The 100,491-nt window shown below is 70.7% G+C and carries 104 protein-coding genes, 1 rRNA gene and 1 pseudogene; 51 read left to right on the top strand and 55 right to left on the bottom strand.

The window, feature by feature from the left end:
- The 4 genes and pseudogenes from ABT147_RS31695 to ABT147_RS31680 all read right to left on the bottom strand — a co-directional run.
- Nucleotides 1–95: pseudogene (locus ABT147_RS31695) on the bottom strand (suppressor of fused domain protein); the annotation flags it as partial.
- Between the two features lie 67 nt (nt 96–162).
- Nucleotides 163–1,326: an aminofutalosine synthase MqnE gene (gene mqnE, locus ABT147_RS31690; protein ID WP_351412525.1), complete on the bottom strand. Its 1,164-nt coding sequence runs from the start codon at nt 1,324–1,326 to the stop codon at nt 163–165.
- A gap of 58 nt (nt 1,327–1,384) precedes the next feature.
- Nucleotides 1,385–1,840 carry an Lrp/AsnC family transcriptional regulator gene (locus tag ABT147_RS31685; protein WP_351412523.1) on the bottom strand — a complete coding sequence of 152 codons (456 nt, stop codon included), beginning with the start codon at nt 1,838–1,840 and terminating at the stop codon, nt 1,385–1,387.
- Between the two features lie 138 nt (nt 1,841–1,978).
- Nucleotides 1,979–2,683: a UbiX family flavin prenyltransferase gene (locus ABT147_RS31680; RefSeq protein ID WP_351412521.1), complete on the bottom strand. Its 705-nt coding sequence runs from the start codon at nt 2,681–2,683 to the stop codon at nt 1,979–1,981.
- Nucleotides 2,684–2,774: 91 nt separating this feature from the next.
- Here ABT147_RS31680 and ABT147_RS31675 point away from each other — a divergent pair, with 91 nt between their 5' ends.
- The gene (locus ABT147_RS31675; protein WP_351412519.1) at nt 2,775–3,383 is read left to right on the top strand and encodes a rhomboid family intramembrane serine protease; all 609 of its coding nucleotides are present in this window, start codon (nt 2,775–2,777) and stop codon (nt 3,381–3,383) included.
- 211 nt (nt 3,384–3,594) lie between these two features.
- Here ABT147_RS31675 and mqnP read toward each other — a convergent pair whose 3' ends face one another.
- Nucleotides 3,595–4,497 carry a menaquinone biosynthesis prenyltransferase MqnP gene (gene mqnP, locus ABT147_RS31670; RefSeq protein WP_351412517.1) on the bottom strand — a complete coding sequence of 301 codons (903 nt, stop codon included), beginning with the start codon at nt 4,495–4,497 and terminating at the stop codon, nt 3,595–3,597.
- Nucleotides 4,494–5,951 carry a menaquinone biosynthesis decarboxylase gene (locus ABT147_RS31665; protein ID WP_351412515.1) on the bottom strand — a complete coding sequence of 486 codons (1,458 nt, stop codon included), beginning with the start codon at nt 5,949–5,951 and terminating at the stop codon, nt 4,494–4,496. The genes mqnP and ABT147_RS31665 overlap by 4 nt, the downstream gene beginning before the upstream one ends.
- A 117-nt stretch (nt 5,952–6,068) precedes the next feature.
- Here ABT147_RS31665 and ABT147_RS31660 point away from each other — a divergent pair, with 117 nt between their 5' ends.
- Entirely contained in the window at nt 6,069–6,500 is a 432-nt protein-coding gene (locus ABT147_RS31660; protein WP_351412513.1) for a PLD nuclease N-terminal domain-containing protein, read from the top strand.
- Nucleotides 6,501–6,573: 73 nt separating this feature from the next.
- Here ABT147_RS31660 and ABT147_RS31655 read toward each other — a convergent pair whose 3' ends face one another.
- Together ABT147_RS31655 and ABT147_RS31650 are read right to left on the bottom strand one after the other, a co-directional pair.
- The gene (locus tag ABT147_RS31655) at nt 6,574–7,665 is read right to left on the bottom strand and encodes a CU044_5270 family protein (protein WP_351412511.1); all 1,092 of its coding nucleotides are present in this window, start codon (nt 7,663–7,665) and stop codon (nt 6,574–6,576) included.
- Nucleotides 7,662–8,375, bottom strand: a complete 714-nt coding sequence (locus tag ABT147_RS31650) for an RNA polymerase sigma factor (RefSeq protein ID WP_351412509.1) — start codon at nt 8,373–8,375, stop codon at nt 7,662–7,664. Before ABT147_RS31650 ends, ABT147_RS31655 begins: the two co-directional genes overlap by 4 nt.
- A 105-nt stretch (nt 8,376–8,480) precedes the next feature.
- On the opposite strand from ABT147_RS31650, the gene ABT147_RS31645 reads away from it, so the two are divergent.
- The 14 genes from ABT147_RS31645 (at nt 8,481) to ABT147_RS31580 (ending at nt 17,389) form a co-directional block, all read left to right on the top strand.
- Nucleotides 8,481–9,242: a MerR family transcriptional regulator gene (locus ABT147_RS31645; protein WP_351412507.1), complete on the top strand. Its 762-nt coding sequence runs from the start codon at nt 8,481–8,483 to the stop codon at nt 9,240–9,242.
- Between the two features lie 120 nt (nt 9,243–9,362).
- A complete protein-coding gene (locus ABT147_RS31640) occupies nt 9,363–9,680 on the top strand; it encodes a gas vesicle protein GvpO (RefSeq protein ID WP_351412535.1) in 318 nt (105 codons plus the stop codon).
- 98 nt (nt 9,681–9,778) lie between these two features.
- A complete protein-coding gene (locus tag ABT147_RS31635; protein WP_351412505.1) occupies nt 9,779–10,237 on the top strand; it encodes a gas vesicle structural protein GvpA in 459 nt (152 codons plus the stop codon).
- Nucleotides 10,238–10,245: 8 nt separating this feature from the next.
- Nucleotides 10,246–10,959, top strand: coding sequence for a GvpL/GvpF family gas vesicle protein (locus tag ABT147_RS31630; RefSeq protein WP_351412503.1), 714 nt, complete (start codon nt 10,246–10,248; stop codon nt 10,957–10,959).
- A 52-nt stretch (nt 10,960–11,011) separates the two neighbouring features.
- Nucleotides 11,012–11,275 carry a gas vesicle protein GvpG gene (locus ABT147_RS31625; RefSeq protein ID WP_351412501.1) on the top strand — a complete coding sequence of 88 codons (264 nt, stop codon included), beginning with the start codon at nt 11,012–11,014 and terminating at the stop codon, nt 11,273–11,275.
- The gene (locus ABT147_RS31620; protein WP_351412499.1) at nt 11,272–12,009 is read left to right on the top strand and encodes an ABC transporter substrate-binding protein; all 738 of its coding nucleotides are present in this window, start codon (nt 11,272–11,274) and stop codon (nt 12,007–12,009) included. The genes ABT147_RS31625 and ABT147_RS31620 overlap by 4 nt, the downstream gene beginning before the upstream one ends.
- On the top strand, nt 12,002–13,186 hold the full coding sequence (locus ABT147_RS31615; RefSeq protein ID WP_351412497.1) for an SRPBCC family protein: 1,185 nt from the start codon (nt 12,002–12,004) through the stop codon (nt 13,184–13,186). Before ABT147_RS31620 ends, ABT147_RS31615 begins: the two co-directional genes overlap by 8 nt.
- On the top strand, nt 13,183–13,746 hold the full coding sequence (locus tag ABT147_RS31610) for a gas vesicle protein (RefSeq protein WP_351412495.1): 564 nt from the start codon (nt 13,183–13,185) through the stop codon (nt 13,744–13,746). The genes ABT147_RS31615 and ABT147_RS31610 overlap by 4 nt, the downstream gene beginning before the upstream one ends.
- Before the next feature lie 18 nt (nt 13,747–13,764).
- Nucleotides 13,765–14,100 carry a gas vesicle protein gene (locus ABT147_RS31605; protein ID WP_351412493.1) on the top strand — a complete coding sequence of 112 codons (336 nt, stop codon included), beginning with the start codon at nt 13,765–13,767 and terminating at the stop codon, nt 14,098–14,100.
- Nucleotides 14,081–14,563, top strand: a complete 483-nt coding sequence (locus tag ABT147_RS31600; protein WP_351412491.1) for a gas vesicle protein K — start codon at nt 14,081–14,083, stop codon at nt 14,561–14,563. Before ABT147_RS31605 ends, ABT147_RS31600 begins: the two co-directional genes overlap by 20 nt.
- Before the next feature lie 48 nt (nt 14,564–14,611).
- A complete protein-coding gene (locus ABT147_RS31595) occupies nt 14,612–15,100 on the top strand; it encodes a nucleoside deaminase (RefSeq protein WP_351412489.1) in 489 nt (162 codons plus the stop codon).
- Nucleotides 15,084–16,058 (top strand): isopenicillin N synthase family dioxygenase, encoded by a 975-nt coding sequence (locus tag ABT147_RS31590; protein ID WP_351412487.1) that lies wholly within the window; start codon nt 15,084–15,086, stop codon nt 16,056–16,058. Before ABT147_RS31595 ends, ABT147_RS31590 begins: the two co-directional genes overlap by 17 nt.
- A 139-nt stretch (nt 16,059–16,197) precedes the next feature.
- On the top strand, nt 16,198–17,004 hold the full coding sequence (locus tag ABT147_RS31585) for a hypothetical protein (RefSeq protein ID WP_351412485.1): 807 nt from the start codon (nt 16,198–16,200) through the stop codon (nt 17,002–17,004).
- A complete protein-coding gene (locus ABT147_RS31580; RefSeq protein WP_351412483.1) occupies nt 16,997–17,389 on the top strand; it encodes a GntR family transcriptional regulator in 393 nt (130 codons plus the stop codon). Before ABT147_RS31585 ends, ABT147_RS31580 begins: the two co-directional genes overlap by 8 nt.
- Here the strand turns inward: ABT147_RS31580 and ABT147_RS31575 are convergent.
- Genes ABT147_RS31575 through ABT147_RS31565 form a run of 3 tightly spaced genes read right to left on the bottom strand, consistent with a single transcriptional unit; the run spans nt 17,386 to nt 18,291 of the window.
- A complete protein-coding gene (locus ABT147_RS31575) occupies nt 17,386–17,595 on the bottom strand; it encodes a hypothetical protein (protein WP_351412481.1) in 210 nt (69 codons plus the stop codon). The two genes, ABT147_RS31580 and ABT147_RS31575, sit on opposite strands and share 4 nt — an antisense overlap.
- A gap of 52 nt (nt 17,596–17,647) precedes the next feature.
- Nucleotides 17,648–18,079, bottom strand: coding sequence for a DUF7848 domain-containing protein (locus ABT147_RS31570; protein WP_351412479.1), 432 nt, complete (start codon nt 18,077–18,079; stop codon nt 17,648–17,650).
- Between the two features lie 2 nt (nt 18,080–18,081).
- Entirely contained in the window at nt 18,082–18,291 is a 210-nt protein-coding gene (locus tag ABT147_RS31565) for a hypothetical protein (RefSeq protein WP_351412478.1), read from the bottom strand.
- A 121-nt stretch (nt 18,292–18,412) separates the two neighbouring features.
- Between ABT147_RS31565 and ABT147_RS31560 the strand changes: the two genes are divergently transcribed.
- From ABT147_RS31560 to ABT147_RS31550, 3 genes are all read left to right on the top strand, one after another.
- Entirely contained in the window at nt 18,413–19,354 is a 942-nt protein-coding gene (locus ABT147_RS31560; RefSeq protein WP_351412476.1) for a helix-turn-helix domain-containing protein, read from the top strand.
- Entirely contained in the window at nt 19,311–19,439 is a 129-nt protein-coding gene (locus ABT147_RS31555) for a DUF397 domain-containing protein (protein WP_351412533.1), read from the top strand. Before ABT147_RS31560 ends, ABT147_RS31555 begins: the two co-directional genes overlap by 44 nt.
- Nucleotides 19,440–19,512: 73 nt before the next feature.
- Nucleotides 19,513–21,564 carry a hypothetical protein gene (locus ABT147_RS31550; RefSeq protein WP_351412474.1) on the top strand — a complete coding sequence of 684 codons (2,052 nt, stop codon included), beginning with the start codon at nt 19,513–19,515 and terminating at the stop codon, nt 21,562–21,564.
- Between the two features lie 91 nt (nt 21,565–21,655).
- Here ABT147_RS31550 and ABT147_RS31545 read toward each other — a convergent pair whose 3' ends face one another.
- Together ABT147_RS31545 and ABT147_RS31540 are read right to left on the bottom strand one after the other, a co-directional pair.
- Nucleotides 21,656–23,317, bottom strand: a complete 1,662-nt coding sequence (locus ABT147_RS31545) for an alpha/beta hydrolase (RefSeq protein ID WP_351412472.1) — start codon at nt 23,315–23,317, stop codon at nt 21,656–21,658.
- Between the two features lie 213 nt (nt 23,318–23,530).
- Complete coding sequence (locus ABT147_RS31540; protein WP_351412470.1) at nt 23,531–24,289, bottom strand: TetR/AcrR family transcriptional regulator; 759 nt, start codon at nt 24,287–24,289, stop codon at nt 23,531–23,533.
- A gap of 169 nt (nt 24,290–24,458) precedes the next feature.
- Here ABT147_RS31540 and ABT147_RS31535 point away from each other — a divergent pair, with 169 nt between their 5' ends.
- Nucleotides 24,459–25,496: an ATP-binding cassette domain-containing protein gene (locus ABT147_RS31535; RefSeq protein WP_351412469.1), complete on the top strand. Its 1,038-nt coding sequence runs from the start codon at nt 24,459–24,461 to the stop codon at nt 25,494–25,496.
- On the top strand, nt 25,489–26,232 hold the full coding sequence (locus tag ABT147_RS31530) for an ABC transporter permease (protein ID WP_351412467.1): 744 nt from the start codon (nt 25,489–25,491) through the stop codon (nt 26,230–26,232). Before ABT147_RS31535 ends, ABT147_RS31530 begins: the two co-directional genes overlap by 8 nt.
- Before the next feature lie 79 nt (nt 26,233–26,311).
- Here ABT147_RS31530 and ccsB read toward each other — a convergent pair whose 3' ends face one another.
- From ccsB to ABT147_RS31490, 8 genes are all read right to left on the bottom strand, one after another.
- A complete protein-coding gene (gene ccsB, locus ABT147_RS31525) occupies nt 26,312–27,403 on the bottom strand; it encodes a c-type cytochrome biogenesis protein CcsB (RefSeq protein WP_351412465.1) in 1,092 nt (363 codons plus the stop codon).
- Nucleotides 27,400–29,265, bottom strand: a complete 1,866-nt coding sequence (resB, locus tag ABT147_RS31520) for a cytochrome c biogenesis protein ResB (RefSeq protein ID WP_351412463.1) — start codon at nt 29,263–29,265, stop codon at nt 27,400–27,402. Before resB ends, ccsB begins: the two co-directional genes overlap by 4 nt.
- Nucleotides 29,266–29,269: 4 nt before the next feature.
- Nucleotides 29,270–30,058: a cytochrome c biogenesis CcdA family protein gene (locus ABT147_RS31515; RefSeq protein ID WP_351412461.1), complete on the bottom strand. Its 789-nt coding sequence runs from the start codon at nt 30,056–30,058 to the stop codon at nt 29,270–29,272.
- Between the two features lie 10 nt (nt 30,059–30,068).
- Complete coding sequence (locus ABT147_RS31510; protein ID WP_351412459.1) at nt 30,069–30,668, bottom strand: TlpA family protein disulfide reductase; 600 nt, start codon at nt 30,666–30,668, stop codon at nt 30,069–30,071.
- 65 nt (nt 30,669–30,733) lie between these two features.
- Entirely contained in the window at nt 30,734–32,005 is a 1,272-nt protein-coding gene (locus tag ABT147_RS31505) for a polysaccharide deacetylase family protein (protein WP_351412456.1), read from the bottom strand.
- A gap of 166 nt (nt 32,006–32,171) precedes the next feature.
- The gene (locus tag ABT147_RS31500) at nt 32,172–32,846 is read right to left on the bottom strand and encodes a histidine phosphatase family protein (RefSeq protein WP_351412454.1); all 675 of its coding nucleotides are present in this window, start codon (nt 32,844–32,846) and stop codon (nt 32,172–32,174) included.
- Nucleotides 32,843–34,162, bottom strand: a complete 1,320-nt coding sequence (gene hemL / locus ABT147_RS31495; protein ID WP_351412451.1) for a glutamate-1-semialdehyde 2,1-aminomutase — start codon at nt 34,160–34,162, stop codon at nt 32,843–32,845. Before hemL ends, ABT147_RS31500 begins: the two co-directional genes overlap by 4 nt.
- A gap of 568 nt (nt 34,163–34,730) precedes the next feature.
- Nucleotides 34,731–34,979 carry a hypothetical protein gene (locus ABT147_RS31490; protein WP_351412449.1) on the bottom strand — a complete coding sequence of 83 codons (249 nt, stop codon included), beginning with the start codon at nt 34,977–34,979 and terminating at the stop codon, nt 34,731–34,733.
- Nucleotides 34,980–35,192: 213 nt separating this feature from the next.
- Here ABT147_RS31490 and ABT147_RS31485 point away from each other — a divergent pair, with 213 nt between their 5' ends.
- The 9 genes from ABT147_RS31485 to ABT147_RS31445 all read left to right on the top strand — a co-directional run bounded on the left by ABT147_RS31485 (nt 35,193) and on the right by ABT147_RS31445 (nt 42,966).
- On the top strand, nt 35,193–35,630 hold the full coding sequence (locus ABT147_RS31485) for a hypothetical protein (protein WP_003974483.1): 438 nt from the start codon (nt 35,193–35,195) through the stop codon (nt 35,628–35,630).
- 209 nt (nt 35,631–35,839) lie between these two features.
- Nucleotides 35,840–36,760: a class A beta-lactamase gene (bla, locus tag ABT147_RS31480; RefSeq protein ID WP_502983193.1), complete on the top strand. Its 921-nt coding sequence runs from the start codon at nt 35,840–35,842 to the stop codon at nt 36,758–36,760.
- A gap of 278 nt (nt 36,761–37,038) precedes the next feature.
- The gene (locus ABT147_RS31475) at nt 37,039–37,500 is read left to right on the top strand and encodes a hypothetical protein (protein ID WP_351412446.1); all 462 of its coding nucleotides are present in this window, start codon (nt 37,039–37,041) and stop codon (nt 37,498–37,500) included.
- 620 nt (nt 37,501–38,120) lie between these two features.
- Nucleotides 38,121–38,255: a lasso RiPP family leader peptide-containing protein gene (locus ABT147_RS31470; protein WP_351412444.1), complete on the top strand. Its 135-nt coding sequence runs from the start codon at nt 38,121–38,123 to the stop codon at nt 38,253–38,255.
- Nucleotides 38,256–38,423: 168 nt separating this feature from the next.
- Nucleotides 38,424–40,283: an asparagine synthase-related protein gene (locus ABT147_RS31465; protein ID WP_351412442.1), complete on the top strand. Its 1,860-nt coding sequence runs from the start codon at nt 38,424–38,426 to the stop codon at nt 40,281–40,283.
- Nucleotides 40,280–40,603 carry a lasso peptide biosynthesis PqqD family chaperone gene (locus ABT147_RS31460; RefSeq protein ID WP_351412440.1) on the top strand — a complete coding sequence of 108 codons (324 nt, stop codon included), beginning with the start codon at nt 40,280–40,282 and terminating at the stop codon, nt 40,601–40,603. The genes ABT147_RS31465 and ABT147_RS31460 overlap by 4 nt, the downstream gene beginning before the upstream one ends.
- Nucleotides 40,600–41,022, top strand: coding sequence for a lasso peptide biosynthesis B2 protein (locus tag ABT147_RS31455; RefSeq protein WP_351412438.1), 423 nt, complete (start codon nt 40,600–40,602; stop codon nt 41,020–41,022). Before ABT147_RS31460 ends, ABT147_RS31455 begins: the two co-directional genes overlap by 4 nt.
- Entirely contained in the window at nt 41,019–41,999 is a 981-nt protein-coding gene (locus ABT147_RS31450) for an ATP-binding cassette domain-containing protein (protein WP_351412436.1), read from the top strand. The genes ABT147_RS31455 and ABT147_RS31450 overlap by 4 nt, the downstream gene beginning before the upstream one ends.
- A 118-nt stretch (nt 42,000–42,117) precedes the next feature.
- Nucleotides 42,118–42,966 carry an ABC transporter permease gene (locus tag ABT147_RS31445; RefSeq protein ID WP_351412434.1) on the top strand — a complete coding sequence of 283 codons (849 nt, stop codon included), beginning with the start codon at nt 42,118–42,120 and terminating at the stop codon, nt 42,964–42,966.
- 315 nt (nt 42,967–43,281) lie between these two features.
- On the opposite strand, the gene ABT147_RS31440 is transcribed toward ABT147_RS31445, so the two are convergent.
- Nucleotides 43,282–43,548: a hypothetical protein gene (locus ABT147_RS31440; protein ID WP_351412432.1), complete on the bottom strand. Its 267-nt coding sequence runs from the start codon at nt 43,546–43,548 to the stop codon at nt 43,282–43,284.
- A 54-nt stretch (nt 43,549–43,602) separates the two neighbouring features.
- Here ABT147_RS31440 and ABT147_RS31435 point away from each other — a divergent pair, with 54 nt between their 5' ends.
- The 3 genes from ABT147_RS31435 to ABT147_RS31425 are packed head-to-tail and all read left to right on the top strand — an operon-like array spanning nt 43,603 to nt 45,883.
- Nucleotides 43,603–44,214, top strand: a complete 612-nt coding sequence (locus ABT147_RS31435; RefSeq protein WP_351412430.1) for a hypothetical protein — start codon at nt 43,603–43,605, stop codon at nt 44,212–44,214.
- Entirely contained in the window at nt 44,211–45,470 is a 1,260-nt protein-coding gene (locus ABT147_RS31430) for a S8 family serine peptidase (protein WP_351412428.1), read from the top strand. Before ABT147_RS31435 ends, ABT147_RS31430 begins: the two co-directional genes overlap by 4 nt.
- Before the next feature lie 17 nt (nt 45,471–45,487).
- Complete coding sequence (locus tag ABT147_RS31425; RefSeq protein WP_351412426.1) at nt 45,488–45,883, top strand: TOBE domain-containing protein; 396 nt, start codon at nt 45,488–45,490, stop codon at nt 45,881–45,883.
- Between the two features lie 63 nt (nt 45,884–45,946).
- On the opposite strand, the gene ABT147_RS31420 is transcribed toward ABT147_RS31425, so the two are convergent.
- A complete protein-coding gene (locus ABT147_RS31420) occupies nt 45,947–47,413 on the bottom strand; it encodes an MFS transporter (protein ID WP_351412423.1) in 1,467 nt (488 codons plus the stop codon).
- Nucleotides 47,414–47,633: 220 nt separating this feature from the next.
- Here ABT147_RS31420 and ABT147_RS31415 point away from each other — a divergent pair, with 220 nt between their 5' ends.
- Nucleotides 47,634–48,566, top strand: coding sequence for a helix-turn-helix transcriptional regulator (locus ABT147_RS31415; protein WP_351412421.1), 933 nt, complete (start codon nt 47,634–47,636; stop codon nt 48,564–48,566).
- A gap of 13 nt (nt 48,567–48,579) precedes the next feature.
- On the opposite strand, the gene ABT147_RS31410 is transcribed toward ABT147_RS31415, so the two are convergent.
- Nucleotides 48,580–49,080 carry an ATP-binding protein gene (locus tag ABT147_RS31410; protein WP_351412418.1) on the bottom strand — a complete coding sequence of 167 codons (501 nt, stop codon included), beginning with the start codon at nt 49,078–49,080 and terminating at the stop codon, nt 48,580–48,582.
- 466 nt (nt 49,081–49,546) lie between these two features.
- On the opposite strand from ABT147_RS31410, the gene ABT147_RS31405 reads away from it, so the two are divergent.
- Nucleotides 49,547–50,311: a transglutaminase domain-containing protein gene (locus ABT147_RS31405; protein WP_351412417.1), complete on the top strand. Its 765-nt coding sequence runs from the start codon at nt 49,547–49,549 to the stop codon at nt 50,309–50,311.
- A 204-nt stretch (nt 50,312–50,515) separates the two neighbouring features.
- Here the strand turns inward: ABT147_RS31405 and ABT147_RS31400 are convergent, their stop codons facing one another.
- On the bottom strand, nt 50,516–52,090 hold the full coding sequence (locus tag ABT147_RS31400; RefSeq protein WP_351412414.1) for a sensor histidine kinase: 1,575 nt from the start codon (nt 52,088–52,090) through the stop codon (nt 50,516–50,518).
- A 12-nt stretch (nt 52,091–52,102) separates the two neighbouring features.
- Complete coding sequence (locus ABT147_RS31395; RefSeq protein ID WP_351412412.1) at nt 52,103–52,876, bottom strand: response regulator transcription factor; 774 nt, start codon at nt 52,874–52,876, stop codon at nt 52,103–52,105.
- A gap of 320 nt (nt 52,877–53,196) precedes the next feature.
- On the opposite strand from ABT147_RS31395, the gene ABT147_RS31390 reads away from it, so the two are divergent.
- A complete protein-coding gene (locus ABT147_RS31390) occupies nt 53,197–54,477 on the top strand; it encodes a glycosyltransferase family 4 protein (RefSeq protein ID WP_351412529.1) in 1,281 nt (426 codons plus the stop codon).
- A 26-nt stretch (nt 54,478–54,503) separates the two neighbouring features.
- Here ABT147_RS31390 and ABT147_RS31385 read toward each other — a convergent pair whose 3' ends face one another.
- A complete protein-coding gene (locus tag ABT147_RS31385) occupies nt 54,504–55,106 on the bottom strand; it encodes an FMN reductase (RefSeq protein ID WP_351412410.1) in 603 nt (200 codons plus the stop codon).
- The gene (locus ABT147_RS31380; RefSeq protein WP_351412527.1) at nt 55,103–56,221 is read right to left on the bottom strand and encodes an LLM class flavin-dependent oxidoreductase; all 1,119 of its coding nucleotides are present in this window, start codon (nt 56,219–56,221) and stop codon (nt 55,103–55,105) included. Before ABT147_RS31380 ends, ABT147_RS31385 begins: the two co-directional genes overlap by 4 nt.
- 157 nt (nt 56,222–56,378) lie before the next feature.
- On the opposite strand from ABT147_RS31380, the gene ABT147_RS31375 reads away from it, so the two are divergent.
- Entirely contained in the window at nt 56,379–57,206 is an 828-nt protein-coding gene (locus tag ABT147_RS31375) for a DUF6597 domain-containing transcriptional factor (RefSeq protein ID WP_351412408.1), read from the top strand.
- A gap of 16 nt (nt 57,207–57,222) precedes the next feature.
- Here the strand turns inward: ABT147_RS31375 and ABT147_RS31370 are convergent, their stop codons facing one another.
- Both ABT147_RS31370 and ABT147_RS31365 read right to left on the bottom strand, forming a co-directional pair.
- On the bottom strand, nt 57,223–57,375 hold the full coding sequence (locus ABT147_RS31370; protein ID WP_351412405.1) for a hypothetical protein: 153 nt from the start codon (nt 57,373–57,375) through the stop codon (nt 57,223–57,225).
- Nucleotides 57,375–58,151 carry an SDR family NAD(P)-dependent oxidoreductase gene (locus ABT147_RS31365; protein WP_351412403.1) on the bottom strand — a complete coding sequence of 259 codons (777 nt, stop codon included), beginning with the start codon at nt 58,149–58,151 and terminating at the stop codon, nt 57,375–57,377. The genes ABT147_RS31370 and ABT147_RS31365 overlap by 1 nt, the downstream gene beginning before the upstream one ends.
- Before the next feature lie 145 nt (nt 58,152–58,296).
- Here ABT147_RS31365 and ABT147_RS31360 point away from each other — a divergent pair, with 145 nt between their 5' ends.
- Entirely contained in the window at nt 58,297–58,740 is a 444-nt protein-coding gene (locus ABT147_RS31360; RefSeq protein ID WP_351412400.1) for an ester cyclase, read from the top strand.
- 12 nt (nt 58,741–58,752) lie between these two features.
- Here ABT147_RS31360 and ABT147_RS31355 read toward each other — a convergent pair whose 3' ends face one another.
- Complete coding sequence (locus ABT147_RS31355) at nt 58,753–59,088, bottom strand: YnfA family protein (RefSeq protein ID WP_351412398.1); 336 nt, start codon at nt 59,086–59,088, stop codon at nt 58,753–58,755.
- 116 nt (nt 59,089–59,204) lie between these two features.
- Complete coding sequence (locus ABT147_RS31350) at nt 59,205–60,398, bottom strand: RtcB family protein (protein WP_351412396.1); 1,194 nt, start codon at nt 60,396–60,398, stop codon at nt 59,205–59,207.
- A 205-nt stretch (nt 60,399–60,603) separates the two neighbouring features.
- On the opposite strand from ABT147_RS31350, the gene ABT147_RS31345 reads away from it, so the two are divergent.
- From ABT147_RS31345 to ABT147_RS31335, 3 genes are all read left to right on the top strand, one after another.
- Entirely contained in the window at nt 60,604–61,476 is an 873-nt protein-coding gene (locus ABT147_RS31345; RefSeq protein WP_351412394.1) for a DUF3558 domain-containing protein, read from the top strand.
- A 129-nt stretch (nt 61,477–61,605) separates the two neighbouring features.
- Entirely contained in the window at nt 61,606–62,589 is a 984-nt protein-coding gene (locus ABT147_RS31340) for a hypothetical protein (RefSeq protein WP_351412391.1), read from the top strand.
- 160 nt (nt 62,590–62,749) lie between these two features.
- Nucleotides 62,750–64,117: a DUF2637 domain-containing protein gene (locus ABT147_RS31335; RefSeq protein ID WP_351412389.1), complete on the top strand. Its 1,368-nt coding sequence runs from the start codon at nt 62,750–62,752 to the stop codon at nt 64,115–64,117.
- A 69-nt stretch (nt 64,118–64,186) separates the two neighbouring features.
- On the opposite strand, the gene lysS is transcribed toward ABT147_RS31335, so the two are convergent.
- Nucleotides 64,187–65,935 (bottom strand): lysine--tRNA ligase, encoded by a 1,749-nt coding sequence (lysS, locus tag ABT147_RS31330; protein WP_351412387.1) that lies wholly within the window; start codon nt 65,933–65,935, stop codon nt 64,187–64,189.
- Nucleotides 65,936–66,466: 531 nt separating this feature from the next.
- Here lysS and argS point away from each other — a divergent pair.
- Nucleotides 66,467–68,239 (top strand): arginine--tRNA ligase, encoded by a 1,773-nt coding sequence (argS, locus tag ABT147_RS31325; RefSeq protein WP_351412384.1) that lies wholly within the window; start codon nt 66,467–66,469, stop codon nt 68,237–68,239.
- 288 nt (nt 68,240–68,527) lie between these two features.
- Entirely contained in the window at nt 68,528–69,334 is an 807-nt protein-coding gene (locus ABT147_RS31320) for a DUF4253 domain-containing protein (RefSeq protein WP_351412382.1), read from the top strand.
- 109 nt (nt 69,335–69,443) lie between these two features.
- Here ABT147_RS31320 and ABT147_RS31315 read toward each other — a convergent pair whose 3' ends face one another.
- Nucleotides 69,444–70,739: an aminotransferase-like domain-containing protein gene (locus ABT147_RS31315; protein WP_351412380.1), complete on the bottom strand. Its 1,296-nt coding sequence runs from the start codon at nt 70,737–70,739 to the stop codon at nt 69,444–69,446.
- A gap of 129 nt (nt 70,740–70,868) precedes the next feature.
- On the opposite strand from ABT147_RS31315, the gene ABT147_RS31310 reads away from it, so the two are divergent.
- Nucleotides 70,869–71,801 (top strand): phosphotransferase family protein, encoded by a 933-nt coding sequence (locus ABT147_RS31310; RefSeq protein ID WP_351412378.1) that lies wholly within the window; start codon nt 70,869–70,871, stop codon nt 71,799–71,801.
- Between the two features lie 126 nt (nt 71,802–71,927).
- Here ABT147_RS31310 and ABT147_RS31305 read toward each other — a convergent pair whose 3' ends face one another.
- Together ABT147_RS31305 and ABT147_RS31300 are read right to left on the bottom strand one after the other, a co-directional pair.
- Nucleotides 71,928–72,830, bottom strand: a complete 903-nt coding sequence (locus tag ABT147_RS31305) for an SAM-dependent methyltransferase (RefSeq protein ID WP_351412375.1) — start codon at nt 72,828–72,830, stop codon at nt 71,928–71,930.
- Between the two features lie 161 nt (nt 72,831–72,991).
- The gene (locus ABT147_RS31300) at nt 72,992–74,407 is read right to left on the bottom strand and encodes a helix-turn-helix domain-containing protein (protein ID WP_351412373.1); all 1,416 of its coding nucleotides are present in this window, start codon (nt 74,405–74,407) and stop codon (nt 72,992–72,994) included.
- A 248-nt stretch (nt 74,408–74,655) separates the two neighbouring features.
- Here ABT147_RS31300 and ABT147_RS31295 point away from each other — a divergent pair, with 248 nt between their 5' ends.
- The gene (locus ABT147_RS31295; RefSeq protein ID WP_351412371.1) at nt 74,656–75,381 is read left to right on the top strand and encodes a DUF4232 domain-containing protein; all 726 of its coding nucleotides are present in this window, start codon (nt 74,656–74,658) and stop codon (nt 75,379–75,381) included.
- A gap of 39 nt (nt 75,382–75,420) precedes the next feature.
- Here ABT147_RS31295 and hemB read toward each other — a convergent pair whose 3' ends face one another.
- The 4 genes from hemB to ABT147_RS31275 all read right to left on the bottom strand — a co-directional run bounded on the left by hemB (nt 75,421) and on the right by ABT147_RS31275 (nt 78,833).
- A complete protein-coding gene (gene hemB / locus ABT147_RS31290) occupies nt 75,421–76,413 on the bottom strand; it encodes a porphobilinogen synthase (protein ID WP_351412368.1) in 993 nt (330 codons plus the stop codon).
- 241 nt (nt 76,414–76,654) lie between these two features.
- On the bottom strand, nt 76,655–77,560 hold the full coding sequence (locus ABT147_RS31285; protein WP_351412366.1) for a calcium-binding protein: 906 nt from the start codon (nt 77,558–77,560) through the stop codon (nt 76,655–76,657).
- Nucleotides 77,561–77,711: 151 nt separating this feature from the next.
- Entirely contained in the window at nt 77,712–78,056 is a 345-nt protein-coding gene (locus ABT147_RS31280) for a hypothetical protein (RefSeq protein ID WP_351412364.1), read from the bottom strand.
- Between the two features lie 27 nt (nt 78,057–78,083).
- Entirely contained in the window at nt 78,084–78,833 is a 750-nt protein-coding gene (locus ABT147_RS31275) for an RNA-guided endonuclease InsQ/TnpB family protein (RefSeq protein WP_351412361.1), read from the bottom strand.
- Between ABT147_RS31275 and ABT147_RS31270 the strand changes: the two genes are divergently transcribed.
- The 3 genes from ABT147_RS31270 to ABT147_RS31260 all read left to right on the top strand — a co-directional run bounded on the left by ABT147_RS31270 (nt 78,765) and on the right by ABT147_RS31260 (nt 82,808).
- Nucleotides 78,765–79,016: a hypothetical protein gene (locus ABT147_RS31270; protein WP_351412537.1), complete on the top strand. Its 252-nt coding sequence runs from the start codon at nt 78,765–78,767 to the stop codon at nt 79,014–79,016. The genes ABT147_RS31275 and ABT147_RS31270 overlap by 69 nt on opposite strands.
- A 1,005-nt stretch (nt 79,017–80,021) precedes the next feature.
- Nucleotides 80,022–82,286, top strand: coding sequence for a hypothetical protein (locus ABT147_RS31265; RefSeq protein ID WP_351412359.1), 2,265 nt, complete (start codon nt 80,022–80,024; stop codon nt 82,284–82,286).
- 54 nt (nt 82,287–82,340) lie between these two features.
- Nucleotides 82,341–82,808 carry a hypothetical protein gene (locus tag ABT147_RS31260; protein ID WP_351412357.1) on the top strand — a complete coding sequence of 156 codons (468 nt, stop codon included), beginning with the start codon at nt 82,341–82,343 and terminating at the stop codon, nt 82,806–82,808.
- Here ABT147_RS31260 and ABT147_RS31255 read toward each other — a convergent pair.
- From ABT147_RS31255 to ABT147_RS31230, 6 genes are all read right to left on the bottom strand, one after another.
- Nucleotides 82,805–83,224 (bottom strand): hypothetical protein, encoded by a 420-nt coding sequence (locus ABT147_RS31255; RefSeq protein ID WP_351412354.1) that lies wholly within the window; start codon nt 83,222–83,224, stop codon nt 82,805–82,807. The two genes, ABT147_RS31260 and ABT147_RS31255, sit on opposite strands and share 4 nt — an antisense overlap.
- Nucleotides 83,225–83,300: 76 nt before the next feature.
- Nucleotides 83,301–85,064 (bottom strand): bifunctional uroporphyrinogen-III C-methyltransferase/uroporphyrinogen-III synthase, encoded by a 1,764-nt coding sequence (locus tag ABT147_RS31250; RefSeq protein WP_351412352.1) that lies wholly within the window; start codon nt 85,062–85,064, stop codon nt 83,301–83,303.
- Nucleotides 85,061–86,029 carry a hydroxymethylbilane synthase gene (gene hemC / locus ABT147_RS31245; protein ID WP_351412350.1) on the bottom strand — a complete coding sequence of 323 codons (969 nt, stop codon included), beginning with the start codon at nt 86,027–86,029 and terminating at the stop codon, nt 85,061–85,063. Before hemC ends, ABT147_RS31250 begins: the two co-directional genes overlap by 4 nt.
- The gene (locus ABT147_RS31240) at nt 86,026–87,822 is read right to left on the bottom strand and encodes a glutamyl-tRNA reductase (RefSeq protein ID WP_351412349.1); all 1,797 of its coding nucleotides are present in this window, start codon (nt 87,820–87,822) and stop codon (nt 86,026–86,028) included. Before ABT147_RS31240 ends, hemC begins: the two co-directional genes overlap by 4 nt.
- Nucleotides 87,819–88,574, bottom strand: coding sequence for a redox-sensing transcriptional repressor Rex (locus ABT147_RS31235; protein WP_351412348.1), 756 nt, complete (start codon nt 88,572–88,574; stop codon nt 87,819–87,821). Before ABT147_RS31235 ends, ABT147_RS31240 begins: the two co-directional genes overlap by 4 nt.
- 323 nt (nt 88,575–88,897) lie before the next feature.
- Complete coding sequence (locus ABT147_RS31230; RefSeq protein ID WP_351412345.1) at nt 88,898–89,179, bottom strand: glutaredoxin family protein; 282 nt, start codon at nt 89,177–89,179, stop codon at nt 88,898–88,900.
- Nucleotides 89,180–89,376: 197 nt separating this feature from the next.
- Here ABT147_RS31230 and ABT147_RS31225 point away from each other — a divergent pair, with 197 nt between their 5' ends.
- From ABT147_RS31225 to ABT147_RS31215, 3 genes are all read left to right on the top strand, one after another.
- Complete coding sequence (locus tag ABT147_RS31225; protein ID WP_351412343.1) at nt 89,377–90,312, top strand: HAD family hydrolase; 936 nt, start codon at nt 89,377–89,379, stop codon at nt 90,310–90,312.
- A 381-nt stretch (nt 90,313–90,693) separates the two neighbouring features.
- Nucleotides 90,694–91,470 carry an ECF subfamily RNA polymerase sigma factor, BldN family gene (locus ABT147_RS31220; protein ID WP_020113793.1) on the top strand — a complete coding sequence of 259 codons (777 nt, stop codon included), beginning with the start codon at nt 90,694–90,696 and terminating at the stop codon, nt 91,468–91,470.
- 300 nt (nt 91,471–91,770) lie between these two features.
- On the top strand, nt 91,771–93,009 hold the full coding sequence (locus tag ABT147_RS31215; protein ID WP_351412341.1) for a DUF5667 domain-containing protein: 1,239 nt from the start codon (nt 91,771–91,773) through the stop codon (nt 93,007–93,009).
- Between the two features lie 91 nt (nt 93,010–93,100).
- Here the strand turns inward: ABT147_RS31215 and ABT147_RS31210 are convergent, their stop codons facing one another.
- The 9 genes from ABT147_RS31210 to rrf form a co-directional block, all read right to left on the bottom strand.
- Nucleotides 93,101–94,180, bottom strand: coding sequence for a lysophospholipid acyltransferase family protein (locus ABT147_RS31210; protein ID WP_351412339.1), 1,080 nt, complete (start codon nt 94,178–94,180; stop codon nt 93,101–93,103).
- Nucleotides 94,181–94,194: 14 nt separating this feature from the next.
- The gene (locus ABT147_RS31205; RefSeq protein WP_351412337.1) at nt 94,195–95,262 is read right to left on the bottom strand and encodes an NAD-dependent epimerase/dehydratase family protein; all 1,068 of its coding nucleotides are present in this window, start codon (nt 95,260–95,262) and stop codon (nt 94,195–94,197) included.
- Nucleotides 95,263–95,571: 309 nt separating this feature from the next.
- Nucleotides 95,572–95,670, bottom strand: coding sequence for a 30S ribosomal protein bS22 (locus tag ABT147_RS31200; RefSeq protein WP_003948845.1), 99 nt, complete (start codon nt 95,668–95,670; stop codon nt 95,572–95,574).
- Between the two features lie 167 nt (nt 95,671–95,837).
- Nucleotides 95,838–96,050 carry a helix-turn-helix domain-containing protein gene (locus ABT147_RS31195; protein WP_004984898.1) on the bottom strand — a complete coding sequence of 71 codons (213 nt, stop codon included), beginning with the start codon at nt 96,048–96,050 and terminating at the stop codon, nt 95,838–95,840.
- Between the two features lie 129 nt (nt 96,051–96,179).
- Nucleotides 96,180–96,995 (bottom strand): phosphatase, encoded by an 816-nt coding sequence (locus tag ABT147_RS31190; protein ID WP_351412334.1) that lies wholly within the window; start codon nt 96,993–96,995, stop codon nt 96,180–96,182.
- A gap of 243 nt (nt 96,996–97,238) precedes the next feature.
- The gene (locus ABT147_RS31185) at nt 97,239–98,414 is read right to left on the bottom strand and encodes an acetoin utilization protein AcuC (RefSeq protein ID WP_351412332.1); all 1,176 of its coding nucleotides are present in this window, start codon (nt 98,412–98,414) and stop codon (nt 97,239–97,241) included.
- Nucleotides 98,365–99,600, bottom strand: a complete 1,236-nt coding sequence (locus tag ABT147_RS31180; RefSeq protein WP_351412330.1) for an MFS transporter — start codon at nt 99,598–99,600, stop codon at nt 98,365–98,367. Before ABT147_RS31180 ends, ABT147_RS31185 begins: the two co-directional genes overlap by 50 nt.
- A gap of 77 nt (nt 99,601–99,677) precedes the next feature.
- Nucleotides 99,678–100,322, bottom strand: a complete 645-nt coding sequence (locus ABT147_RS31175) for an HAD family hydrolase (protein WP_351412328.1) — start codon at nt 100,320–100,322, stop codon at nt 99,678–99,680.
- A gap of 82 nt (nt 100,323–100,404) precedes the next feature.
- Nucleotides 100,405–100,491, bottom strand: a 5S ribosomal RNA gene (gene rrf, locus ABT147_RS31170); the annotation flags it as partial.

Below are 100,491 nucleotides of genomic sequence, written 5' to 3'. Positions count from 1 at the left end.
TTGCGGACCGGGTCGCGGAGATCCGTCCCGTGGGTGAGCCAGCGCTCCTGGAGGGCCTGGGCGCCGTGCTCCCGCTTCCAGGCGGCCTCGTTGCGGCCCTTCAGGGGCGCGGGGAACTGCGCGGCCCGCCCCCATCCACCCGCAGTCGACCGACCGGCCGGATCAGACCCTCATCGGCTGGGGGGATTCCCGGCGGGCCGGGTCCGGGCCGGGGTATTCGCGGATGATCTCGTACCTCGTGTTGCGTTCCACCGGGCGGAAGCCGGCGTCGCGGATGAGGTCCAGCAGGTCCTCGCGGGTCAGTTTGTTCGGCGTGCCGTAGTTGTCGGCATCGTGGGTGATCTTGTACTCGACGACCGAGCCGTCCATGTCGTCGGCGCCGTGCTGGAGGGCCAGTTGGGCGGTCTGCACGCCGTGCATGACCCAGAAGACCTTGACGTGGGGGACGTTGTCGAAGAGGAGGCGGGAGACCGCGAAGGTCTTCAGCGCCTCCGCGCCGGTCGCCATCTGGGTCCGGGACTGAAGGCGGTTGCGTACCTTGCCGTCCTTCATGTCCACGAAGTCGTGCTGGTAGCGGAGCGGGATGAAGACCTGGAAGCCACCGGTCTCGTCCTGGAGCTCACGCAGGCGGAGGACGTGGTCCACCCGGTGCTTCGGCTCCTCGATGTGGCCGTAGAGCATGGTGCAGGGGGTCTTGAGACCCTTCTCGTGCGCCAGGCGGTGGATCCTCGACCAGTCCTCCCAGTGGGTGCGGTGGTCGACGATGTGCTGCCGGACCTCCCAGTCGAAGATCTCCGCGCCGCCACCCGTCAGGGACTCCAGACCCGCTTCGATCAGCTCGTCCAGGATCTCGGACGCCGAGAGGCCGCTGATTGTCTCGAAGTGGTGGATCTCCGTGGCCGTGAAGGCCTTCAACGAGACGTTCGGGAGGGCGGCCTTCAGCTCCTTCAGTGAGCGCGGGTAGTAGCGCCACGGGAGGTTCGGGTGCAGGCCGTTGACGATGTGCAGCTCGGTGAGGTTCTCGCCCTCCATCGCCTTGGCGAGCTTCACCGCCTCCTCGATCCGCATCGTGTACGCGTCCTTCTCCCCCGGCTTGCGCTGGAAGGAGCAGTACGCGCAGGAGGCGGTGCACACGTTGGTCATGTTGAGGTGGCGGTTGACGTTGAAGTGGACGACGTCACCGTTCTTCCGCGTCCGCACCTCGTGCGCCAGACCGCCCAGCCAGGCCAGGTCGTCCGACTCGTACAGCGCGATGCCGTCCTCGCGGGTCAGCCGCTCACCGGAACGGACCTTCTCCTCCAGCTCGCGCTTGAGCCCGACGTCCATGCCCACACCTTTCACCGACCGACCGCTCACAGACTTCCCCAACCGTACGCCCCCGCCTCTACTCCTCCTCCGGCAGCTCACCCACCCGGTTCTCCCACTTCGTGGAGAGCACGATCGTCGTACGCGTCCGGGAGACGCCCTTCGTGCCGGAGAGCCGGCGGATGGTCTTCTCCAGACCGTCCACGTCGGGGGCGCGCACCTTGAGCATGTACGAGTCGTCGCCCGCGATGAACCAGCAGTCCTCGATCTCCGCCAGGTCCCGTAGCCGCTGCGCCACCTCCTCGTGGTCGACGGCGTCGGAGAGGGAGATGCCGATGAGCGCGGTCACACCGAGGCCGAGGGAGGCCGCGTTGACGGTGGCGCGATAGCCGGTGATGACCCCGGCCGTCTCCAGCCGGTTGATGCGGTCCGTGACACTGGGTCCCGACAGACCGACGAGGCGCCCCAGCTCCGCGTAGGAGGCCCGGCCGTTCTCCCTCAGGGCCTGGATGAGCTGCCTGTCCACCGCGTCCATGCGATCGGTTGCCTTCCGCTGAAGAGTTGCGTTGTGAGTGACAGATTGAGTGAGTGACAGATTGAGTGAGTGATGCGTGATCAGTGAGGTGAGCGGGGTGCGATGAGAGTGGTGCGGGGCGGAGCGTGCGCGTACGGCTCAGTCGGCCGTGGTCGTATCGGAAGCGCGTGCCCCGCCCACCTCGCCCTCCCAGCGCCGGTACAGGGTGTGCGGGACGCCCACCGCGTCCAGCGCCCGTCCGGCGACGAAGTCCACCAGGTCCTGGATGTGCGTGGCCCCCGCGTAGAACGCCGGGGACGCGGGCAGTACGGTCGCGCCCGCCTCGTCCAGGGTCACCAGGTGCCGCAGGGTCTGCCCGTTCAACGGGGTCTCGCGTACGGCGACGACCAGGCGCCGCCGTTCCTTGAGGGTCACGCTCGCGGCCCGTTGGAGCAGGTCCTTGCTGAGCCCCAGGGCGACGCCCGCGACGCACGCCGTCGACGCGGGGACGATCAGCATCCCCTTGACGGGGTACGAGCCCGAGGACGGTCCGGCGGCCAGGTCGCCGGCGCTCCAGTGCCGTACGCGGTCGCCCTCGACGTCCACGTCGAACGTGCCCGGTTTGCCGTCGGCGCCTCGGGACAGCCATTCGCGCAGGTCGTCGCGCCAGTGGGCGTCCCGGAAGGAGATTCCCGTCTCGTCCAGCAGGGTCAGCCGCGAGGCCCGGGACACCACGAGGTCGACGCGCTCGCCGGCGGCGAGGAGCGCGCGCAGCACCGCCGCGGCGTATGGGGTGCCGGATGCGCCGGACACCCCTACGATCCAAGGCGTACGCGGCGTCTCTCCTGGCTTGACTGGGTTCACGACACCGAGCCTATCCGGCGGCGCGGGGCGGGAACCGGTCAAGGGGGCACGGCCGTTTCCCGGAGGGGACGAGTTGAGTCGGGGGTTCGACATGGCTGGTGGAGTACGTGGGGCGCTGAGTCCGGAGCGGGAGTGGTCGCGCGGGGACCGGGTGAGGGCCGCGGCCAAGCTGATGGTGGGCTGGGTGGCGCTGCTGTGGCTGCTCGAAGTGATCGATGTGGCGACCGGTCACGCGCTGGACGACTTCGGGATCGTGCCGCGGTCGGTGCCCGAGCTGGTCGATGTCGTACCGGCGTCCTTCATCCACTTCGGGTTCGGTCATGTGGCGGCGAACAGTGTGCCGTTGCTGGTGCTGGGGTTCCTCTCGGCGCTCGGGGGGTTGCGCCGGTTCCTCGCCGTGTGCGCGCTGATCATCGTCGCGGACGGGCTGGGGGTCTGGCTGATATCCCCGGACAACACCAACACGGCGGGGGCGTCCGGTGTCGTCTTCGGGCTCTTCGGATTCCTGGTCGTCAGCGGGTTCGTCGAGCGGCGGTTGCTGGGGGTCGCGGTGGGGGTCCTCGTCGCCGCGGTCTGGGGCGGCTCGATCCTCGGGGGCATCGCCCCCACCGAGACCGGCATCAGCTGGCAGGGGCATCTGATCGGGCTGGTGACGGGGGTTGTGGCGGCGGTCCTGTTCCGCCGGAAGCCTGCCGCCTGAGAGTCCGGGGGATTCGGTTCGTCGGCGAGTGCGGCTCCGGTGGGGGCTGGTCGCGCAGTTCCCCGCGCCCCTGAAGAAGCAGGGGCTGCGCCCCGTGCTTTTTCAACGGCCCGCAGGGGCCGTTGCTTCTAGGGGCGCGGGGAACTGCGCGGGCAACCACGACGCACCCGCACCCGGCAGCCCACAGAACCCCCCGAGCTCGAAGCCGCCGCTAGAACGTAAGCCCCCGCACCACCAGATCCAGCAGCGCGCACGCGAACAGCGCGATGCCGATGAAGCCGTTGACGGAGAAGAAGGCCCGGTTCAGACGGGACAGGTCATGCGGACGCACGATCGTGTGCTCGTACACGAACGCCCCCGCCACGACCGCCAGCCCCAGCCACAGAAACGCCCCCGCCCCCGTCATCACCGCGTACCAGACGAACAGCAGGGTCGTCACGGCGTGACACCCCCGCGCCGCCCAGACCGCCGCCGGGATCCCGAACCGCGCCGGCACCGACAGCACACCGGACTCACGGTCGGAGTCGACGTCCTGGCAGGCGTAGATCAGATCGAAGCCGCCGATCCAGATGCCGACCGCCAGACCGAGGACGACCGCCTCCCAGGACCATTCCCCCGTGATCGCCAGCCAGCCGCCCACCGGCCCCATCGCCTGGGCGAGGCCCAGGATCGCCTGCGGGTAGTTCGTGAACCGCTTGCCGTAGGGGTAGACCACCATCGGGATCACCGCGACGGGGGCCAGGGCCAGACACAGCGGGTTCAGCAGCGCCGCCGAGCCGAGGAAGATCACGACCGCGATCAGCGCACCGGTCCAGGCATGGCGGACCGACATCGCCCCGGTCACCAGCTCACGCTGCGCCGTACGCGGGTTACGGGCATCGATCTCGCGGTCGATGATCCGGTTGACCGCCATCGCGAACGTCCGCAGCCCTACCATGCAGATGGTGACCAGCAGCAGCCGCACCCAGTGGACGTTGCCGTCCAGCCGGAACATCGCGGTGAGCGCGGCGATGTAGGCGAAGGGCAGCGCGAAGACCGAGTGCTCGATCATCACCAGCCGGAGGAAGGCCTTCGTGCGGCCCGGTTGCGGAATGGCCGCCGACGCGCTGGTCACAGGCCGTACTCCTTCCAGCGGCGGTCGACGAGCGCCGCAGTCGCCGGGTCGGACTCGACCATGTCCGGCCACCCCCCGTCCCGCGTGTACCCCTCCTCGATCCACTTCTTCGTGGCGTCGATGCCCGCCTTGCCGCCCCAGAACTGCTGGTAGGAGGCGTGGTCGAGATGGTCCACCGGGCCCTCGACGATCGAGAGGTCGCGGGCGTAGTCCGTGTTGCCGAGCGCCCGCCACGCGACCTCGTGCAGGTCGTGGACGTCGCAGTCGGAGTCGACGACCACGATCAGCTTGGTCAGGGACATCATGTGGGCGCCCCAGATCGCGTGCATGACCTTCTGCGCGTGCTTGGGGTACTTCTTGTCGATCGAGATGATCGCGCAGTTGTGGAAGCCGCCCGCCTCGGGGAGGTGGTAGTCCACGATGTCCGGGACGATGATCTTCAGCAACGGCAAGAAGAAACGCTCCGTCGCCCGGCCCAGCGGGCCGTCCTCCGTCGGGGGCCGCCCCACCACGATCGACTGGAGCAGCGGCCGCTTCCGCATCGTCACACAGTCGATCTTCAGTGCGGGGAACGGTTCCTGCGGGGTGTAGAAGCCGGTGTGGTCGCCGAACGGGCCCTCGGGGAGCGTCTCTCCGGGCTCCAGCCAGCCCTCGATCACCACCTCCGCCTGCGCCGGCACCTGCAGCGGCACCGTCTTGCAGTCGACCATCTCGATCCGCTTGCCCGAGACGAACCCGGCGAACAGGTACTCGTCGATGTCGCCGGGGAGCGGGGCGGTCGAGGCGTACGTCACGGCGGGCGGGCAGCCGAAGGCGATGGCGACCGGGAGGCGTTCGCCGCGCCTGGCGGCCACCTGGTAGTGGTTGCGGCTGTCCTTGTGGATCTGCCAGTGCATACCGATGGTGCGCTTGTCGTGGCGCTGGAGGCGGTAGAGGCCGAGGTTGCGTACGCCGGTCTCGGGGTGCTTGGTGTGGGTGAGCCCGAGGTTGAAGAAGGAGCCGCCGTCCTTCGGCCAGGTGAAGAGGGCCGGGAGCCGGTCCAGGTCCACGTCGTCGCCCTGGAGGACGACCTCCTGGACGGGGGCGCTGTCCGGCTTCACCTTCTTCGGCGGGACATGGGTCATCGCGCCGAGCTTGCCGAACGCCTCGCGCACGCCCACGAAGCCCTGCGGCAGCTCGGGTTTGAGCAGACCGCCGATCTTCTCGCTGATCTCGCCGTACGACTTGAGGCCGAGGGCCTTCAGCAGGCGGCGGTCCGTGCCGAAGACGTTCATCGCGAGGGGCATCGAGGAGCCCTTCACGTTCTCGAAGAGCAGGGCGGGGCCGCCGGCCTTGTTGACCCGGTCGACGATCTCCCCGACCTCCAGGTAGGGGTCGACTTCGGCCTTGATGCGCTTGAGATCGCCCTCGCGCTCCAGTGCGCGGAGCAGGGAGCGAAGATCGTCGTAAGCCATGGGGTCAAGTATCCCCGAGGGGCTACCCTGACCCCGTCACGGGGCCCGGCGCACGGTCCCGCCGTCACGTCCGGGGGCCGGTACACGGGCCCACCGCCGCTTCCAGGGGGCTGTTCCATGCTCAGGGTGTTGCTGTACCTCGTGCCGCTGGCGCTGACGATCTACGCGTTCATCGACTGCCTCAACACGCCCGAGGACGAGGCGAAGCACCTGCCGAAGATCGCCTGGGTCTTCATCATCCTGCTCTTCTGGATCGTCGGCCCCATCGCCTGGCTCGCCGCCGGCAAGCTGCGCAACGCCCCCGCGGGCGGCCGCACCCCCTCCGAGTGGCACCGCAACCACCGCACGGAGTACGTCGCCCCCGACGACAACCCCGAGTTCCTGAAGTCCCTCGCCGAGGACAACAAGAAGGACGAGTCCCTCCTCAAGAGCTGGGAGGCCGACCTCCGCCGCCGCGAGGAGGAGCTGAAGCGGCAGGAGGAGGACCGGCCGAACAAGCCGGACAACGGGGACCAAGGCGACGGCAAGAAGGACGGAGGCCAGGGCTGACGCGGGCGCGTACACGGAGGCGTACACGCGGAGGTGTACACGCGGAGGCGTGGACACGTACGCGGGAGCGCGCTCAGTCCTTCGGCGTGTCCCCCACCTTGTCGACCACCCCGACCTCCAGCAGGGCCTGACGCTCCGAACCCAGGTACTTCAGGCTCTCCCGGTCGAAGACCCACACGGCACGGTCGTCGCCCTCGCCGAAGGCCAGGCCGACGCCCTCGCGCCCGGCGGCGTCCTTCGCCGCCTCGACGACCCGCACCCCCGGGACCATGGCGGCGACGCGGAAGAGCGCGCCGTTCAGCTCGGGCAGCAGTTGTGCCCCGTCGAGCATGGTGGTGATGTACTCCAGCGCGGCCTCCTCATGGGTCGGGCCCTGGCCGCCGGTCTCGGCCCACACCTTGTCGTACAGCTTGTCGGGGTTCGTGGGCAGCGCCCGCAGCCGGTGGTAGAAGCTGTGTTCCGGGTCCGCCGAGAGCGTCATGTCCTCGGTCGTCGCCTGCATCCGCTTCTTGAGGGCCCCGTCCGGGAGCCCCTCCGGGATCGGCTGCCCCTCGGGCCATGTGGTCCGGGCGAGCCCGTCCCGCTCCCCGTCGGCGGCGATCCAGTCGGTCCGCCGGTACGGATACTCCTTCTCCGCACCCGCCTTGCCCGTCTCGCCCGCCTTGCCCGCCGCGGACTTCGTGTTCTCCGTGTTCTCCGTGCTCTTCGCGCTCTCCGCGCTCTCCGCGTTCTCGACCACGTCCTCCATCGCGGTCCCCGGGTCCGTCATCGTGCCCTGGGTCCTGATGTAGAGGTACTGGTCCTCGCGTACGGGCGTGGCCTCCCCGGCCGTCGCGGCCGAGGCGATGCGCTTCAGGAGGCCGGCCGCCTCCTCCTCGGCGGTCGGCCCCCGCCCGATCGCGCCGGTCGCGATCACCGTCGCGAGAACCGCGGCGGCCACGCCGAGCGGCATCGCGACCAGGACGAACCGGCGGCGCGAACGGGACGGACGGCCCGCGGCCGCGCGCTCCCCCGGCGTCCGCGCCCCGGTGATCCGTACCGTGGCCTCGCCGGTGATCTCCTGCCGGAGGTGGTCCTCCAGCCGCGCCAGCCGGTCGTCCGACAGGAGCGGGTCGCCCGGGCTGGGCAGCAGCCGTGCCAGTTCTTCTCGTTCCACGGGATTCATCGCTGTCTCTCCTGTGCCTCTGCCTGCGCCGGTGCCGGCCCGACCGCCTCGGTGCGGCCGACAGGTATCTGTCCGCCGCCGGGGAGGGGTCTCGTTCTTTCGCTCCGTACGGGCTGCCGCGCGAGTTCCGCCTCCGCGAGGCCGCGCAGACGCTGCCGGGCGCGGGCCAGCCGTGACCGTACGGTGCTGACGGGTACGTCCAGGGCCTCGGCGGCGGCCGCGTAGCTCAGCCCCGACCAGACGCAGAGCGCGAACACCTCGCGCTCACGCCGGCGGAGCTTGGCGAGGGCCGCGTGGGCTGCCGCGAGCCGGTCGGCGTCGTCCAGACGGCCGACCAGTTCGTCGGCGAAGTCGGGCACGGTCGCGCGATCGGTGGGGCGTTCCGGGAGCCGGGCGAGGGCGGCGCCGTGCCGCCGGGCGGTGCGGCGGGTGTTGCGCAGCACGTTGGTGGCGATGCCGAACAGCCAGGCGCGCAGACCGCCGTCGCCGGTGTCCGCCACCCCGGCGTCCGGCACCTCGGCGTCCGGCAGCAGCCGCTCGCGCAGTCGCCACGCCTCCAGGAAGGTCAGCGAGACCACGTCCTCCGCCGTGTTCCGGTCGGCGGTCAGCCGTGCGGCGTGGCCGTACACGGCCTGCGCGTGCTCCCGGAAGAGTCTGCTGAACGCCTCCGGATCACCTGTTCGTACGCGGGTTCGCAGAGAAGGTTCCACACCCTCCCCTGTCCGGACGGCCCGGGCCGTCCCTGTGTCCCCGGTCACATCAGGAGCCCTCAGGAGCCTCCTCCTGCGTTCTGGAATCGTCCTACCCTTCACCCGATGCACCGGCCCGGACAACCCTCCACCCCACCCGTCGCACCCACCGCACCCACCACCCGCCTGCGCCCCGTCGACCTCGCCCGCCTCTGCGGTGTCTCCACCCAGCAGATCCGCAACTACGAGGAGGCCGGGGTGCTGCCGCCCGTGCCGCGTACGGGCTCGGGGTACCGGGTCTTCGGGGACGCGCACCGGCGGGCGCTGCTGACGTACCGGGCGCTGTCGAAGGGGTACGGGGCGGTGGCGGCGACGCGGATCATGCGGACCGTGCACGAGGGGGACGTACCGGGGGCGTTGGCGCTGGTGGACGCGGCGCACGCGGCGCTGCACACGGAGCGTGTGTCGTTGCGGGCGACGAGCGCGGCGCTGGAGACGCTGGCCGGGGAGCCGCCCGAGGACGACGTGCCCGACACCGACCTGCTGATCGGCGAGGTCGCGGCGCTGCTCGGTGTCCGCACCTCGACGCTCCGCGTCTGGGAGGCCGCCGGTCTCCTCTCCCCCCGCCGCGAACCCGGCACCGGCTACCGCCACTACACCCCCGAGGAGGTGCGCGACGCCCGCTTCGTCCTCGCCCTGCGCCGCAACCACTACCTCCTCGACGACGTCCGCCCCGTCCTCGAATCCCTCCGCAACGAGGGCAGCACCGAGGCCCTGCACACCGCGGTCACCACCCGCCACACCACGCTGACGGCCCGCACGGCGGCGATGCTGGAGGGCGCGGGCCATCTGCACACGTATCTGACACCTGACGCCGCGCAGGGGTGACCGGCGGACCGGCGAACTCCCCACCCCTGAGCAGGAGCCACCCCTGACCAGGAGCCCGACGTCAGGAGTGGCATATGCAGCACCTGAGGTCGATGATGGACAAAGGGGAAGAAGGTGATGATGACGAACGGCCGCGAGTCCGAGAAGCGTCCTTCTTCGTCGCGGCGTGAGGCCGCCGAGGAACGCGTTTCCGCGCCCGAGGCCATGCGGAGCGCGATCGAGCAGCTCACCGAGTTGCTGGGCCGTGCTCCCGAGTCCGTTTCCGCGCTGAAGCCGACCGACGAGGGCTGGGAGGCCCAGGTCGAGGTCCTGGAGCTGGAGCGCATCCCGCAGACGACCAGTGTGATGGCCGGCTACCGGGTCGCTCTGGATCCCGCGGGCAAGCTGCTGGCGTACGAGCGCGGACGCCGGTACACGCGCGCGCAGGTCGACCGCTGAGCCGACGCGGCCACGGCCGCCGAGAAGTCGGCAACGCCGTCTGAGCCAGGGCTCGCAGCCCCTGACATACGGCTTCCCGCATCGGAAGGGAAGAGATCGTGACTGTGGTGCCGCAGAGCGGGGGCGGCGCCGCCGCCGGTGGTGGTGGCTCGGGAAACCTCTACGACGTGCTGGAACTCGTCCTCGACCGGGGGCTGGTCATCGACGCGTTCGTACGGGTCTCCCTGGTGGGCATCGAGATCCTGAAGATCGACGCCCGGGTCGTGGTGGCCAGCGTCGACACGTATCTGCGCTTCGCCGAGGCGTGCAACCGGCTGGACCTGGAATCGGGCAGCAAGGCCCCCTCGAAGCTGACGGACATCGTCGGGGACGCCACCGAGTCGGGCGCCCGGGGCAAGAGCAAGGGAGCGCTCACCGGTGCGGTCGAGGCCGTCACCGATTCGCTCGAGAAGGGACGCGGGGACGACGACCGCGAGTCCGGGCGAGAGAAACAGCGCGTGCGCTCCGAGCGGAGCAGCAGCACGAGCCGCCGTTCCTCCCGAGCACGTGAGGAGTGAGCGAGCCGATGGCCGTGTACGTCTACGCGATCACCAAGGCGGCGCATCCGCTGGACCTGGACGACGTCAAGGGCGTCGGCGAGGAACCCGCCGAGCTGCGCGCCGTCAGCAGCGGCGACCTGAGCGCCGTCGTCAGCGAGTCCCCCGAGGACCTGTCGGTCAGCCGCCGGGACGTCGAGGCGCACCACGAGGTCCAGGAAGAGCTGTGGGCCGACGGCGCCATCCTGCCGTTGAGCTTCGGGTTCGTCGCCCCGGACGAGGCCGCCGTGGAAGCACTGCTCCAGGAGCGGGCCGAGGCGTTCTCCCTGCGTCTCGACGAGCTGACCGGGCGCGCGGAGTTCAACGTCAAGGGCCTCCAGGACGAGGACACCCTCCTGCGCGCGATCCTGACGGACTCCCCGCAGGCCCGTGAGCTGAACGAGGCGATCCGCGAGGGCGGCGGGACGTACGAGGACCGTCTCGCCCTCGGCGAACTCGTGGCCCAGGAGGTGCAGGTCCGGCAGGAGGCGCTGGGCGAGCAGGCCCTCGCCGCGCTCCGGCCGTACGTCCTGGCCGAGCAGGTCTCCCCGCCGTCCCAGCAGTACTTCGTGAACGCCTCGTTCCTGGTGGAGGGCGAACGGGCCGAGGAGTTCGCCGACGCCGGCGGAGAGCTGGCCGAGGCGCTGGGAGAGGGGGTGGAGCTGCGGCTGCGCGGCCCGCTGCCCCCGTACAGCTTCGTCTGACCACCGATGGCGTACGACCACCGATGCGCATGACCCCTGAGGAGGCGGTGTGGTGGGACTGATCGGGACCATTCTGACGTTGCCGATCGCCCCCGTGCGGGGCGTCGGATGGGTGGTCGACAAAGTGCGGCAGGCCGCCGAGGACGAGTACTACGACCCGGGCCCCATCCAGGAGGAACTGGTGAAGCTGGAGCAGGCGCGGACCGAGGGGCAGGTCGACGAGGAGGAGTTCGCGCGGCGCGAGGAGGAGTTGCTGCATCGCCTGGAGGAGATCAGCGCCTACCGGCTCCAGCAGCAGAGGGAGACACAGTCATGAACAACGCCACGATCGGCGCGGCCGTCCTCGGCGGTTATCTGCTGGGGCGGACGAAGAAGGCCAAGCTCGCCCTCGGCCTCGGCGCGCTGCTGGCCGGATCCCAGGTCAGGCCCGGCCAACTGGGCAAGGCGCTCGACGCCCCGTTCCTCGGGAACATCACGGAGAAGGTGCGCACCGAGCTGATGGACGCGGGCAAGGCCGCGGCGACCTCCGTGATGACGGCGAAGGCCGACAGCCTGGCCGGCACCCTGCACGAACGCACCGCGGGCCTGCGGGAGCGGGCCGAGGGGCACGACGAGCCGGACGAGGACGAAGACCTGGACGAGGGCGAGGGCGAGGAGAAGGACCAGGCCGAGGAAGCCGACGAAGCCGAACCCGACGAAGCGGCCGAGGACGAGGAAGCGGCCGACGAAGCAGCCGAGGAGGACAAGGAAGAAGAGGACGAGGACGAGGACAAGGAAGAAGACAAGGACGAAGGCGAGGACGAGGAGAAGGCCGAAGCGGAGGAGAAGGAAAAGGCGAAGGCGAAGGCCGGAGCGCGTCGGAAGAGCCCCGCCAAGAAGCCGGCCGGCCAAAGCACCACGACGCGCCGCGGCGGCGGACGCTCGACGGCGGCACCGCGCGGTGGGTCGACGGCCCGCAAGAGCGAACCGCGCCCGAAGAAGAAGACCGCCGCCCCGAGCCGCGCCAAGAGCGGCACCGGCACACGGTCGAGGAGGCAGGACGATGGCTGAGGGCAGAACGGCGAAAGGCGGGTCGGCGGGGGCCGGCACCCTCAGCGAGACCCGTGAGGAGGCCGGTCAGAACGGCGGCACGAACCGGCTGAAGGAAGAGCTGGAGGACTACATCGAGACCCGGCTGTCACTGATGCTCGAGAACGTGGGCCAAGGCCTGGGCGACGGCGCCCGCAAGCTGACCGACATGAACGCGGGGTCGCTGACATCGACCGCGTCCCACGCCAAGGACGCGCTGGTCGACAAGGCGAAGGGCGCCACGGGCAAGGCGAAGGACGCCGTCACCGACAAGGCCAAGGACGTCACGGACAAGGCGAAGGACGCCGTCGGCAAGGGGAAGGGCAAGGACCCCTCGGGCGGCAGCGGCAAGGGCTTCGCCATCATCGAGGACATCGACGTGGGTGTGCCGGTGCGCGAGGCGTACAACCAGTGGACACAGTTCCAGGAGTTCGAACGGTTCGCCAAGGGCGTCGTCGGCGTCGAGCAGAAGGACGACGTCACCACGCAGTGGCACGTCAAGGTCGCCAAGTCGAACCGGCACTGGCGCGGCACCATCACCGAACAGGTGCCCGACGAGCGCATCGTCTGGACGTCCGAGGGCGAGAAGGGCACCACCAGGGGCGTCGTCACCTTCCACCCGCTGGGCGAGAACCTCACCAAGGTGCTGCTCGTCCTGGAGTACTTCCCCCAGGGGCTCTTCGAGAAGGTGGGAGGCCTGTTCCGGGCCCAGGGCCGCCGCGTCCGCCTCGACCTCAAGCTCTACCGCACGTTCGTCATGACGCGCGGCGAGGCCACCGGCGGCTGGCGCGGAGAGATCCGCGAAGGAGAGGTCCAGGAACCGGAGGAGGACGACGAGGAACGGGAGGGACGGGACGAGGCGGAGGACGCGGAGGACGCGGAGGACGTCGAGGACGCGGAGATCCTGTACGACGAGGACGACGAACCCGAGGCCGAGGCTGAGTCCGGCCGCGAGGCCGACGACGAGGAAGGCGAATGGGAGGAAGAGGAGGAGGACGACGAGGCGGACGACGAGGCGGCGGACGAGTACGAGGACGAGGAGCCCGAGGACGAGGAAGCCGCGTACGAGGACGAGGACGAGGTCGAGGACGAGGACGAGGACCGGGAGAAGGCAACGGCGTCGAGGTCGAGGTCGTCGAGAAGGTCGAGTGAGCCGTGACCCAGTCCTCCTCCCCCGTTCCCTCACCGTCGCGGAGCCCCTCCCCGTACGGCGGTGGCCAGGGCTCCAGCGCCAACCTCGCCGACATCCTTGAACGGGTGCTCGACAAGGGCATCGTCATCGTCGGCGACATCAAGATCAACCTGCTCGACATCGAGCTGCTCACCATCAAACTGCGCCTCCTGGTGGCCTCGGTCGACAAGGCCAAGGAGATCGGCATCGACTGGTGGGAGCACGACCCCGCCCTGTCCTCCCGCGCGTCCCGCTCCGACGGCCGGCGCTCCCTCGCCGACGAGAACGAGCGCCTGCGCGCCGAGGTGAAGGAGCTGCGCGAACGCGTCGAGGAGGCCCTGCCCGAGCTGCCCGCGAGCCGCCCCGCCAGATCGGCCGAGCGCCGCAAGGTGAGCCATACGGAAAGCCGTACGGAGGCCCGTAGAGCGGAGCCCCGTAGAGCGGAACCCCGTGCGGCGGAGCCCCGACGCAAGCGGCGCAAGCCGGTGGTGGACGCCGAGGTCGTCGAGGACAGCGAGGTTGTCGAGGACGACGAGGAGCGAAGCTGAGGAGGCCCCCGGCCGACGATGAGCACGTACGGCGACGACCACCGCGACTACGCCTACGGCGACGGCGACTACGACCGCCCCATCAGCGGACGGCAGGTCGCCCTGATCGACCTGCTCGACCGGCTCCTCAGCGGCGGTGTCGTCCTCACCGGCGACCTCGTCCTGAGCGTCGCGGACATCGACCTGGTGCGGGTCTCCCTGCGCGCGGTGATCGTCGCCGTCCGCGAGGGGATGGACGAGCAGTGGTCACTGTCACTGCCCGAGCGCACGGCCCCGGAACTCGGGCCCACGCCCCCGGAACCCGAACGGACACCCGTGGAAGGAGGCCCCGCCCATGACAACCCCCCGGCCTGACGGCGGCCCCCACCCCGACCGTCCCCGTCCCGACGGCGGCCCCCGTACCAGCCGTCCCCGTCCCGACGGCGGCCCCCACACCGACCGCCTCCGCGAGGTGTCCCAAGCCGCGACCCGTGCGTTCTCCCTGCTGCCGGCCCGGCCGGAGGAGGTCGCCCCGCCGCCCGGGCGGGACGGGACGGGAGCCGTGGCGCGCCGGCTGCGGACCGATCCCGACACGGTCGAGCGGGACCTCGTCCGGCTGGTGCTCACCATCGTCGAACTGCTCCGCCAGCTGATGGAACGGCAGGCCCTCCACCGCGTCGACCACGGCGGCCTCACCGAGGAGCAGGAGGAGCGTCTCGGCATGACCCTGATGGTCCTGCACGACCGGATGACCGAACTCTGCGACCGCTACGGCCTCACCCTGGACGACCTCAATCTCGACCTCGGCCCCCTGGGCACCCTCCTCCCACCCCCCTGATCGGGCGCCACACACGTGATCCGGGTGCTTCTCGGGCAGAGTGTCGTCATGGATGTAGTCCTGGATCAGACGCGCGCACGCGCATGGCTCGCCACCGCCGTCGCGGAGGCGCGGGCCGGGCTCGCCGAGGGCGGCATCCCCATCGGGGCCGCGCTCTACGGTCCGGACGGCAGGCTGCTCGGGCGGGGCCACAACCGCCGTGTCCAGGACGACGACCCCTCCACGCACGCGGAGACGGCAGCGTTCCGCGCGGCGGGACGGCAGCGGTCGTACCGGGGTACGACGATGGTGACGACGCTGTCGCCGTGCTGGTACTGCTCGGGGCTGGTGCGGCAGTTCGGGATCTCGCGGGTGGTGGTCGGGGAGGCCACGACCTTCCACGGCGGGCACGACTGGCTCGCCGGGCACGGTGTGGAGATCGTGCTGCTGGACGACCCGGAGTGCGTGTCCCTGATGCGCGCCTTCATCGAACACAACCCGGCTCTATGGAACGAGGACATCGGTGACATCGACGACGTCAGTGCCATCGGCGAGTAGGCCCCGCATCCCCACCATCGATCTGCGTCCCTGGCGCGACGGCGGCCCCGAGATCCGCGCCCGGATCGCCCGTACCGTCGACGAGGCGCTCCAGACCGCCGGTTTCCTCCTCGTCACCGGCCACGGTGTGGATCCGGCCCTGCGCACCCGTATCCGGGAGGCCGCGCGGACCTTCTTCCTGCTGCCCGTCGAGGCCAAGCAGGCGTACGAGGTGAAGGTCGGCGGGCGCGGGTGGCTCGGACCGGGGGCCGAGGCGAACGGGTACGCGGAGGGTACGGAGACCCCGCCTGACCTCAAGGAGTCGCTGACGTTCGCGACGCACGAGCCGTTCGACGACCCGGTCGTGAACGCGGAGTGGTACGCGCCGAACGTGTGGCCGGCCCAGGTGCCGGAGCTGCGGACGCTCTGCGAGGAGTACCTGACGCGGATGGGCGAGCTGGAGAACCTGCTCCTCTCCCTTCTCGGCGAGGCCCTGGGCCTGGAGCCCAACTTCTTCTCCCGGCACATGAGCCACCCCACCTACGGCTTCAACATCAACTGGTATCCGGGCACGGAGGTCATCGGCGACCCGGTGCCAGGCCAGTTCCGGATCGGCCCGCACACCGACTTCGGCACGGTCACGATCCTCGACCGGCAGGCGGGGAAGGGCGGGCTCCAGGTGTACACGGACGAGGGCGGCTGGGAGGACGCCCCGTACGACCCGGACGCCTTCACCATCAACATCGGTGATCTGATGGCGCGTTGGACCGGCGACCGCTGGCGTTCGGGACGCCACCGGGTGCTGCCGCCCCCGGCCGACGAGCCCGCCGAGGAGCTGATGTCACTGGTCTACTTCGGCGAGTGCACCCCGGGCACGATCGTGGAGTCCGTGCCCGCGCCGGTCGGGCGGGTGGCGCATCCGCCGGTGGACTCGCACGCGTATCTGCGGGCGCAGCTGGACTCGATCACCGTCGACTGACCCCCTGGACCCCCTGGACCCCCTTGGCTCCGAAACCCGTCTTCCCCCGCGTCACCTTGTATCGAGCGTTTGACACAAGATCCGGCTCACGGCATCTTGTACTCACCGCCTGATACAAGATGATCCGGGGGGATCTCCCATGCTCGACTCCGCCGACACCGCTCCACTGCAGCGCCGGCTCCTCGACCACGCCGACCACTACGCCCGCTGGTCGGGTCTGGCCATCGGTCTCGTGATCGCGCAGGCGCTGTCCACCCTGGGGCACGTCGAGTTCGAGCAGCGCGTGGTGTTCTGCATCACGGCCTTCGGTCTGTGCGCGGTGGCCGGTGTCCTGCTCGCCGACGCCCTGACCCTGCGCCCGCAGGACGCGGTACGCACCGCGAGTCTCGCCCCGCGCCTGGTCAGAGACCATGTGCCACCGCACATGGGCCCCCTGATCGTCGTTCAGGGGGTCTCCCTCGTCGTCCTGCTGGTGATCGCGGCGGCCACGGCCTCCGTCGATCCCGACCGGATCCTGAGCACCGGCAAGGTCGTCGCCGTCACCTGCAACGGGATGCGCGCGACCCTCGGCCCCTGGCCCGGCCTGTACTACAGCCTCCCGATGTTCGGCGCGCTCGCCATAGCCACCCCCACCTGCGTCTGGGCCCTGCGCCGCATCGCCCACGGCCCGGGCGAGGCGCAGCAGCGCCGGGACCGGGCATGGGCGGTCACCGGGGCCTGGGGCCTGCTGGTGTCGAGCCAGCATCTGTACGCCGTCCTGATGATCTCCGTCTCGCTGACGGAGACGGGCTGCGCCGGTGTGCTGGGCGCGCTCACCTTCTGGGTGTTCTACCCGCTGGCCCTGCTGAACGTGTTCACCGTCGCCTGGTCCCTGGTCACCGTGGTGGCACCCCGCGCGGTCGAGGACGAGGCGGCGGACGAGGACGGGGCCCCCGACGATGAGTGAGGCCGCCGTCCGCGTCGACACCACCAGCCAGGTACCGCCGTACGAGCAGATCCGCGCGCAACTCGGGGCGCTGATCGTCACCGGCCGGCTGGCCGAGGGCGAACGGCTGCCGACCGTGCGCCAGTTGGCCACGGACCTCGGGCTGGCGCCGGGCACCGTGGCCCGCGCCTACCGCGAGCTGGAGGCCGCCGGGCTGATCCGCACCCGCCGGGGCGCGGGCACCCGGGTCGCGGCGCCCCCGACCGGCCCGGCCCGCCCGTACGCCGCCCAACTCGCCACCCTGGCCCGCGACTTCACCTCGTCGGCCCGCGCGCTGGGCGCCGACACCGAGGCCGTCCTGACCGCCGTCCGCGAGGCACTGGGGCCGGACCGACCCCGGCCCTAGGCCCGCCTCCGGAAGGCGATGCCGAGGACGCCGCCCGCGCCGCTGCCGAGCACCATGCCGATCGCCAGGTTGTCGAAGACGGCCACCCCCAACGCGACCCCGACCGCGATACCGATCAACGTGCCCACCGTAAACCCGATGCCGATGGGCGACGCCCCGTCGTCCGCGCCGCCCGCACTGCCCTCGCCATCCCCGCCGTTCGCCATACGATCATTCTGTCGAACCGACCGGTGGGGGCAAGGGCCGATACGGCCACCCTCACGACGGGACCTCCTCCAGCGGTTCCAGCACCGAGTAGTCCCCGAAACAGCGGCGATAGCGCAGATGCCGGGTCTCCTGCGTGTGCCTGCGCTGCCACTCCTCCACCGCCGCCGGATCACTGCGTACGCCCGACTCCGCGCCGCACTCCGTCTCGTCGCCCGACACACACCGCGCCTCGTACTCCGGTTCCGCCGTCGCGTCCTGCGCGATGACGTACGGCACGTACCGGAACACGCGGCGCGGGCGGGCGGCCCCGACGGTGTGCTCCCGTCGCTGATGGTGACGCAGCAGTACGTTCGCGTCGGTCTCCGCGCTGCGGTCGTAGCGGGCCCGCGCCTCGTCCCGCCGTACGGCCAGTTCGGCGCACGCGGTACACCCGGGCACCGGAACAGGTGGCCGACCGAGGTCGGCGTCGTCTCGCTGACGCACGCTCACACCCTCCTCTTCGTACGGCGGTTGACCGCTCTCACCTGCGCCGCGAGCCGCTCCGCCGCGGTCGCCGGCCGCAGCGTCTCCGGATCCGCCTCCCACTCCCGGCCGCCACCGACCGGGCGCAGCATCGCGTACGGCCCGATCTTGTCCCGGTACTCGCCCACGCGCCGCGTTCGCGGGTCGTAGACAAGCTGCCCTTCTGGTTCCACGCGCACTCCACAGCCGTGTCTGTCACTCTGGGTGTACACAGCGTTGCCCAGGGGAACGGTCGCAATCAACGGGGTACGTGTGGCACTGGGCCTCTGCCACGGACAGCACAAGGGGGACGTCATGACGAGGCGGAACGCGGAAGGGGCCGGTGGAGCCGGGAGTTCGGTGCTGTTCGGCGAGGTGCTGCGGCACTACCGCGAGGCTGCGCTGCTGACACAGGAGGCGCTGGCGAAGAAGATCCCGTGCGACCGCTCGCAGGTGGCGAAGGTGGAGGCGGGCACGAGGGTTCCCAGTGAGCAGTTGGCGAAGCGGTGCGATGAAGTGTTGGAGACGGGTGGGGTGTTGGCCCGGGTGTGGGGGAAGGTCGACTGGTATCCGGCCGTCCAGCATCCGGACTGGTTCGAGCGCCGGGTCGAGATGGAGGCGGTGGCGGTCGGACTGCGGGAGTACCAAGAGCGAGTCGTCCCGGGTCTGTTGCAGACGGCGGACTACGCTCGTGCGCTCTTCTCCCGGGCCACCTCGGGCGATGAGGTGGAGGAGCGCGTTCGGGCCCGGATGAGCCGCCAGCCACGCTTCCTGTCCGACGACGGCCCGCTGTACGTCGTGGTCCTGGACGAGAGCTGTCTCCGCACTGCGGTGGGGAGCCCGGACATCATGCGCGACCAGTGCGCGCACCTGCTGAGTGTCGGGCAGCGCCCCAACATCCGTATCCAGGTGGCTCCGGCCGACCTCTTCGGGATCTTCCGCCCCAGGCAGTCCATGTCCCTGATCGAGCTGCGCGACGAACGGTGGCTCTACTCCGAATCGATGGACCACAGCCACTTCAACAACGAACCGACGGCTTACGCCCGTTATAGCCGTACCTATGATGTGCTCAGGGCCGACATCCCGTCAGCCCGCGAGTCCGCCGCCCTGATCAGCGACGTGATGGAGGGGTACGAGCATCATGGACAGGTACGAGCTGAGCACGGCGACCTGGATCAAGAGCAGCCACAGCGGCGACAACGGCGGCAACTGCATCGAAGTAGCCCCCGGTTTCCCCGGACTCGTCCCCGTCCGTGACAGCAAGAACCCCCACGGCCCCGTACTGGTCATCAACCGTCCCGCCTGGCTCTCCTTCATAGGCGCTGTACGGTCGGAGTCGTAAGGGAACGGGCAGCCTTCGTCGTACTCCGAAACAACTGCCCCTCCCTCCACAGCTGTTGATAACCACAGCAGCTATGACAACGGCAACGGCGACACCACAGACCCACGCCCTCTTCGGCATACCCACGGCGTACGCGCACTCCGAGGCCCTCCCCTTCATCGTGCTGACCGGCGCCCGGGGCCTCGGCAGGAGCACGGCTCTGCGGGAGCTGCGGGCGGCGTACCGGGGTCGTGCTCCCGTCGCGTTGATCGACGGCGAGGAGACCCGGTTCGACCGGCCTCCCCCGGGCCGACCCCCGGAGACCTGGTCGCCCGCGTACGAGGCGCTGTCGGCGATCGCGGAGCAGCTCGGCGAGCCCGTGGCCGGGGCCGGGCGGATCACGTTCCCTCGGCTGGCGTGCGGGCTGCTCGCCGTCGCGGCCGGGGGCTGGGGTGATCGCGGACTGTCGAGGATCTGCGCGGAGGCCGAGCGGGTCCTGCTGCTGAGCGACACGGGCGGCTGGCTGGCGGGGCGGTGGGTGGGGAAGACCGTGGCCCGGCTGGTGTCGTCGATGTCGGACCAGGGCCCGGTGGCCGAGGCGATCATCGAGACGGCACTGGAGGCGTTCAGCGAGGGGATGTCGTCCTCGCACCGCCGGCTGCGCCGGGGCGCCGTCTGGTACCGCGACCACCCGAACGCCGCCGGGAACCCGAAGCTGGGCCTGGTCCTCCTCTCCCGGCACTTCAGGGCGGGCGGCGACGCCAGAACCCACGCCGAACACCACCTCGTACGGGCGCTGCTCGCGGACCTGGACGACGCGCACGCGGGGGTCGTACCGCGCTCGCAGCGGGCGGGGCGGCCGGTGATCCTGCTCGACAACGTGCAGGAGGCGGCGGGGCGGAGGCTGCTGGAGTCGGTGCTGCGGGACCGGGCCGACGGAAGGGCCGACCAGGTGGCGTTCTTCGCCGGGCTGCGCGGACAGGGCCACCCGGCGCTGCGGAACGCGGCCCGCCGCACCCTGCCGGAGGCGACCCGTGCGGATGGCTGGACACCGGGCGGTACGCCGTCGTCGCACGCCCTGCTGGTGCCGTTGCCGCCCCTGTCACCCGACGAGACGCGGCAGGTCCTGGAGACGGCCTGCGACGCGGAACAGCCGATCCCGGTGGCGATGGCGGCGCCGACGCCGGCGCGAGTGGCGATACCGGTGCCGTTTCCGGTGCCGGTGCCGTTTCCGCCCCGACTCCCGTCCGCCATCCGCCGGTTGACCGGCGGGAATCCCGCCGGCACCGCGCTCATGGTCGAAGCGGCCCGCCGGAACCTCCCCCGTGGACTCACCGCGCCGGCCGACCTGCTGCTCGCCGACCACACCGGACGCCCCACCTACCGACTGCTGCTGGACCGCCTGCTCCCGGACGAGGAGCACATCGACGAGCTGGCCGTCCTCGCCGTCGCCCACGACCACGACTCGGCGGTCGCCCTCGCCGAGTCCCGGCTCCCGGCCGGGTTCGGCGCGTCGGGCGTACGGGCCCTGGAGGACCGGCTCGCGGCGGAGGGTCACCCGCCCACCCCCGACCACTTCGTGGGCGACACCTTCCTACGGACCCTGCTGTTGCTGCGGCTCCGCCAAGGGACCGCCGACAGCCTGGTTCGAACAGTCCGCCCGGACCGCCCGGACCAGCCGAACCTGCCGACCTGGCGGGACGCCCACCGCACCCTGGCCGCCCACTACGGCAGCGCCCGCCCCCTCCACCGGGCCCACCACGAACTCGCCCTCGGCGAACCGGACTTCGCGGTCTCCCACCTCAGCGACACCTTCCGCGAGGCGGACCCCCGCACCTGGCTGAACTCCCTGGCCTTCATCGCATCGGCCCCGCGTGCGGACAGCACGAACGCCCCGGACGACCGGGGCGCTGTGGCACTCGACCGCCCGGACCCGGCCCTTCACGCACGCGTACGCCGTCTGCTGCACACGGTGTGGCAGTTGACGGATCCCCTCGTCCTACCGGACCCCGAGGTCGCCGCACGCATGCGCCGGGACCTGGAACAGCTCTCCGCCACCCGCCCGGCCGCCGACGCCCTCCTGCGGCGGGCGTCGAGGGACTGGCCGGACGACGCGCTCGCGGGCCGCCCACTGCGCGTGGGGTGACGGGAGGTCTCGCCCCCACGGGGCGGACCTCGCCAGGAGGTCCGCCCCGTCTTCACTGGGTCTTCACTGGGTCATGCGGGTCGAGGGAGGCTCAGAAACGGTCCGGGGCACGCTCCGGGAGCGGAGAACCGGGAAGCACGTCCTGCTTCTGGTTCTTCCGTGCCTCCGCGTTCGAGCCGGCCGTCGCCTCGCAGGTCACGTCCTTCGCCGGGAGTTTTCCGGTGAGCAGGTAGCCGTTGACCGCGCCGTCCGAGCAGGCGTTGCCGTTCGGGTAGACACCGTGGCCCTCGCCGCCGCGGACGGTGACCATCTTCGAGCCCTTCAGGTCGGCGTGCAGGGCCTGACCGCTGGGCAGCGGGGTCTGCGAGTCCCACTCGTTCTGGACGACCAGGGAGCCGACCTTGTTGTTCACCTTGGTCGCCGGTTCCACGGACTTGCCCCAGAACGCACAGGGCTTGATGCTGGACGCGAAGTCACCGAAGAGCGGGTAACGGCGCTTGTCCGCGATGGCGTCCCGGCGGTAGCTCTCGGGATCGCGGGACCACGCGGCCGAGTTGTCGCCGCACACCACGGCCCAGAAGCTCGCCATCGAGTTGTCGGACGGCACGTCGGCGCCACCGCCGGCGGCGCGTGCCGTCCCGGTCCCGGCGGAGCCGGCGAACACCGCGAGCTTGTTCGCGGAGGCGGGCTTGCCGGCCGCGGCCTTCTTCAGCTCCACCATCACCTCGGAGGCGAACTCCGGGCTGAAGACCGCCCCGCGCATACCGATCCGGATGTCATCGGCGGTGGTCGGCTGCCCGTCCACATCGATGGGCTTCTTCTCGGCCCGCGCGACCAGGTCCCAGAAGGTCCGGTCGACCTTCTTCGGGGTGTCACCGAGGCCGTACTTCGCCGAACGCGCGGCGGCCCACTCGGTCCACCGGTCGAACGCGGGCTCGGCGCCCTCCGCCCACCACTGGATCATCCCTCGCCAGGCGCGCGCCGGTTCGACCGCGCTGTCCAGCACGAACCGGTCGGCCCGGCCCGGGAAGAGCTGGGTGTAGACGGCGCCGAGGTAGGTGCCGTACGAGTAACCCACGTACGAGATCTTCTTCTCACCGAGGATCGCCCGGATCAGATCCATGTCACGCGCGGTGTTGCGCGTGGTGATGTGCCGGAGCGTGCCGCCCGCCTTCTTCTCGCACTTCTTCGCGACGCCGCGTGCCCAGGCGACATCCTTGGCGAACGTCTCCTTCTTGTAGGGCCGCAGCCAGTTGTCCTCCCCCTCCTTCAGACCGCAGGAAACCGGGCTGCTCAGTCCCACACCGCGCGGGTCGAAGCCGATGAGGTCGTACTTCCGCTGTGCGGCCTTGGGAAGCGACTCCTGGATCCCCAGCGGCATGTAGAGCCCCGAGCCCCCGGGACCGCCGGGGTTGGAGAACAGGACACCGTGGCGCTTGTCGGGCGTGGTGCTCTTGAGCCGGGATATGGCCAGGTCGATCCGCTTGCCGCCGGGGGCCCGGTAGTCCAGGGGGACCTTGATGGTGGCGCACTGCAACTTCGCCGGCGCGTCGGCGGAGCACCGCTTCCACTTCGGCTTCTGCTTCACATACCGGTCCAGCGCGCCCCCGGCGGCCGACGAGGAGGCGGTCGAGCGGGATACGGCCGACGGGGAGGACGCCGGAGCGGCGGTGGCCGTCGAGGTGGCGAGTGCGGGAGCCAGCGTTGCGGTGACACTCACAGCCAACAAGGGCACGAGGCGTCGTCTGCGCACGAAATCGATCCTTCCGGTCACACGTTCGGACAGGAAAGATCATTCAGGAAGCGGCCACCCATGCGGATCCCTCACCGGGCCGCGCCTTCCTCCACCCTGGGAATGACACAACAGGGGCGTGTGGTACCTGAGTTGTAGGGGAGCCGGACCGGGACCCGGGCGGCGCAGGCCGCGGCACCGGGCGGTGCCCTCAGGGACGCGAAGGAACCGGCATCAGCGTCGCGACTCGACCAGGACCTCGATGCCGTCGAGCACCCGGTCGAGCCCGAAGTCGAAGTCGAAGTCGGTGTCGCCCTCGTCCCCGTGCTCGAACACGCCCGAGCCGAGGAGCCGCGCGATGGCGGGGTGCCGCTCGGCGTCGGTGAGCGCCCCGAGCGCCGCAGCGTAGCGCCGCAGCGACTCGTCGGGCCCGACCCCGCTCGCCCGCATTCCGGCCTCCAGGTCGGACGTCAGCACGGATTCGTTCCGTACGTAGCCGCCCACCAGCATCAGCACGGAGAGCTTCTCCTCCTCACGCAGGCCGGTGCCGTCCAGCCCCGCGAGCGCCGCCTCCATCCAGGCCAGGGAGTTGGGGCCGATGGGCGGCCCCGACGTCGGGATGCGCAGCACCCACAGGTTCCGGCGGAAGACCGCCCGCTGCGCCCGCGCCCACCACGCGAGGCACTCGCGCCACCCCGCCCCGGACGGCGGCCCCTCGGGCGGCACCCCCACGGCCGCCTCCAGCATCAGCACATAGAGCTCGTCCTTGGCGCCGACATAGCGGTAGAGCGACATGGGCGAGACGCCGAGTTCCTTGGCGATCCGCCCCATGGACACCGCGCCGAGCCCCTCGGCGGCGGCGATCCACACGGCCGTGTCCACGATCCGGTCGAGGCTCAGCCCGGGCCGCGGCCCCTTCGCGGGGCGTTCGCGCAGGCCCCAGGCCACCTCGAGGCTCACGGGCAGCCCCGTCCCGCTCTCCGTGTCCGCCACGTACGCCTCCCTCGCCGCCCCGAATCGCCCACCGGTCCCCGCCCCCTGCTTGACGCACATCCTATTTCTGCGTAACCCTTACACAGTAATGCGTAAGGGTTACGCAGTTGAATTCCGCCAGAGCCACAGCGCCAGAGCCGCAGCGAGAGAGACACAGAGATGAGGGGCGATGCCAGAGCACCCGTCCGACCCGTACCCGTCCGACCGGCACCCGTCCGACCGGCAGCCGTCCAACCGGCAGCCGCCCGACCGCCACCCGTCCGACGCATACGCGCGCCCGGCCATCGAGGCCGCCGGCCTGACCAAGGCCTACGGTGACCTCCAGGTCCTGCGCGGCGTGGACTTCACCGTCCCGCGTGGCGCCGTACACGCGCTGCTCGGCCCCAACGGCGCGGGCAAGACCACCGCCGTACGCATCCTGGCCACGCTCTCGACCGCCGACGCGGGCACCGCCCGGGTGGCCGGCCACGACATCCGCACCGCGCGCTCCCGGGTCCGCCGGGCGATCAGCCTGACCGGTCAGTTCGCGGCGGTCGACGAGATGCAGACGGGCACCGAGAACCTGCGCATGATGGCCCGCCTGGCGGGCCGCGGCCGTCCGGCCGCGCGTGCCAGGGCGGCGGAACTCCTCGACCGCTTCGACCTCACCGGCGCGGCCGACCGCCTCGTGAAGACGTACTCCGGAGGCATGCGCCGCCGCCTGGACCTGGCCGCGTCCCTGGTCGGCGACCCCGAGGTGATCTTCCTGGACGAGCCGACCACGGGCCTGGACCCACGCAGCCGCGCCGCCCTCTGGGACGTCGTACGCGAACTGTCCGCCCAGGGCACCACGGTCTTCCTGACCACCCAGTACCTCGAAGAGGCGGACCAGTTGGCGGACCGTATCGCGGTACTCGACAAGGGCGTCCTGGCCGCCGAGGGCACCTCGGCCGAGCTGAAGCGACGCGTCGCGGGCCACCGCCTCGACCTGGTGCTCGCCGACTCGGCGAGCTATCTGCGCCTGGTCCCGCGCGCCACCCACACCGACCCCGACACCCGCACGCTGGGCTTCCCCACCGACGGCTCGGCCGCCCACATCCGCGCCTTGCTGGACGAGTTGGACCCCACCCGCACCACCGTCTCGCGCTTCTCCGTCCACACGGCGACTCTCGACGACGTCTTCCTCGAACTCACCCGATCCCCCGCCGCGGAGCCCGCCCATGTCTGACGCCCTGATCATGACCGGCCGCTCGCTGCGCCTGAGCCGTCGCAACATCGACGCCCTCATCACCTCGATGGCCCTGCCGGTGATGCTGCTGCTGATCTTCGTCTACTTCTTCGGCGGCGCGATCGACACCGGCACGCGGTACGTCACCTACGTCGTCCCCGGTGTCCTCCTCCTCTGCGCGGGCTTCGGCTCGGCCAACACGGCGATGGCGGTGACGGAGGACCTCAAGAGCGGCATCATCGACCGCTTCCGCTCCCTGGACATCGGCGGCACCCCGATCCTCACCGGCCACGTCCTGGCATCGGCGGCCCGCAACTCACTGGCCACCGCCCTGGTCCTCTGCCTGGCCTTCGCCATCGGCTTCCGCCCCTCGGCCACGCTCTCGGGCTGGCTGGCGGCGACGGCCGTCCTCCTGGTCTACATCCTCGCCCTGTCCTGGCTGTCGGCCGCGATCGGCCTCTTCGTCAGGTCCTCCGAAGCGGCGGGCGGCTTCACCTTCTTCGTCAGCTTCCTCCCCTACCCCAGCAGCGCCTTCGTCCCGACCGACACGATGCCCGGCTGGCTCCAGGGCTTCGCGGCCCACCAGCCGGTGACCAAGGTGATCGAGACCCTCCGGGGCCTGCTGCTCGGCCAGCCGGTGGGCACCACGCCATGGGTGGCACTGGCCTGGTGCGCGGGAATCCTGACGGTCTCGGCGGGGGCGTCGGGGTACCTGTTCAGGAGGCGTACGGCGTGATCCCGTGACGCCCGGGCCGGTGGAGAGGGCCCGTACGGGAGGGCCTACGCCCGTCCGTACGGGAGGGCTTACGCCGGCCTCAGCCGACGTCCGCGTACGAGTGCTTGCCGCTCACGAAGATGTTGACGCCGTAGTAGTTGAACAGCCAGCAGGCGAACGCGGCGATCGCGATGTAGGCGGCCTTCCGCCCCTTCCAGCCGGCCGTGGCACGGGCGTGCAGATACGCGGCGTAGCAGACCCAGGTGATGAACGACCAGGTCTCCTTGGGGTCCCAGCCCCAGTACCGGCCCCACGCGTCGCCCGCCCAGATCGCGCCCGCGATGATCGTGAACGTCCACAGCGGGAAGACGGCGGCGTTGACTCGGTACGAGAACTTGTCGAGCGAGGCCGAGGCGGGCAGGCGCTCCATGACGGACGACGCGAACCGGCCGGGCCGGCCCCCGCTCGCGAGCTTGGTCTCGTAGGAGTCCTTGAACAGGTACAGGATCGTGCCGACCGCGCCCACGTAGAACACCGCGCCGCAGAAGATCGCGGTGGAGACGTGGATGTACAGCCAGTACGAGTGGAGGGCGGGAACCAACTGGTCGCTGGCGGTGTACAAGACAGTGACGGCCAGACCGAGATCGAGGAGGACCGTCGTGATGAGCGGAAGCCCGAGCCAGCGGACGTTCTTCTTCAGCGCGAGCAGCGAGAGGTACACCCCCACGGCCACGGTGGAGAAGGTGATGTTGAACTCGTACATGTTGCCCCACGGCGCCCGCTGCACCGAGAGCGCCCGCGTGAGCACCCCACCGAATTCGACGATGAAGGCGAGCGCGGTGAGGGACACGGCGATACGGCCGTAGAGGTCGCCCTGCTCGTCCCCGCCGTGCGCCCCGGGCCCGTCCGGCACGTCCCGGGCACCGGCGGCGGCCCGCACGACCACCTTCGGCCGCTCCAGCACACCGGTCCCACCGGCCGACTTCACCGTCACGGCGGGCGCCTCCACCTTCCCGGCGCCCTTCGTGTCAGCGGTCAGCGCGGCAGCCGTACGGCCCACCTTGCTCCGGCTCCCGAAGAGCCATTCGGCGATGTACGCGAAGAAGGCCAGGGTGTACACGGCCATCGCGGAGTAGATCAGCGTGTTGCTGATGTTCGCGAGGTTCTCGTTCGTCGCGGCGGCGAGATTCACGGCTTCTCAGTCCCTTCGGTCTCGGAGTCTGCATGAGCTGCGGGCAATCGTGCCGCTGGGGCGGCACAGGTGGGCGCGGCGGCACCCTGTGAGCGCCGGGAAGCGTCACCACCCTCGGCATCAGCAGCAGACGGCTCGCTGTCGGACTCGGGTTCAGCGGCAGCAGGGGCCTCGGCATACACGACCGCAGCCAAGTCCCCCAACTCCTCCGGCACCTTCGCCGACTCACTGCGCCCAAGCCCCGCCATCTCCACGACGGTCACCCCGTCCGCCCCGGCCACAGCCCGCACCCACACCCGCCGACGCTGGATGAACAGGGACCCGGCAAGACCGAAGATGGCGGTGATCGCCCCCCCGAGCGCCCACCCGCTACCGGGCTGCTGAGTGACCTGGAACCCGGCCCACTCCTTGACCCCGTCGAAGGTGACCGAGCCGTTCCCCCCGGGCAGCGTCATCGTCTCGCCGGGCTTCAGGTTCACGCGTACGTTCTCGCCCTCGGAGTTCTTGTACGCCGTCAGCTTCCGCTTCTCCAGCCGGTACACACTCTGCGGCACACCCGAGTCCACCCCGAGGTCACCGTGGTACGGCTGCAGGTTGAGCACGGGGTTCCCCAGCGCGGGGAACTGCGACACCACGGCCGTGTTCTTGCCGCCGTACGTAGGAAGGAAGAACGCCTGGAAACCGAGCTGCTCCCGCTTCCCCTCGGCGTTGCGGTAGCCGTCCATGACCTTGATCGCACCGGAGGAGGTGACATTGGAGTCCAGCGGCAGCAGCGGCGCGGCATCGCTGAAGACGACCTTGCCGTTCCCGTCCCGGACGGTCAGCACGGGCGCGTACCCATGGCTGACGAGATAGACCTTGGAGTCGCCGATCTCCAGCGGCTTGTTGACCTCGATCTTGGTCGACCGCGGCTTGCCGCCGGTGCCGACGGTGTAGTCGACGGCGGCCTCGTAGACACGCGGCGTGCCCTTGTTCGGCCCGCTGTTCTCGTACGTGCCCCGGAAGTCCTTGAGGTCGAAGCTGAAGGCGTTGAGGTCCTCGGCGGTGAAGAGGTTGCCGGACTTGAAGTCGTCGTACTGGGTGAGGACGTTGGCGAAGCCGCCGCCCTCGACGATCAGCTTGTTGCCCTCGGACCGGTAGAGCTGGCCCCAGGCGAAGGCGACGAGCATCACGATCAGGGCGACATGGAAGGCGAGGTTGCCCACCTCCCGCAGATAGCCCTTCTCGGCGGCGACCGCGTCCCCGGCGAGATGCGCCCGGAACCGGCGCTTGCGCAGCGCCTTCAGCGCGGCCTCACGCACCTGCTCCGGCGTGGCCTCCGTACGCCATGTCGCGTACGCGGGCAGCCGGGTCAGCCGCTTGGGCGCGCCCGGCGGTCGGCCGCGCAGCTGGCCGACGAACTGCCAGGTGCGGGGCACGATGCAGCCGATGAGCGAGACGAAGAGCAGGATGTAGATCGCCGAGAACCACACCGAGCTGTAGACGTGGAACAGCCCGAGCTTCTCGTAGACCGGCCCCAGGGTGTCGTGCCGCTTCATGAAGTCGGCGACCTGGGTCTCGTCCTGCCCCGACTGCGGGATCAGCGAGCCGGGGATCGCCGCGAGCGACAGCATGAAGAGAAGGAGCAGCGCGACCCGCATGGACGTCAGCTGCCGCCAGAACCAGCGGGCCCACCCGATCACACCCAGCGAGGGAAGATTGGGGGCTTCCTCCTGGGGGGCGGTGGACAGCTGCGAGCCGGCGGCACCGAGGTCGCTGTCGTCGGGGGCGGTGCTCCCGCGCCGGGCGGTGTTCGCGTGGTCGCCGCCCGCCGGAGGGGGGCCGGCGTTCTTCTCGCGGTTGCCGGAGTCGGTCGTCGTCATTGGCTCAGATCCCAGGGGTGAAGCCGGCGGACCAGACCTGCATCTCCTGAATGATGCGGTCCCAGGCGCCGGTCAGCATGAGCAGTCCGATCGTGATCATCATGCCGCCGCCGATGCGCAGCACCCACGCGTAGTGCCGTTTGACCCAGGCGAAGGCGCCGAGCGCCTTGCGGAAGGCCACCGCGGCGAGCACGAAGGGCAGGCCCAGCCCCAGACAGTACGCCACCATCAGCAGGGCCCCGCGACCGGCGCTGGCCTGTTCGAGGGCGAGCGCGTTGACCGAGGCGAGGGTCGGGCCGATGCAGGGCACCCAGCCGATGCCGAAGAGCGCGCCCAGTATCGGGGCGCCCACGAGCCCGGTGGCCGGCCTGGTGTGGAAGCGGAACTCGCGCTGAGTGAACCAGGGCATCAGCCCCATGAAGAACAGGCCCATGGCGATCATCAGGGCGCCGAGCACCTTGGTGAGCACGTCCTGGTGCTCCAGCAGGGTCCGGCCGAAGTAGCCGAAGAGCGCGCCGCTGGAGACGAACACGATGGTGAAACCGAGCACGAACAGCCCGGCCCCGGCGACCATCCGGCCCCGGCGGGCGTCGACCAGGTCGGTGCCGCCGACTCCGGTGACGTACGACAGATAGCCGGGCACCAGCGGCAGGACACAGGGCGAGAAGAAGGAGACGAGCCCGCCGAGCACGGCGATCGGCAGGGCGAGCAGCAGGGCCCCGTTGAAGACGGTCTCGTTCAGCTCGGCGGCGGTCGTGGTCAGCGCGGTGGCCGTGGCCGGCGCGGAGGACATCCCCGGCACGTCACTTCTCCGCGAGGATCGGCTTGAGCATCTTGCGCAGCTTCTCCTCGCTCAGCGCCTGCTGGGTGCGCGCCGCGAGCTTCCCGTCCCGGTCCACGACCAGTGTGGACGGGATCAGCTGCGGGTTGAGCGAGCCCTTCTCGAAGCGCAGCAGCAGCTTGCCGGTGGGGTCGTACAGGCTCGGATACTCGACCTTGTACTGCTCCTCGAAGGCGACCGCGGGCCGGGTGCTGGTGTCCCGCGTGTTGATACCGACGAACTGCACGCCCTGGTCGGCGAGATCCTCGGAGACCTTCGCCAGGTTCGGCGCCTCGGCGCGGCACGGCGCGCACCAGGAACCCCACACGTTCAGGACGATGATCTTGCCCTTGTAGGCGGAGAGGTCGAGCTGTTCGCCGTCGATGGTCTTCCCGGAGAGAGCGGGCGCGGTGTCCCGGTCCCCCTTCTTCACCGTCGCGATCCCGTCGGAGCCGGTGATGAACCCGGCCTGACCGCCACCGCCCTCGATGCCACCGCCCGCGCACGCGGACAGGGTCAGCGCCAGGGCGGCGGCCCCGGCAGAGAGCAAAGCGGCACGACTACGGCTCGTACGGACACTCATGTGAAAAGTTTCGCATGCCCGTTTCGAGGGCTTACGGCGGGGTCGGAAGCCCTCTTGTCAGCAGGTCAGGCGGCCGAACCGGACCCCAGGAACTCCTTCCACCCACCCGTCGGCCGCTCCCCCACCCCGAGGGTCCGGAGCTGGGCCAGGACCTCCGGCGTCTGGGCGTCCATCCAGTCCACGAACTGCCGGAACGAGACGATCCGTATATCCCCGTCCTTGGCCTTCTCCTTGGCCCGCGCGATGTGCTTGAGGGCCTCCTCGACGGCGTCCATGTAGACCCCGCCGTTCCACTCCTCGAAGTGGTTGCCTATGAACAGCGGCGCCCGGTTCGTCTCGTACGCCCGCTGGAACCCGGCGACATACGCGCCGGTCGCCTGCGTCCGGTACGCCGGGTAGTTGGCGGGCGGGGCCTGGGTGGAGTTCTGCGACTGGTTGAACATGATGTTGTAGTCCATGGACAGGACCTCGAAGCTCCGCCCCGGGAACGGCACGGACTGCAGCGGCAGATCCCAGACGCCCTCCTTCTTCCCGGGCCAGACCTGGAGACCGCCGGGCGAGGAGGAGTCGTAGCGCCAGCCCAGCTCGCGCGCGGTGGGCAGCAGGTTCTCCTGCCCCATCAGACACGGCGTCCGACCGCCGACCAGCTCCTTGTCGTAGTCGAACGGCAGCGGTTCGACGTCGGTCCAGCCGCTGTTCGTCTTCCACTCCTTGACGAACGACTTCGCCTGGTCGATCTCGCTGCGCCACTGCTTCGGCGTCCAGTTCCCGACCGAGCCGCTGCCCCCGCAGAAGTGGCCGTTGAAGTGGGTGCCTATCTCGTGTCCGTCGAGCCACGCCGTGCGCACATGACCCAGCGTCGACTTGATGTGTTCGTCCGTCAGATAACCGATGTCGGAAGCGCCGGGCGCGTTGTTCGGCGGAAGATAGATGCGCTTTTTCGACTCCGGAAGGACATAGATACCGGAGAGGAAGAACGTCATATGGGCGTCATGATCCCGCCCGGCCTTGAGGAACCGCTCGAAAAGGCCGTTCCCGACATCACCGGCCCCGTCCCACGAGAACACCACGAACTGCGGCGGCGTCTCGCCCGGCGCCAGCGGCCGCGGCTTCCCCGGCTGGTTCGGCTGCTTCCCCGTGTACGCGGTCGACCCGTCACCCAGCAGCTTCACCGTCTTCCCGGGCTTCGCCTTCTTCCCGGGGGCCTTGCCACCCTCACCGGCCCCATCGGCCTCGCTCGGCCTGCCCCCGAGCCCCGTACCGCACCCGGTCAGCCCCAGCCCCGCGGCGGCGCCCGCGCCGAGTCCGAGCATTCCCCTTCGCGATATGTCGCGCATTACTTCCCCCTCGGTCATTTCACGCAGCCGTTCACGTGAAGCACACCGTTCTAGAGGGATGAGAGGACGCGACGGTTCCTTTTGATCTCCGGGGAAATCAGGTTCTTCTCAGGGACGCGGGGAACTGCGCGACCAGCCACAACGGACCCGCAGTTCCCCAACCACCTCAAGCCCCAAAAGCCTTGTCCTTGCCCTTTACCGGCTTGGCGCCCGCCAGCAGATGCGGCGGCACCAGATCCCGCGCCGGCTCGCTGTACCCCACGGACACGATCCTGTCGCCCTGGTACGTGAACGTCGTCAGGGAGGCGAGCGTGCACTGCCGCCGCCGCGGATCGTGCCAGAGGCGCCGCTTCTCGACGTACGACCGCACGATCCAGATCGGCAGCTGATGCGAGACGAGCACGGCCTCGTGCCCGCGTGCCGCGTCCTTCGCCGCGTCCAGCGCCCCCATCATCCGCACGACCTGGTCGACGTACGGCTCACCCCACGACGGCTTGAAGGGGTTGACCAGATGCTTCCAGTTCTCCGGCCGCTTCAGCGCGCCGTCGCCGACGCCGAAGGTCTTGCCCTGGAAGACGTTGTCCGCCTCGATGAGGCGCCCGTCGGTCGCGAGGTCGAGCCCGTGCGCCTTGGCGATCGGCGTCGCCGTCTCCTGCGCCCGCTCCAGCGGGGAGGCCACGACATGCGTCACGTCCCGGGACGACAGATGCTCGGCGACCCGGTCGGCCATCCGCCGCCCGAGGTCCGACAGGTGGTACCCGCTGAGCCGCCCGTAGAGAATCCCGTCCGGGTTGGCGACCTCGCCGTGCCGCATCAGGTGGACGACCGTGATGTCACTCATGCTGCCGAAGCCTCCGCTGCTGCCCGCGCCGCCGCCGGAAGGGCGTCGGCGATCCGCTGAACCGCCCGGTCGTCGTGCGCGGTCGACACGAACCACGACTCGAACGACGACGGCGGCAAGTAGACACCCTGCGACAGCATCGAGTGGAAGAAGGCGTTGAAGCGGAACGACTCCTGCGCCTTGGCCTCCTCGTAGTTCCGCACGGGCGTGTCCGTGAAGAACACGGAGAACATGTTGGAGGCGCGCTGCACCGTGTGCGCGACACCCTCCTTGGTGAGCGCCTCGGAGACGAGCCCCTGGATCCGGAGCGACACGGCATCGACGACGCCGTACGCCGCCTCGTCCAGCAGCCGCAGCTGCGCGAGCCCGGCGGCCGTCGCGACCGGGTTCCCGGAGAGCGTCCCGGCCTGGTAGACGGGCCCGGCGGGCGCGAGGTACGCCATCACATCGGCGCGCCCCCCGAACGCGGCGGCCGGGAAGCCACCGCCCATGACCTTGCCGAACGTCATGAGGTCGGGCACGACCCCGTCGATCCCGAACCACCCGGCCCGGCTGGTCCGGAACCCGGTCATCACCTCGTCGGAGACGAACAGCGCGCCGTTCTCGGCGCAGACGTCCTTGAGTCCCTGGTTGAAGCCCGGCAGGGGCGGTACGACGCCCATGTTGCCCGGGGAGGCCTCGGTGATCACGCAGGCGATCTCGCCGGGATGCGCGGCGAAGGCGGCCCGTACGGCGTCGAGGTCGTTGTAGGGCAGCACGATCGTGTCGCCGGCCTGGGCGCCGGTGACGCCCGGGGTGTCGGGCAGCGCGAACGTCGCGACTCCCGACCCGGCGGCGGCGAGCAGCGAGTCGACGTGACCGTGGTAACACCCGGCGAACTTCACCACCTTGGCGCGGCCGGTGAAGCCGCGGGCCAGCCGGATCGCCGACATGGTGGCCTCGGTCCCGCTGGACACGAGCCGCACCTGCTCCAGCGGCCCGACCCGGTCCACCATCTCCTCGGCGAGCGCGACCTCGCCCTCACCGGGCGTACCGAAGGAGGTCCCGCGCGAGACGGCCTCCTGAACAGCCGCGATGACCTCGGGACGGGAGTGCCCGAGGATCATCGGACCCCACGAACACACGAGATCGACATACTCACGGCCATCGGCGTCGGTCAGATATGGACCGGTACCGGACACCATGAACCGGGGCGTACCGCCCACGGCGCGGAAGGCGCGCACGGGAGAGTTCACGCCGCCGGGCGTGACGGCCGACGCGCGCTCGAAAAGAGTCTGCGAAACTGGGGCTTCGTACGGATAGCTCACACAGGCCATGGTGTCAGAGGCTCCGAAGATCCTGCGGACTGGTGTTTCCGCGCACGTTTCGGCGGGCGGTCGCGGGGGAGGTCACTGACACGATGATCGGGTTGCGCGGCGGGGGTCACGCGGCCCAGAAATGCGTTCGGGTGGAGATATGCATCGCGGTGGCGGACTGGGCGAGGGGGCCGGTGACCTCGGTCCTCGTCGTGCCCGGCGGGGCAGGCACCGGCGCGAGGCGGAGGAGGCCGCGGAGACCCGGCAGGAGCGGAGCGGGTCCACCGACCGGAGCGGGTCGACCGACCGGGCCGGGTCTTCCGATCGCGGCGGGTCCTCCGATCGCGGGGTGCCCACGGACCGGAGCACGCCGGGTGAGCTGAGCGGGCCGGCCGGGCCGGGTCCGTTGCCGGGCGCGCCGGGCCCGCAGGGTTCGCTGCCCGCGCCACCGCCGGCACCGCCGGTACCCCCCGTGCCACCGGTTCCGCCCACGCCCCCCACGCTGGGGTCGCCGGGGTCACAGCCCCCGTACGCTCCGCAGGGACGGCCGGGCGTGTACGGTCCGCAGAGTGCACAGGGCGCACATGACTCACACGGTCCGCAGGGCGACGCCGACCGTTCCGACCGCGACGGGCGTGACGGCCGCGATGGCCGCGACAGCCGCGACGACCGTACGGAAGCGGGTACCGGCCGGGCCGAGACCGGTGGTGACCGTCTCCCGAGCGGTTCCGACCGGGTCCCGTCCAGTGGTTCCGACCGGATCCAGAGCGGTGGGCCTGAGCGGATCGGGCGGCGCAGCCGTATGGACGGTATGGACCGTATGGATCGTGCCGATCATGTGGATCGTGTCAATCGTGTGGACGGAATGGATCAGACGGACCGGATGGACCGGCCTGACCTGGTGGATCGCAGGACGCGCGCCGAACGCAGGAGCCGCGCGGACCGCAAGGACCGTGGGGACCGCGTCGAGAGCGCGGATCGCACGGACCGGGTGGACGGCCTGGACCACGTGGTCAACCGGCTCCGGGCGGGGAGCGGGAATGGTGGTCGGGTGGGGGTGACGTACAAATACTTCGGCGCGCCCGACGGCGCGACCGCGGCCCGTGTCCCGATCTCGATGCGCCCCGAGGAGCTCGGCGGCGACGAGCTGGGTATGAACGGCATGTTCACCAAGATCAAGCCGGAGACGATGGCCGCGATGGTGCTGACCGGCATCGAAGGCGTCCCCCTCCACAAGGTGCCCCCGCTCGAACTGGTCGTCCTCCACCCCGACTACGCCGTCGTGAAGCTCCCGATGACCGTCGTCGACCCCCTCAGAGGCATCGGCGAGGAAGCGGTCGGCGCGGCCGCCTTCATCTGGTCGACGGTCCCGGACCGCGGCGGCCCCCGCGACGCCTTCAACGTCTACCAGCTCCTCCACGAGTGGCAGGACTTCAGCCACCGGCTGCACGAGGCGGGGCATCAGCCGTACTGCCTGGTCTGGCCGTGAGCTGACCGTTCATGAACCACGGGCGGGGTCCTGGGACCCCGCCCTCGTCATGTCCTGCCCCAGGTCCCGCGCTTTGTCCCTCGCTTTGTCCCGCCTTATGTCCTGCGCGAAGTGGGTGAGCCGAGGGAAACCAGTGGGACGGCAGGGGCGTCTCCAGATCCGGAGTCGGACAGAGATCACGACCGGATAGGGAGAAAACCTTGGAAACCATGGGATCACGTCCCCGCCGCCGTACGGTGCTCGGCTTCGGCGGTCTGGCGGGGCTGGGCGTGTTGGGCGCACTCGGTTCCGGAACGGCGTACGCCTCGGCCCCCTCCGACCCCGGCTTCTCCCGTCAACTGGGGGAACTGGAGCGGGAGCACGCCGCGCGGCTGGGGGTCTTCGCCCACGACACGGCCACGGGGCGCACGCTGGCGTACCGCGCGGACGAGCGGTTCCCCATCTGCTCGGTGTTCAAGACGCTCGGCGCCGGCGCGGTGTTACGCGACCTCGACCGTGACGGGGAGTACCTCGCCAAGCGGATCCACTACACGAAGGAGTACGTCGAGGCGGCGGGCTACTGCCCCATCACCGTCAAGGAGGCCAACGTCGCGGCCGGTATGACCGTCGGGGAGCTGTGCTCCGCGAGCGTCTCGCACAGCGACAACGGGGCGGCGAACCTGCTGCTGCGCGAGCTGGGCGGGCCGACCGCGATCACCCGTTTCTGCCGCTCGCTCGGCGACCGGACGACCCGCCTCGACCGCTGGGAGCCCCAGCTGAACTCGGCGGAGCCCTGGCGGAGGACCGACACCACCACCCCTCGGGCGATCAGCGGGACCTACGCGCGGCTCATACTCGGCCGGGCCCTGCCGGACGCGGACCGGGAACTGCTGACCGACTGGCTGATCGCCAACTCCACCAACATCGAGCGTTTCCGCGCGGGCCTTCCGGCCGACTGGACGCTCGCGGACAAGACGGGCGGCGGGTCGCAGTACGGGGTCGCCAACGATGTCGGCGTCGTCTGGCCGCCCCACCGCCCGCCCCTCGTCCTGTCCGTCCTGACGACCAAGCACGCCCCCGAAGGCCCCTCGGACAACCCGCTGGTGGCCAAGGTGGCGGGGCTGGTGGCCGGGGCACTCACAGGAGGGTGAGCACGCCGCGGTGAGTACGCCGTCCTCCTCCCCCACCGGCTCCCCGACCGGCTCCCCGACCGACTGGGCCGGGCTCCATCACGCGTACGGCCGGGCCGCGGACGTCCCCGCGCATCTGGCCGCGCTGGCGGACGCCGACCCGGCGGTCCGGCGTACGGCCGTGTCGTTCCTGACCGGCAGCGTGTACCACCAGGGCACCCGGTGGCCGGCCAGCGCGCATGTGGTCGCTCCGCTGGTGGCGCTCGTCGGCGCTCCCACGACGCCCGACCGGGGCCACCGTGCTCCGCGTCCTGCACGCCGTCGTCATCGGCGATGCGCGCGACGACGAGCTGCCCTTCGACCCCGTACGGGCCTTCGCGGAGGCGGACCGGGTCGGCGCGGCGGACGTGGCGGCGGTGGTGCGGGTGCTGTTCGAGGAGGAGGACCCGGACATCGAGTCCGTCGCCGACGTGGCCGACGCGGTGGCACTCCGCTGGGCCGCCGACGCCTACCGCGCGGCCGAGCCGCACACGGCGGCCTTCGTGAGCTGGCTGCACGACCCCGACCCGGCCGTGGCCGCCCTCGCCGCCGCGCTGGTGGTCTGGTTCTCCAACGCCCCCGGGCTGGCGGAGGCGCTCGCGGAGGCGGGCGGGCCGGGACACGGCCGGTGGGGGCGCCGGGGCCGCCGGTGGTGGTGGCGGCGCGCGGGCGTCGGCGAATCTCGCGCTGGCGCACCTGGCCGGGCCGCTCGCCAGCCGTGAACTCACCGCGCTGACCGGCTGTCTGGCCTCCGCCGACGAGGCCGTACGGGTCACGGCGGCCGTCGCGCTGGCCCGCCGACAGCCGGCCGCGCTGCCCGAGGAGGCACTGACCGTGCTCGTCGACGCCGAGGTCGGGAATGTCGCCGGGACCGTACCGGGGTGGGACCGCCCACTGCGGGGGCATGTCTCGGTGGCGTTGCGGGGGCTCGGGTTGTGAGGTGACGGTCACCCGCACACCACACACCACACCCGCGCACCGCTCTGTATACAGACTAGCCCCTTCAACCTTTCGGCCATTGTCGGATTACCGGAGGAAGAAAAGCGGCCATGGCGGGAAGAATTCCCTCGCCCACACCGAAGATCGCCCCGCCGAGGACGAATCACCGGGGCGGCGGGTTTATCCACCGAATGCTGGACACCGCACCCCCGAGGCTTCACCATCGCCCGCGCGAGCGGGCCCCGATCCCACGTCGGCCACGGAACCGAAACCGCGTCCCCAAACTCGAATATCCACTCGCCGCCCGCTCACCCGTGGCGGCGAAAACCACCCCTTGTGGGGCACACATCCCGTATCGCAGCATGTATCCGGAATTTCCACCGTTCACGGAAGGAGACATGCGATGGAGCAGCCTCAGATGGACGAGAAGCCGGTCTACGAGCCGCCGGCGGTGGCCGAGATCGCCGGATTCTCGGAGCTGACCACCGGCTGCGGATTCAACTTCTTCGAATATCCCGCCCAGCACAACGTCTGCTGATCACCCTCACAACCGTCACCTCACACAAAGAGCCATAACGAGTGAGGAGCCGCGGCCGGAATTCTTCCAGGAATTCCGGCCGCGCCCCAGAAAATTCACGGACAGACGCCGGACAAAAGCAATCCACAACACACCGGCAAGCCACAGAACACCAGGGGGTCGACGCGCGTGACGCCGGAATGTACGACACCGGGCAGCGGCTGGTTCGCGGTGCTGCCCGACTGCGACAGGGCCCGGGCGGCGGCCGCCGTGCTGGGCGCGACCGCGACGCGGATCGTGGAGCACGCGTCCGGGCGGCCGTGGCTCGTCGGGCGGTGGGCCGACGAGGAGATGGCCGTCGCGACGGTCGGCGACGCACGGGTCGCGGTCGTGGGCCCCTCCCCGCTGACCGCACCCCGCCTCGCCGCACTCGTCCGGGGTGACGACGCGCTCGGCTCGCTCGACCGGATCGGCTCGGGCCCGACCGGCGGCTGCCATCTGCTGGCGTCGCAGTCGGGGCGGCTGCGCTCCCAGGGCACGGCGTCGGGCCTGCGGCGGCTGTTCTCCGCCCGGGTGGCCGGTGTCGTCGTCGCCTGCGACCGCGCGGACGTCCTGGCCACGGCCCTCGACGCCGGCATCGACGAACGCCTCGTGGCACTCCGGCTCATGGACCCGCTGATCCCGCACCCGCTCGCCGAACGCCCCCTGTGGCGGGGGGTGTCGGCGGTCCCGGCCGGTACGGCACTGCTGACGGACACCGTCGGCAACGCCCGTACGCGCCGCTGGTGGCAGACCCCCGAGCCCGAACTGCCGCTCGACGAGGGCGCGGAGCTGCTGGCCGAGGCGCTCGCGGACGCGGTGGCCGTACGCACCGCCGGGGGCGGGACGATCAGTTCGGACCTGTCCGGCGGGCTGGACTCCACCTCGCTGTGCTTCCTCGCCGCGCGGGGCCCCGCCCGGCTGCTGGCCCTCACCCTCACCGGCGCGGACCCCGCCAACGACGACCTCGCCTGGGCCCGCCGGGCGGCGGAGCATCTCCGCGACACGGACCACCACGTACTGCCGATGGCCGAACTGCCACCGCACTACACCGGGGTGCTGCGGGCCGGCGAGGGCGTGGACGAGCCGTTCACGGGCGCCCGCGTCCGGGCCCCGTTCGCGGAGACCGCGCGGCGGCTGGCGGGGCTGGGCTCGCGGCTGCATCTGTCCGGCGAGGGCGCGGACCAGATCCTGTCGGCGCGTCCGCCGTATCTGCACTCCACGTTTCGAACCCGGCCGCGCACCGCGCTCACCCACCTCCGGGCGACCGTCTCCGCCCAGCGCTGGCATCTGCTGCCGACGCTGCGAGCGCTGGCCGACCGCCGCTCGTACGGGCGCTGGCTCGCCGACACCGCCCGCGACCTGTCCCCCGTACTGGCCCTGGACGGCTCCCCCGCCCTCGGCTGGCAGCTGCTGCGCCCCCAACTCCCGCCCTGGGCGAGCCCGGACGCGGCGGCGGCCGTACGCGAACTGCTCTGGCAGACCGCGCTCGAAGCCGAGCCGCTCGCGCCGACCCGGGGGCAGCACGAGGCGCTGTGGTCCGTGCACAACGGCACCCGGCTGGCACGCCAGCTCGCCCGTGTCACCAGCGAGGCGGGCCTGCCGACGCACCACCCCTTCTACGACGACCGGGTGATCGAGGCGGCCCTGTCCGTACGGCTGCACGAACGGACCACCCCGTTCGCGTACAAGCCGCTCCTGGTGCGGGCCATGCGGGAGGCGGTGCCCGCCGAGCTGCTCGCGCGCCGTACCAAGGGCGAGTACAGCGCCGAGATGCGCAGCGGGCTGCGCACCCGCCGCGCCGACCTGGCCGAACTCCTCGACCGGCCGCTCCTCGCGACCCTCGGTCTCGTCGACGCCGACGCCCTGCGCCGCGCCTGCCTCAGCATGTTCCCGCCCCGGCTCTCCCCCGTGACCCTCGAAGCGACCCTCGCCGTCGAGACCTGGCTCCGCGCGCACTCGGGCCCGACGGCGGCGACGCCGGCCCTGGGAAGCGAGGCGGCGGCATGAGCACGACCGGAGGACGGCGGCATACGGGGAAGCGGGCCGGGGGCACGGCACCGCGGCCGACACCGCGACTGACGCTGCGGCGGCACGTCTCCGTGTCCGACGTCGAGGACGGGATGGTGCTGCTGGACGAACGCAAGGGGAGGTACTTCAAGTTGAACGCGAGTGGCGCGCTGATCCTGCGGGTCCTGCTCGACGGGGACTCCCCGGCCGACGCGGTCCGGGTGCTCATGGCGCGGTACCAGGTGTCCGAGGAGCGGGCGGCGGCCGATGTCGCCGCGCTGACCGCCGAGTTGGCGGACAACGGGCTGGTGGTGGCATGAGCGTCCCCTCCGTCTTCCAGGAACGCCGACGGCTGCCCCTGCACCGGCGGCCGCTCCCGCTCCTCGCGGTGGGCGCGGCCCATCTCATCGGCCGGCTCTCCCCGTTGCGCATCCGGCGGATCCTGACCGCCTGCTCGCGCGGCGGCCGCCCCGCCACCTACGCCGAGGCGGCCCGCGCCCGCGCCGAGATCGTCGCGGTCAGCGTGCGCTGCGCCGGGCAGGGCTGTCTGCCCCGGTCCATCGCCACCGCCCTGCTCTGCCGCGCCCGGGGCGTGTGGCCCACATGGCGCACGGGGATGCGTACGGTCCCGATGGTCGCCCACGCGTGGGTGGAGGCGGAGGGCCGTCCCGTGGACGACCTGCCGCTCACCCCGGGCATCCCACCGATCATGACGGTCGCACCACGGGTGCGTCCGTGACGGAGAGGGCCCCCGGCCCCGACCCCGTCCGCATGGGCACCCTCCCCGGCCGCTCCGACGACTTCGCCGTACGCACCGAGGACCTCGGCAAGCTCTACGGGACCCGTCAGGCCGTGGTCGGACTCGACCTCGCCGTCCCCGCGGGCCTCATCTTCGGGTTCCTCGGCCCCAACGGGGCGGGCAAGACCACCACCGTCGGCATGCTCTGCACCCTGCTGCGCCCCAGCCTGGGCGACGCGTGGGTGGCCGGGGCCCATGTGGTCCGGGAGGCCGGGCGGGTACGGCGGCGGATCGGCGTCGTCTTCCAGGAACAGACCCTCGACCAGGACCTGACCGCGATGGAGAGCATGCGGCTGCAGGCCGAGCTGTACGGGCTGCCCGGCGCGGCGGCCCGCGCGGCGAGCGCGGCCCTGCTGGGCCTGGTCGGTCTCGCCGACCGGGCCGGCCACACCGTACGCACCCTCTCCGGCGGCACCCGCCGCCGGCTGGAGATCGCCCGGGCCCTGGTGCACGGCCCCCGGGTCCTCTTCCTCGACGAACCCACCGCCGGACTCGACCCGCAGACCCGGGCCGCGCTCTGGGAGCATCTGCGGCTGCTGTGCCGGGAGCACGGCATCACCGTCTTCCTGACCACGCATCATCTGGAGGAGGCCGAGCACTGCGACCGCATCGCCATCATCGACCACGGCGAACTGGTCACGGAGGGCACGCCCCGCGCGCTGAAGTCGGTCATCGGCGCGGATGTCGTCACCCTGCGCACCGATGACGACGAGCGGGCCGCCGAGACGGTGCGCCGGTCGTTCGGCCTCCCGGCGGAGACCGGCCCCGACGGCGTACGTCTGCGCGCGCCCGACGGCGCCGCCCTCGTCCCCCGCCTCTGCGCCGGGCTCACCGTCCCCGTGCGCTCCGTGACGGTCGCCTCCCCGACCCTCGACGACGTGTTCCTGCACCACACGCTCCGCGATGCGCCCCGCTGAGGGGCTGAGGGTGCCGTGACGGGGTTGTCGGTCGGCCGCGGCGCCGTCGTGGCCGGTCGCGCAGTTTCCCGCGCCCCCGCCGGGGCGCTCTTCCCCGGCCCTCCGAGGAGGCATGCCCGTGTCATCGGCAGCCATGTCCGACGCCCTCTCCCCCTCCCCCACCGGTCCGTTCACGGCCGATCTACGGACCGTCCGCATCCTCTGGCGGCGGGAGATGACCCGGTTCCTGCGCAACCGGGCCCGGCTGGTGATGGGGCTCGCGGCGCCGTTGCTGTTCCTGTTCGTGCTCGGGGACGGGATCGGCTCCGCCGGGGGTGACCTCGGGCACTACCAGGCGTTCCTGTTCCCCGGCACGCTGCTGATGGTCGTCCAGGGCCCGGCCGTGGCGGTCGGTACGGTGATCATGTGGGACCGGCAGTCGGGGTTCCTGCGCCAGATGCTGGTGGCGCCGGTGCGGCGCGGCGCGGTCCTGGTGGGCATCTGTCTGGGCGGCGCCACCACCGGGGCCCTGTACGCGCTGCCCGTCCTCGCCCTCGCCGGCCCGATGGGGCTGCCCTACCACCCCCGGCTGCTGCTGGTGCTGGCCGAGGCCGCCGCGCTCGCGTTCGCGCTCACCGCGCTGGGTGTCTCGGCGGCCGTGTGCATCCGGCGCCCGGAGACCTTCCAGATCGTCTCCGGCCTGGCGATGGCCCCGGCGATGCTGCTGTCCGGCGCGCTCTTCCCGGTCGGCGGCCTGCCGTCGTGGCTCGGCGCCGCCGTCCTCGCCAACCCGCTCAGCTACGGCGTCGACGCCCTGCGCCGCACCATGCCCGCCCCGGACACGACCACCGCGGCCCCGGCCTGGTTCCACGCGGGCCCCGAGTGGTGGGGCTGGACCCCGCCGGTCGTCCTGGAACTCGCCCTGGTCGTGGCCCCGTCCCTGCTCCTCCTGCTGCTCGCCGCCCGCCGGTTCTCACGGATCGACTGAGGCCGGGTGATGGGTGCGGGGAGGCCGAGTGCACGACTGATCACGTCTTGGTAGCGGGTCGACGACTCGTCAAAGTGGCTCTATATGATCGGCGTTCGCATGCACGGGGGCATGTGCGGGTGCAACTGTGCCCATTTCGCTTCGCGTTGCCGACTCCCGCTTCGCGTCGTCGCTTTCCGCTCGTCTCTCCGTGCGTCGCGCGCCCGTTCAGTGACACCGACGACGAGGAGAGGGGCCATGTCCTATCCGACACCGCCCCAGCAGCCCGGCCAAGCCGGAGGCTACGGACAGCCATCGGGCCCGTACGGACAACCGTCAGGCCCTTACGGACAACCACCTGGCCCGTACGGTCAGCCACACCAGCCACACCAGCCACACCAGCAGCCGTATCAAACACAGCAGCCGCAGCGGCCACAGCAGCCGTATCAGTCTCACCCGCCCGCTCAGGGCCAGGCCCCGCACCCCGCCCCGGTCCCGGCGCCGCCCCCGGCCAAGGGCGGCGCGGCGCGCGGCTGTCTCGCCGGCGCCCTCGGTTTCGTCGGGCTGCTCGGCATGCTCGGCGGCGGTCTCCTGGTCGGTCACGCGTACTCGAACGCGAGCCAGGACATTCCCAACCGTGACGGCTACGGCCCGACGATGTGGCGGAACGAGCCGGCGGACGAGCTCTTCCCCGACTCCCTGGCACCCCGGGTGAACGCGACGACCACGAGGCCCGACAACTCGCGCGCCACGTGGCACCGCGTCGGCATATCCGAGGACACCGACTGCGCGAAGGGGCTCAACAAGGTCACGTCGGCCGCCGTCGCCAAGCTCGACTGCGAGGCGGTGCTGCGCGCCACGTACGTGGACCCGACGGGGAACACCGTCGGCACGGTCGCGCTGATCGTGCTGCCCGCCGGGCAGTCCGCGAAGGACGAGATGACCGCGTTCTTCGAGAAGGACGAGGACAAACTCGACCCCGAGGTCGGGGTGAAGGCGTTCGCCGTGCCCGGCACGATCGCGGCGAAGTGGAGCGACGCGCGGAGCAACGGCGGGGCGGGGGTCGCGATCGCGGAATCGTCCCTGCCGTACGTCCTCGTGGCCTCCACCGGCGCGGTCGACGGCCGCAGGGCGGGCCATCTGCCCGGCGAGTTCGGCAGCCACAACTGGGACGCGGGCGACGACCGCGCCCCGTGGCGGGGCGCGGCGAAGGCCCTGTGCGACGACGTCGACTACCACCTCGGCGACCTGCTCCTGGAGACCTCATGAGCACGGGCACGGGCATGGGCATGGGCACGAGCACGGCGATGAGCAAGGACACGGGGATGAGCGGGGGCACAGATATGAGCGCGGGCGCAGGTGTGAGCACCGGCACCGGCACCGGCAGGAGCGTGCGGCGGCGGGCCGGCGTCGTCACGGCGACCGCCGCACTGCTGCTCACCACGGCCGCCACGGGTACGGCGAGCGCGGCCGAGACGGTCCCCCGGTCCTGGGAGCACCAGGCGCTGAAGCTGGACGCGGCGCAGCGGCTCGCGCAGGGCGAGGGCGTCACCGTCGCGGTCCTCGACACCGGCGTCAAGGCCGACCACCCCGCGCTCAAGGGCAAGGTGACCACGGGCCCCGACTACTTCGGGGAGGGCTCGGACTCCGAGCAGGCGGACAACGAGGGCCGGCACGGTACGGCGATGGCCTCGGACGTCCTCAAGGTCGCCCCGAAGGCGAAGATCCTCTCGCTCCGGGTGACCGACGGAAGCGAGGAGCCGACGTACGTCAAGGGCGGCAACCCCATCGCGCAGGGCATCGACTACGCGATCGAGCACGGCGCCGACGTGATCTCCATGTCCATCGGCGACCAGCTCCTCGGCAGCAGCTACGACGAGGACGAGACCGACGCCCTGGGCCGCGCGGCGCTGGCGGGCATCCCGGTCCTCGCCTCGGCGGGCAACAACGGCGACCTCTCCAACGACGCCCAGTACCCGGCGGGTTACCCGGGCGTGATCGCCGTAACCGCGCTCCAGCAGGACGGCACCCGGGCCGCGTTCTCCACCGTACGGACGTACAACGCGGTCGCGGCGCCCGGCGTGGACATCATGAGCGCGAGCGACACCGGCGGCTACGCGACGATCGACGGCACCTCGCCCGCGACGGCCCTGGCCTCCGGTGTCGTCGCCCTGATGCTCTCCCACAACGAGAAGCTGACCCCGGCGCAGGTCCGGACGATCCTGACCACGACCGCCGGGCACGCCGCTCAGGGCCACAGCCCACTGGACGGCTACGGAATCATCGATGCCCCCGCCGCGATCGAGGCCGCCGGGAAACCGCCGGCGGACCGCACCGAACCGGTCGCGTACCAGGGCGAGGAACACCTCGGCACCCCGGACGGCACCTCGAAGACCAAGCACCCCGAGCTGGACTCGGAGTTGGTGACGATCGGCGGCGGCGCGGCGGCGGTCGGGCTGCTGCTGGCCGTGGGGGCGGTGCTCATCGGCCGGGCGGGGCGGCGGCGTACGGCACCGACCCGCTGACGCATATCTTGGCGCCCATGCAGTCCTACACGATCGGTCAGGCCGCGCGGCTGCTCGGGGTCAGCCCCGACACCGCGCGGCGATGGGCGGACGCGGGCCGGGTGGCGACGCGGCGCGACGAGAACGGACGCCGGCTCATCGACGGCACGGACCTCGCGGCCTTCTCCGTGGAACTGGCCTCGGACCCCACCGACGAGACCGACGCCCCGTACACCTCGGCCCGCAACGCCTTCCCCGGCATCGTCACCGCCGTAAAGCTCGGCGACGTAGCCGCCCAGGTCGAGATCCAGGCGGGCCCCCACCGCCTGGTCTCCCTCCTCACCCGCGAGGCCGTCGAAGAACTCGGCCTGGAAGTCGGCATGGAGGCCACGGCCCGAGTGAAGTCCACGAACGTCCACATCGACCGAACGTGAAACCCTCCGCCGACCGAAGATGACACGCAGAGGCCGACCGGGCGTGCACGGGCCGAGACGACGTCACCGTGGCGCTCCCGCCCGGCCGTCGCGCAGGAACACCGCGCTCGTGAGAGTGCCGAGGAGCACGACGGCCGCGTTGACGGCGATGGCGACCTTGAGCCCGCCGAGGACGGCTGTGGTGCCGCCGTCGCCGAGGCCCGCGGTGGCGACGGCGCTCATGACGGGCGTGCCCATGGTGATGCCGATCTGCTGGGTCATGGTGGCCAGACCGGTGGCGAGGCCCTGCTCGTGGTCGGCGAGCCCGGAGGTGGCGGTGACCATGAAGCCGACGATGACCAGCATGTTGCCGACCCCGCCGGCGAAGGTGCACACCAGTAGCAGGCCCAGCCATGACCGCTCGTCGCCGAGCCCGAGCAGGGCGGCGGTGAAGACGGTCTGGACGGCGCCCCCGACGATCAGCGTCCGCCTGGTGCCGAGCCTGCCGATGACCCTGGGCGCGAGGGTTCCGCCGACGACCGTCCCGACGCCCAGCACCCCGAACGACAGCCCGGCGGCGAGCGGTGAGAACCCGAGCACCTCCTGGAGGTAGAGGGTGAGCAGGAAGACCAGCGACGTCTCGGTGAGGAACGCGATCAGCCCGGCGGCGTTCCCCCAGGCCACCGACCGCTTCCCGAGTACTCCGACCGGCACCAGCGGCGCGGTCGCCCCGCGCTCGACGGCGTAGAAGACGACGAGCAGGACGGCGCCCGCCGCGAGGGCCACCAGTGCGGAGGGCGAACCCCAGCCGTGTTCGCCGGCCCGGGTCAGGCCGAGGACGACCGCCAGCAGACCGAGCGTGACGCTGACGGCACCCGGCACGTCCAGCCTGGGCCGCTTCCGGACGCGGGACTCCTTGACGACCATCGGCGCGACGACGAGGACGGCGAGGGCGACGGGCACGTTGACGAAGAACGCCCAGCGCCAGGAGAGCAGATCGGTGAGCAGGCCCCCGAGGATCGCGCCCGTGGTGAAGCCGGCCGACATCAACGCCCCGTTGAGACCCAGCGCCCTCTCCCGCAGTGGCCCCTCCGGGAAGGAGGTCGTCAGCAGCGACAGCCCGGCCGGGGTGACGGCGGCGGTCGCCAGCCCCTGGAGGACCCGGGCCGCGATCAGGACCTCCGGGTCCCGCGCGAGACCGCCGACCAGCGAGGCCACGCCCAGCACCGCCAGCCCGCCGAGGAAGACACGGCGACGGCCGAACAGGTCCGCCACCCGTCCGAAGAGAAGCGTGAACCCCGCCGCGCACAGCGCGAACGCCGTGCCGATCCACTGCAGATTCCCCGGTGAGAACCCCACCCCCTCCCCGATCACCGGCAACGCCACGTTCAGGATGGAGAAGTCCACGGCGAGCATGAACTGAGCCGCGAGCAGCACCACGAGGGTCAGCCGGAGCCTCGGGGTGAGCGCGGGGGTGGCCGGCCGGGCGGCTGTGTCCGGTACGCGGCAAGGCGCCGAACCGGCCGCCGCCTCCGGGTCTGTGACGGACATGTCGTCGAGTCCCTTCCCTCTCCTTGTGTACGGAGAGAGGCTCGCCCGCCCCGAGAACCCCAGCCAGAACCCTGTCCCGCACAGCCGCCGTGAGGGTGGTCATCGCGGCACCACCCTCACGGCACCCGTACGTCCCCGGCCCTGTGCATGATGGAAGGGGAGCCGCCCACGGCCCCGCCGCGCCCGACACAGCACCCCTCGCCCCGCGCCAGGAGGCACGATGAACGCCCCGTCCGAGCTGGGCGACTTCCTCAGGTCCCGTCGCGCCGCGCTGCGCCCCGAGGAGGTCGGCATCGCCCCGCATCCGACCCGTCGCCGGGTGACCGGCCTGCGCCGCGAGGAGCTGGCGATGCTCGCGGGGGTGAGCATCACCCACTACACCCGCCTCGAACAGGGCCGCGCCCTCAGCCCCTCCGACAGCGTCCTGGACTCCCTCGCCCGCACCCTGCGCCTCACCGGGGACGAGATCGCCCATCTGAAGACCCTGGCCCGCCCGTCCTCCTCGTCTTCTCCCCGGCCCCGTCCCTCCTCCGATCCCTCAGCGACCCGCCCCGCCACGGCACGTGCGGAGCACGCGACCCCCTCGACGCGTCGGCTGCTGGCCGCCATGACCGACGTACCGGCCCTCGTCCTGAGCCGCCGCAACGACGTCCTCGCCTGGAACCCCCTCGGCCACGCCCTCCTCGCCGCCCATCTGCCGCCCGAGGCCCCGGACCTGCCCGCCGACCGCCCCAACCTGACCCGGATGCTCTTCCTGGACGCCCGGTACCGCGATCTCCACCCGCACCGGACGGAGGAGGCGGCGCTGGCCGTGGCCTCCCTCCGCCTCCTCGCCGGGCGCCACCCCGACGACCGTCTCCTCGCCGAACTCATCGGCCGACTGACCGTGCTGTCGCCCGAGTTCACCGCCCTCTGGTCCCGCCACTCCGTCCGTACCTGCACCTCCGGTGTGAAGCATCTGCGTCACCCGCTCGCCGGCCCGCTCACCCTGACCTTCGAGAACCTGCTCGTCCCCGGCACCCCCGACCACCGCCTGATCGCGTACACGGCGGAGCCCGGGTCCCCGTCGGAAGCGGCTCTGGGCCTGCTGGGCGGCCCGACGACGACACCGGTGGCACGGAGCACGTGGAGCACCACGGCCGTACGACGCTGAGAACCAGCTGTCCTTACACGCTGGACACCGTCGACACCCTCGGCGCCGCCAGGTCGAACCACACCGCCTTGCCGTCCGGGTGGACGAGGCCGCCGCCGTTGGGGAGGGCGGCGGCGGTTCCCCAGTGGCCCTCGGTGAGGGCGTCCACGAGGTAGAGACCTCGGCCGCCCTCCTCCCATCCGCCGGGGGTCAACTCCCTTATGACCGGCGGGTTCTCGTCACCGTCGTAGACGATCACTCTGACCCGCCAGGCCTCCACCGCGAGCCAGAGAACCGATCCTCCTCCTTTGGCGTGCACACAGGCGTTCGTGACCAGTTCGGATGTGCACAGGGCGGCCGCGTCGACGAGGGCGTCGAGGCCGAGGGCGCGCAGGACGCTGGTGACGAAGTCGCGGGCGATGTGCGGGGAGCTGTCGAGGGGCGGACAGAAGAGGGTGTACGTCGTCGCCGCGGGCGAGAGCCAGGGAGTGGTGCTGGGGATTGGGGCGGGGCGGCTTGGGGCAGTTTCGGTCATGGGTGATCAACTCCGTTGCGACGAGAAGGGATTGCTCGGGTCCCTACCGCGTCGGTGGCTCCTCCTCGGGTGTCGACGGCCCGGGGCGCGCTTTCAACTGGCGGTACGCAGGGGTGGATTACGGACGACTGCGGACGGACTGCGGACGAACTGCGAACGGACTGCGGATGAGCGGCGAGACCGAGTGCGGGGCGAGATGCAGGCAGAATGCGTGTGAGTAATCGTTCGAGCACTCTCCGTGAGCGCAGGAATGACCGTAGTCGGCGTGTTCGCGCCGCCGCAATGGGGTCGGTGGAAGTACTACGAAAGCGCGTCGTCGAGCACCCGGCAGCCCCGGCCCGACCCTCACCCTGAGTGGCCCGCGCCCGGCCGGTACGCCGTGTGATGATGGCCGAGGGCGCCCGCAGGGGACGGGCGGCGCTCCCCGGGGAGCGCGAAACGGAACGGGTACGGGGACGGAACTGTCATGACCAGTCGGTTGCTCATGTCGTACGACGCGCAGGCCAGACGGACCGGGGCACCGGCCCGGGAACCGGCGGACGTGGCCGGGTCCACACGGGCCACGGCGATCCTGGACCACGACGATCCGCTGGTCGGGGCGGTCGCGCGCCGGGTGCTGAGCGAGGCGACACCGCGTGACGCGCTGCGGACCGCGCACCGGATCGTCGCGCGGAACGTACGGCCGGTGTACTCGGTCGAGGACGGCCGGCCCGTGTCACGGACCCTGCGGCTGCGGCGCGGCTCGTGCAGCCAGCGGATGGCGGCGCTGGAGGCGGTCGCCCGGGCCGTACGCGTACGGACACGGGTGCGCGGGCTGCTCGTGGACGGGGCCTTCTGGTATCCGCGGTTCCCACGGCTGAAGCCGTTCGTGCCGGAGCAGGTCCTGCTGGCCTGGCCGGAGTTCAGGATCAGCGGCGCGTGGGTCCCCATCGGCGAGCTCTTCGACGCCCCCGACCCGGGCGAAGGCGGCTTCGCCAACAAGGGCGGCGAGACCCTCTTCGACGCGATCGCCCGTACCGGCGTCCAGTGGGACACCTGCGGCACCGCGCCCGGCACGGCGCCCGGCACTGCCTGCGACCTCTCCGCCCAGGTCGTCGCCGACCTCGGTCACTTCGACGACCGCGACGAACTCTTCGCCCGCCACGGCCAGACCCTCTGCCGGACGGCCCGCACCCTCACCGAACCGGTCCTCGGCCGCTGGAGCGCGGGCGCGACCCGCCGCACCACCTGACCGCACCACGTTGACGCCTCGTCTTCCACGACGAGGCCTGGCACTGGGCGATGCTGACGCTCCACGGCTCGTCCTACACCGTCGAACACCCGGAACTGGCCGACCCACCGGACGAGTACACGGCTCTCGACTGACACGGCTCCTGATTGACACGGTTCTTGATCGACACGGCTCTCGCACTCCCCCTCCCCCCCCCCCGGAGCCCTAAGCCCGCCGCAGCGGAGCCCCCTGCTCCTCCGCCCCCCGCACCGTGAACCCGGTCACCAGCCCCCCGCCCTCCCGCCGGAACGCGAAGGGCGCCCCGCCATGCGCCGCCGCCACCGCCCGGACGATCGACAGGCCGAGCCCGGATCCGGGCAGGCTGCGGGCGTCCGGGGCGCGATAGAAGCGGTCGAAGATGCGTTCGAGGTCGCAGTCTGGGACCCCCGGGCCCCGGTCCAGGACCTCGACGCGGACGACACCGGAGTCGTCCCCGGGTTCGCCCGGTCCCGCGAGCGAACCGAAATCGCCGAGGCCCCCCAGCTCATCGAGTTCACCCAGCTCGCCGAGTTCGCCCAGCTCACCGAGGGCCCCCGCCGAACCCCGCGCCACGACGACCACGATCGCCCCCGAGCCCCCGCGGTCGAACTTCGCCGCGTTCTCCACCAGGTTGGAGATGGCCCGCTGGAGCGCCCCGGCCCGCCCCTCGACGGTCGTGTCACCGGCCACGCGGACGACGACCCGGCGCCCGGTACGCCGGCGCGCGGTCCCCGCGACGTCCTCCGCGAGGTCGGCCAGCTGCACCCGCTGCACGGGCTCGGTGCTGGACTGCCCGGCCGCGAGGTCGACCAACTCGTTGACGAGGTCGGTCAGTTCGAGGGCCTCCTGGGAGAGGTCGTCGACGAGTTCCTCGCGCACCCGGGGCGGCAGCTCGTCGATGCGCCGGAGCAGGGAGATGTTCGTACGGAGGGAGGTGAGAGGGGTGCGGAGTTCGTGGCCCGCGTCCTGGACCAGCCGCCGCTGGTCCTCCTCGGACTGGGCGAGCCGGACCAGCATGCGGTCGAAGGAACGGCCGAGCCGCCCCACCTCGTCCCGGCCCGCGACCGGCACCTGGATGCCCAGATGCCCGGTCCGCGCCACATCCTCCGCCGCCCCCGCCAGCTGCACGAGCCGCCGGGTCTGCCGCCGGGCCAGCCACCATCCGAACAGCCCGGCCGAGATGACGATGCCGGACACGAACAGCAGGGTCCGCTGCTGCAGCTCCCGCAGCAGATCCTCCGTGTCGCTGAACTCCTGCGCGACCTGCACCGCGCCCCGGCCCCCGCCGAGCGCGACGGTCACCACCCGGTAGCGGTCGTTGCCGACCTCCACCTCGCCGTGCTCGACCGTGACCCCGGCGAGCGCCGCGTCGGCCGTACGGCGGTCCGCGTCGCGTACGGGCAGGCCGGGGGCGCCCTTGTCGAGGATCTCCCCGCCGGGGCCGAGCACCTGGACGTCCGTACGGCCGGAGCGGATCAGGTCGTCGCGTGGGCCACCGCTGCCGCTGGGCGCGAAGTCCTCCGGTGTCAGCGGGTCCTGCTCGACCAGCTCCCGCAGATCACGTACGACCTCGGCGAACACGGTCTGCTCGTCGACCCGCACCAGCCGCGCCGCCGCGCTGTAACTGAGGATCCCGACGAGGACGGTGACGACACACGCCACCGCCACGAACGACACGGTGAACGTCGCCCGCAGCGAGGGGACGGGCTTCAGCCGGGAGAGCAGCCGGGGCAGCGCCCGGACGGGACGGGGCGACGGCACCGCGCGCCGCCCTCAGTCTTCCCGCAGCGCGTACCCCACACCCCGCACGGTGTGGATCAGCGCGGGCGCCCCGGGCTCGTCGAGCTTGCGGCGCAGATAACCGACGTAGACGGCGAGGTTCTTGGAGCCGGGCCCGAAGTCGTAGCCCCAGATGCGGTCGTAGATGGTGGCGTGGTCGAGGACGATGCCGGAGTTGCGGACCAGCAGTTCGAGGAGGTCGAACTCGGTCCGGGTCAGCTCCAGTTCCCGCGCGCCGCGCCACGCCCGCCGCGCCTGGACGTCCATCCGCAGCCCGGCGGCCGTGAGCAGCCCGCCGGCCTCCGGGGACGCGGAGCCTGCCGAGGCCGAGGCGGCGGACGACTGGGGCGAGGTGGTCGCGAACCCGTCCGAGCCTCCCGAGCCCCCCGACCCGCCGGGGCCGCTCGTCCGCCGCAGCAGCGCGCGCAGCCGCGCGAACACCTCCTCCACGTCGAACGGTTTGACGACGTAGTCGTCCGCGCCGGCGTCGAGGCCGGCGATCCGGTCGGCGGTCTCCACGAGCGCGGTGAGCATCAGGATCGGCGTCCGGTCACCCTCCGCGCGCAGCACCCGGCAGACCTGGAGGCCGTCTATGCCGGGCATCATCACATCGAGGACGAGCACGTCGGGCCGGTTGCGGTGGGCCTGGGCGAGCGCCTCGACGCCGTCGGCGACCGCCGTCACCTCGTACCCCTCCAGGGTCAGCGCGCGTTCCAGGGCATGGCGGATGGCGCGGTCGTCCTCGGCTAGCAGCACGTTCTGGGGCACCTCCCCAGTCTGCCAAGGTCACGGGCGCCCACCACCACGTCCGGAGCACCGGGCCCCCCTTCTTACCGGCCTCTCACCCCGACCGGGCGTGCGACTTACCGCTCCGGAGCAGCGTGTCCGTGTGACACCGGCCCGCACGGGAACCCGGTCAGAGCGAGCAGATGGAGTACAAAGGGTCCGAACCAGCCAAACCAGCACCACCACCCGCATCACCGGACAATCGCATTCCTCCTGGCACAACCTCGTACAACGCACAACCTCTTACGACCGCGTCACCGCACCGCTCACGCCGTCGGGAAGGTAGGACCTTGAGCCGCCGCATGAAGATCGTGTTCCTGCTGCACAACGCGTACGCCATCGGCGGCACCGTCCGTACGACGCTGAACCTGGCGTCGGCGCTCGCGGACCACCACGACGTGGAGATCGCCTCGATGGCCCGTCACCTCGACGAACCGCGCTTCACGGTCGATCCGAGAGTCACGCTCGTCCCCCTGGTGGACATCCGCCCCTACAGCCCCGACCTGCGCGATCCGGCCCAGGTGCAGCCCGCCGTGGACTTCCCGGCACAGGACAAGCGGCACCGCCAGTACAGCCGCCTCACCGACCTGCGGGTCCGCGCCTATCTGGCCCGCTGCGGCGCGGACGTCGTCATCGGCACCCGCCCCGGCATCAACGTCTACGTCTCGCGCTTCGCGCCCCGCCGCGCCCTGCGCATCGGCCAGGAGCACCTGCGCCACGACGCCCACACCAAGCAGCTCCGCAAGGTCCTCGCCCGCCACTACCGCGCCCTGGACGCGGTCGTCACGACGACGGCGGCGGACGCGGCGGTGTACCGCGCGCGGATGAAACTGCCGGGCGTACGGGTGATGTCGGTGCCCAACATCGTCCCGCCGGCCCAGGTCGCCCCGTCGGACGGCACGGCCCCCGTCATCGCGGCCGCCGGCCGCCTGTCCCGGGGCAAACGCTTCGACCTCCTCCTGGAGGCGTTCGCGACGGTCGCCGCGAAGGAACCGGACTGGCAGCTGCGCATCTACGGCGGCGGCAAGCAGCACGACCGCCTGGAGACGCTCATCCAGGACCTCCGCCTCACCGACCGCGCCCATCTGATGGGCCCGCACACCCCCATCGAGGAGGAGTTCGCGCGGGCCTCGATCGTCGTCAGCGCCTCCGAGGCCGAGTCCTTCGGCATGACCCTCGTCGAGGCCATGCGCTGCGGTGTCCCGGTCGTCAGCACCGACTGCCCCCTCGGCCCCGCCGAGATCATCACCGACGGCACCGACGGCCGCCTCGTCCCCGTCGACGACCCCCACGCCCTCGCCGAAGCCATCCTCGACCTCACCGCCGACCCACCCCTGCGCCGCGCCATGGGCCGAGCCGCCCTGGCCAGCGCCCACCGCTACGACCCGGCCCCCATCGTCACCGAGTACGAGCACCTGTTCGCCGACCTGCGCACGACCAGGCTCCACCGCACCTGGGAACGACAGTCGACGAGGGCGAGGGCCTGGCTGCGGCGGAGGGCGCGTTCATGGAAGAGGGCCGCACCGACTCCGGCAAGGGGCGGGGGGAACTGCGCGAGCAACCACAATCAACCCGCAGCCTGACGACATCCGCACCCCTACGGCGCATCTCAGCCCTTCAACGCCGCCAACTGCTCAGCGAAGGGCACAACAACGAACCCCTCGGGCTCAGCAGAATCCACGCCCGCCTTCCCGGAGGAGAGCCCACCCATCAAACCGGCCAACTCCCCCGCCGCCCGATCGATCCGCCCGGCCAGCCCCTCCGCTCCCCAGTCCTCGGACGCGGCATACACCCCCGTGGGCACCACCACGGCCCGCAGATACGCGAACAACGGCCGCATCGCATGCTCCAGCACCAGCGAATGCCGAGCCGACCCCCCGGTCGCGGCGATCAACACCGGCTTCCCGGCCAGCACATCGCGTTCGAGCACATCGAAGAACGACTTGAACAACCCGCTGTACGAGGCCGAGAACACCGGCGTCACCACGACCAGCCCATCGGCCCCCGCCACCGCGTCCAGCGCGGCGGCGAGCTTCCGACCCGGGAACCCGTTGGTGAGGTTGTGCGCGATCTCGACCGCGAGGTCCCGCAGTTCGACGACCCGCACCTCGACGGACGCGTCGCGCCCGACCACGGCGGCGGCCAGCCGGTCCCCCAGCAACCGCGTGGACGACGGCACACTCAGCCCCGCCGAGACGACGACGAGCTTCACGACACACTCTCCTTCTTCTCCGCGTCCTCGCCCGCCGCGCCCTTCTCCGCCGCGGCCAGCAGCGCCCCGTGCGTCGGCGCGTCCGGCACATCCGCCGGCCGTCCCTTCGCGAACTCCTCGCGCAGCACCGGCACGACCTCCTCGCCGAGCATGTCGAGCTGTTCCAGGACGGTCTTCAGGGGCAGCCCCGCGTGGTCCACGAGGAACAGCTGCCGCTGGTAGTCACCGGCGTACTCGCGGAACGCCAGCGTCTTCTCGATCACCTGCTGCGGCGACCCGACGGTGAGCGGGGTCTGGTCGGTGAAGTCCTCCAGGGAGGGCCCGTTGCCGTAGACCGGCGCGACGTCGAAGTACGGCCGGAACTCCCGTACCGCGTCCTGCGAGTTCTTCCGCATGAACACATGCCCGCCGAGCCCGACGATCGCCTGCTCGGGCGTGCCGTGCCCGTAGTGCGCGTACCGCTGCCGGTACAGCTCGACCATCCGCTTGGTGTGGTCGGCCGGCCAGAAGATGTTGTTGTGGAAGAAGCCGTCGCCGTAGTACGCGGCCTGCTCGGCGATCTCGGGCGAGCGGATGGAGCCGTGCCAGACGAACGGCGGTACGTCGTCCAGCGGGCGGGGCGTGGAGGTGAAGCTCTGGAGCGGCGTGCGGAACTTGCCCTCCCAGTTCACGACGTCCTCGCGCCACAGGCGGTGCAGCAGGGCGTAGTTCTCGATGGCGAGGTTGATGCCCTGCCGGATGTCCTGCCCGAACCACGGGTAGACGGGCCCGGTGTTGCCGCGCCCCATCATCAGGTCGACCCGCCCGTCGGCGAGGTGCTGGAGCATCGCGAAGTCCTCGGCGATCTTCACCGGGTCGTTGGTGGTGATGAGGGTCGTGGAGGTGGAGAGGATCAGCTTCTCGGTCCGCGCGGCGACATAGCCGAGCATGGTGGTCGGCGACGACGGCACGAACGGCGGGTTGTGGTGCTCACCGGTGGCGAAGACGTCGAGCCCGACCTCCTCCGCCTTCAGCGCGATCGCGACCATCGCCTTGATGCGCTCGCGCTCGGTCGGCGTCCGGCCCGTGGTGGGGTCCGGCGTCACATCACCGACGCTGAAGATCCCGAACTGCATCATCGCTGCCACCCTCCGAGGTTGTTTACGATTCAACTATACCCATGAACGAGGGCCCCCTCTCCACTATTCCTCCGCCGCGAGCGACGGTCTGCGGGGCCGGTGTCTGTGGCGGTCTCGGGGGGCCGGTGTCAGTGGCAGTCCCTACGATCGCCCCATGGCCGCCCCACGCCGTGACACCCGAGGCATCGTCGACGCCCCGGAGCTCTTCGCCCGGGTCCGCTTCCGCCGCCGCGAACCCGCCGAACCGCTGCGCCCGTATCTGGAGCACTACTGGCTGATCGACTGGGACCTGCCCGAGCCGTACGTCTCCCAGGTCGTCCCGCACCCGTCGGTGAACGTCGTCTTCCAGCGGTACGAGGGACAGGAGCCCTTCGCCGAGATCTCCGGCATCGGCACCGGCCTCTTCACCCAGAAACTGGAGGGCAGGGGCCGGGTCTGCGGCATCCAGTTCCGCCCCGGCGGCTTCCGCCCCTTCGCCCCGGCCCACCCCGCCACCCACTGGACCGGCCGCCGCGTACGACAGCCGGAGGCGTTCCCGGACATGGACATCGACCCGGCCGCGATCCTGGCCCCCGACGACGAGGACGCCCGCGTCGCCGCCCTCGACGCCTTCCTGACAGGACTCGGCCCACGCCCCGACCCCCAGGCCGACCTCGCCATGGCCCTCGTCGACCGCGTCCGCACCGACCGCACGATCCGCCGGGTCACCGATTTCGCCCGCGCCGAGGGCCTGTCCGTACGGCTCCTGCAGCGCCTGTTCTCCGCGTACGTGGGCGTCGGCCCCAAGTGGGTCATCCTCCGCTACCGCATCCACGAGGCCCTGGAACGCGCCGAGACCGACCGGACGACCGACCGGTCGACCGACTGGGCCGCCCTCGCCGCCGACCTCGGCTACGCCGACCAGGCCCACCTCGTCCGCGACTTCACGGCGACGGTGGGGGTGCCGCCGACGGCGTACGCGGAAGCGGTGTCCCCGGCCTGAAGGGCCACATGATCTGCTACTTCGCGTGCGTGACCGCGTAGATCATCACGAAGGCCACGATGTGGATGCCGAAGAGGAAGTACGCGAGGTACCACCACACATACCGCTCGTTCCTCTTCTCCTCGGCGAGCCGGCGCTTCTCGGGAGTCGACTCGCTCTCGGAGGCCATCACAGCTCCCGGTGGACCTTGGTGTTGGAGGCCTGGGCGCGGGGGCGCAGGACGAGCAGGTCGACGTTGACATGGCTGGGCCGGGTGACCGCCCAGGTGATCGTGTCGGCGACGTCGTCGGCGGTCAGGGGCTCCGCGACGCCCTGGTAGACGCGCGCCGCCTTGTCCGCGTCGCCGCCGAAGCGGGTCAGGGCGAACTCGTCCGTCTTCACCATGCCGGGCGCGACCTCGATGACCCGCACCGGCGTGCCCACGATCTCCAGCCGCAGCGTCTCGGCGAGGACGTGCGCGCCGTGCTTGGCGGCGACATAGCCCGCGCCGCCCTCGTACGTCCCGTGCCCGGCCGTCGACGACACCACGACCACCGTGCCGTCACCGCTCGCGGTCAGCGCGGGCAGCAGGGCCTGGGTGATGTGGAGCGTGCCGATGACGTTCGTCTCGTACATCGTGCGCCAGTCCGCCGGGTCGCCGGTCGCGACCGGATCGGCACCGAGCGCGCCGCCCGCGTTGTTGACCAGCACGCCGATCGTCTTGAAGGCGGTCGCGAACTCGTCGACCGCCGCGCGGTCCGTGACGTCCAGGGGGTACGCCGTGGCCTGCCCGCCGCCACCGTTGATCTCCTCGGCGAGCGCCTCGATACGGTCCTTGCGGCGCGCGGTCAGCACGACGCGGTACCCCGCCGCGGCGAGCTGCCGGGCCGTGGCGGCGCCGATCCCACTGCTCGCACCCGTGACGACGGCGATGCGGGAGGCGGCGGACGGTACGGCGGTGGCCATGAGCTGCTCCTGAGGCAGTACGAATCGAACGGGACCGGCCGGGACCGGGCGGGGAACCGCCCGGTGATCGAACGATTCCCGCCCGGCCAGGATAGGCGGGCGGTGAGACAATGAGACGGGTGATCCCCTGTGCAGGAGGTGGATCATGGGACAGGCGCGCGAGCTGATGGACCAGCTCACCGAGGCGCTCACCACACATCAGGACCCCAAGACCGTCGCGAACCTCTTCGCGGAGGACGCGGTCGCGCACACCCCCGACGGCGGAGAGATCCACGGCCGGAACGCCATCGCCGAGTACTGGCGCCAGATGACGGACGCCATGCCGGAGGCCAGGTACGAGTCGCTCGCCTCGTTCGAGGTCGGCGACACGGCCATCGACGAGGGCATCTTCACCGGCACGAACACCGGCCCGCTGGCCCTCCCCGACGGGACGTCCCTGCCCGCGACCCAGAAGTCCGTCAGGATGCGCGGCGTGGACTTCGCCACCGTCCGCGACGGCCAGATCACCAGCTACCGGCTCTACTTCGACCAGCTGGACTTCATGAACCAGCTCGGCCTGCTGCCGGAGGAGTTGGCGCAGCCGTCGTAACGACCGTCGATGTCACCCGCCTCGCGGCGCGTACATGATCACCGCCATGCCCGCGAGGCAGATCAGCGCGCCCGTCACGTCCCAGCGGTCGGGCCGGTAGCCGTCCGCGACCATCCCCCAGGCGATCGACCCGGCGACGAAGACCCCGCCGTACGCGGCGAGGATCCGCCCGAAGTGCGCGTCCGGCTGGAACGTGGCGACGAACCCGTACGCCCCCAACGCCACGACCCCGGCCCCGACCCACACCCACCCCCGCTGCTCCCGCACCCCCTGCCACACCAACCAGGCCCCACCGATCTCGAACAGCGCGGCGAGCAGGAAGAGGACGGCGGAACGGGCGATGACCATGCCCCGCAGCCTCCCACGGGTGCGCGTCCCGGCCCTGGACACGGCAGACGCGTACTACTTCTGACGGCCCCCGCCGGCGGGGGCCGTCACCAGCCAGTCCGTCACCGGCCAGGGCGTCAGCCCTTCACGCACACGACCTGCTTCAGCTTCGCCACCACCTGCACCAGGTCCCGCTGCTGGTCGATGACCTGCTCGATCGGCTTGTAGGCGCCCGGGATCTCGTCCACGACACCGGAGTCCTTGCGGCACTCCACGCCCCGCGTCTGCTCCTCCAGGTCCTTCGTCGAGAAGCGCCGCTTCGCCGCCGTCCGGCTCATCCGCCGACCCGCGCCGTGCGACGCCGAGTTGAAGGCCTTCTCGTTGCCGAGCCCCTTCACGATGTACGAGCCGGTGCCCATCGAGCCCGGGATGATCCCGTACTCGCCGGACCCCGCGCGGATCGCGCCCTTGCGGGTCACCAGGAGGTCCATGCCGTCGTAGCGCTCCTCGGCCACATAGTTGTGGTGCGCGCTGATCTCGGGCTCGAAGGTCGGCTTCGCCTTCTTGAACTCCTTGCGGACGACGTCCTTGAGGAGCGCCATCATGATCGAGCGGTTGTACTTCGCGTACTCCTGAGCCCAGAACAGGTCGTTGCGGTACGCCGCCATCTGCGGGGTGTCCGCGACGAAGACGGCGAGGTCACGGTCGACGAGGCCCTGGTTGTGCGGGAGTTTCTGGGCGATGCCGATGTGATGCTCCGCCAGCTCCTTGCCGATGTTCCGGGAGCCGGAGTGCAGCATCAGCCAGACAGAACCAGTCGAATCCGTGCAGACTTCGACAAAGTGATTTCCGCCGCCGAGCGTTCCCATCTGCTTCTCAGCCCGTTCATGACGGAACTTGACCGCTCCCGCGACCCCGTCGAACCGCTCCCAGAACCCGTTCCACCCCCCGACGGCGAACCCGTGCAGCCGCCCCGGATCGACGGGATCGCCGTGCATCCCCCGCCCCACCGGAATCGCCTGCTCGATCTTCGACCGCAGCCGGGAGAGGTCCCCGGGAAGGTCGTTGGCGGTGAGGGAGGTCTTGACCGCCGACATCCCGCAGCCGATGTCGACACCCACCGCCGCGGGACACACAGCTCCCCGCATCGCGATGACGGACCCGACCGTCGCGCCCTTGCCGTAATGGACGTCCGGCATCACGGCCAGGCCCTTGATCCACGGCAGGGTCGCCACGTTGCGGAGCTGCTGCAGGGCCCCCTCCTCGACCGACGCGGGGTCGGTCCACAGACGGATGGGTACCTTCGCGCCCGGTATCTCGACATACGACATAACGCCCTCATTCCCCCGAAAAGCAGATCAAAGTCTCAGAATGCAAAACCGGCGCCAAGGTCCATGAAAAGGGATGCCGGACCGGCGTCCACGGCAGTGCGTGCGATACACATGGTGCCCGGGGGTCACCCCCGGGCGGCAAGTGAATAACCACAGGCAGGACTGCGCAGGCGTCCCGAGGGACCCCGTCGAGAGGAGCCCCACCGTGCAGCGGAAGGCGTACGTACCCGGCGTCGCCGTGCTCCTCGCGGCACTGCTGGCCGCGTGCACGGGATCGAACGACGACGGTTCGACCGACGACCCCCGCCCCGGCGAGGCCACCGCGTCGGCCACCGTCGCCCAGCCCGGCCGCTACGACACGCTCCCCGTACCCTGCGCCTCGGTCGACCAGGGCACCCTCGACTCCCTCCTCCCCGGCATCAAGCAGCTCACCGACCCGGCCCAGCGCGAGCAGGCGTACGAGGGCGAGGCGACGCAGACGTACGACACGGACCGCAAGGCCGGCTGCCGCTGGAAGGTGGAGTCCACGGACGCCACCCACTATCTGTTCGTCGACTTCGAGCGGGTCGTGTCGTTCGCCAACGCGGTCAGCGACGACAGCAAGGCGCAGGAGGTGTACGGCGGCAAGGTCGAGGCGGCGGACCTCCCGGAGCCGACACCGACGGCCTCCGCGGAGGAGAGTGAGGGGACGGACGAGGAGAGCGACGAGCCGGCGCAGACGGGGGCGAGCACCGCCGAGCCGTCGACGAGCCCCTCGACCTCCGCGTCCCGCTCATCGTCCCCCTCCGGTTCTTCCGGCTCTTCCGGTTCCTCCACGTCCTCCCCCACCGCCTCCGGCACCCCCGCCTCCCTCCTGCCCCGCACACTCGGCGATCTCGGCGACGAGGCGTTCCTCGACGACGCGCTCGGGACGAGCAAGCAGCGGACGGTGACTGTGGTGTTCCGCACGTCCAACGTGATCGTGACCGTCGAGTACGAGGAGCAGCCGGCGACCACGACGGTGGTGCCGGACAGTGAGGAAATGCAGGACAGGGCCCGGAATCTGGCGAAGCGGCTGTCCGAGGCGTTCGACGACTGAGGGGCGCTCGGGGGTGGTTCGGGCGTCCGCGTGAACCCCCTGAATCAGGACCGCACTTCTTCATCACCGCGTACGGTGGCCTCTCGGAACCTCGATCCGATTGTCCGTTTGTCCGATTGCGAAGGAACCATGCAACGAGCCGCAGAGTCAGACCAGCACCAGTCACCGCTCAGCGAGCGCTCGCCACGGGTGGCGCGCGTCGGGCGTCTCGGGCGTCCGGGCCGGGCCCGGGTTCTCGTGGGCGCGGCGGTCGTGCCGGTGATGCTGCTGGCGGTCGGCTGTTCGTCGGACTCCGGCTCCGACAGCGCCTCCGGTGACGAGACCCCGGCGGGCCTGAACGAGGCGGCGAAGGAGACCCCCACGCCGGAGGTGGTCGCGGCGAAGTACGCGTCGCTGCCGGACGCGTGCGAGGTGTTCTCCGACAAGACGCTGAAGTCGGTGGTGCCGGAGGGCGTGAAGTCCGGCAAGGCGATCAACGCCGCCGAGAAGAACGTGACCGGCGACTGCCGCTGGATCAGCCTCGACAACAACGGTGTGGACGGCTCCCAGTACCGCTGGCTGAGCGTCTCCCTGCATCTGCTCGCCTCGAACGCGGCGAACGGCCCCGGCGAGGACCGCGCGGCCAAGGCGTTCGAGTCGAAGGTGACCGCGGCCAAGGCCGTGGACGGGGCGAAGAGCGTCAAGACCGAGCCGCTGACGGGCACGGGCGACCAGGCGACGGTCGTCAAGTACGACCTGAAGAAGGACGGCGACACCTTCAAGCAGCAGACGATCGTGGTGCGCACGGAGAACGTGCTCATCACGCTCGACTACAACGGCGCAGGTCTGGCAGGCGAGAAGACGCCGGACGCGGCCGCGCTGCTGAAGTCCGCGAAGTCCGCCGCCAAGGAGGCCGTGGAGGCCATCGAGGACGCGAACGACGGTACGGACGCGTCGGCGTCCCCGTCGAAGAGTGCCTCGAAGGGCGCCTCCAAGACACCGTCGAAGGAAGCGACGAAGTCGTCGTCCTCGGGTGGTTCGGGCGCGGATGTGAGTTCCGACTCGGACGGTGGCTCGGATTCCGATTCGGACTCGGGTTCCTCCACGTCCGGCAGCCGGAAGAGCAGGTCATAGCTCCGCCCCACCTGGAGTTTCCCCGGAGCCCGGCCCCCGAGGGGACCGGGCTCCGCGCCATCCGGCGACCCGTTTGCCGTACACATGTGCCACTCTGTTGCGCGCAACAACACGCAAGGGGAGGGGAGTACGGGTGTCCGCGCCAATCCAGCTGACTCGCATGCACCGCGTTCTCATCGGCGTGGTCGTGTTCGGCGCCGTCATCATCGCCGGGATCGGCTTCGCGGGTTCGTACGCGGCGGTACGGGAGCTCGCCCTCCAGAAGGGCTTCGGGAACTTCAGCTACGTCTTCCCGATCGGCATCGACGCCGGCATCTGCGTCCTGCTGGCCCTGGACCTCCTCCTGACCTGGATCCGTATCCCCTTCCCGCTGCTCCGCCAGACGGCGTGGCTGCTGACGGCGGCGACGATCGCGTTCAACGGCGCGGCGGCCTGGCCGGACCCGCTGGGCGTCGGCATGCACTCGGTGATCCCGATCCTGTTCGTCGTCTCGGTCGAGGCGGCCCGGCACGCGGTCGGCCGCATCGCCGACATCACCGCCGACAAGCACATGGAAGGCGTCCGCCTCACCCGCTGGGTCCTCTCCCCCGTCCCCACCTTTCTCCTCTGGCGCCGGATGAAGCTCTGGGAGCTGCGCTCCTACGAGCAGGTCATCAAGCTGGAGCAGGAACGTCTCGTCTACCAGGCCCGCCTCCGCTCCCGCTTCGGCCGATCCTGGCGCCGCAAGGCCCCGGTGGAATCCCTGATGCCGCTGAGGCTCGCCCGCTACGGCGTCCCCCTGGCGGAAACGGCCCCGGCGGGCTTGGCAGCGGCGGGCATAGAACCGGCCCTGCTCCCGCCGGTCACTCAGGTCGACATAGCTGCGGGCAATCGTGCCGCTGGGGCGGCGCCCGTCCCACAGAAAGCGGCACCTGCCAGCGAGCAGCGCCCCCAGTTGGAGAGCACCCCCACCGAGCAGCAGCCGGAGACCGCCGAGTACGAGGAGCGGACCCCGGAGGCCGAGGCCCCCGCCCCGGACGAAAGCCCCTGGCTCCACGCCCGCCCTCCCCAGGAGGTCCCCTACCAGGGCGGCTACGACCCCTCGTACGAGCCCGAGGAACAGTACGGCGAGTGGTACGAGGACCAGGCCCCGGACCAGTACCAGCAGTATCAGCAGTACCAGCAGTTCGAGCCGGACCCCCGGGACCCCCGCTTCCAGCAGCAACAGTTCGAGGCCCCCGAACTCCAGTCCCCGGAACCCTCCGGTGAGGAGACCGGCAGCTTCCCCATCCCGGCCGGCCCCGGCCGCACCCGCGAGCTGGGCGAGGGCGGCGGCACCCCGGAACCCGCCGCCCCGGACGAGGAGTCGTACTACCAGGTCTTCAAGCAGTCGATAAGCCCCGGCAGTGGCTACCCGACCCCCCGCGAGTTCAGCGACAACATCGAGATGACCTACGGCGTCTCCGTCCTGGACGCCGAGGCCAAGCGCATGGTGCTGCGCTTCCAGAACCGCCACACCGCGGAGCTGGAGGACGACCACATAGCCTGACCCGGCGTACGTACGACGATGGGGGCGCCCGGTGAAAACCGGGCGCCCCCTTCTCGTACTCCGTCGGCGCTACTCCCCGAGCAGCACCCGCACCCGCTCCTGTCCCACCGCGAGCAGCAGCGTGGGCAGACGCGGACCGGTGTCACGCCCGACGAGCAGGTGGTACAGCAGCGCGAAGAACGTGCGCTGGGCGGTCTTGATCTCCGCCGGCAGCTCCTTGGGCGTGGCGTCCGCCGGGAACCCGGCCTGCACCTTGGGCACGCCGTAGACGAGATGCGTGAGCCCGTCGAGCGACCAGTGCTCGGCGAGTCCGTCGAGCAGCAGCCGCAGCGACTGCCGGGACGGCTCGTCGAGGGACTTCAGCAGCTCGGCGTCGGCCTCCTCGCGCACGATGGTCCGCTGGTCGGCGGGGACGTGGGTGTTGATCCAGGCCTCGGCCTTGTCGAGCCGGGGCCGTACCTCGTCGAGGCCGGACAGCGGGTCGGTGGGGTCGAGTTCGCTGAGGATGCGCAGGGTCTGGTCCTCGGCGCCCGCGGTGATGTCGGCGACGGACGCGAGGGTCCGGTACGGCATCGGGCGGGGCGTACGGGGCAGCTCACCGGCGGCCGTACGCACCGCGCGGGAGTGCGCGGCGACGTCGGCCGGCAGCGCGGCGCCTTCCGCCACCTTCGCGTCGAGCTTGTCCCACTCGTCGTAGAGCCGCTGGATCTCCTGGTCGAAGGCGATCTTGAACGACTGGTTGGGCCGGCGGCGGGCGTAGAGCCAGCGCAGGAGCTGCGGCTCCATGATCTTCAGCGCGTCGGCGGGCGTCGGCACGCCGCCCTTGGACGAGGACATCTTCGCCATGCCGGAGATACCGACGAAGGCGTACATCGGCCCGATGGGCTGCTGCCCACCGAAGATCCCGACAATCTGCCCGCCGACCTGGAAGGACGAACCGGGGGAGGAGTGGTCGACCCCGCTCGGCTCGAACACGACACCCTCGTACGCCCACCGCATCGGCCAGTCGACCTTCCAGACGAGCTTGCCGCGGTTGAACTCGTTCAGCGCGACGGTCTCGGAGAAGCCGCAGGCGGTGCAGGTGTAGGTCAGCTCGGTGGTGTCGTCGTCGTAGGCGGTGACGGTGGTGAGGTCCTTGCCGCACTCGCCGCAGTAGGGCTTGTACGGGAAGTACCCGGCGGTGCCGGAGCTGCCGTCGTCCTCAGCGGCGGCCCCGGAGCCCTCGGCGGCCTCGATCTCCGCCTCGTCCACCGGCTTCTGCTGCTTCTTCGCCGAGCCTGCCGGGGCCTTCTTGGTGCGGTACTGGTCGAGGATCGCGTCGATGTCACCGCGGTGCTTCATCGCGTGCAGGATCTGCTCGCGGTACACGCCGGAGGTGTACTGCGCGGTCTGGCTGATCCCGTCGAACTCGACGCCCATCTCGGCGAGCGCGCCGGTCATCGCCGCCTTGAAGTGCTCGGCCCAGTTGGGGTGGGCGGAGCCCGTGGGGGCGGGCACGGAGGTCAGCGGCTTGCCGATGTGCTCGGCCCAGGAGCCGTCGACGCCGTCGATGCCGGCCGGGACCTTGCGGTACCGGTCGTAGTCGTCCCAGGAGATCAGATGCCGGACCTGGTGTCCCCGGCGGCGGATCTCGTCGGCGACGAGGTGCGGGGTCATGACCTCGCGGAGGTTGCCGAGGTGGATCGGGCCGGAGGGGGAGAGTCCGGACGCGACGACGACCGGTTTGCCCGGGGCCCGACGCTCCGACTCCTCGATGACCTCATCCGCGAAACGGGAGACCCAGTCGGTGGTCTCGGTGCTCTGAGCCACGATCGGCACGTCCTCTTTTTCTGAAGGTTGTCCATGGCCGCCGGTACGGTCCCCGGCCGACGGCCCCATTCTCCCAGCCTCGCACTCCGCGGGTCGAACCGGGCGCCTATTAACTCGGGGGTGCGGTTCATCGGCGGGTGCGGGTACGTGGGGCTTCCCGCGCAGTTCCCCGCGCCCCTAAAAACCTCAGGCCCCTCCGGGCCTGAAAGACCACGGCCCCGCCCGGCCTGGATGGCACCGGGGCTGCGGGCCTGAAAGGCGACGGGCCCGGGACCTTGAAACGCGACGGGGCTGCCGGCCTGAAACGCGACGGGGCTGCGGGTCTGAAACGCGCCGGGCTGCGGGTCTGAAAAGCACGGGGCGCAGCCCCTGCTTTTCAGGGGCGCGGGGAACTGCGCGAGAAGCCCCACCGGACCCGCACCCGCCAACGAACCCGCACCCCCCACCCCCTCAGGCGCCCGGTCACCAGAAAAAACCGCTTCACCCCCCATGGGATACTGACGACATCCACCCGTACCCCGAGGAGAACGGCTCCCCCTGATGGCTCCGGTCACGTCCCTCACCGCCTCCGTCAACCAGCGCCTGACGACCGCCCTCTCGGCCACCCTGCCGACCGCGGACGCGGAGCCGCTGCTGCGACGCAGCGACCGTGCGGACTACCAGGCCAACGGAATCCTCGCCCTCGCGAAGAAGGCGAAGGCGAACCCCAGGGAGCTGGCCACCCAGGTCGTCGCCCAGGTGGAGTCCGGCGAGCTGATCAAGGAGATCGAGGTCTCCGGCCCCGGCTTCCTGAACATCACCCTCACCGACAAGGCGATCACCCAGAACCTCGCGGAGCGCTACGCCGACACGGAGAACCGTCTCGGCGTGCCCCTCACCACGCACCCGGGCACGACGGTCATCGACTACGCCCAGCCGAACGTGGCGAAGGAGATGCACGTCGGCCACCTCCGCTCCGCCGTGATCGGCGACGCGGTGGTCCAGATCCTGGAGTTCACCGGCGAGAACGTGGTCCGCAGGCACCACATCGGCGACTGGGGCACCCAGTTCGGCATGCTCATCCAGTACCTGGACGAGCACCCGCACGAGCTGGACCACAAGGACGCCCAGATCAGCGGCGAGGAGGCGATGTCGAACCTCGACCGCCTCTACAAGGCCGCCCGGAAGCTGTTCGACTCCGACGAGGAGTTCAAGACGCGGGCCCGCCGCCGGGTGGTCGACCTCCAGGCCGGCGACCCGCACACCCTCGCCACCTGGCAGAAGTTCGTCGACGAGTCGAAGATCTACTTCTTCTCCGTCTTCGAGAAGCTGGACATGGAGATCCGGGACGCGGACATCGTCGGCGAGTCGGGCTACAACGACATGCTGGACGAGACGTGCCGCCTCCTGGAGGAGTCGGGCGTCGCGGTCCGCTCCGAGGGCGCCCTCTGTGTCTTCTTCGACGACGTCAAGGGCCCGGACGGCAACCCGGTCCCCCTGATCGTCAAGAAGTCGGACGGCGGCTACGGCTACGCGGCCACCGACCTCTCCGCGATCAGGGACCGCGTCTTCAACCTCAAGGCGAACTCCCTCCTCTACGTCGTGGACGCCCGCCAGTCCCTGCACTTCAAGATGGTCTTCGAGACCGCGCGCAGGGCGGGCTGGCTGAACGACGAGGACGTCAAGGCGTTCCAGCTCGCGTTCGGCACGGTCCTCGGCAAGGACGGCAAGCCGTTCAAGACCCGTGAGGGCGAGACGATCCGCCTGGTCGACCTGCTCGACGAGGCGATCGACCGCGCCACGGCCGTCGTCCGGGAGAAGGCCGAGAAGGTGGGCCTGTCGGAACAGGAGATCGTCGAGAACGGCCGGTACGTCGGCGTCGGCGCGGTGAAGTACGCCGACCTGTCGACCTCCGCCGTACGGGACTACAAGTTCGACCTGGACCAGATGGTCTCGCTGAACGGCGACACCTCGGTGTACCTCCAGTACGCGTACGCCCGTATCCAGTCGATCCTCCGCAAGGCGGGCGAGTCCGCCGCCCCCACCGCACACCCGGAGCTGGAACTGGCCCCGGCGGAGCGGGCGCTGGGCCTGCACCTGGACCAGTTCGGCGAGACCCTGGCCGAGGTCGCGGAGTCGTACGAGCCGCACAAGCTCGCCGCGTACCTCTTCAAGCTGGCGACCCTGCTGACCACGTTCTACGACCAGTGCCCGGTTCTGAAGGCCGACACCCCGGCCCAGACGGAAAACCGCCTGTTCCTCGTCGACCTGACAGCCCGCACCCTGCACCGGGGCATGGCCCTCCTGGGCATCAGGACCCCCGACAAGCTCTGACCCGACCGCCCAACCGGCCGGGGGGCAGGGCTCGTTGGCGACTGCGGGTGAGTGGGGGTTGCTCGCGCAGTTCCCCGCGCCCCTAAAAGCTTCAGGCCCCTGCGGGCCTGAACGGCACCGGGGCTGCGGCCTGAAAAGCACGGGGCGCAGCCCCTGCTTTTCAGGGGCGCGGGGAACTGCGCGAGAAGCCGCACCGAACCCGCACCCGCCAACGGACCCGCACCCCCGAGCTCATAGGCACCGGTCACACACCCCCCGCTGTCAGTCCCTCCCCTTACAGTCACCCCCATGGCGACACTTCCCAACCCGCTCCCCAAACTGGCCGCCGACCCAAGCGGACACACACTCGGCCTGGAACTCCCGCTTCCGCCCGGCCGCCTGATAGACACGACGGACAACGGCCCCTGGCACGAGCCCCTGCTGTGGTGCGCGGACACCCCGGCCACCCTCGGCGTCTGGACCACCGCCGATCCCGCACGCCGCACCGCGGGACTCCTGCCGGTGCTGCTCGACGTCGGCGGCAGCCAAGGCGGCCCACAGGACTGGGAGTTGGCGCCGGGCGAGACGTCGTATCCCGGGGATCACGACGCCGAAGAGGTCCTGGCCGAGTTCTGGGAGGCGTGCGCGGCCCAGGAAGACGGCGAGTGGCCCGGCCTCACCGCCACCCCTGTCTCCGAAGCGTCCGGCACCGACCCGGACACCCTCGCCGCCCAGACCGCCGACGCCCTGGCAAGCGACCCCTCCCGGGTCAAGGACCCCCGCCTCGCCCTGGTCCCCGCCCGCCGCAGCGCGGACATCCCGGCGGCCATCGGCTGGGCGGGCGCGATGAACCACGAACGGGACGTGGCCCGGCTGAGCGCGGTCCTGCGCTCCTGGGAGGACCGCTTCGGCATACGCGTCGTGGCCCTGAACTTCGCCCAGTTGGTGGTCTCGGTGGCGGCACCCCCCACCACCCCGGCCGAGGCGGAGTCGGTGGCCGCCGAGCACTTCGCGTTCTGCCCGGACAACGTGTCCCAGGGCACCACCGACGGCACCCTCCGCACCTACGCCCGCACCCTCATCGGCGAACACATGTGGTCCTTCTGGTGGGACTGACCGCGGCCAAGGGTCGGCCCGCAGCCACGCGCCGGCCCCCAGCCGCACGCCAGCCCCCAGCCGCACGCCAGCCCCCAGCCACGCGTCAACCCGCTCCCCTTGCCACGCATCAACCCGCTTCCCCCGCCGCCCGCAACCCCTCCCCCAGCCTCCGCAGCCCCTCCCGGATCTCCCCCGGCGTCTGCGTCACGAAGCACAGCCGCAGCGTCGCCCGGTCCGGTTCACCGGCGTAGAAGGGCGCGCCCGGCACGTACGCCACGTCCTGCTCGACGACGCGCGGCAGGAGGGCGCCGGTGTCGTAGGAGGAGGGGAGGCGGGCCCAGAGGAACATGCCGCCCTCGGGGCGGTTCCAGGTGGAGCCCTCGGGGAGGGCTTCGGCGAGGCCGTCGAGCATGGTGTCGCGGCGCTCGCGGTAGGCGGCGGCGACCCGGACGACATGGGCGTCCAGGTCGCGGTCGGCGAGATAGCGGGCCGCGGCGAGCTGGTTGACGGTCGGGGTGTGCAGATCGGCCGCCTGCTTGGCGACCGCGCACGCCCGGCGCAGTCCAGCCGGCGCGCGCAGCCAGCCCAGCCGCATCCCGGGCGCCATCACCTTGGAGAAGGAGCCCAGCAGCGCCGTACGGTCCTCGGCACCCGGGTACGAGGCGATCCACGGCACCCGCTCGCCCTCGAAGCGGAGTTCGCCGTACGGGTCGTCCTCGACGATCCACAGTCCGCGCCGGGCGGCGACGGAGGCGACGGCCGCCCTCCGCTCGGCGGGGAGCGTGCGCCCGGTCGGGTTCTGGAAGGTGGGGACGGTGTAGAAGAGCTTGGGCCGGTGCCGTACCACCAGTTCCACCAGCGCCGCCGGGTCCACCCCGTGCTCGTCGCCCGGCACGGCCACCACCCGCGCCCCCGCGAACCGGAACGCCTGGAGTGCCGCCAGATAGCACGGGTCCTCGACCAACACCACGTCCCCCGGCTCCAGCAGCGCGGTGGCGAGCAGCGACAGCGCCTGCTGCGATCCGGTGGTGACGAGCACCCCGTCCGCGCCGGTCTCCAGCCCGCGCGCCCCGTACCGCGCCGCGAGCGCCGCCCGGAGCGCCGGCTCGCCCTCAGTCGTCGCGTACTGCAGGGCGCGCCCCGCGGACTCGGCGAGCACATCGCGGTAGGCGGCCGCTATCCCCTCCGTGTCGAACAGCTCCGGCGCGGGCAATCCACCCGCGAAGTTGACGACTTGGGGACGTGAGGTGACGGCGAGGATGTCCCGAACGGGGGAACCCCCGACGGCCGCGACCCGCTCGGCGAAGCCGGGCACTGCCGCCCCCGCACCCACCGCGGCCCCGCTCCCCGAACCGCCCCCGTCCCCCGTTTCTACGACAAACCCCACGTCATACGCGGCCCGCACGGCATCCACGGCACCCATCCCTCGGCTCCCTCGCCACTCCCGGACGGCAGGACCCCGCCCCTGCCCGCACCCTAGCCAGATGCGTGCCCCCTACATCCACCAATTTCGCGATGCGGACCGTCCTCCGCACCCCCTAGGCTGCCGCCCATGCTGCCCAGCGTGGACACGAACGACGAGTTGGAAGAAGTCGTCGGCGACGAGGCGCTGCTGCGACCTGCTGCCCAGGATCTCTGTGGTCAGCTCGGTCTCGCAGGTGCGCGAATCGTACGTTTCCCCGAGGGCTCGCTGCCGGTGTACGCCGTCGGCGATGCCCTCGTCCTCAAGCTGTATCCGGGTTTCGAAGCGGCGGAAGCCGTCCGGGAAGCCCGGCTGCTGTCGATACTGTGGGGCAAACTTCCCATCCCCACACCCAGGCTGCACTCGGCCGACCAGTACAAGAACGGCTGGCGCTATGTGCTGATGTCCCGGCTGCCCGGCGAGGACCTCAACGAGGCCTGGCCCCGGATCCCCCGGCCCGACCAGGAACGTATCGTCGCCGAGGCCGCCGAGGGCCTCGCCGCCCTGCACGCCCTGGACGCCACCCCGGTCATCCCGCTCACCGGGCCGCCGGACTGGGGCAGGTTCATCGCCGCTCAGCGCGCGGCGGCGGTCGAGCAGCAGCAGATCGGCGGGCTCACGGGCCCCTGGCTGGAACAGATCCCGGACTTCCTCCGCTCCGTCCCGCTGCCCGCCCCGCGCCGCCCGGTCCTCCTGCACACCGAGTTCATGCGCGACCACCTGACCGTCGACCCGCAGGACGGCTGGCGCCTCACCGGCCTGTTCGACTTCGAACCGGCCATGGTCGGCGACCCCGCCTACGACTTCGTCAGCGTCGGCCTCTTCCTCACCCGAGCCGACCCCACCCTCCTGAAACTCTTCTACGAGGCATACGGCCAGCCCCCGTTCGCCCCCCGCGAGCTGATGGCCTACACCCTCCTGCACGTCTACAGCGACCTGAACTGGTACCTACGCAGCCTGCCCGCCCCACCCAGCCAGAACTTCGACGCACTGGCGGAGACTTGGTTCGGCACAGGAGGATGACGGAAGGGCGATGGGGGCTGAAGCGATGGGGACTGAAGGGGGGCGCAGCCCTCCCTTCAGGGGCGCGGGGAACTGCGCGACCAGCCCCCACCCACCCGCACCCGACAACCAACCGAGCAGCCCCCTCTACCCCTTACGCCCCACCGCCGCATACACATTGATGTCCGCATCGGTCACGTCATTGATGTCCCGGTACCGAACCCGCTCGATGTCGTCCATCCCGGCCAACACATGCGGCTCCACCGCCGGAGGCACCGGCGCACCACCCTCGAACCGCCAGTGGTGCGCCGGCACCACCCCGGGCGCGTCCACCACGAGCCCGCTCTCCGAGAAGAAGCGAGCGACCTCGTCCTTGGACCGCAGCACGAAGGTGAACCCCCGCTTGGTGTAAGTCTCCTGGACCGCACGGATGTTCGCCGGGTTGAGGTCCTCGGTCAGATGGCTGAGGACCAGCCGGCTCCCGGCGGGCAACGCCTCCACCAGCTCCCGGACCACGGGGTACGCCTCGTCGTCCTCCACGAAATGCAGGATCGCCACCAGGCACAACGCGATCGGCTGGTCGAAGTCGAGCGTCTTCGCGGCCGCTTCGAGGATCCGCTCCGGCGTCTTGAGGTCGGCGTCGATGTAGTCCGTGGCCCCCTGGGGCCCGCTGGTGAGCAACGCGCGCGCGTGGGCGAGCACCACCGGGTCGTTGTCGACGTACACGACCCGGGAGCCGGGGACGATCTCCTGCGCGATCTGGTGGACGTTCTCGGCGGTCGGCAGCCCGGTGCCGATGTCGAGGAACTGCCGGATGCCCTCGTCCTTGACGAGCGTGGTCACCGCACGGCGCATGAAGTCCCGGTTGTGCCGCACGTCGAGATAGCCGCGCGGATTGGCCGCCAGCGCGGCACCGGCGGCCTCCCGGTCCACGGCGTAGTTGTCCTTGCCGCCGAGGAAGACGTCGTAGACCCGTGCCGGGTGCGCCTTGGTGGTGTCGATCCGCTTCCGCAGTTCGGCGGGGTCCTGGCTGAGCGCGTCACCGGCCATGAGGCTCTCCCTGGAGAGTTGAGTCATTGATTGCCCAAAAACCTAACCCTCAGCGAGAGTTGCCGCCGCCCGGATACGGATGCCCACCGCCCACCACCGCCCGGACGGCCACCGACCACCACCGTCCGGCCCCCAACTACCACCATCCGAGCGGAGGTTGACTACCCCTCCTCGCCCTCACTGCCACTACCACTGTCACTCCCGCCCAGCGTCGTCCCCTCCGGGACCCACTTCGACCCGCCGAGCGGAAACTCGTACGCCGGACGCCCGTTGTTGCCGCTCGTACGGAACGGCTGACCGTTGTCGTCCAAGGTCAGCGTGCCGCTGCGGCCACCGCTGGTCCACTCCAGTTCCAGGTACCAACTGACGTAGTACGCCGAGGCGTCGGCGGTGATGTAGTAGGTCTCCGGGTCGGACTCGCTGACGGAGTACGGGAAGTCCTTGCTGCCCGCCTTGGGCTGCACGGCGGGGCGCGCGGCGTCGAGGGCGATGGTGAAGGACCGGGTCGGGACACCGGCCCCGCAGCCGACACCCGGGTACGCCATGGCGTAGTCGTTCCAGGCGAGCGGCGACTGCTTGCCGGCCGTCTTGACCTTGAGGCTCCGTACGATCACGGTCTCCTCCCCGGCGCCCTGCAAGGAGAGCGTCAGAAACTGCTGCCCCGACGACACGGCGCCCTGCGCCGACACCCAGCCCGCCGCGCCCGGCTCCCCCGGCGGCTCCGCGACCTGCGTCGGAGGCCGGTCGACCAGATACCGCTGGGAGCAGGGGCTCTCCCAGGTGTACGGCTCCACCTTCACGTGCAGCGGCACCGGGAGGGACGCGTCCTCGCCGCCCCCGCCCGCGCCACCGGCACCGGCCGGGGTGGCGGTGGCCGAGGCCCCGGCCTCCTTGCCGGTCCCCTTCTTGCCCTTGCCACCCGACTCGCTCGGGGACACGGAAGGCGAAACACCGGACGGCGACGGGGAGTTCTCGCGCGCCCGCTCCGCACCACCGTCCCCGACGGACGTGTCCCCGGCCCTGCGCGCGGCCCCGTCCTCGTCCCCACCGGACGGCAGACTCACGGCGAGCGTCACCGCGCCGAGCACGGCTGCTACGGCCAGCCCGGCGACCAGCGCGACCCGTGTACGCCGCCGCGCGGGCACCCGCTCCCCGGACCCACCGACTGCCACACCCCCGATCACCGTCTCTGGAACGGACCGCTCCGCCGAACCCGAACCCGAACCCGGCTCGTCCCCGGCATCCGCAGCCGCCCCCTCGACCGCCCTCTCAGCCGTCCTCTCGTCCGCCCGGCCGGAGTCACCCCCCTTGCGCCGCCGCACCGCGTCCGCGAGCACCCACGTCCGGTGGAGCTCGACCAACTCCTCCGGGGACGCCTTGCAGAGCCGGGCCAGCCGCTCGACGGGGGCGTAGTCCGCCGGTACGGCATCCCCGTTGCAGTACCGGTGAAGCGTCGACGTACTCATGTGGAGCCGCTTGGCGAGCACCCCGTAACTCAGCCCGGAGCGCTCCTTCAACCCCCGCAGCAGCTCAGCGAAATCGGCCCCCAGGCCGTTCGCGGTACCGCTCCCCGACACGTCTTCCTCCGTCCCCTCACGCCCGTCACGTCCCGTTCCGTGTTCCAGGGAAGGGACGTTTCCGCAGTTCAAAGCCGGTGTGGGCGTTCCAGCGTCCCTGATCGTCCGTCGGCTGTGGCGGCCGGGACGGATCACCCCACAAGCTGTGGTCATCCAAGCACGCCGCTCCCGGCAGACCGGTCGAGCGGCACTGCTTCGACCACTTGTTCTCAGCCTTCTCAACCGGCTTTGTCCGAAAGGGATCCCTCATGCGTACGTTCCGCACCACTCGCCCCACCCGAGTCGCCCGCCCCGCCCGTCTGCTGGCCGCGACCGGAGCAGCCCTCGCCGCCCTCGCCCTCACCGCGTGCGACAACGGCATGGGCGCGAGGGACGAGGGCGCGGCGGGCGGCTCCACCTCGACCGAACAGACCACCGGCACGAGCGGCGGCACGAGCGGCGGTAGCAACACCGACAAGAACGCATCGATCAACGAGACCCCGGCCCCGTCCGACCCGTCCGACCCCTCGAACTCCTCCGACCCCTCCGACCCCTTCGACCCCGCCAACCGCGTCACCTGCAACGGCTCCCGCACCACCGTCACCGCGCAGCCGGTGTCCCGCCCGATCAACCACCTGCTGATCACCGTCAAGAACACCGGTTCGAAGGTCTGCGACCTCTACTTCAACCCCTCGGTGCGGTTCGGCGAGGCCCAGTCGGCGCCGCGCGTGATCGAGGACTCCCAGCCGCAGGCGGTGGTCACTCTGGCCCCCGGCGAGTCCGGCTACGCGGGCGTCGTGCTCTCGTCCGCCGACGGCAGCGGCGGCAAGGGCACGACGGAGAAGAAGGTCGTCATCCACTTCCAGGACCGCGAGTACGGCAGCGACGCCGGCGCCCCCGCGTCCCCCGCCCTGCCGGCCAAGGGCGTCTACGTCGACAACTCCGTGGCCGTCACGTACTGGCAGTCGAACGCGGAAGACGCCCTCCAGTACTGAACCACTGAGGTACCGAACCACTGAGGTACTGGGCCGGGCTCAGCGCAACATGCGAGCCGCCTCGACGGCCCAGTACGTGAGGATGTTCTGCGCACCGGCCCGCTTGATCCCGGTCAGCGTCTCCAGGATGGCCCGTTCCCGGTCGATCCACCCCTTCTCCGCGGCGGCCTCGACCATCGAGTACTCCCCGGAGATCTGGTACGCGGCGACCGGCACGTCCACGGAGTCCGCGACCTTCGCCAGGACGTCCAGGTAGGGCCCGGCCGGCTTGACCATCACCATGTCGGCGCCCTCCTCCAGATCGAGGGCTAGCTCCCGCAGCGACTCCCGGACGTTCGCCGGATCCTGCTGATACGTCTTCCGGTCGCCTCGCAACGAGGAGCCGACGGCCTCCCGGAAGGGCCCGTAGAAGGCGGACGCGTACTTGGCGGTGTAGGCCAGCACGGCGACGTCCTCGCGCCCGATCTGGTCAAGGGCATCACGAACGACCCCGATCTGACCGTCCATCATCCCGCTGGGCCCGACCACATGCGCCCCGGCGTCGGCCTGCACCTGGGCCATCTCGGCGTACCGCTCCAGGGTCGCGTCGTTGTCGACCCGCCCCTGATCATCGAGCACTCCGCAGTGCCCGTGATCGGTGGTCTCGTCGAGACACAGATCCGACATCACGAGCAGTTCGTCCCCGACCTCGGCCCGCACATCACGGATGGCGACCTGCAGAATCCCGTCCGGGTCGGTCCCCGGCGTCCCGAGCGCGTCCTTCTTCTCGTCCTCCGGCACCCCGAACAGCATGATCCCGGAGACCCCGGCCTCGACGGCCTCCACGGCGGCCTTCTTCAGACTGTCCCGTGTGTGCTGCACGACCCCCGGCATCGCCGAGATCGGCACCGGCTCACGCACACCCTCCCGCACGAACGCGGGCAGGATGAAGTCCGCGGGATGCAGCCGCGTCTCGGCCACCATCCGCCGCATCACAGGCGTCGTACGAAGCCGGCGGGGCCGCGTACCGGGAAACGATCCGTACTTCGACATACACCTACGCTACGCCCGCCCCGACAGCCCATTTGCCGACGCCCCGTCGGCGAGGACGGCGCTCCCGAAAGGGGCCGCAGGCCTCCTTTCGGGAGCGCGGGGAACTGCGCGAGAAGCCCCACCGGGCCCGCACCCGCCGACACACCCGACCCCCCGAGCTCTCAGGCGAAACCCCGAACAACCCGGGGCAATGTCACCGCCCCCTACTGCCGCACCCGGCTCCTACTGCCGCACCTCGTCCCTACTGCCGCACCTGGTTCCGCCCGGGCCCCCCGGACAACTTGTCCGCCCCCGCACCCCCGTACAGCACATCGTTCCCGCTGTTCCCCCACAACTCATCGTTGTCCTGGTCCCCCCAGAGCCTGTCGGCGCCCTGCTCCCCGTACAGCTTGTCGGCGCCCCGACCCCCGCGCAGCGTGTCGTTGCCCGTGCCACCGTGGAGGTTGTCGCGCCCCTGCTTGCCGAGGATGACGTCGTTGCCGGAGTCGCCGAACAGGTTGTTGTTCTCGCCGTCCCCGGTGAGGGAGTCGTTGCCGGCGCCCCCGGCACAGTCGTGGGCGCAGCCGCTGATCGTGTCGTCGCCCTTGCCCCCGAACGGCCCCATGCCCCACATCCCGCCACCACCGTGGAGACGGTCGTTCCCATCCTCGCCGTAGAGGACGGCCGAGTAGCCGTTGTCGGTGAGGACGTCCTTGCCGGGCCCTCCGTAGATCGTCGCTTCCGCACTCTTGCTGTCGGCGGGGATGGTCACCGTGTCGGCGCCGTCCCGGACGGTGACGTTGTAGATGGGCGAGTCGTCCGAGCCCAGGACCACCTCGACCTTGCACTGGACGACGGTGCGGTCCTCAGCCGACGGGTACACGCACTCGTCCCACTCGGCCGCCCGCGCCTCGATGGCCATCTCGACCCGGTCGTCGAAGGTGAGGACGTGGTACAGCTCGTACTCGCTCCTCTCCTCGATCGTCGCGGAGACGGTCAGCCGGTTGTCCTGCCCGGCCGCGGCCTTGTACCAGAGCTCACCGTCGTCATGCACCAGCGTGGCCGGCCCCACGGCGGCGGCCTGCGCGCCCGGCGCGGCCAGCAGCCCGCCCCCCAACGCGAGGACGGCGGTAGCGGTGGCGGCGGCGATCGTCCGTAACGTACGCATACAGAGGTAGTCCTTAGGTGCCCAGGAGCCGATCGTTGCTTCGGTCACCCACTGAGACAGCACGCCCGGACCCGGGGTTGTACCCCCTCCCCCACAACCCCCACCCGCCCCTCACGGGCAACCAGAAGTTGTCCCGAACACCGCCTGGCCGTCACCCGGTCCCCTGCCCGCTCCCCTCATCGCCGTCGACGAGCCGCAGCCCATGCTCCCGTGCGGGCTGGGCGGGCTCGTCGGGCTCGTCGGGCTCGACGAAGTCCAGGGCGAACTCACCGAGATCGAACGCGGCGTCCCGCCAGTGCGCGGCCAGATCCAGCAACTTCTGCGGGTCGTAGTCGACGGGCGGCTTCGGCTGGCAGGGCAGCAGCGGGTAGAGGACGGCGGCGGCGAACCGGACACCCCACATGGCAGCCCCGGCATGAGGTTCCACGCCTTCCGCGACCCCTTCCTGCTTCAGGTACTCCAGGGTGGCCGACGCATCGCGCAGGGTGTTGTACACCTGCGCATAGTTGACATCCTCCCCCTCTTACGAAAGGGGGATTTCAACCCGGTTGGATTGGGGTTCACGGACGTTCGTCCGCTGGTTGGGCGGTGTCGTCCCTCCGGCACCAGCTGTGCGCCGGGGGCGGGGGATCCCGCCCTGTCCTGCCGCGATGTTGATACTGGCGTTGGTGTCGGCGTTGCAGGTGAAGCCGCAGGAGGAGCAGACGAACTCGGCTTGGCTCTTGCGCGAGTTCTTGTCGATCCATCCGCAGGCACTGCACCGCAGGCTGGTGTAAGGGGCGGGTACGTCTTCGACCCGGCCGGGGGCCTTGTGTCCGGTGCGCTGTCGGAGCAGGCCCCAGCCCTGGGCGAGGATCGCCCGGTTGAGACCGGACTTCTGGGCGACGTGCCTGCCGGGCCGCTCCACGGTTCCCTTCGCGGAGCGGGTCATCGTCTTGATGCTGAGCTTCTCGAACCGGATGAGGTCATAGGAGCGGGCGAGCCTGGTGCTGGTCTTCTCGCACCAGTCCTTGCGCCGGTTCGCCTCCCGCGCCTGGAGCCTGGCCGCCTTCGCATGCTCGGCCGCCTTGGCGGCGCTGCCTTTCGGGGCTCTGGCCGCCCGCGCTGGTGTTTGCGGATCTGGGCGCGTTCTTTGACGGTGAGCTGGGGGCAGTTCAGCTTCCGGCCGTCGGAGAGGGCGGCGGTGACGGTGACACCCCGGTCGATGCCGATCACCGCACCCGTGCCGGGTACCGGGGTCGGCTCGGGGAAGACCGCGAACGCGATGTGCCACTGCCCGTTGCGGAAGGTGACGCGGAAGCCCTCGTGCACGTGCTTCCTGCGGCAGGTCGGCTCACCGAACCCGGACGTGAACCTGACGCTCTTGGCCCTGGCGAAGTCCTTCAGCGCCTGCTGCTGCACATCCGCGTTCCCCGAACCCAGCCACTCGCTCTCCCACCGGGCCACGGTGAGCTGACGGCACTGCTCCGCAAAACCGGGCGCCGACGTGCGCCACCGGCGCCAGTGCGAGTGCTGCTCGACAGCGAGGTTCCACACGTACCGGGCGTGCGCGCAGTGCGTGAGCATCTGCTCGGCCTGCGCGCGCGACGGATACATCCGGAAACGTGACATGCCACGAACCTAGACACCCCGTTCCCCTCTCGCGCACGCCTTCGACCAACATCACCCGTGCGAGTGACCAGCACCCTCCTGCCTTCCAGGACGCCCCCGCCCACCGGGCCCTCAACCCGCAGGCACCACAAACGGCTCCATGCCGGCCTCACCACCGTCTCCCCGGAGACGCCGAATCGCTCTGGCGGCGATTCGGCTTTCCCCTGCCCCGCTACGCGGGAACGGACATTCACCCCGGCCCTGAAGGACCGGGCACCCCGCCCGGCAAGCAAGGTGGGTGACACCGGAACGGGTGGCACTTCGCCGGATAGGGGTCTGCGGGCGCACGGCGCCGCTAGGCTTGCTCTCAGCCATGAGGGAAGCTCCTACTTCTCCTCGGTGGTCAGGCCCTCGCACTGGGATTGCAGTCCCGGCGGGGGCCGTCGCATGTCTACGGTTGTCTCCTGCTCTCCACCGAGCCTGCCCGCCCAACCCACCACCGCGCCAGCCGACTTGAGGCAGTTCACTCCAGCGAGTGACAAACACGGGGTTTGGATCGGTTTGGAGGGATTCTCTCCCAAAGAGTTCTTACTCCTTTACCGCCCGCACCCCCGACACACGCCCGACCGGGTCCCGTGTTTCCGGGCTTCGGATTCTCGGATTCTCGGATTCAGCGTGAGCGCAGCGTCCAGTTGGCCCCGAGGGTTGACCTTTGGCCAGAAGTACATGGGATCGCGATCGCAATTTTGGTACAAATGATCGACTGGTGTCCGTGTGAGCCCACATGGGTCCTGAGCGTCCACGCGTCAGATGCGTGGGCCGGGCGCCGAGTTGAAGGAACGAATCCGCGAGGGCGTCCACGGGGGTAGACGTGAGCGAGGACAGGCCCGTTGTCTCGGCCGAGATACCGGAGTTCACGGGAAATCTGGAGCAGTTGGAGACGGACGCCGGGGACATCGCGTTCGACGGGATGGCGGTCGGCGCGGCGGGTCTGCTGATCGACGCCAACTTCAATCTGCTGGAACCTTTCTACAAGGCACCCGAGGCCGACCAGCTCTTCGCGACGACCGCGCCGGTCGCGGCGGCCGGCCACGAGCTGCAGACCGAGTTGGGCACGGTCTCCAAGGCGCTGCTCGACTACGCGGCCGAGGTGCGGCCCCTGGTCGACCGGCTCAACTCGCTCCGCGAGGAGGCGGCGGCGTTCGAACGGCGCGTCGCGGACGACGAGGACTGGGTCGCGGACGGCGACCTCATCGACGAGAACACGGCCCGCCGCAACGCGGTGAACGCCGCCTGGTCCGCCTTCCAGGCCGCCGAGCTGGCCTGCCACAACAAGATCGTCGCGCTGGTCGGCGGCGAGGCGCTCGTCGTCAACGACGGCTCGAACAAAGAGAACATGTACGGCTACCGCGCCGAGGACCTCAACAACGCCGGCGGACTGCCGTGGGGCGACCCGGTCGAGGAGTCCAACCCCTGGTACTACGTCCACGAGCACGCCTGGGACTTCACCGTCGGCTTCGTCGTCGACGGCGTGTGGGGCACGATCAAGGGCCTCGGCACCCTGGTCGGCTTCAACGGCTGGGACGCGGCGGGCCAGGCCTGGACCGGCCTCGGCAAACTCGCCACCGGCATCCTCATCACCGCCGTCCCGGTCGTCGGCGCCGCGTACTGGCTGGCCCCCGACGACAAACTCCCCTCCTGGCTCCGCGACTCGCGCACAGCCGTCGTGGAAACGGGCAAGGCCCTGATCGCGTACGACGAATGGGGCAAGAACCCCTCACGCGCGGCCGGAGCGGTCACCTTCAACGTCCTGACCACGATCTTCACAGGCGGCGCGGGCGGAGCAGTCGCGGCGACCGGCAAGGCCGGTGCGATCGCGAAGGCCATCTCCTTCGCGGGCAAGGCGGGGCGGATCGTCGACCCGATGACGTACATCGCGAAGGGCATCGGCGGAACCGCCGTCAAGATCAGCGACGTCATGGCCGGTCTGCGCGGCATCACCAACGGCACACACATCCGCCTCGGCGAGGGCACCTACCAGATCGCCGACCCCCCGAACATCGCCGATGACCTCCCGGCCGGCCTCACCCCCGAGAACAGCGTCCGCATGACGACCCCCGAAGGCGAGGTCGTGTTCCTCGACACCAAGACCCTGGTCATGCACAACGCGGACGGGACGGTACGCGAGTCCCTGGACAGCATCCGCCACGAGGCAACCGCCGAGCAGCGGGCCGGGGAGGCCGCTGCGCGGCAGGAGCAACCCGCGGGCGTGCGGGAGCCGGCGGGTGTCGGTGCGGGCACGCGCGTGGGGGACACGGCGGTGGTGGGCGGCCGGGGCGGAGACGCCTCGGCGGCTGCTGGAGGCCGTGCCGCAGGCGATGCCTCGACAGGGCGCGGGGGTGGCTCCGGGGGAGCCGGTGGTGGCCCGGACGATGTCGGCCGAGGTGAGGACGGCCCCGGTCGCACGGGGGATGAACGGCCCGACGAGCGCTCCGACGCCGACGGCGACTCGGACGGCAGGCCTGACCCGGACTCCGGGACGCACGGGCCGGACGAGTCGGCGGGCTCTCACGGAGCGGACGAGGACGTTCCCGCCACGCGCGGGGACGACGACCCGTACGCCGGAATGGAACCCGACCTCTCCCGGCCGGCGCTGCCGCCAGGTGACGGGCCGCTCACCCTGCGGGACGTGCGCAACATGCGTAATCCGGAACTCCGCTGGGCGGCGGGCGAAGAACTGCACAGGCAGCAATGGGGAGGCGGCCCCGAGCGTCACTATCCGGTTCCCGTACGGGAGGAGGGGCGGTACCCGGTAACGGGTTCCGGGGGACGCAAGGTCGACGTGCCGGTGGACCTGCCCGATGGCCGCACCGTCGCCGTGGAAGTGAAGACGTACGGCGAATACCGCACCATCACTCTGAAGGACGGAACCAAGGAGGCGATCAAGAACGAAGTCCCCTTGAGCAAGGGGATCAAGGAGCAGATCCACAAGGATCTGGCCCTGCGCGAGATGAACCCGGGCTATGACCCGCGCTGGTCGTTCACGCACGCCGGACCGTCCAAGGAGCTTCGGGACTATCTGATCGAAGCGAAGATCATTTTCTTGGAGTACGGGCCTGCTCCCAAGAAGGGCTGATGGGACACTCCGTCGTGCGAGTGGAACCTCCTGAGAACTGAAAGGCTGCACGCCATGCGGAACAACACGTCGGACGGGGCTGCCGCCGAGGTCTCACAGTGGGCGGAAGGAGCACACGGCAACGCGGCTCATCTCGCCGCGATGGTCGGAGTGACGAGGGAGCGGTTCGAAGCGGATCCGCTCGCCTCGCTGCCCGGTATCCAGAGTTATGTCTCGCGACTGCCGCTGGACGAGTTCGAGCAGTCCGACTGGATCACGCTCCACACGGATCTCGTCTCGTTCCTCGGTGATGTGCTCGTGCGTCGACGCGGAGCACATTGGAAGAAGGTCGACGACCCGGGGCCGTCCGCCGGGCACCGTTACTTCATCGAAGCCACCGGGCTTGACGGGAAAGCGCACCAGGTCGAGCCCTACGACGTGGTCATGGAGGAATTCGAGCACCTGCCCATCGACATTTCTCGCATGATCGCGAACGCCGAGTCGGTCCTGTGTGTGTCATCCGCTCCGAGCGAGAGCGGCTAGAGCTTTGTGTCCGGCGGACGGCTCAGGGGTGCCTTCGTCAGTTTCCCTGACCTGTTGAGCAGGAGATCGGGAATCTCGTCCTCGTAGAACCGGATCTGGCCGATGACGCCTTCCGTGGCCGAGTGGGGCGCCAACAGCTCGATCAGGGTGTCGACCCGGGGCATGGATTCGGCGTGCACCTCTTGACGGACCGTCAGGGACCAGCCCTCGGCCGTTCCGATCAACTCGCCGATCAGGACGCCGCCGATGCGTCTGGCGGGACCGCGAGCGGCCCAGACGGGATGGTTGTCGGCCTCGTCCGCGTGACCGTCGCCCGTTTCCTCGAGGCCGAGGTCATGGCGCAACTCGGAGAGCACCATGTCCGGCACCGATGCCGTCAGGTTCATGGAGACATCGACTATGTAGAGGTCGGCCATGTGCTCAGGGTACGGGTGCCCACGCAAGCGGGGAGCGGCGATCCCATGGGACCACCGCTCCCCGACCGGAAACCCCTCAGGTCGTCGACCTCCGCCGCCGCGCCCCCGGCCGCCGCTCACTGGGCCGAGTAACAGGATCCCCCGCCTCCACGGCCGCGGCCCGCCGCCGCAGCCCGAAGTCCGCCAGCGCCTCCGCCAGCTTGTGCACGGACGGCTCGGGGGCCATCACGTCCACCCGGAGCCCGTGCTCCTCGGCGGTCTTGGCCGTGGCCGGGCCGATGCAGGCGATCACGGTCACGTTGTGCGGCTTCCCGGCGATGCCCACCAGGTTCCGCACGGTGGAGGACGAGGTGAACAGAACGGCGTCGAACCCGCCGCCCTTGATCGCCTCCCGGGTCTCGGCCGGCGGCGGCGAGGCCCGCACGGTCCGGTACGCGGTGACGTCGTCGACCTCCCACCCGAGCTCGATCAGCCCGGCGACCAGCGTCTCCGTGGCGATGTCGGCCCGAGGCAGGAACACCCGGTCGATCGGGTCGAAGACGGGGTCGTAGGGCGGCCAGTCCTCCAGCAGCCCCGCCGCGCTCTGCTCCCCGCTCGGCACCAGGTCCGGCTTCACACCGAACGCGATGAGCGCCTTGGCGGTCTGCTCGCCGACCGCCGCGACCTTGATCCCGGCGAAGGCACGCGCGTCGAGTCCGTACTCCTCGAACTTCTCCCGCACCGCCTTGACCGCGTTGACCGAGGTGAAGGCGATCCACTCGTAGCGCCCCGTCACGAGCCCCTTGACGGCCCGCTCCATCTGCTGCGGCGTCCGCGGCGGCTCGACCGCGATCGTCGGCACCTCGTGCGGTACGGCCCCGTACGAGCGCAGTTGGTCGGAGAGCGAGGCAGCCTGCTCCTTCGTCCGGGGCACGAGGACCCGCCACCCGAAGAGCGGCTTGTTCTCGAACCACGACAGCTGGTCGCGCTGGGCCGCCGCGGAACGCTCACCGACCACGGTTATCACCGGCCGGCCGCCCTCGGGCGAGGGCAGCACCTTGGCCTGCTTCAGCGTCTGGGCGATCGTGCCGAGCGTCGCGCTCCAGGTCCGCTGCCGGGTCGTCGTACCGGCGACGGTGACCGTCATCGGCGTGTCCGGCTTACGGCCTGCGGCGACCAGCTCGCCCGCCGCGGCGGCCACGGTCTCCAGCGTCGCCGAGACGACGACGGTCCCGTCCGACGCCCCGACCTCCGCCCAGCACCGGTCGGACGCCGTGCGCGCGTCGACGAACCGTACGTCCGCGCCCTGCGCGTCCCGCAGCGGCACACCGGCGTACGCGGGCACGCCCACCGCGGCGGCCACACCGGGCACCACCTCGAACGGCACGCCCGCGGCGGCGCACGCCAGCATCTCCTCGGTGGCGTAAGTGTCCAGGCCAGGGTCCCCGGACACCGCACGCACGACCCGCTTGCCGCCCCTCGCGGCCTCCATGACAAGATGTGCCGCATCCCGCACAGCGGGTGCACCAACGGTTGTTGACACGCCGTCAACAACCGTCAGCTGAGGCGTGCCTGTGCCCGAAAACGTATCCGCTGAAGTAGCCGCGGAAGAGGCAGAGGCAGAAGCTGAGGACGCCGTGGGCGGTGCCGACGGCGGGCTCGAATCGGTGTCCAGTAGGGCGACGCCGGCGCGGGCGTGCGTACGCACCACGTCGAGCACATCGTGCTCGGCGATGAGAACGTCCGCGTTCGCCAGTGCCTCGACGGCGCGCAATGTCAGTAGTCCCGGATCCCCGGGTCCGGCACCGAGGAAGGTGACGTGACCGTGGTCCGGACCGGCGGGAAGGGTGGTGGGGCTCAATGTGCTCGCTCCCCCATCAGACCGGCCGCGCCCTTAGCGAGCATCTCGGCGGCGAGTTCACGGCCGAGCGCCATTGCTTGGTCGTACGTCTCGGGCACGGGACCGGTGGTGGACAGCTGCACCAGCGTCGAGCCGTCGGTCGTGCCGACGACGCCGCGCAGGCGCATCTCCTTGACAATCTGCCCGTCGTCCAGAAGGTCGGCGAACGCACCCACAGGTGCGCTGCAACCGGCCTCCAGGGCGGCGAGCAGGGACCGCTCGGCGGTCACGGCGGCCCGTGTGTACGGGTCGTCGAGCTCGGCGAGCGCGGCGATCAGCGCTGTGTTGTCCGCAGCGCATTCGATCGCCAGTGCCCCCTGGCCGGGGGCGGGCAAAACAGTGTCGACCGAGAGGAAGTCGGTCGCTTCGTCGATCCGGCCGATCCGCTTCAGTCCGGCGGCGGCCAGGACGACGGCGTCCAGCTCACCCTTCCGTACGTATCCGATGCGGGTGTCGACGTTCCCCCGGATCGGCACGGTCTCGATCGTGAGCCCGTGGCCGCGCGCGTACGCGTTCAGCTGGGACATCCGCCGAGGCGAACCGGTACCGACCCGGGCGCCCTCGGGCAGCCGCTCGAAGGTCAGCCCGTCCCGGGCGACGAGTACGTCCCGCGCGTCCTCGCGCACCGGCACGGCGGCCAGCGCCAGGTCGTCCGGGTACGTGGTCGGCAGGTCCTTCAGCGAGTGCACGGCGAAGTCGACCTCGCCGCGCAGCAGCGCCTCGCGCAGCGCGGTGACGAACACGCCCGTGCCGCCGATCTGCGCCAGCTGCTCGCGGGAGACATCGCCGTACGTCGTGATCTCCACGAGTTCGACGGGCCGCCCGGTCAGTCTGCGGACCAGATCCGCCACCTGCCCGGACTGGGCCATGGCGAGTCTGCTTCGCCTGGTCCCGAGCCTCAGGGCCCTGTCTTGCGGCTCACTCATGATCGCCCTCGGTTCTCGGCGTTCGCTTCGACGTTCTTGTCGCCGCCCACGTACCTGGCACTGCCCGCGTACGTGTCGCTGTCCTCGTACGGGGCGTCCGCCCGGCCCTCGGCCCGGGACACGGCGGCGACCGTCTCCTGGTCCAGGTCGAACAGGGTCCGCAGCGCGTCCGCGTACCCGGCACCGCCGGGTTCGGCCGCGAGCTGCTTGACCCGTACGGTCGGCGCGTGCAGCAGCTTGTCGACGACACGCCGCACGGTCTGGGTGATCTCGCCGCGGTGCTTGTCGTCGAGGCCGGGCAGCCGGCCCTCCAGGCGGGCGATCTCGCTCGCGACGACATCGGCGGCCATGGCGCGCAGCGCCACGACGGTGGGTGTGATGTGCGCGGCCCGCTGAGCGGCGCCGAAGGCCGCCACCTCGTCCGAAACGATCCTCCGCACCATGTCGACGTCGGCGGCCATCGGCGCGTCGGCGGAGACCTCGGCGAGCGACTCGATGTCGACCAGCCGTACACCGGCCAGCCGGTGCGTGGCCGCGTCGATGTCCCGGGGCATCGCCAGGTCCAGCAGGGCCAGCGCGGGCGCGGGCCGGGGCACCTCGACGACGGGCTCGGGCCGGCGCAGCTCGGTGATCCGCCCGGTGACGGCCACGGCCGCGACGAGCGCGGCGATCAGCTCGGCGTCGGCGGCGGGCGTACGCGCGGTCTCGCGCTCCGGCGTACGGCGGCTCGCGCGCCGGTCCACGGTGGCGTTGTCGACCCAGGCCGCGTGCTGCTCCAGGGTGGCCGCGTCCATGCCGGCCACCGCCGCCTCACCGAGCACGGAGAAACCGCCGCCCTGCGCGGCGGGGAGGTCGAGGGGGCAGTCGTCGTCGCTGCCGATGGAGGTGGGCGGCAGGACCGGCCGTACGTCCGTGCGTGTGTCGGTCTCGGTGGGGAGCGCGCCCTCGGGCACCCGTCCCTCGACCGCCGCCGCGACCGTCTCGGCGGTCAGGACCAGGCCCGTGGCGCCCGTACAGGAGACGGCGATGTCAGCACGTGTCAGCTCGGCCGGTACCGATTCCATCGGTACCGCGCGGGCCAGCACGTCCGTTTCGCCCTGCTCGGTCAGGATCTGGGCCAGCCGCTCGGCCCGGTCGGGCGTCCGGTTGGCGATCACGATCTCGCCCACGCCCGCGCGCGCGAGGGTCGCGGCGGCCAGCGAGGACATCGACCCGGCGCCGATCACGACGGCCCGCTTGCCCCGGGCCCAGCTCCCGACGTCCGTACCGGCCGTGAACTGTTCGAGCCCGAAGGTCACCAGCGACTGTCCGGCCCGGTCGATCCCGGTCTCGGAGTGCGCCCGCTTGCCGACCCTGAGGCTCTGCTGGAACAGGTCGTTCAGCAGCCGCCCGGCGGTGTGCAGCTCCTGCGCGCGGGCCAGCGCGTCCTTGATCTGCCCGAGGATCTGCCCCTCGCCGACGACCATCGAGTCGAGGCCGCAGGCCACCGAGAACAGATGGTGGACGGCCCGGTCCTCGTAGTGCACGTACAGGTAGGGGGTGATCTCGTCGAGCCCCACCCCGCTGTGCTGCGCGAGCAGCGTGGACAGCTCGGCGACGCCCGCGTGGAACTTGTCCACGTCCGCGTACAGCTCGATGCGGTTGCAGGTGGCGAGGACGGCGGCCTCGGCGGCAGGCTCGGCGGCGACTGTGTCCTGAAGCAACTTGATCTGCGCGTCCAGGGACAGCGCCGCCCGCTCCAGCACGCTCACCGGAGCGCTGCGGTGGCTCAGTCCGACGACCAGGAGACTCATGCCGGCATCACGGCGGGGACATCCCCGTCGGGCCCTTTCCCGGACTCCTTGGGAGCCAGCGGTACGGCACCGTTCTCGCTCGCGGCCTCCTCGCCGGCCTTGCGCTGCTCGTGGAAGGCGAGGATCTGCAGCTCGATGGAGAGGTCGACCTTGCGGACGTCGACGCCGTCCGGCACGGTCAGGACGGTCGGCGCGAAGTTCAGGATCGAGGTGACGCCGGCGGCGACCAGCCGGTCGCACACCGGCTGGGCGGCACCGGCGGGAGTGGCGATCACCCCGATGGACACGCCGTTCTCCTCGATGATCTTTTCCAACTCGTCCGAGTGCTGGACCGGAATACCCGCGACCGGCTTCCCCGCCATCGCCGGATCGGCGTCTATCAGCGCGGCCACCCGGAATCCACGGGAGGCGAATCCGCCGTAATTGGCCAGCGCGGCGCCGAGATTACCGATACCGACAATCACGACCGGCCAGTCCTGGGTCAGCCCCAGCTCACGCGAGATCTGGTAGACGAGATACTCGACGTCGTACCCCACACCCCGTGTCCCGTAGGAACCCAGGTAGGAGAAGTCCTTGCGCAGCTTCGCGGAGTTGACCCCCGCGGCGGCCGCCAGTTCCTCGGATGACACGGTGGGTACCGAGCGCTCGGACAGCGCGGTCAGGGCACGGAGGTACAGCGGAAGCCTGGCGACGGTGGCCTCGGGAATCCCTCGGCTACGGGTCGCCGGTCGGTGAGTTCGGCCAGTTGCCACGGTGCTCCTGCGGGTAGAGCGGGGCTGCGGGCGGTCATGCGTCCCCAGACCGCCCCGTCGACAGCAGGCTATGTCTTTGTGAACGCGTGCACAAAGATGGTGTCCGATTTGCCCGGCCAACGTGACCGGGGTCACGCACACTCGACGCACGCGTACGGAACCGGCGCACACGCACCGTCGTTCCTCACCGGACGCCCTGCACAACGGGGGCAAAACCGCACACGCTCCTCACGAATCCCGCCCCCGAGACCAACCAGCCCATCGATCCTAAGCGACTTTTGGGACCACTTGGACTGGCCGGTCAGGTCACATCATCGTCACCTCTATGAGAGGGCTTTGCGAAGACGGTCCTCGTTCACCCGCCAGAACGTGTGCTGGGCACCGTCCACCAGCACCACCGGGATCTGCTCCCAGTACTGACGGTGGAGTTCCGCGTCCTCGGTGATGTCCTTCTTCTCCCAGGGAACGCCCAGCTCACCGCAGACCTTCCCGATCACCGCCTCCGCGTCGTCACACAGATGGCACCCGGGTTTTCCGATCAGTGTGACGAGCCGCTCACCGGAATTCTTCGGCGTCCGCCGGAACATGGCACTCATGCCGGCCATTGTCGCTCCGCACCGGATGTCCACACCTCCTCCTCACCACGAAGCGCACGACCTGCCCCTTTCCCCACCGGTTCCTCCTTGATCCACACCGGGACACGCCGCGCGGACTCCTTCTTTAACGGCCTGGTCGCGGAGAGTTCACAGCCGCCAAACCTCCGGACTCCGGAAGTACCGAACAGACTGGCTATGCTCACGACATGGCCGCTCTCGGATGGCTCACTCCCCGTAGGCGCTCCGCCACGGCGCGGAGCGTTTTGGCAGGCGAGGCCTCTGCGGAGGCAGCGCGCAAGTCCTCCCAGGAGCTGGAGGACGTCTCTCCCGCGCCCGACGCCGTCCAGGAACCGGAGTTCCCGGTCCTCGGCGACGACAAGGCCGCGGCCTTCTTCGATCTCGACAACACCGTGATGCAGGGCGCCTCGCTCTTCCACTTCGGCCGGGGCCTGTACAAGCGGAAGTTCTTCGAGACCCGCGACCTCGCACGGTTCGCCTGGCAGCAGGCCTGGTTCCGGCTGGCGGGGTCCGAGGACCCCGAGCACATGCAGGACGCCCAGAACTCCGCGCTCTCCATCGTCCAGGGCCATCGCGTCGCCGAACTGACGATCATCGGCGAGGAGATCTACGACGAGTACATGGCCGAGCGCATCTGGCCGGGCACCCGCGCCCTGGCCCAGGCCCACCTCGACGCCGGCCAGAAGGTCTGGCTCGTGACGGCCGCGCCCGTGGAGATCGCCCAGGTGATCGCCCGCCGCCTCGGCCTGACCGGCGCCCTGGGCACGGTGGCCGAGTCCGTCGACGGCGTCTACACCGGCAAACTGGTCGGCGAGCCGCTGCACGGCCCCGCCAAGGCCGAGGCCGTCCGCGCCCTGGCCGCCGCGGAGGGCCTCGACCTCTCCCGCTGCGCCGCGTACAGCGACTCCCACAACGACATCCCGATGCTCTCGCTCGTGGGTCACCCGTACGCCATCAACCCCGACAGCAAACTCCGCAGGCACGCCCGCGAGATGGACTGGCGGCTGCGCGACTACCGCACCGCCCGCAAGGCCGCCAAGGTCGGCCTCCCCGCGGCGGCGGGCGTGGGCGCGGTGGCCGGCGGCACGGCGGCCGCGATCGCGCTGCACCGCCGCCGCCGCTGAACGGCTGACCGTTTCTCGAACGCCGGTGGGGCTGGGACATCCAGCCCCACCGGCGTTCGCGCGTCCGCCCCTGCCGCCCGGCATTCCAGCCGTCCTACCCCCACCGCGCCCCCCTCAGTCACGCCATCCGCACCCGACCACAACACGCCCCGCACCCAGACGGAACACGAACCCAATCGATCAACAACCGATCACGGAACGGCACTTGAGCAGCCGTCAATCGGTAACAGAAGCGACGTAATCGATGATTTGAGCAACTGGGTGTAGCAGTGCCTGCACGAAGCGTTATTCTCCTCAAACGCAAACCGGTACCCCTCCGTCGCTACGACGGGTGAAAGGTTCCGCACTGCACGTGATGGAAGCTCTGCCTCTGGGAGTCCCGTGTACCCACACGTCGGGGTTGACGCCTCGGGCCTGGCTACGCTGCGCGCGACGGTCAACCAACTGTTGCGCGGCTTCGTCCCCACCGCGTACGCCGTCCCCGCCCTCGCCACCTCCGCCGCGCCCGTCGGCCCGTGCTACGCACTGGCCGACGGCAGCGCGGCGGTGGGCAGACGAGGCCGTTCGGGATCCACCGCCACGACCACCCGCCGTCCCGCCGCGGACAGCGACAGCGCCCGCATGATGGACCTCGTCGAACGCGCCCAGTCCGGCGAGGCCGACGCCTTCGGCCGCCTGTACGACCAGTACAGCGACACCGTCTACCGCTACATCTACTACCGCGTCGGCGGCAAGGCGACCGCCGAGGACCTCACCAGCGAGACGTTCCTGCGCGCCCTGCGCCGCATCGGCACGTTCACCTGGCAGGGCCGCGACTTCGGCGCCTGGCTCGTCACGATCGCCCGCAACCTGGTGGCCGACCACTTCAAGTCCAGCCGTTTCCGTCTGGAGGTCACCACCGGCGAGATGCTCGACGCCAACGAGGTCGAGCGCTCCCCCGAGGACTCCGTCCTGGAGTCCCTCTCCAACGCCGCCCTGCTCGAAGCCGTACGCCGGCTCAACCCCCAACAGCAGGAGTGCGTCACCCTCCGCTTCCTCCAGGGCCTCTCCGTCGCCGAGACCGCCCGGGTCATGGGCAAGAACGAGGGCGCGATCAAGACCCTCCAGTACCGCGCGGTCCGCACCCTCGCCCGCCTCCTCCCGGACGACGCCCGCTGAACCCCGCCGACCAGGACGACCGGGACGCACACCGCCGAGCGGCTCCGCACGCACCGAGCGCGCGCTGATCACATACGCTCCGCGATCCCCAACTCACCCTCTGTCGAAGTCCGTTGACTTCCTCGTCCGATCATCCGCCGTCCGTAACCCAAGTGCCACGCCGCTCGTTGTGCGGGATACAGGCTCCCTGTGGTCGCGCCTGGCCGACACCGATCACTCGATCGTGTGGACCGGCCGGGGACGCGCAACCCTCAGGACCCCCTGGGGAGTCGACCGTCATGACGAGAGGAGGTGCCGCCAGTGATCGCGAACGTATCGGCGCACCGGCGGGCGAACGCCTTCGCCCAGGCCCTGGAGGAGCTGTCCGACCAGAGCACGGCGGCCGAGCGGCCCGAGGGATCGGCACCGGCACCGGCAGCGCAACAGACCGAGCAGGGCCGCATGTTGGCCCTGACGACCGGTCTCGACGAGCTGCCCAAGCCAGTGCTCGACCCCGAGGTCAAGGTCGTCCATCGCGCCCAGTTGGTGGCCGCGATGGAAGCCATGCTGCGGGACGGCACGCTGCCGGGGCGCGAGGCGTCGGACCCTTCGGTGCCCGAACAGCGTTCGGGCAGGGCGCGGGGCGCGCACCGGGCAGGCCCGCTGGGCAAGTTGCGACCACGGTCCCGCCTGACGAAGGGCCTCGCCGCGGGCGGGCTCAGCGTCGGGGTGGCCGCGAGCGCCTTCGGCGGTGTGGCCGCCGCCAGTTCGGACGCCCTGCCCGGTGACTCGCTCTACGGCCTCAAGCGCGGCATCGAGGACGTGAAGCTCACCCTGGCCGACGACAGCGACGACCGGGGCCGGCTCTATCTGGACCAGGCGTCCACCCGGCTCAGCGAGGCCCGCCGCCTCATGGAGCGCGGCCGGGGCGGACAGCTCGACCACGAGTCCCTCGGCGAGATCCGCCGCGCCCTCAGCGGGATGCGGCACGACGCCTCCGAGGGCCACCGGCTGCTCCACGAGGCCTTCCAGCGGGATCCGGACTCCCTGGGCCCCATCCAGGCCCTCTCCGCGTTCTCCCGGTCCCACCGCGAGGCCTGGGGCGCGCTCCGCGACCGGCTGCCCGTGCAGCTCGGGGACGTGAGTCAGCAGGTCTCGTCGGTCTTCGACGCCATAGACGACGAGGTCGCCCCGCACTCGTCGCTCCTGCCCCAGCCCCCCGCCCAGGGCGGCGAAGGCAAGCAGCGCTCCCCGGGCTCCGGCACCCCCGGCACCACGGACCCCGGCCACCCGGCCCCGAGCACCCCCGGCGGCTCCGCCGAGGACAGCCAGGACACCACCGGCAAACCCAAGCCGTCCACGTCCAACCCGGACACCGGCGGCGAAGGCCTCGTCGGCGGCACCACCGGCGGCCTCCTCGACCCACCCCAGGACGACACCACCAGCACGTCCCCGTCCCCCGGCAAACCCACCCCGCCCGAAGAACCCGACGTCACCCTCCCACCTCTCCTCCCGGGCCTCCTCCCCGGCCTGGGCATCAACGGCGACGACACCGACTGACCCCGTACGACGGTGGGGGCGCCCTTCTCGAAGAAGGGCGCCCCCACCGTCGTATGCGCAGACGTCGTAGGCACGGACCGCTCGACCTACGTCAGAAGAACACCGACCGTCGCTGCACCAGCAGCTTGTACAGCGTGTGCTGGATCTGTTCCCGTACCTGGTCCGTCAGGTTGAACATCAGCATCGGGTCCTCGGCCGCCTCCGGCGGATACCCGTCCGTCGGGATCGGCTCACCGAACTGGATCGTCCACTTCGTCGGCAGCGGCACCGCCCCCAACGGCCCGAGCCACGGAAACGTCGGCGTGATCGGGAAGTACGGAAACCCGAGCAACCGGGCGATCGTCTTCGAGTTCCCGATCATCGGATAGATCTCCTCCGCGCCCACGATCGAGCACGGAATGATCGGCGTACCCGCCCGCAGCGCGGTGGAGACGAACCCACCACGCCCGAACCGCTGCAGCTTGTACCGGTCCCCGAAGGGCTTGCCGAGCCCCTTGAAGCCCTCCGGCATGACCCCGACCAGTTCGCCCTGCTCCAGGAGCCGCGAGGCGTCCTCCGCGCACGCGAGGGTGTGCCCCAGCTTGCGGGCCAGCTCGTTGACCACCGGCAGCATGAACACCAGATCCGCCGCGAGCAGCCGCAAGTGCCGCCCGGTGGGGTGGTTGTCGTGCACGGCGACCTGCATCATCAGCCCGTCCAGCGGCAACGTCCCCGAGTGGTTGGAGACGATCAGCGCGCCCCCGTCCGTCGGGATGTTCTCGATGCCCTTCACCTCGACCCGGAAGTACTTCTCGTACACCGGCCGCAGCAGGGACATCAGCACCTGGTCGGTGAGCTCGGCGTCGTAGCCGAAGTCGTCGACCTCGTAGTCACCGGTGAGCCGCTTGCGCAGGAACGCGAGCCCGCCCGCGATCCGTCGCTCCAGGCCGCCGCCGTCCTGCGCCTCGGCGGCCTCCTGGGGCGGCTCCGGCTTCTCCCGTGTCACAGGGACATCATCGGTGCTGGTCGCCCGTCCGGGGAGGGCCTGGACCTCGCCGGATTCACGCACGTCCCGTACGACCGCGTTCTCACCCGTGCGCCGGCTCCCCCCGGCCCGGCGGCGCGGCGGGCGCTGTACGCCGCCTCCGCGCGTCCGGTCGTCGTCGAACGGAATGACCTTGGCATCCGCCATCGTTGATGCGCTCCTCAGTTGGCGCTCTGCGTCGGGAGGTGGCCGCCGCCCGGTGTGGGCACGGGCAGGGCGGCGAGCCGGTCGATGGCCCCGGCGAGGGCCTCGGGGGGCAGCAGTCCTGGCCCCCGGCTGCGCGCGAAGTCCGCGAACGTCTCCGCGGTCGTGTATCGGGCCCGGTAGCCCAGCGTCTCGCGCATCTGGTTCGTCGACACGACCCGCCCGTGGGTCAGCAGCCGCAGCTGCTCCGGCGAGAAGTCCGTGAAGCCCAGCGTGCGGACCATCGAGCCGACCCAGCTGACCGCCGGCATCAGCAGCGGCACCGTCGGCCGGCCGAGCCGCCGCGCGCACTGCGAGAGCAGCAGGACACCGTCGCCGGCGATGTTGAACGTGCCGCTGTTGAGCGTGCCCCGGTCCGGGTCGTGCGAGGCGATCCGCAGCACCTCGATGACGTCGTCCTCGTGCACGAACTGCAGCCGCGGGTCGTAGCCCAGCACGGTCGGCAGCACCGGCAGCGAGAAGTACGAGGCGAGCGGTGAATCGGCGCTCGGCCCGAGGATGTTGGCGAACCGCAGCACGCACACGGCCACATCGGGCCGCCGCCGGGCGAATCCGCGGACGTACCCCTCGACCTCGACGGTGTCCTTGGCGAAGCCGCCGCTGGGCAGCGACTTGGGCGGTGTGGTCTCGGTGAACACGGCCGGGTCGCGCGGCGCGGACCCGTACACGTTCGTACTGGACTTCACGACCAGCCGCTTGACCAACGGGGACTTCTGGCAGGCACCGAGCAACTGCATGGTGCCGATGACGTTGGTCTCCTTGAGCGTGGCCCGGCCGCCGCTGCCCAGCGGGGTGCCCGTGACGTCCATGTGCACCACGGTGTCCACGTTGTGCTCGGCCAGCAGTCGGGCTATGGCGGGCTGCCGGATGTCGGCCTGGACGAAGTCCGCGCCGCCCAGATGGTGTCCCGGCGGCACCGCGTCCACCGCGATGACCCGGTCGACCTGAGGGTCACGCTGGATCCGCCGTACGAACCGGCCTCCCAGCTGACGCGCCACCCCGGTGACGAGCACGACCTTCCCCAAGATCAGCGCCTTCCTTCCAGACGTCGGCTCACACAGGCGTAACTCTGCTCGTACCCTGCCGCGTTCTCCGCGTTTCTCCGTGTTCCCCGTGTGCGGCCACGTTAGCGGGTCGATGTTGCGCTGTGGTGACCGCGACCCCGTCAATGACCGGCAAAAACAATGAGAGGCGAAAAACGCTGTGGCCCCCCACCGTTTCGGTGGGGGGCCACAGCAACGCGCTCTCAACAGCGCTCGCGCAAGAAAGCAAGACGTACGGCCCCCTTACGCGAGGGGGACCGTCCAGGACCCCTTTTCAGGGGCCGGACCGCCTTACTTCTTGTTGCGACGCTGAACGCGGGTGCGCTTGAGCAGCTTGCGGTGCTTCTTCTTAGCCATCCGCTTGCGCCGCTTCTTGATAACAGAGCCCACGACTACCCTCGCTCACTTCTCATCACTCGGCGTTTGGGCGCCATGGGCCCATACGACCTACGAGGGGCTAGCCTACCCGTCCGAGCGCTGAGGTCGTAATCGAGGGGGAGCCGGGGTATCCCGGAAGTCCCGCAGGACCTCCGGGAGCCCCTCGGCCCCGATGGCCGTCAGGCCGTCTCCACCCCCACATAGCTCTCGCGGAGGTACTCGTGTACCGCTTGCTCCGGCACCCGGAAGGACCTGCCCACCCGGATCGCCGGCAGATGACCGCTGTGCACCAAGCGGTACACGGTCATCTTGGACACTCGCATCACCGAGGCGACTTCCGCCACGGTCAGGAACTGAACCTCGTTCAGAGGCCTCTCGCCAGCTGCAGCCATGACACACCTGAACCTTCCGCACTCGACGGCCACCGGCTTCCCCTTCCGGTGACTCTTCGTCGTTGCGTGCTCACTCCCCAATGTAGGGGCGGGTGATGCGAGTGGGGAAGAGGGGATGCCATCGGCGGCCTACTGTGACAGACACGCCCGATTGAGTACGTAGCGGGTCAGTGGTCGGTAGTAATCAGACCGCACACCGTCATCAAGTGGAACGACGACGGACACCCGCCCCTCCGCCTCCCCCACGAAGAGCGCCGGATCGTCCGTATCGGCGAGACCGATCGCCTCGAACCCCAGCTGACCTGCCCCGCAGACCCATCCGTGGTCTCCCACCACGAGTTCCGGGAGCGGCCCGCCGGCCTCCGCCGCGGCCGCCAGAACCGTCCGAACCGGCAGCGGGGAATGCGTGTGCACGCCGGTCGCACAACCGGGGCGCAAGGCGGTCGCCTCCCGGACGACGGCGACACCTCGTACGTAGTCGAGGTTGTACGTGCGTAGACCGAACCGGGTCGTTATGTCGACACGTCTACCCGTCGCAGGGGTGAGAACCTCACATCCCACCGCCGACAAGGCGTCCGCCAACGCGCCGTAGAAGCCGATCAGCCGATGCGGATGCCCGGTCCCGAAGAGCACCGCCCCACCACGGTGAGCTACCGCCCCGACCCGTTCGGCGAACCGGTCCAGCGCCCTCATCGTCCGCTCCGGGTCAATCACATCCTGCCCGGATGTACACCCCGGATCGGCCGAAACGCCACACCTCTCCGCCATCAACCCGAGCACATCCCGCTGCCCCCAGGTCATTTCCGGATCCAACCCGATCAGAAACCGAGGGTCCCGAGCCGCGAACAACCGATAACTCCGCAGACTCGTCTCCCGACCGGTGGCAACCCGCCCAGCCAGCCCGGAGGCCACAAGATACTCCCGCAACACCCCACCACTCACCACGCCCCGATGCTGACGCACCCCGACCGCCACCACCCCCAAAACCACAGCCCCGCCACACAGTTGGCCTAACTGCCCTCTTCTTTCAGGGGCGCGGGGAACTGCGCGCATTTCAGGGTCGCGGGGAACTGCGCGAACGGGGTCCGGGGCGGAGCCCCGAATCTGTGACGGGGGTCGAAGGGGCGCGCAGCCCCTGAAGGATGGGACGGGTAGGGGCGGCAGGGGCGAGAAAACCCCCAGGGCCACCTATGGCAACAACCCCCGCAACGGAAACACGGCCTTACGCGCAGCAAGCACCGCCTGATCCAACCGATCCGCAGGGTCGTACCCCGCCTCCCACCCCGCCCAGGAAACAGGCCACCGCCCATCGGTCATCCGCGCCGGCGCCAACTGCCGCGTACGAGCGAACACCTCCCGCCGCCACCCCTCGGGAATCACCGCCTCCGGCGCGATCTCCCGCCCCGCCGCGACCGCCACCAGATGCGTCCACGACCGCGGCACCACTTCCACCACCGCGTACCCGCCCCCACCGAGCGCGACCCACCGCCCATCGGCGTACTCATGGGCCAGCTCGTGCAGAGCCACCTGCAATGCCCGCTGCGCGTCCAACGACACGGCAAGATGCGCCAACGGATCCTCGAAGTGCGTATCGGCCCCGTGCTGGGTCACCAACACCTGCGGCCGGAAGTCGGCGATCAGCTCGGGCACCACCGCGTGGAACGCCCGCACCCACCCCGCGTCCCCGGTCCCCGCAGGCAGCGCCACATTCACGGCCGACCCCTCCGCACTCGGCGAGGCCCCCGTCTCCTCCGGCCACCCGGTCTGCGGGAACAGCGTCCGGGGATGCTCGTGCAGCGAGATCGTCAGAACCCGCGGGTCCTCCCAGAAGGTGGCCTGCACCCCGTCCCCGTGATGCACGTCGACATCCACGTACGCGACCCGCTCGGCCCCCAGCTCCAGCAGCCGGGCGATGGCGATCGACGCGTCGTTGTAGATACAGAACCCCGAAGCGCCCCCGGGCATCGCATGGTGCAGCCCGCCCGCGAAGTTCACCGCGTGCAGCGCGTCCCCGCGCCAGACGGCCTCCGCCGCCCCCACCGACTGCCCCGCGATGAGCGCGGACACCTCGTGCATCCCGGCGAAGGCCGGATCGTCCACGGTCCCCAGCCCGTACGCCGTGTCCGCGCCCCGGGGGTCGGCGGACGCGGCCTTGACCGCCGCCACATAGTCCTCGCGGTGCACTAGCCGCAGCGTCGACTCCCCCGCCGGCTTCGCCGAGACGACGTCCATCTCCCGGTCGAGCCCGAAGGCGGTCACCAGACTCCGGGTCAACGCCAGCCGGACCGGATCCATCGGATGGTCCGGGCCGAAGTCATAGCCCGTTACTGCCTCGTCCCACATCAGCTGTGCGCGGCCGCTCATGCCCGCCACCGTATCGGTCCGGTTCCGTCTCGAACGACCGGGCGTACACCAACGTCACCAGCACCAACGCCATCGGGATGAGCATCGCCCCGCGATAGCTCCAGAGATCCCCCACGGCCCCCACCAACGGAGAACCGATCAGGAACCCGACATAGTTGAAGATGTTCAGCCGGGCGACGGCCGCGTCCGAAGCCCCGGGGAACAGCCGCCCGGCCGCCGCGAACGTCTGCGGCACCAGCACACACAGCCCGAGCCCCAGCAGCGTGAACCCGAGCATCCCCACCCAGGCCCCCGGTGCCCCCGCCACCACGGCGAACCCGACCGCCGCCACCACCGCGCCGGCCCGCACCACGGCTGCGGCCCCGAACCTCCGCACCCCGAAGTCCCCGATCGACCGCCCGATCAGCGTGGTGACCATATAGACGTTGTACGGCACGGTCGCCAGCTGCTCACTGCTCCCCAGCACGTCCTGGAGGTACTTGGCACTCCAGTTGGAGACGGTCGAGTCCCCTATGTACGCGAAGCACATCACCAGACAGAGCGGCAGCAGCATCTTGAAGGCGACGGACCCACCCGCCCCTGCTCCCGCAACCTCCGGAACGGCGTCCTCCGTCTTCCCCTCACCGGGCCCAGCGTCGACGTACCACCGGCTCCCGACCAGCACGGCCGGCAGCAGCACGACCGCCACCGGCAGATACGACACCAGCAGCGCCAGATCCCAGTGCGCCCCGACCCAGGCCAGCGAGGCCCCGGCTATCCCACCCAGGCTGTACACGGCGTGGAAGCCGAGCATGATGCTCCGCCCGTACGCCCGCTGCAGGCTCACCCCGAGCATGTTCATCGACGCGTCGAGCGCCCCGACCGCCAGCCCGAAGGCCGCCAGCGAGACTCCGAGCACGGCCATGTGCTCGCCGGCCCCCACCCCGAGCAGCGCCAGGAGCACGACGGGCTGGGACCATCGCAGCACATGGCTCGGCGGCACCTTCTTCACGAGGTGCTCGGTGCAGACACTGCCGACCCCGGCGAGGACGGGCACGGCGGCGAGGAAGAGGGGCAGCAACCCGTCGGAGACTCCGTACCGGTCCTGAATGGCCGGAATCCGCGTCACAAGCAGCGCGAAGGCGACACCCTGAGCGAAGAAGCTGAACGCCAACGCGGCCCGACCGCGCCGCAGCACATCTGTCATGGCGGCACAGTAGGGGGCCTGACCTACCCATGGGTAGAGGAAGTTGAATACTGCTCAACTAAGCGGGTCGGACAGCTTCAGCCGAGCAGATCAAGCAGCTCCCCCATGTCCGAGAAGTACCCCCTGGCCCCGCTCAGCTTCTCGGCGGGCGTCATCGCCGTATATCCGTACACATCCATCCCGGCCGCGAGTCCCGCCCGCACTCCGAGAGGGCTGTCCTCGACGACGGCACACCTCGCCGGCGCGACGCCCATCCGCTCGGCCGCGTACAGGAAGAGATCCGGCGCCGGCTTCCCCCGCCCCACGTCCTGCGAACTGAACACGAGCCCCTCTCCGAACCACCGGTCGAGCCCGGTCTTCCGATGCCCCACCCGGATCCGCTCATGACTCCCGGACGACGCCACGCAGTACGGCACCCCGTCCGCGACGAGCTTCTCCAGCACCGGAACCACACCCGGAACGGGCTCCAACTCCCGCTCGAACGCGGCGAAGACCCGCCCGTGGAAGACCTCGTCGAAGTCGCCCGGCAGCGCCTTCCCCGTCCGCTCCAGAACCAGCTCGTGCACCCGGTGCATGGCCGACCCCATGTAGTCCCGGATGGAGTCCTCGTACGAGGTCGGGTGCCCGAGTTCGGTGAGGTACTCGGCGAGGAGCCGGTTGGAGATCGGCTCGCTGTCGACGAGGACACCGTCATTGTCGAAGATCACGAGGTCGTAGCGCATGACTCGACCCTAAACGAACCTCAAAACGACCCGGGAACGCAAAAAGGCCCACACCATAAGGTGTGGGCCTTTCGCAATATTTGTTCGGCGGCGTCCTACTCTCCCACAGGGTCCCCCCTGCAGTACCATCGGCGCTGTAAGGCTTAGCTTCCGGGTTCGGAATGTAACC

The organism is Streptomyces sp. NPDC001868 (assembly GCF_040297125.1).
In the GTDB taxonomy this organism is placed as follows: domain Bacteria; phylum Actinomycetota; class Actinomycetes; order Streptomycetales; family Streptomycetaceae; genus Streptomyces.
Note: the sequence above shows the minus strand (reverse complement) of the source record. Positions and strands in the feature narration are given on the sequence as shown.

What these genes read in the sequence shown, in the direction of transcription:
- mqnE (WP_351412525.1), bottom strand. Translation starts at nt 1,326, where the DNA reads ATGGACGTCGGGCTCAAGCGCGAGCTGGAGGAGAAGGTCCGTTCCGGT.
- ABT147_RS31685 (WP_351412523.1), bottom strand. Translation starts at nt 1,840, where the DNA reads ATGGACGCGGTGGACAGGCAGCTCATCCAGGCCCTGAGGGAGAACGGC.
- ABT147_RS31675 (WP_351412519.1), top strand. Translation starts at nt 2,775, where the DNA reads ATGGCTGGTGGAGTACGTGGGGCGCTGAGTCCGGAGCGGGAGTGGTCG.
- ABT147_RS31665 (WP_351412515.1), bottom strand. Translation starts at nt 5,951, where the DNA reads ATGGCTTACGACGATCTTCGCTCCCTGCTCCGCGCACTGGAGCGCGAG.
- ABT147_RS31660 (WP_351412513.1), top strand. Translation starts at nt 6,069, where the DNA reads ATGCTCAGGGTGTTGCTGTACCTCGTGCCGCTGGCGCTGACGATCTAC.
- ABT147_RS31655 (WP_351412511.1), bottom strand. Translation starts at nt 7,665, where the DNA reads ATGAATCCCGTGGAACGAGAAGAACTGGCACGGCTGCTGCCCAGCCCG.
- ABT147_RS31645 (WP_351412507.1), top strand. Translation starts at nt 8,481, where the DNA reads ATGCACCGGCCCGGACAACCCTCCACCCCACCCGTCGCACCCACCGCA.
- ABT147_RS31640 (WP_351412535.1), top strand. Translation starts at nt 9,363, where the DNA reads ATGACGAACGGCCGCGAGTCCGAGAAGCGTCCTTCTTCGTCGCGGCGT.
- ABT147_RS31630 (WP_351412503.1), top strand. Translation starts at nt 10,246, where the DNA reads ATGGCCGTGTACGTCTACGCGATCACCAAGGCGGCGCATCCGCTGGAC.
- ABT147_RS31620 (WP_351412499.1), top strand. Translation starts at nt 11,272, where the DNA reads ATGAACAACGCCACGATCGGCGCGGCCGTCCTCGGCGGTTATCTGCTG.
- ABT147_RS31615 (WP_351412497.1), top strand. Translation starts at nt 12,002, where the DNA reads ATGGCTGAGGGCAGAACGGCGAAAGGCGGGTCGGCGGGGGCCGGCACC.
- ABT147_RS31605 (WP_351412493.1), top strand. Translation starts at nt 13,765, where the DNA reads ATGAGCACGTACGGCGACGACCACCGCGACTACGCCTACGGCGACGGC.
- ABT147_RS31600 (WP_351412491.1), top strand. Translation starts at nt 14,081, where the DNA reads ATGACAACCCCCCGGCCTGACGGCGGCCCCCACCCCGACCGTCCCCGT.
- ABT147_RS31595 (WP_351412489.1), top strand. Translation starts at nt 14,612, where the DNA reads ATGGATGTAGTCCTGGATCAGACGCGCGCACGCGCATGGCTCGCCACC.
- ABT147_RS31585 (WP_351412485.1), top strand. Translation starts at nt 16,198, where the DNA reads ATGCTCGACTCCGCCGACACCGCTCCACTGCAGCGCCGGCTCCTCGAC.
- ABT147_RS31580 (WP_351412483.1), top strand. Translation starts at nt 16,997, where the DNA reads ATGAGTGAGGCCGCCGTCCGCGTCGACACCACCAGCCAGGTACCGCCG.
- ABT147_RS31575 (WP_351412481.1), bottom strand. Translation starts at nt 17,595, where the DNA reads ATGGCGAACGGCGGGGATGGCGAGGGCAGTGCGGGCGGCGCGGACGAC.
- ABT147_RS31560 (WP_351412476.1), top strand. Translation starts at nt 18,413, where the DNA reads ATGACGAGGCGGAACGCGGAAGGGGCCGGTGGAGCCGGGAGTTCGGTG.
- ABT147_RS31550 (WP_351412474.1), top strand. Translation starts at nt 19,513, where the DNA reads ATGACAACGGCAACGGCGACACCACAGACCCACGCCCTCTTCGGCATA.
- ABT147_RS31535 (WP_351412469.1), top strand. Translation starts at nt 24,459, where the DNA reads ATGCCAGAGCACCCGTCCGACCCGTACCCGTCCGACCGGCACCCGTCC.
- ABT147_RS31530 (WP_351412467.1), top strand. Translation starts at nt 25,489, where the DNA reads ATGTCTGACGCCCTGATCATGACCGGCCGCTCGCTGCGCCTGAGCCGT.
- resB (WP_351412463.1), bottom strand. Translation starts at nt 29,265, where the DNA reads ATGACGACGACCGACTCCGGCAACCGCGAGAAGAACGCCGGCCCCCCT.
- ABT147_RS31515 (WP_351412461.1), bottom strand. Translation starts at nt 30,058, where the DNA reads ATGTCCTCCGCGCCGGCCACGGCCACCGCGCTGACCACGACCGCCGCC.
- ABT147_RS31510 (WP_351412459.1), bottom strand. Translation starts at nt 30,668, where the DNA reads ATGAGTGTCCGTACGAGCCGTAGTCGTGCCGCTTTGCTCTCTGCCGGG.
- ABT147_RS31505 (WP_351412456.1), bottom strand. Translation starts at nt 32,005, where the DNA reads ATGCGCGACATATCGCGAAGGGGAATGCTCGGACTCGGCGCGGGCGCC.
- ABT147_RS31500 (WP_351412454.1), bottom strand. Translation starts at nt 32,846, where the DNA reads ATGAGTGACATCACGGTCGTCCACCTGATGCGGCACGGCGAGGTCGCC.
- hemL (WP_351412451.1), bottom strand. Translation starts at nt 34,162, where the DNA reads ATGGCCTGTGTGAGCTATCCGTACGAAGCCCCAGTTTCGCAGACTCTT.
- ABT147_RS31490 (WP_351412449.1), bottom strand. Translation starts at nt 34,979, where the DNA reads ATGATCGGCACGATCCATACGGTCCATACCGTCCATACGGCTGCGCCG.
- bla (WP_502983193.1), top strand. Translation starts at nt 35,840, where the DNA reads ATGGGATCACGTCCCCGCCGCCGTACGGTGCTCGGCTTCGGCGGTCTG.
- ABT147_RS31470 (WP_351412444.1), top strand. Translation starts at nt 38,121, where the DNA reads ATGGAGCAGCCTCAGATGGACGAGAAGCCGGTCTACGAGCCGCCGGCG.
- ABT147_RS31460 (WP_351412440.1), top strand. Translation starts at nt 40,280, where the DNA reads ATGAGCACGACCGGAGGACGGCGGCATACGGGGAAGCGGGCCGGGGGC.
- ABT147_RS31455 (WP_351412438.1), top strand. Translation starts at nt 40,600, where the DNA reads ATGAGCGTCCCCTCCGTCTTCCAGGAACGCCGACGGCTGCCCCTGCAC.
- ABT147_RS31435 (WP_351412430.1), top strand. Translation starts at nt 43,603, where the DNA reads ATGTGGCGGAACGAGCCGGCGGACGAGCTCTTCCCCGACTCCCTGGCA.
- ABT147_RS31430 (WP_351412428.1), top strand. Translation starts at nt 44,211, where the DNA reads ATGAGCACGGGCACGGGCATGGGCATGGGCACGAGCACGGCGATGAGC.
- ABT147_RS31425 (WP_351412426.1), top strand. Translation starts at nt 45,488, where the DNA reads ATGCAGTCCTACACGATCGGTCAGGCCGCGCGGCTGCTCGGGGTCAGC.
- ABT147_RS31420 (WP_351412423.1), bottom strand. Translation starts at nt 47,413, where the DNA reads ATGTCCGTCACAGACCCGGAGGCGGCGGCCGGTTCGGCGCCTTGCCGC.
- ABT147_RS31415 (WP_351412421.1), top strand. Translation starts at nt 47,634, where the DNA reads ATGAACGCCCCGTCCGAGCTGGGCGACTTCCTCAGGTCCCGTCGCGCC.
- ABT147_RS31410 (WP_351412418.1), bottom strand. Translation starts at nt 49,080, where the DNA reads ATGACCGAAACTGCCCCAAGCCGCCCCGCCCCAATCCCCAGCACCACT.
- ABT147_RS31405 (WP_351412417.1), top strand. Translation starts at nt 49,547, where the DNA reads ATGACCAGTCGGTTGCTCATGTCGTACGACGCGCAGGCCAGACGGACC.
- ABT147_RS31390 (WP_351412529.1), top strand. Translation starts at nt 53,197, where the DNA reads ATGAAGATCGTGTTCCTGCTGCACAACGCGTACGCCATCGGCGGCACC.
- ABT147_RS31380 (WP_351412527.1), bottom strand. Translation starts at nt 56,221, where the DNA reads ATGCAGTTCGGGATCTTCAGCGTCGGTGATGTGACGCCGGACCCCACC.
- ABT147_RS31375 (WP_351412408.1), top strand. Translation starts at nt 56,379, where the DNA reads ATGGCCGCCCCACGCCGTGACACCCGAGGCATCGTCGACGCCCCGGAG.
- ABT147_RS31370 (WP_351412405.1), bottom strand. Translation starts at nt 57,375, where the DNA reads ATGGCCTCCGAGAGCGAGTCGACTCCCGAGAAGCGCCGGCTCGCCGAG.
- ABT147_RS31365 (WP_351412403.1), bottom strand. Translation starts at nt 58,151, where the DNA reads ATGGCCACCGCCGTACCGTCCGCCGCCTCCCGCATCGCCGTCGTCACG.
- ABT147_RS31360 (WP_351412400.1), top strand. Translation starts at nt 58,297, where the DNA reads ATGGGACAGGCGCGCGAGCTGATGGACCAGCTCACCGAGGCGCTCACC.
- ABT147_RS31355 (WP_351412398.1), bottom strand. Translation starts at nt 59,088, where the DNA reads ATGGTCATCGCCCGTTCCGCCGTCCTCTTCCTGCTCGCCGCGCTGTTC.
- ABT147_RS31350 (WP_351412396.1), bottom strand. Translation starts at nt 60,398, where the DNA reads ATGTCGTATGTCGAGATACCGGGCGCGAAGGTACCCATCCGTCTGTGG.
- ABT147_RS31340 (WP_351412391.1), top strand. Translation starts at nt 61,606, where the DNA reads ATGCAACGAGCCGCAGAGTCAGACCAGCACCAGTCACCGCTCAGCGAG.
- ABT147_RS31335 (WP_351412389.1), top strand. Translation starts at nt 62,750, where the DNA reads ATGCACCGCGTTCTCATCGGCGTGGTCGTGTTCGGCGCCGTCATCATC.
- argS (WP_351412384.1), top strand. Translation starts at nt 66,467, where the DNA reads ATGGCTCCGGTCACGTCCCTCACCGCCTCCGTCAACCAGCGCCTGACG.
- ABT147_RS31320 (WP_351412382.1), top strand. Translation starts at nt 68,528, where the DNA reads ATGGCGACACTTCCCAACCCGCTCCCCAAACTGGCCGCCGACCCAAGC.
- ABT147_RS31315 (WP_351412380.1), bottom strand. Translation starts at nt 70,739, where the DNA reads ATGGGTGCCGTGGATGCCGTGCGGGCCGCGTATGACGTGGGGTTTGTC.
- ABT147_RS31310 (WP_351412378.1), top strand. Translation starts at nt 70,869, where the DNA reads ATGCTGCCCAGCGTGGACACGAACGACGAGTTGGAAGAAGTCGTCGGC.
- ABT147_RS31305 (WP_351412375.1), bottom strand. Translation starts at nt 72,830, where the DNA reads ATGGCCGGTGACGCGCTCAGCCAGGACCCCGCCGAACTGCGGAAGCGG.
- ABT147_RS31295 (WP_351412371.1), top strand. Translation starts at nt 74,656, where the DNA reads ATGCGTACGTTCCGCACCACTCGCCCCACCCGAGTCGCCCGCCCCGCC.
- hemB (WP_351412368.1), bottom strand. Translation starts at nt 76,413, where the DNA reads ATGTCGAAGTACGGATCGTTTCCCGGTACGCGGCCCCGCCGGCTTCGT.
- ABT147_RS31285 (WP_351412366.1), bottom strand. Translation starts at nt 77,560, where the DNA reads ATGCGTACGTTACGGACGATCGCCGCCGCCACCGCTACCGCCGTCCTC.
- ABT147_RS31270 (WP_351412537.1), top strand. Translation starts at nt 78,765, where the DNA reads ATGCCGATCACCGCACCCGTGCCGGGTACCGGGGTCGGCTCGGGGAAG.
- ABT147_RS31260 (WP_351412357.1), top strand. Translation starts at nt 82,341, where the DNA reads ATGCGGAACAACACGTCGGACGGGGCTGCCGCCGAGGTCTCACAGTGG.
- ABT147_RS31255 (WP_351412354.1), bottom strand. Translation starts at nt 83,224, where the DNA reads ATGGCCGACCTCTACATAGTCGATGTCTCCATGAACCTGACGGCATCG.
- hemC (WP_351412350.1), bottom strand. Translation starts at nt 86,029, where the DNA reads ATGAGTGAGCCGCAAGACAGGGCCCTGAGGCTCGGGACCAGGCGAAGC.
- ABT147_RS31240 (WP_351412349.1), bottom strand. Translation starts at nt 87,822, where the DNA reads ATGAGTCTCCTGGTCGTCGGACTGAGCCACCGCAGCGCTCCGGTGAGC.
- ABT147_RS31230 (WP_351412345.1), bottom strand. Translation starts at nt 89,179, where the DNA reads ATGGCCGGCATGAGTGCCATGTTCCGGCGGACGCCGAAGAATTCCGGT.
- ABT147_RS31225 (WP_351412343.1), top strand. Translation starts at nt 89,377, where the DNA reads ATGGCCGCTCTCGGATGGCTCACTCCCCGTAGGCGCTCCGCCACGGCG.
- ABT147_RS31210 (WP_351412339.1), bottom strand. Translation starts at nt 94,180, where the DNA reads ATGGCGGATGCCAAGGTCATTCCGTTCGACGACGACCGGACGCGCGGA.
- ABT147_RS31195 (WP_004984898.1), bottom strand. Translation starts at nt 96,050, where the DNA reads ATGGCTGCAGCTGGCGAGAGGCCTCTGAACGAGGTTCAGTTCCTGACC.
- ABT147_RS31185 (WP_351412332.1), bottom strand. Translation starts at nt 98,414, where the DNA reads ATGAGCGGCCGCGCACAGCTGATGTGGGACGAGGCAGTAACGGGCTAT.
- ABT147_RS31180 (WP_351412330.1), bottom strand. Translation starts at nt 99,600, where the DNA reads ATGACAGATGTGCTGCGGCGCGGTCGGGCCGCGTTGGCGTTCAGCTTC.
- ABT147_RS31175 (WP_351412328.1), bottom strand. Translation starts at nt 100,322, where the DNA reads ATGCGCTACGACCTCGTGATCTTCGACAATGACGGTGTCCTCGTCGAC.